A 115,343-nucleotide genomic window follows, 5' to 3' on the forward strand; every position below is an offset into this window, starting at 1 on the left:
GCATCGTCGACAGGTATGGTTGGAGAGTTTTCATTTGCGTGTTGCAGTATACTAAAGGCACCCGAATATGTCAAGCGGAAAAGTCGGAACTTGCGACTCGTTGCGTGCTCCCGTATATTGCGCGTACATTCCCACTGAGGAAACACTTATGTCTTCTTCCGCCGTGCCGATCCGCGTGCTCCGCCACTCCATTTTCCCGGTCGTGGTCACCTTGTGCACCCTCTTCGCCGCATGCCATACCCCGTTCACGGACCAGGAGATCCGCGATCTGGTCCAACGCGGTGAGTTCACCCGTGCGGACGCCGCCATCGCGGTCCGGTTGGCTCTGGACACGTCCCTGACGCCCGTTGCACGACAGGCCCTCGCGTTCGAACGCGAGCGCCTGGCCCGCATCCGTCTGGATTTCCGCGGCAAGGAGAAGGATGTCCGCGACTTCATCCTGAAGTGGATCCCGGATGCCCGGGACAGCGATTTCGAACGCTGGGAAGCGAGCGGCGCGCTGGAGATGATGGTGATCGACGGAAAGAAGTGGTACTTCAACTCGGCGGTGCGCAATCTTTTCCGGATCGACAGTGCGGCACGGCGCATCTGGCAGCAACGCCATCCCCATCCAACGGCATCAACGGGCCTTGCATCCGACAGCGGACTGGATGCGCATTGTTCGGCGATCGTGTCTGCCGGGCTTGCCTCAGGGAGGGTGCACGTCCTTCCGCGTCGATTCGAGATCGAGTATACGATCCGGGTGCGGCCCGGTGCCGTGCCTGCCGGCGAGATGGTCCGTTGCTGGCTCCCCTTCCCGCGTGAGATCCCCGGCCGTCAGGAACGCATCACCCTCCTTGCGACCGATCCACCACGCTCCATTCTGGCCGATACCTCACAGCTCCAGCGCACGGTCTACCTGGAACGTCCGGCCGCGGCGGATACCCCGACCGTCTTCCGCGTGCGCTACGCCTACACCTCGTTCGGTGTGTACCAGCCTGTCGATCCCGGGCGTGTCGTCCCCGCGGCATCCACCCCGGGCCTCGAGCCGTATCTGCGGGAGGAGCCGCCGCATATCCGCTTCACGCCGGAGTTGCGGGCGCTCAATGCGCAGATCGTCGGGACGGAAACGAACCCGGTGCTCATCGCGCGGCGCCTGTTCGATTGGACCTATGAGCACATTCCGTGGGCGAGTGCACGGGAGTATTCGACGATACCCTCATTGAGCGCGTACGCGTTCGAGAACCGGCACGGTGACTGCGGCATCCAGACCACATTCTTCATCACCCTGCTCCGGATGAATGGCATCCCTGCGCGCTGGCAGTCGGGATGGGAATTCCGGCCTCCGGAGGACAGTATGCATGATTGGGGGATGGTGTACTTCGCGCCCTACGGGTGGGTCCCCATGGATGTCACCTACGGGCCGCGGCGTTCCGCAGAGGAAGCCTTCCGCTACTTCTATCTGGGCGGGATGGATGCCTACCGGCTGATCTTCAACGACGCGACAGCAACGCCGTTCTCCCCTGCGAAGATCCACCCGCGTTCCGAGACATTGGATTCGCAGCGTGGGGAAGTGGAATGGAGTGGGGGGAATGTGTACTTCGACAAGTGGGACTGGGACATGAAGATGGAAATTAAGAATTAAGAATTCTTAGTTCTTAATTCTTCATTGGATCCTTCCTCAGCCGTAGGGACTCGGAGAAGTCGCCGGTGCCACCGTGGGAGTGCCGTACCGGTGCTCGTTCGCGGTCGTGACGTAGACTCCCGCCTGCCCGGGCAATGGGCAGCGCGTCTCGCAGATCCCGCAGCCGATGCAGAGCTCCTTGATCACGTAGGGATACTGCACCATCTTCTTCTCGCCCTCACGCGTCACGACCTCTTTCACGTCGAACTTGATGGCCTTGTCCGGCGTCGGGCAGTGTTCCTCACAGACGATGCAATCCGAATTGCGCGCGAACGGGATGCACAGGTTCTTGTCGAAATGCGCGAGCCCGATGGGTGTGTGCTGCTTCTCTTCCAGCGTGAGCGGGACGATCGCGTCGGTGGGGCAGACCTGGCCGCAGAGGTTGCAGTTGTACTCGCAGTAGCCTTCACGCATCACCGCCACAGGGAGCCAGAGCTCTTCGACCGACGAATGGATCGCGTCGGGTTGGAGGCAGCCGCCATTCGACCGGCAGATGCGGACGCATTCCAGGCAACGAATGCATTTGTCCGCGAATGCCGCTTCGGGAAGCGCACCGGGGGGGCGGACCTGACGGTTTCGTGACTCCCGGTTCGAGAACCCGATGTTCAGGAGGCCGATCGCAGCGATGCTCGCAAGGGATGTCTGCACCACCTGCCGGCGCGAGATGTCCACGGGTGTATGGTATGGCTTCCACCGCCACCGGTAGCTGATGGCTTTGATCTTGGGCGGGCAGACCGCACCGCAATTGAAGCAGTCGATGCACTCCACTTTGCTTGTCTGATGGACGTTCCCGCCGGGGATCGCGTTCATCTTGCATTCCACCTGGCATTTGTTGCAGACCGGGCAGGCTTCGCCCACCATCCGCTCGAACATCCGGAACTGTCCGAGGAAACCGAGCCAGGCACCTGCGGGGCAGATGTTCCTGCACCAGAACCTGCGCGACAGTTTTTCGGCCGCGAAGATACCGAGGATCAGCACGGAGATCCAGAAGACCTCCTGATGACGTGCCTGCGGCTCCGGCATGATGTACGCCTTGAACGGATCCAGCACGGCGTAGGCGATGTCTTCCATCCCGGGGATGCGGGCCACGCCCTGCAGTGCGGTGTCCACGAACAACGTGCCGAAGGGATAGAGGACAACGGTCAGGGCGCGGTTGAAGATCGACAGGGGATCGAGGTATCCCCAGACATGGATGTTCACAACGGCCAGGATCACGCAGCCGAGCAGGATCGCGAACTTGAGGAACCGGAGCTTCTCCCACTTCCCGCTCACGCGGTTGCTGGGCGATCCCACCACTTTGCTGGCAACATCGATGGAGGTGCCGAGCGGACAGATCCACCCGCAGAAGAAGCGTCCCAGGAAAGGCGTGAGCGCGAGGATGATGAATGCCGGCAGGAAGATGAGCGACAGCCGGTGGTCGGACAGGAACTCAAACAGGGGAATGAGCGGGCTCATCCTGAGAAGCACATCCGCGGGGAAGCCGGACGTGTACGGATACCGGGCCGCGAGGAAGAGCCCGAGGAACAGGAGGAGGAACAGGACCTGAACGACCCGCCGGATCTTCGCCGTCATGCCAACCGCACCTTTTTCATCTGAAGCGCATTCGTGTCGAACTTCGCAATGCCGCTCTTCACTGCCTGTGCCACGAGCGGGACGTCCTCGAGCTTCAAGCCGAAGAGGTCGATCGCAGTGCGGTCGGCGCTCACCGTGCAGGGACTCATGATAAGGGTGCGGGGCTGTTTGACGTGCGCCAGGTTGCCGCCCACGGGCCCGTTCGCCGTAAGGATCCGGTAGGCATCGATGATCGTCAGCGTCGGGAGGATCGTGCGGTCGATGTCGACGAGCTTCCGTGCAAAGTCGTTGTGCAGGTCGCCCCGGTTGCCGCCCATCACGCCCATCAGATTCTTGAGCCCGAGGGTGATGCGGCTGAGGCTATGGTGCTTCGCGATCGGGACGTTGATCACTTTATCCGCTTCGAGGTAGTCGCGGTAGATCTCCCATTCCTTCACGACATCGCCGTTGATGCTCTTCTTCACGAAGCGGGAATCGCGGATCTGGGAGACGTCGGCGCCGGCGCCCTTCGCGCTCGCTTCAATGCCGGAGTTGGTGTAGCAGCGGAGGGGATTGTTGCACGTGCGGTCGAACACTTTGACGGTCTTTGCGCCTGCGGCGTAACACGCGCTCACGATCGCGGCCACGAGGTCGGGGTTGGTGTTGGCAGCGTACTGCGGCGCGCGGTCCCACCCCATGTTGGGTTTCACGACGACCACATCGCCGCGGGAGATGAAGTGCTGCATGCCGCCGAATTCGTTCAGCGCGGCGGCCAGCAGTGCCGCCGGCTCCCCGTTCTCCACCCAGACCACCTGGGGTACGGCAGAGGCAGCGAAAAGGGAATCGAATGCGGTCGACGTGAGGGCGGCGCCGACGAGGCCCGCCCCTGTCCGTGCGAGGAATTGTCTGCGGTGCATACCTCTCTCCTCAGTGTGTTCCAACAAACCCGTTTCGTGATTGAGTATAGGGATTTTATTCGTTAAAATACACAATCCACTCACGGATCACCCTTCACACCTTCCGGGAGGACCTATGAACAAAGCAACTCATGCCGACCGCATCAGCCGTCGGGCATTCTGCCAGACAGCCGCCGTCGCCGGCACGGCACTCACCGTTCTCGGGACCCGCGGCATTGCCCAGGTCCAGGCTCCGCCCCAGAAGCCGTCCACGAACAGGGCGGATGCCATGAAGCATCCCCGAACCCCGCTGTCCATGCCCGGCGCGTACCCCGGGGCGGTGCAGCAGGTCAGTCATGCCGGCGTTCTCCGTGATGGTGTGCCCGATGCCGCCATCCTCGATGCGATGGTCTCGCGTGCCCTGCTCGGACTGACAGGCCTCACGGCCATCGATGATGCCTGGCGCACGTTCGTCGGGCCGAAGGATATCATCGGACTCAAAGTGAACCCGGTTGCGGGAAAGCTCCTCTCCACCAGCCCGGAGATCGTGGAGGTCATCATCCGTCAGCTCCAGCATGCAGGCATCCCGAAGGACCACATCGTGATATGGGACCGCAGGGAGTTCGAACTTGCGGATGCCGGCTTCACCGCGGAGCGGTTCCCCGGGATACGGCTCGTCGGGACCGAGCGGAAGGACACTGCCGGCTCGTTCACCAATGCAGACGGCGTGCTGCACAGCGAAGCGATGATCGACAGGGACTGGTTCTACTGGGCGGATTGTGAAGAGAAGTACGATGCAGAAACGCTTCCGTATATGGTGAATGAAGGGAAGCATTCCTACTTCACGCGCCTGGTCACGAAGGACCTCACCAAGATCATCAACATCCCGATCCTCAAGAATGCCGGCGCATCGGTCACGTTGTGCCTGAAGAATCTCGCCTACGGTGCGATCACGAACACCGGACGCCTGCACAAGCAGCTCTGGGCAGAGACCTGCGCGGAGGTGCCGGCGTTCCCGCCGTTGCGCGACAAGGTCGTGTTGAACATCGTGGACGGCATCAGGGGATGCTACAACGGTGGGCCGGGGGCCAACCCGCAATTCTTCACCGACTACAAGACGATCCTTGTGGGCACCGATCCCGTTGCCGTGGACCGGGTCGGTTATGACATCGTCATCAAGAAGAGGATCGACGAGAAGGTGCAGAAGGAAGACACGCCCCGTGGCCGGGCGTTCCTGCTGCTTGCCGAGCAGATGGGGCTCGGGACCGCGGACATGGCGAAGATCACGCTGGAGCACATGTCCCTCTCATGAAATGGCCGTTGCTTCTTGTGGTGATACCTGTGCTTGCGTATGCGCAAACGGTGCCGTCGTTGTTGCCGGGCGAGGGCGGCGGGCGCATCACCCGTACAGAAACCTATCAGGGCAGATCACTGTCCGGCTACATGAATGGCGGGGCGGAGCTCTTCCATGAGTATGGTTTCGTCGCGCTTTCGGTCCAGGATGTGGCCGTCGCGGGTGCCGGCGAGATCACCGTTGAAGTATTCCGGATGTCGTCCCCCCGTGCGGCTCTCGGCATCTACTCGGTGTCCCGCCACGGATGCATGGACGGCGATCCGGCGCTGTTCTACGTCTGTGAGGGGGCGTACCAGGTGCAGGGGACGGCACGGGAGAATTACATCAGGATCCAGAGCGGTACGGATACGCCTGCCGCACGGAAGGCGCGGCGCGTCCTCTTTGCTGCACTTGTGGGGCGCCTCGGACAGGAGAAGGTCGCGCTCTCGTCCTACTTCCGGAGCAGCAGCGATGTGATCCTCATGCATGGCCCTCTGGGAGTCCAGAATGGTATGCCCGATCTCGAGGAGGTTCTGGAAGGGAACGACGGATATACGGTCCAGGCCGTCTGGCCGGATACGTCGACGGCGGGATACGATCTGGTTGCGGAGATCACGTTCAGTTCCGATGATCTCATGAAGGCGTTCGCCGGACACTCCGGCGATGCGATGGAATGTAGCGGGGTCGCGGAATTCACCGCTCACAAGGGGTGGTGGATGCTCCGCTGTCCCGGGAACGTCGTCCGCTTCATGAAGGGGGCGCCGAACAGGGAACAGGCGGCCAGGATCCTGTTGGACGGCCCGCAAGGCCGATGAACGGAACCCGGATGCGCTGCGCATCGCGTGCGCAGCCGGTTTCCCTGGGGATATGACCGTGGTGGTCCATGCAGGAACGCTGTGACGAGAGAAGGAAGACTATGAAGCAATTCCTATCCGGTATCGAACTCTTTCGAGACCTGAGCGCCGAAGAACTCGGCCAGGTCGCGGCAACGTGCACGGCGCGTTCCCTCGACGCAGGGCAGGTGCTCTTCGAGGAGAATGCTGCACGCACAGGACTCTTCCTGATCCGCGAAGGGGAGGTGGAGTTGTTCAAGCGGACACCCTTCGGTGAGGAAAAACGGCTGGCGCATTTCCGTGCGGGCGATTTCCTTGGCGAAGGGGTCCTGATGAATGAGGACCCGCATTCGACCTCAGCCCGTGCGTTGATCCATGCCGAGGTCCTCGTCCTCGATGCCGTCCGGTTGGGAGCGCTCCTGAGGATGCAACCCACCATCGGCGTGAAGGTCCTCTCCCGCACGGCCCGCGTCATCGTCCGGCGCATGCGCTCGACGACGGCCCGGGTGATCGATGAGAATGCACAATACGTGTCCGGCCGCACGCGCCGCGAGCATGATCTCCTCGGCGAACGCGATGTGCCGCACGAATATTACTATGGCATCCAGACGCTCCGTGCGCTGGAGAATTTTCCCATCTCTGGGGTGACGCTGGACCTCTACCCTGCGTTGATCGAAGCGCTGGCGTGGGTCAAGATGGCCTCGGCTCGCGCCAATCAGGAATTGGGGTTGATATCGACGCCGATCGCGGATGCGATAGTCCGGGCTTGCGAAGAGATCATCGATGGCAAACTGCATAACCAGTTCGTGGTGGACATGATCCAGGGCGGGGCCGGGACCTCGACCAACATGAATGCGAACGAGGTCATTGCCAATCGTGCTCTCGAGTTGCTCGGCCACGAGAAGGGCGACTATGCTCACTGCCATCCGAACAATCATGTGAACTGCTCGCAGTCGACGAATGATGCCTATCCCACGTCACTCAAGCTCGCGATCATCAGGAGCAATGAGAAGCTGATCGTGGTCCTCCTGCAGCTCATCGCGTCGTTCCGGGCAAAGGCCGTGGAGTTCGGTGGGGTGATCAAGATGGGGCGCACCCAGTTGCAGGATGCCGTGCCGATGACGTTAGGGCAGGAATTCGAAGCCTATGCCGCCACGCTCGCGGAAGAGGTGGAGCGGCTCGAACAGAACGCGCGGTTGTTCCTGGAGATCAATCTCGGCGGCACGGCGATCGGCACCGGCATCAATGCGGAACCGGGGTACGGGGAGAAGGCCGTGGAATATTTGCGTGAAGCTACCGGACTTCCCTTCGTGTTGGCACCGAACCTGGTGGAGGCGACGCAGGACACCGGCGCATTCGTGATCTATTCGTCGGCGGTCAAGCGGCTTGCGGTGAAGCTGTCCAAGATCTGCAATGACCTCCGGCTGTTGTCCTCCGGACCGCGTGCGGGCATCAACGAGATCAACCTCCCGAAGATGCAGCCCGGCTCCTCGATCATGCCGGGCAAGGTGAACCCGGTGATACCGGAAGTGGTGAACCAGATCGCGTTCAAGGTGATCGGGAATGACCTCACCGTGACGATGGCGGCAGAAGCCGGCCAGCTCGAGTTGAATGTGATGGAGCCGGTGATCGCCGAGTGCATCTTCGAGTCGATCGAGATGTTGAAGAACGGGATGGCGACGCTGAAGCATCGCTGTGTCGACGGCATCACCGCGAACGTCCGCCGATGCCGCGCGATGGTGGAACGGAGCATCGGGCTGGTCACCGCCCTGAACCCCGTCCTGGGCTATGAGACATGTACCACGCTTGCCAGGATCGCACTCGAAGAGGACAGGAGCGTCTATGACCTGGTCCTCGAGCGCGGACTGCTCTCGCGAGAAGAACTTGACCGGCTTCTCGACCCCGAGACCATGCTTGCACCTCACCGTACGAAAGGGCATTGACCGATGATGCGAGCCATGCGGATCACTTCCTTCCTGGTGTGCCTGTCCATTCTCGCCGGGAACGGCCGCCTCCATGCCGGTGATGTCCCGCGTGCGCCGATCGTGCAGCACGGGTACCAGCGGGTGACGACGCATGAGGAGTTGTTGCGGTACCTCGGCCAGCTCGCGGGGCCGGGGAGTGTGATCCGGGTGGACACGATCGGCACGACCACACAGGGGCGCCCGATACCCATGGTGGTGATCTCGACCGGAGCGTCGACCTCCAAACTGCGCGTCATGGTGTTCTGCTCGCAGCATGGGAATGAGCCGTCGGGCAAAGAGGCCGCGCTGATGCTCCTGGAGCGGATCGCCCGGGGCGAGATGAACGGGATCCTGGCATCGATCGATCTCTGGCTCGTGCCATCGTCGAATCCCGATGGCAATGAGTTACAACAACGGTGGAACGGCATCGGGAAGGACCTCAACCGGGACCATCTGATCCTCATGCAGCCGGAGACGCGCGCCCTGCATGATGTGTACGATCGCATCCTCCCGGAAGCGACGCTGGACGTTCACGAATTTCAACCTGTTGGGAAGGCCTGGGAGGACGTTGGTTACTACCGCGTCATCGATGAACAGTGGGGCGCTCCCACGAACCCCAACGTGGATGTGTGGCTCCGGCGGTATGGCGTCGAGACCATGTTCCCGGCATTGAGGGCCGGCCTCGAGGCCGATGGATTCCGCTTCTACAATTATACGATCATCAGTACACCGGCCGACACCATGCGTCACAGCACCACGAACGTGAACGACGGCCGGCAGAGTCTGGCGAGCCAGGGCTCGTACTCGTTCATCCTGGAAGGCCGGAACGGCAGAACATTCCATGATGAGATCGAGCGGCGGACAAAGGGGCAGCTCTCCGCGCTGACGCATTACCTGACGTTCATCGGCCAGAATGCCGGCACGATCCGTGCGAAGGTCCAGGCTGCGCGTGCCACCATCCCGGTGAGCCGCGACTCGGTCGTCCTTCTGGCGGAATATCTCTTCACGGGCGAGGCGATGCCGATGCCCGTCCGGACGATCGCCGGCGGCAAGGACTCGGTCATCCGGGTATTGCACCGGAGTATCCCGACCCCGATGGTGCGCACGGCGCGGCCCGCGGCGTATGTGATCCCCGCGGCGCAGCGCGGACTGATCGAGTTGATGCAGCGTCACAGGGTGGCCATGCGGACCCTGACCACACCGACGAAGATGCTTGTGGAGGTGCAGACGGTAGTGCGATGGAACACGCGCATCTTCGAAGAGGATGACACACTCTTTCCGGACATCGTGCGGAGTGAAGCCGAGAAGGAGTTCGCTGCCGGCGATGTGATCGTTCCGCTCGACCAACTCAAGTCGGTGCTCATCATGCTCGCGCTCGAGCCGGCGTCCGTGTGGGGTGTTGTCCAGTACGAGCCCTTCGCTTCGCTGCGCGCAGTGGGCACCGAGTACCCCGTGTACCGGGTTCTTCAGTCTCCCTAGGTCCCCTCGCGGCCATCTGTGGCGCTAAAACGTGACCATGGTCACGCAGGATATCTCCTGCGTGTGCCGGGTCGCGTGCGCTGGCTCACACCTCCTTCCAATTTCACCGCCGGCCCTTGCGTGTCCCGTTTGCTTTCTCTACGTTGCATCGGGAAGTCACATCTGAAGATAGGGGGGACATGGCGCGTCGCCTTCCCGGGCGTTCACCATCGGTCCTCGCCGCACTCCGCATCTCTTATCCATACCTATTCATTCGTCGGTCATCGCTCAAAGGACCATCCCATGAAGCAAGGGAATACTGTCTCCGGCAGTACGCCAATCATTATGCTCGGCGTGCTCTTCACCGCTCTCACGCTGCTGTCAACTCCTGCGCTCGCGCAGAGAGGACTGCAGTTCAACGGCAGCAATCAGTATGTGACATTCGGGAGCGCGTCATCGCTCGGTGCAGGTTCGTTCACTCTGGAGTGCTGGTTCATGCGGACCGGGGCGGGTGTCGCGACCTCGACAGGCTCGGGCGGGATCTCTGCGGTCCCACTTGTCACGAAAGGCCGCGCTGAGGCCGACAACAGTCTGGTGGACATGAACTACTTCCTCGGCATTCAGGATGGGACCGGTGTCTTGACCGCCGACTTCGAAGAAGGGACGGCCACGGCAAGTCCGGGATTGAATCATCCCGTCTTCGGCGTCACTCCGGTGAGTTACAATGTCTGGCATCATGCGGCCGTGACATATGACACCACCAGCAGGCGCTGGCAACTCTTCCTGAATGGGGTCCTGGAAAAGGACACCGTTCTTCAGGCCGGCCGGAGGGTGCCGCAGTTCAACAGCACCCAGCACGCAGGGATCGGCACGGCGATGACCTCGGCGGGGACTGCGGCAGGATTCCTGAATGGATCGATCGACGAAGTCCGGATCTGGAATGTTCCGCGTACCCAGGCGGAGATCCAGGGAGCAATGCTCACCGAACTGAGTTCGGGGACAGGGTTGCTCGGACGGTGGGGCATGAATGAGGGATCCGGATCCACGATCGCGAACGCGGTCGGGGGTGGCATGTCAGGGACCCTGACGGGTTCACCGACATGGATCAACCCGGGCACCACGTTCGCACTACCGACAGCGACCGCTTTTAATATCTCCTCCGGGACCAGTGCCTATGTCACGTTCGGGACTGGCACCACGATGAACGCCGCGACCTTCACGATCGAGACATGGTTCCGGCGCGAAGCAGCGGGAACCACCGTCAGCACCGGAACGGGCGGGATCGCTGCGGCCATTCCGCTGGTGACCAAGGGGACATCCGAATCGGAAGCGCCCTCGGTCGACATCAACTACTTTCTTGGTATCAACACCTCGGGAAATGTCCTGTGTGCCGACTTTGAGGAAGGTGCGAGCGGTTCCTCCCCGAGTCTGAATCACCCTGTCTCCGGCACCACGGCCATACTGAACAATGTCTGGTACCACGCAGCGGCGACGTACGACGGCACGTCGTGGCGCCTTTATCTGAACGGGGATCTGGAAGCAGAGTTGTCGGTCGGCCAGCCGGCGGCATCAGCGACGACCGCCCGTTGGCCCTGGCAACATCTATCCGATCGAATGGCACGACCATCCAGGGATACTTTGCAGGGCGTCTGGATGAGGTCCGCATCTGGAACTCCGCACGGTCACAAACCCAGGTCCGCTCCACCATCAACGACCGCATTGCGGCGCCACAGGCAGGCTTGATCGGACGCTGGGGGCTGGATGAGGCCGCCGGCCGGACCGTGAATGCTTCCGCTGGCACAACGGCGAATGGTACCATTCCCGCGGCCACCTGGAACTTCGGATGGGTGGGAGGCGCTCCCTTCAATATCAGCACGAACACTCCTCCGTCCGCTTCGGGCGTCACGGTCACTGGTACACCTGCTCTGAAACAGGTGCTCACGGGGTCCTACTCGTATGTGGACGCCGAAGGAGATCTCGAAAGCGGGACTACCTATCGTTGGCTTCGGAACGGGACCCCGATTGCCGGCGCGACGTCGATCACCTATAGTCCTCTGATCGCGGATGCCGGGACTCTGCTGAGCTTTGAGGTGACACCGCGCGCAGCATCGGGTTCACCCACAGGGGTTCCCGTCGTGTCGGCCGCGGTTGGACCTGTGACAGGGACGCCCGATGCTCTTTCCTTTGGCGGCACCAATGCCTATGTCACCTTTGGTACCGGGACGGGACTGAACCTTCCGACCTTTACCATTGAAACATGGTTCAAGCGGACGGGCTCGGGTGTTTCCAATACCACCGGGACGGGTGGCCTCGATGCGATCCCGCTGATCGCCAAAGGTGCTGCAGAGGCGGAGGTCGCGACCATCGATATCAATTACTTCCTCGGGATCCGCGCGTCCGATGGTGTGCTGTGCGCAGATTTTGAGGAAGGAGCTGCCGGTACGGCCCCGAGCCAGAATCATCCGGTGGCCGGAGTGACCCCGATCCAGAACAATGAGTGGTATCATGCTGCTGCGACGTACGACGGGACCACCTGGAAGCTCTATCTGAACGGGGCTCTCGATGCAACGCTTGTCGTCGGGCAGCCGGTGGCATCCACGACGACCTCACCGACCGCGCTGGCGACATCACTCCGGTCGAATGGCACCACGGCCCAGGGATTCTTCCATGGAGTGATGGATGAAGTGCGCCTCTGGAATGGCGCGCGCACGCAGAGTGAGATCCAATCGACGCTCAATCTGCAGATCGTCACTCCGCAATCGGATCTGGTGGCCCGCTGGTCGCTGGATGAAGGGGCCGGCACAACGGTCTCCGGCTCCGCGGGCACCTCGTGGTCAGGAACGGTCACCGGGGCCAACTTCGCCTGGGAGGTGGGAGCTCCCTTCTCGTTGTCGCCGAACCAGCCACCGGGCGCAACCAATGTTGTGGTCTCTGGCACGCCTGTCGTCGGTCAGATGCTGAGCGGAGGTTATACCTATGCGGATCCCGATGGCGATCCCGAGGGGGTCTCGCTTTTCCGCTGGCTCCGCAACGGCGTGGCGATCGCAGGTGCAACGTCGCTCAGCTACACGTTGAGCCAGGACGACGCTGGCAAGGTGTTGGTGTTCGAGGTGACCCCGGTGGCTGCCGTCGGTGCAAGCATCGGAACTCCTGTGGAGAGTGCGCCGGCCGGACCGGTCGGATCATCGGGAGTCACGTCGATCACGTTGCAGAATGGACTGAATGGCTATGCAGGAATGATCGATACGCATATCCGCGAGGCCGCACCGTCGACCTCCCATGGCTCATTGGAATCGGTCGAATGGGATTCCACCGAGTCCAATGTCGCAAACACACGGAAGTATGCGCTCTTCCGCTTCGAGGATCTGGTTGGAGCGGGAAAGATCCCGGCGAACGCGACGATCGCCCAGGCAGCCCTGGTCTATGATGTCTGGGATACCGGAGACTCCGGTCTGGTGTACGAATCTGCGCTGGACTGGACCGAGGATGTCACGTATAATGCCTTCGGATCAACGCCCGGCGTGCAAGCTGCCGATCTCGGACTGTTCGTCGGCGTTGCCGGTGGAGGATCTCTCGGCACACGGTCTGTCGATGTGACCGCAAGCCTCGGCCGCTGGATCGCAACGCCTTCTGCAAATCATGGTTGGATCGTCATGTATCGCGGGCCTGATGGCAGCAAGGTACGGTCGAGCGAGTATCCGACGATCGCGCAGCGCCCCCGCCTCATCATCACGTATAGCGCGGGTGCCCCGTTGATGCCCGTCCTCGTGGGCCCGGCAGATGGCAGTACCGGGACAGGGACGTCGCCTCTCCTTCACGTCACGGTGAGTGATCCTGATCTTGATTCCCTCACGGTGAAATTCTACGGCCGCGCTGCCGGCGTGTCTGCCCAGCCTGATTTCACGATCGCAGGGCTTCCGGATACGCAGTACTATACGGCGGAGAGCAACGGTGGATCGAATGCGATCTTCAAGGCGCAGACCCAGTGGATCGCGGCCAATGCCGGAACCCGGAACATCGTGTACGTCCAGCACTTCGGCGATGTCACGAATACCGGCAGCAGTGAGCCGGAGTGGAAACGCGCCGATACGACGATGTCGTTCCTGGAATCGCCGGCACCGGGGCTGCCCTATGGGATCAGCATCGGCAATCACGACCAGATCGGCGGCACGGCCCTCTACAATCAGTACTTCGGGACCGCCCGATTCTCCGGCCGCCCGTACTATGGCGGTTCGTTCGGACCGACCAATGAGAGCCACTTCGTTCTGTTCTCCGCCGGGACCCTGCAGTTCATTGCGCTGAGTCTGAACTACTCGACGCCGATGAATCCGGCGATGCTACACTGGGCGGACAGTCTGCTGAAAGCCCATGGAGACAGGAGGGCGATCGTGGGTTCGCATTCGATCATCGGTACGGGGAACCCGGCCTCGTTCTCTTCCGAAGGACAGGTGTTGTATGATTCACTCAAAGACAATCCAAATCTGTTCCTGATGCTCTGCGGGCATGTGCCGGGTGAAGGCCGCCGGGCCGATACGTACAACGGCCATACGGTCCATACCCTTCTCGCCGATTTCCAGAGCTTCACCAATGGCGGGAACGGCTGGATGCGGTTGCTCGAATTCTCCCCGTCGAACAATCTGATCACGGTGAAGACGTACTCCCCCACGCTCGGCCAGTATGACACCGACGCAACGAGTCAGTTCACCCTGCCGTACGATATGCAATCCGCGGCACCGGGTACGTTCCAGTTGCTCGGTACCGTTGGGTCCGTCGCATCCGGTGGCTCCGCCCAGCTGGTCTGGCCTGCACTGGCTCCGGAAACGCTGCATGAATGGTACGTGACGGTGGGAGATTCGAGCACCACGACGATCGGGGCGACGTGGAGTTTTTCGACCGGCACAAGTATCTCCGCGGACCTGAAGGTCATGCTGCAGGGGCCGTTCGTCGCCGACTCGATGTCGACCACGCTGGCGTCGGCGGGATATCTCCCGTTGGTCCAGCCCTATAGTGCCGCACCCTGGTCTCACGGTGGTGGCGAGTCGGTTTCCTCCATTCCCACGGGTGTCGTGGACTGGGTGCTTCTGGAACTGCGCACGGGTACAACGGGTGCGACGAAAGTGGCGACGCGCGCGGCGTTCATCAAGAGCAATGGAGCGATCACGGACCTCGATGGCATATCTCCGGTCCAATTCTCCGGCTTGCCTGCAGGCTCTTACTTCGTGGTGGTGTACCATCGGAACCACCTTGCCGTGATGAGCGCGGCAACGGTGGCTCTTGCAGCATCGAGCGAGCCCTATGACTTCACCACCGGGCCTGACAAGTACTATGGCGGCGACGCGAAGGAAGTGGCGACAGGCGTGTATGGTATGTGGGCCGGGGATGTGACGGGCAACGGCATCGTGAAGTACAACCTTGGCGGGAACGATCGCCTGCCCATATTCCAGCGTGTCGGCGGTACCAATGTGAATGCGACGGTGAACGGGTATTACCCTGAAGATGTGAACTTGAACGGCCAGGTGAAATACAATCTCGGCGGGAACGACCGTCTGATCGTCTTCCAGGTGGTAGGCGGGACGAACGTCAATGCCACCCGGTCCACCAGAGTTCCGAACTAACGATATCCAGGAGAAAAGGACAATGAAAAGACTCTTAGTGATCGCTGTAGTGATGATCCTGATGTCAGGGATCGTGATGGCGGCCGTGACCGTCCGTGCCGGTATCTTCAGCGCGGGGACACAGACCATCAATGTGATGGCCAAGCCGGTGGGGGGTGGTGTGATATCCACCATTTCCTCGATATCGATCCCGATCGCCTGGGAGACGGCATCGGGGATCACGATCACGAATGTGGATTATGCGCCCGGTCTGCAGCAGACCGATGTGGGGACCTCGGGCATCTATTCCTATGCGGTGTACAGCCTCATGCCGGGCACGGCCATCACGTGGGCCGAGGGGAGCGAGAATGTGATCCTGACGCTGACGATCTCAGGCACAGGCCCGGCGCTCATGATGCTGAATGACGTGTCGGGTGTGGGCTGGTACTTCGAGACAGGCCTCGGGGATCTGACGGACTATGGGACCCCGTTCTATGTGAACTCCACCGAACTGGCCTTGCCGGTAACGCTCACCTCGTTCGCGGCGAAACTCATGCAGAACGGCACGGGTGTCGTGCTCCAGTGGGCAACGGCAAGCGAGGTGAACAATTACGGGTACACCGTCCAGCGCAAGGCCGAGGCGGACGAGACGTTCACGGATGTTGCGGGAGCGTTCGTTGAAGGCCATGGCACCACGGTCGAGCCGCAGACGTACAGCTACACCGACAACAGCGTGCTGGCGGCAGGGAAGTACCAGTACCGGCTCAAGCAGCAGGACCTGAACGGCGCGGTGCAGTACTCGCAGAGCGTCATCGTCAACGTATCGGTCACGGACGTGGCGGAAGCGGCCCCGCGGGAGTTCGCGCTGATGCAGAACTATCCGAACCCGTTCAACCCGACCACGATGGTGAAGTTCTCGGTGCCATCCACCGGCCGGGCGACGATGAAGGTGTACAACACCGTGGGACAGGAAGTGGTGACGCTGTTCGAAGGTGTTGCCGAGGCCGGCCGGTACTATGCGGTGCCGTTCAATGCTGCAAGTCTGGCCTCAGGGGTGTACTTCTACAGGCTGGTGACGGAGCAGAAGACCGACGTCCGCAGGATGATGCTGGTGAAATAGTGTCAGGTGTTACTAACTAAAAGTGAATCACGTCCTGCCGCCAGGGACTGCTCCATATCCTTCGACGCCTGAACATCAATACGAGCCATGATCCGACACGGGGCGGGAGAGTCCTCCCCGCCCCGTGTCGGTTGGGCGAGTCGTTGCCGTCGAGGGCGATCCGGCCGCGATCGGTCGTGATTTTCATTGTGAAGTTCCCTACCTTAGAGCCATCCTTCCATTGACAGGTGCCGGTATGCTGATGCGAATGCAAGCGGTATTCGTTCTTGTTGTCCTGATCACACAGGCGGCTTTCAGTTGTACGTCTGCCGTCATCTCCGGCCGCGCGACACGGGACGGCCGGCCCATCCTCTGGAAACAGCGCGATACGGGTGTGCTCGAGAACAAACTCGTCTACGGTACGGGCGGCAGGTACCGGTACATCGGCGTCCACGATCAGACCGATGTCCATAATGAAGAGTGCTTCATGGGGAGCAATGAAGCAGGGTTCAGCATCATCAATACCGCATCGTATAACCTTCGTTACAAGACGTATGAGGGGAAGATGGACGAGGAGGGGAAGGTGATGCGTGAAGCACTGGCCACCTGCAGGACGCTTGCGGACTTCGAGCGCCTGCTTACGCGGACGGCGGGGGCGCGCGGTGTGGAAGCGAATTTCGGTGTGATCGATGCGTCAGGCGGTGCAGCGTACTATGAGACGGATCCGTATGCGTTCGTGAAATACGATGTCAATGACCCCGCGGTGGCCCCGCAGGGGTATCTCCTCCGCACCAACTTCTCCATGTCCGGCCCGGTCGACAAGGGCCAGGGGTACATCCGGTATCAAGCAGCATCCGATCTGTTCGCCTGGGCACGATTGGGGGATGGCCTCTCGGTGGAGATGATCCTCCTGGATGGCACATGCGACCTGAAGCACGCACTTGTCGGGACGGATCTGACGCGTGAACCACTCCCCGTGGATGAAGAGGCGCGGTCGATCGTCTATTTCGCGGACTTCATCCCGCGTTTCACTTCGGTCGGCTCCATGATCATTCAGGGAGTCCGGCAGGGCGAAGATGCCGCGGCGACCACGATGTGGACCGTTCTGGGTTCTCCGCTCACCACGCCCGTCATGCCGCTCTGGGTGGCGCATGCGGACCGCATCCCCGCCATGATGTTCTCCCACTCCTCGATGGCGGCGGCCTTGAATGCCCGGTCGCTTGCGTTGAAGGAACGGCTCTTCCCGATGAAGACCGCCGAGGGGCGGAACTATCTCGATCTGGCACGTGTGGTGAACCGCGCCGGCACCGGGACCGTCCAGCGCTTGCGACCGGTGGACAGGGAGATCATGCGGCGGACCGCCGCAGTGCCGCTGACGTCCACGGGACTCCGGGCTGCGGGCGATGTGGAATCACTGTACCGGTCCATCGGGCAGCTGATCCAGGAGTACTACCTCTCCTATGGATTATAACGTGAACAGGCCCTCCACACTCCTTCTTCTGGCGATGCTTATGGCTCATTCCGTTCATGCAGGTGCGCCTGCGGCCGACACGGTTGCCGCGCGCATTGCGCGCGTGGTGCAACGTGACTCCATCACGGTCCTGGTGACCGACTCCGGGCTCGGAGGGCTTGCCGTTGCCGCCGATCTCGACGCGCGTGTGCGGAAGACAGGCGCGTACGCGAAGGTCCGCATCATTTTCGCGAACGCACTCCCCGAATCGAACCGCGGCTACAACAGGATGAAGACCACGCAGCAAAAGGTGCGGGTCTTCAATGATGCCCTCGTGGGTATGGCGCGGGAGTATGCGCCCGATGTGATCCTTGTGGCATGCAATACCCTTTCCGTTCTCATTCCGCAGACGGCATTCGTCGCGGACTCGCCCATCCCCGTTCTGGGGATCGTGGGGACCGGCGTGGAAATGCTGCACGACCGGCTGGTTGCCGAGCCCGGATCCACAGCGATCATCTTCGGGACAGAGACCACGATCGGTGCCGGGACGCACCGGCGCATGTTGATCGAACGCGGCATCGATCCGGGACGGATCGTGACCCAGGCGTGTCCGAATCTTGCCGGAGCGATCGAGACCGACGCGTCGGGGAGCGCTGTCGCTACCGCGGTGCAGGGGTTCTCCGCCGAGGCTTCTTCCGCGATCGGCACCCGGGGTGGAAGGGTCCTGGCCGGCCTCTGCTGCACTCACTATGGCTATGCGGCCGACCGGTTCCGCGATGCGCTCGCGGCGAACGGCGCAGGGATGGTGGAGATCATCGATCCGAACACGCGGATGAATGATGTCCTTTTTCCGCCGGACCGCCGGCGCGTGACGCAAAGCCCGCTCTGCACCGTTGACGTCGTATCGCGTGCGGTCATCTCACCGGAAGAGAAGTCCTCGATCGGCGGATTGGTGGAGGCCGTGTCGCCAGCCACCGCTGCTGCATTGCGTACCTACCTCCTCAACAGAGATCTCTTTCCCTTCAACCCGGACGCCACGGAGTAGACACGATGCGCTGGAAATTCTGTCTTCCCTCCGCCGGTTCCGCCGGTTCCCAACGGCTTGCCCTCGAAGACCTCTATCTGGTCCCCGAGGACGGGAGCAGCAGCGGGCGCTCCTATTGGGTGACCGTGGAGGCACTGTGTTCGTTCACCGGCGGAACCCGGGAGGAGAAACTCGCACGCCTCGCAGGGAAGGAATTTGATATCTCGGATACGATGGACATGCTTGTGCACCGGGAGGATTTTGACAGGTCGGAGTTGCTGGCATGGGCACGCATTTTCATCCAGAACCGGCTGGGCGATCCGCACCCGGAATTGATCGAGGCCGAGGGTGATGAGGTGGCGCGGTGTACGCCCGTGATCCGGGAGAACGACCCGCGCATGCATGCGGGTCGTCCCGTCCGGCTCCTCTTCATTCACCATCAATCCGGACCGCCGGTGGCACTTCCTGAAGGATCACTGACCGGTGCCGCCGGATTCGATGTCAGTACAGTATGCCTCGGCGATATCCTCACGTCAGATCTTCCCGCCGATCTCATCACCCGGGCCGATCTGGTGTTCGTCATGGACAAGCGGACACGCCATGTGCTGCAGCGGCGTTGCAAGGCACTCGGGATGCAGCGCCGCATTGTCTGTCTCTTCCTGCCCGAGCATCATGATGTGCGGGATCCTGCTTTCCTGGCCATGTTCCATGAGCGTGTGCGGGTCTATCTGGACCGGTTCGGGTGGAACAGGACCGATCGTGAGTGATATCCCTTTCCTCGGAGAGATCGCCGGACTCCTGACCGCCGTGTGCTGGTCAGGAAGTTCGCTCGTCTTTTCGACGGCGACACGGCGGCTGGGTACCGTGCTCGTCAATATCGCACGCCTCGTCTTCGCGCTCATCTTTCTCGCGATCCTCATTCCCGCCTTCGGCATCCCGTTGCAGGTCTCATCCACGCAGATCCTGTATTTTGCGATCAGCGGGGTCATCGGGCTGGCGCTCGGGGATTCGTTCCTGTTCAGGGCCTACGTGCATATCGGCCCGCGTCTGAGCATGCTGGTGATGTCCATCGCTCCCGCGGTCTCGGCGGTCTGCGCCTGGTTCATCCTCGGAGAATACCTCTCGCTCCTCGGGATCGCCGGCATCATCATCACGGTCGTCGGCGTTGCTCTTGTGGTGTACGAGCCCGGTTCACAGGGCAGGTTGCCGGGAAGCGACCTGGCCGTGGGGATCCTGTCTGCTGGCGTCGCGGCCGTGAGTCAGGGCGTAGGGCTGACCTTCGCCAAGCTGGCCTTCATGGAGGGATCGGTCGATGGCTTTGTGGCCGCGGCGATCAGGATCGCATCGTCCCTTGTTGTCCTGCTCCCGATCGTGCTGCTGTTCCGCCGGTTGCCGGATCCGGTGAAAGCATTCACGAATGACGTGAAGGGATTCTGGCTGACCGCACTCGGGTCCGTCCTGGGACCGTTCATCGGGATCACGCTGAGCCTGCTGGCGGTGCAACACACAAAGGTCGGCATCGCCGCAACGCTGATCGCGACGGTCCCGATCATCATGTTGCCCATGGTGCACTTCATCTACCGTGAACATCTGACGGCGCGCTCGATCGTCGGCGCCTGTATCGCCGTGGCAGGTGTCGCGGTGCTCTTTCTCCATTGACCGGAAGGAGGGGTGTGTATGCGGTCCCCAGTTGCACTGATCTGTCGCGATACCGGAGAGGCCTATGATGCGGCGGAGCCGCGGTGGAGATCGGCCAGCGGTGGCCTGCTGGATATCGATTTCACGCCCACGCTCGATGTGCATGAAGTTGCCGAGCGCCCCCCTTCGCTCTGGCGTTACAAGGAAGCGTTCCCTCTGGATGAGGCAGTGTCCCCGGTAAGCCTTGGCGAGAGCGTGACGCCACTCGTCCGGATCTCCCTCGGGGGGATCCCCGTCCTTGTGAAGCAGGACCATCTTTTCCCCACCGGATCGTTCAAGGACCGCGGTGCGGCGCTGATGGTGAGCCGGTTGCATCATCTGGGGGTCGGCCATGTTGTGGAAGATTCGTCCGGCAATGCGGGGTGCGCCGTGGCCGCCTATTGTGCTCGTGCGGGGATCGGCTGCGACATCTTCGTTCCCCGGGCGACATCAGCCGCCAAGCTCACCCAACTTGAATACTACGGGGCCCGCATCCATAGGGTCGACGGCACACGCGAGGATGTTGCGCAGGCAGCGAAGGAAGCAGCGGCGTCGTCGTACTACGCCAGCCACGTGTGGGACCCCTTCTTCGTTCACGGCACGAAGACCTTCGCGTACGAAATTGCCGAGCAGCTCGGGTGGCGGTCGCCCGATGCCGTCGTCGTCCCGGTAGGGAACGGGACATTGCTGCTCGGGGCGTTTCTCGGATTCACGGAACTGAAGGCCATGGGGATCATTGACCGGTTGCCGCAGGTGATCGGGGTGCAGGCCTCGGCATGTGCGCCTCTGGAAAGCACCTGGAGAGCGGGAGGTGGGTCGCTGTCCGGCTGCGAAGGGCTGCCTTCCCTCGCCGATGGCATTGCCGTGATGAGGCCCGCCCGGTGGCACTCAATTATAGAGGCAGTGCGGTCGACGGGCGGGGGGATCTTGAGGGTGTCTGAATCCGCGATCCGATCTGCATTGCTTGAGCTGGGGAGGATGGGCTTTTTTGTGGAGCCGACGGCTGCTGTGGCCATGGCCGGAGTGCGGAAACTTCTTTTCCAGCGAGGGGACGTTGAGACCATTGTAAGTGTTTTAACAGGTACCGGACTTAAATCAGGTCATGCGTTGGACGAGGTGCTCCATTCCTGACGAATTCCGGCGTATCTGATCATTTGCCGGGACAAACGGAATGTGCGCTGGCTCACAACCTTTTCTCCGGAAGCCAGTATATTGGGGTCACAATGAGTACGATGTCCATTACATGAATGGCGCGCCATCCGTTATCTTGACTGGCAGGGGTGTTCTTTGTATCTTGACTTGCGGTTTCCGCAGTTTTCCGCTGTTTTACTGTCTGCGCCCAATCACAGGCCGACGACGGAACGTCCGTGCCCAGGGGGGGACTCAGCTCATTGACCGGGTCATGAGGAGCCACTCCTCTGGCTTTTCTTTTCCTAGGGTTTACGAAGGATCCTGATGCACGCGCGGTATCCGAAGTGCAGTGACGACAGTTGTTGTGTTTCATCCGAGAGTCTGCTATGAGAACGTATCACCACACCATCGCCCTGTTCATGAGTTGTATGCTGCTCGGAACCGGAGCGATGTACGGTCAGGCGACGAAGTTCGTGATCACCGGCTCCACGACCCAGGTTGCGGGCACGACGCAGAGCCTTACGATCCGGGCCGACAGCGCCGGGTCGCCGGCCGCCTCGTACACCGGAGCCAAGGTCCTCACGTTCTCCGGTGCCAACTCTTCTCCCAGTCCTGTCACTGCTCCGACCATTACGGATGCCACGGGGACACCGGTGGCTTTCGGCAACTCCACGACCATTACCTTCGTGGACGGACAAGCGACCGTTACCGGCAGCAATAACGGCGTTCTTACCCTGTATGATGTTGAATCAGCGGTCATTTCTGTCACCGATGGCTCGATACAGTCCACCGGCACCGACCGCCTGACGGTTGGCGTTACACATGGACTTCTCGAGAAATTCGCACTCGTCCTTGCCCCGTCACAGGTGAACAATGCGGGATTCACCGGGACCTCTACCCTGACCGCGCAGGACAGCTGGGGTAATACCGTCACGAGTTACAATGCAGCCGCGAACCATGTCCTGATCACGGCCAATTCTCTGACGGGATCGGTGGTCGGGCTTGGCAACTCTGACGACAATACCCTGGACAAGAATGGGGATTTTGTGTCCGGGGTGGCAGACCTGACGGCGATGGGTATGCGCTACGTTGGTACGATCGGCACAGGATCGTTCACGGCCACGTCCGCGAGTCCGTCCAAGTCCGGCAGTTCCGGGAGCGTGACCATCACTCCCGGCCTTGCCCAGAAGCTGGTGATGACCGGGGCCGGGACAACGGCCGCCGGCGTGGCCCTGGCGCCGACGATCACGGCGAAGGATACCTCAGGCAACACGGCGACGGGGTATGGTGGCGCAAAGAATCTGACGTATGCAGGGGCCTCCTCGATCGTCTCTCCGTTGACGAATCCGACGGCATCCACGAGTGCCGGCACGGACGTTGCATTCGGTTCAGCGACTTCGGTAACGTTCACGCTTGGCGTCGCGGCCGCATCTGGAGCGAATAATGGCACCTTGAAGCTGTACAAAGTTGAGAGCGACACGATCTCGGTCACCGATGGCTCGATCGCAACATCGGGGGCCGGCCGTCTCGTCGTGAATGTGACGTCCGGGACGCTCAACAAATTCGTGGTCGCGATCGCGTCTCCCCAGACGAGTGGCACGGCAGTCACGGGAACGAACACGGTGACGGCCCAGGACACGTGGGGGAATACGGTCACCTCATTCGATGCATCCGCGGTGCCCGTCACGATGTCGGCCTCGCTCGGGGGGACCATCACCGGACTCGGGACAGGCAACAATGCCATTTTGAACCGCGGAGTGGATTTCTCCGGCGGCGTCGCCAATCTCACTTCCCTCGGCATGATCTATACCGGGACCACCGGAACGGCAACATTCACGGCCCAGAGCACGTCTCCAGCCGCGACCGGAACCTCGGGCAATGTGACGATCAATGCCGGCGTGGCCACCCGCCTGGTGGTCACAGGAACGTCGACGCAGACGGCGGGCAGTTCGCAGAACATCACCATCACTGCGAAAGATGCGATCGGCAATACGGTCACCTCCTATAGCGGCGCCAAGTCGCTGTACTTCTCGGGAGCGAACCCGTCCGCCAATCCTGTGACGAATCCTACGGCCCGCAATTCCAGCGCAGCCGATGTCAATTTCGGTCAACTCACATCGATCATCTTTGCCAGCGGTGAAGCCACCGTCAGTCTCAAGCTCTACAAAGCAGAATCTGCGACGATCGCGGTCGCGGACACGGTCGGGCATATCCGGGCGAGCGGCAGCGACCGGCATGGCGTGATCGTGTCGTCCGGTCTTCTCGGGAAGTTCTCGTTTGTGGTCGCCGGCAGTCAGCAGAATGATGTGCCGTTCACCGGTGTGAACTCGCTGACCGCAGAAGATGACTGGGGGAATATCATTACCACGTTCAGCGCCGCGGCGAATAACGTGGCCATCACTGCGAGTGGCGTTGGTGGAACGGTGCTGGGGCTCGGAACGGGCCAGAACGGCGTGCTGAACCAGGCGGGCGACTTCAGCAGCGGTGTCGCGGACCTGACGCTCCTCGGCATGAAGTTTCTCGGCACATCCGGAAACAGAACATTCACAGCCACGTCGGCATCTCCGATGAAGTCCGGCACATCGGCCACCGTGGCCATCAGTCCTGGCGTCGCCAGGCGGTTTGCCCTGAGCGGGACGGGGAATGTGGCTGCGGGCGTTGCGCATGCCCTGACCATCACCGCGCAGGATACCTCGGGTAATACCGCGACCGGGTATACCGGTCTCAAGACGCTCTCGTTCTCCGGTGCGAACGCTTCTCCCGACGGCAACCAGCCGACCGTGAGCAATAACACGGGTAATGAACGCAATTTTTCGAATACGCCGAACACCGAGATCAATTTCTCGAATGGTGTCGCCGCCGTGAGCGGGAATACCAACGGGCTCCTGCGCCTCCGCAAAGTGGAGTCCGCATCCATTGCTGTGACCGATGGGACGATCAGTACGCCGGTCGGAGGATCGCTGGCCGTCACGGTCACCCCGGGAGGCCTCGGACGCTTCTCGGTGGTCATGACCTCGCCGCAGACGAATGGCATCGCGTTCACCGGAGTGAACACGATCACGGCCGTCGACAGTTTTGGGAATACGGCGACCAGCTTCAGTGCTGCATCCAATACGGTCACCGTGACCACGCCCGCATTGGGAGGGACGATCACGGGGCTCGGTTCCGGGTTGACGAACGTCCTGAATCAGGCCGGGGATTTCGTTGCCGGCGTCGCGAATGTGAGCACGAAACTGAAATACACAGGAGCAACGGGATCGAGCACCATCAAGGCCACGTCCGCGAGCGGCAAGGAAGGCACGTCGGCGTCTCCGGTGACGATCAACGTCGGCGCTGCGACCCGGTTGGTGATCTCCGGCAGCGGGAGCCAGGTCGCCGGTCTGCCACAATCGTTGACCATCACCGCGAGGGACAGTTCCGGGAACACCGTGATCAGCTATGGGGGTGCGAAGAACCTTGTGTTCAGCGGGTCGGGTTCCTCACCCAATCCCGCCACCTCGCCGACCGTGACGTCGAGTGGTGGTTCGGCCGTGCCGTTCGGTATCTCCACCTCGATCAACTTCAGCAGCGGCCTTGCACAGGTGAGCGGCTCGAACAACGGCGTCATGCGATTGTACCGGGCCGGCAAGGACACGATCGCTGTGAGTGATGGCTCGATCGGTTCCGGCGGAGCGGACCGGCTGATCGTGACCGTGAGCGCGGATGCCCTGGCAAAATTCACATTCGTCCTTACTTCCCCCCAGCAGAGCGGTGTCGCGTTCACCGGTACGAACTTGCTGACGGCGCAGGACTCCTACGGCAATACGAAGACCGATTTCAATGCGGCCACTGATAATGTGACCGTTAACCCTTCCGGGCTGGCCGGGTCCGTCACAGGTCTCGGTTCGGGTGCGAACGTCCTCAATCAGGCATCCGACTTCACCAGCGGCATCGCGAACCTGACCGGCAAGATGAAGTTCACCGGGGCCACCGGTTCTGGCCTCTTCACCGCCGCCTCGGCATCCAGTAAGGTTGGCACCTCCGGCAGTGTACAGATCGTGGCTGGCGGTGCAACCCGGCTTGTGATCAGGACCAACACCGGTGATTCGGTGACGACGCTGACCGCAGGAGGAACGACGAACCTGACGATCAGGGCCATGGACGCCTCGGGCAATGTGGTCACGACATATACCGGGACCAAATCCCTGACGTTCTCGGGCCCGGATTCGTCGCTGAGTCCGGCTTCCGCTCCGACGGTTACGAACAGTTCGGGTTCAGCGGTCGCGTTCAATACGAGCACATCGATCAATTTCACGAACGGTGTCGCCACCGTGAGCGGGAGTGCCAATGGGGTCCTCCGGCTTCTGCGCGCGCAAACAGCTCTGGTGTCGGCCACGGATGGAACGATAGGTTCGAGCGGGACAGACAAGCTCTCCGTGACGGTGTCCCCGTCGGCGCTCGGCAAATTCGGTCTTACCCTTGCCACGCCGCAGACCAGCGGCGTTGCATTCACCGGGGTCAATTCACTGTCAGCCCTGGATGACTGGGGCAATACGGTGACGACGTTCAGCGCGGCGACGACGCCGGTGACGCTGACCACAACACTTACCGGGACGATCTCGGGCCTCGGATCGGGGACGAACAATGTCCTGAACCGTGCGGGGGATTTCACCCTCGGTATCGCCAATCTGACCTCGCTCGGCATGAAGTTCACGGGGACCGTGGGTACCGGAACATTCACTGCGACCGGTGGCGGTAAGACCGGCGTGTCGGGTTCCGTGGCGGTCGTGGCCGGCGGAGCAACACGCCTTGTCCTGCGCACGTCTGCCGGCGATTCAGTGACCACCATGGTCGCCGGGACCACGCGCAATCTGACGATCACGGCAAAGGACGGATTCGGCAATACGGTGACCGCCTACACCGGATCGAAGACCTTGCTGTTTTCGGGTGCGGATTCTTCAACATCACCGGCGACGCCGGCGAGCGTGACGAACAGTGCCGGGGCTGTCGTTTCCTTCGGTGCGAACACCGCGATCACCTTCACGAACGGCGTGGCACAGGTCGCCGGGAGCAGCAACGGTGTGCTCCGGCTGTACCGTGCGCAGGGCGCGATCGTTGCGGTGAGCGACGGCTCCATTCACTCCACGGGGAACGATGCTCTCTCGATCACCGTCTCCGCGGCTGCCCTCGGGAAATTCAAATGGGCGCTTTCCTCGCCACAGGTGAGCGGGGCCGCATTCTCCGGGACGAACACCCTGACGGCCCAGGACGACTGGGGAAACACCGTTTTGGCCTTCGATGCCTCGGCGTCCAACGTCACGCTGAGTACATCCCTGGGAGGCACGATCTCGGGCCTTGGTTCGGGGACCAATGATATCTTGAACCGCAGCGCCGATTTCTCCACGGGTGTGGCGAATCTCACCGCGCTTGGCATGAAATACACCGGTCCCGTGGGGACGGGCGTCTTCACCGCGACCTCCAGCGGCAAGGCCGGTACCTCCGACAGCGTTGTGATCAGCGCCGGCACTGCGACGCGTCTGGTACTGACGGGGATTGCGACGCAGGTTGCCGGAACCGCGCAGAACCTCACCATTACCGCACGCGATGAGTCGAACAACATTGTGGTCGGATACGCCGGCTCGAAGAATCTGACCTTCTCCGGTGCGGCATCAGGGACGAATCCGGTGACGCCACCGACGGTCGCCAACAGTGCCGGACTTGCAGTTGCGTTCGGTTCTCCGACGGCGTTGACCTTCACCAATGGCATCGCGACCGTTGCCGGGAGTGCCAATGGCACGATGCGGCTCTACCGGGTCGAAAGTGCGATCATCTCGGTGACCGATGGGACGATCTCATCCCAACTCACCGACCGGCTTACCGTTGGCGTCACCCCGGGTGCACTGGGGCAGTTCGCCTGGACACTCGTGTCGCCGCAGGTGAACGGCCTGACATTCACGGGAACGAATACTCTGGTCGCACAGGATGATTGGGGAAACACGGTCCCGACGTTCAACGCGGCCACGAACAATGTGACGATCACGACGTCCCTGCCCGGATCTCCCCAGGCGATCACCGGTCTTGGGTCGCTCGACAACAATGTGCTCAACCAGGTCGGCAATTTCACGTCAGGGGTCTCGAATCTGACCGCGCTCGGCATGAAATACTCCGGTTCTTCGGGCACCGGTACGTTCACGGCCACGTCGGCGGTCGGTTCCAAAGCCGGGACCTCGGCGGTGATCACGATGAACAACCCCGTGCCAACGCTGACGGTGATCACGCCAGGCGAAGCGAGCCGGTCTCAGAAGCTGACGGTCGGGCTGACCGGGACGAACTTCATCCCGAACGTGACGACCGTGGATTTCGGTGAGAGTACGGTGGTCGATTCCACGGTGGTCGACTCTCCCACGCACATCACCGCGAAGGTGACCATTGGTGCCGGCGCGGCGCTGGGTTTGCGCGGTGTGACCGTGAGGAATCCGACCCCCGGCGGTGGAGCGGGAACACTTCCGAATGCGTTCCGGGTGAAGAACCTGCCGAGCATCGTCGGTCTCAATCCCGCGTCCGGAATTCGCGGTACGACATTTGACGTGATCATCACGGGAACGAATTTCGCCGACGGTGTCAGCACGGTGGGGATCCAGGGAGCGAACATCACGCTCAATGCACAGACCGTTCAGAGCCCCACGGTCATCAAGGCGAATATCAGTATCGGCCTGGCTGCGGCCGATGGCATCCGGTACTTCACCATCACCAACTCGGGGGCCGAAGGAGGGGTGTCCAATCAGGTCGGCTTCACGGTCGGCAACAATCCCGCTCCCACCATTGTGTCGGTCAAACCGGATACGATCAGCCGCCAGCAGACCGTGGAGCTGGTCCTCCGCGGGACCGAATTCTACAGTGGGATCACAACATTGAATGTGGGGAGCGGCATCACGGTGAACGGGTTGCCGGTGATCGACAGCTCCTCGCAGATCCGGGTGAATGTGACCGTGACCGACACTGCCGCGACCGGATCGCGCAATATCTCGGTCACGAATGCGACGCCGGGTGGTGGGACGGCGACGTTGACCAATGCGCTGCTCGTGGTCAACCCGCTTCCGACCTTCACCGGGCTGTCCGTACAGAACGGGTCACGGCTTCAGTCCCTGACCATGACCTTGCAGGGAACGAAATTCGTCCGCGATGTCACCACCGCATCATTCGGCAGTGGTATAACGGTGACGTCCAGAAGTGTTGACTCGCCGACCCTGATGACCGTGAATATCGCGATCGATTCCAGCGCCACTCTCGGTCCACGGAGCCTCTCGGTGAGCAATCCGGTTCCGGGGGGAGGGACCGCACAGCTTTCCAATGCGTTCACGGTCAATAATCCCCGACCGACGATCATTACGATCGCGCCAGAAAGCACCCTGGTCGGGTCCGGCGTACTCGGCCTTGCGGTCACCGGAACGAATTTCGTGCCCGGGTCCTCCGTGTATCTCGGGAAGACCTTGCTCACCTCCACACTGGTGAACAGGACACGGCTGGATGCAAGTATTCCGGTGTCCGAATTGGACACTGCCAACACGTTTGCCGTGACCGTGGTGAACAGTCTCCCGGGTGGGGACACGTCCAACAGCAAGATCTTCACGGTGCAGAATCCTGCCCCGGGTCTGGCCTCGCTGTCGCCCGCCAATGGAAGCCGTCTGCAGACCCTCAATGTGGTGCTCGATGGCACCAATTTCATCCCGGGCATCACGCAGGTCAATTTCGGAGCCACGGATATCACGGTGAACAGCGTCACGGTCACATCCGAGACGAAGCTGACCGCGAACATCACGATCAGTTCGTCCGCCACGATCGGACCGAGGGATGTGAATGTTTCCAATCCCGCGCCCGGCGGTGGTGCCTCGGAGAAGCGCACGTTCACGGTGGCGGATAACCCTGTCCCCACGATCCTCGCGGTCAACCCGTCGGTAGGCGCGCGCCTGAGCAGAGATACGATCGTGATCACGGGGTCCAACTTCATCACCGGGGTCACATCCGTGGATCTCGGTCCCGGGATCACGGTGATCGGATCGCCGGTCGTGAACAGCTCCTCCCAGCTCACGGTGGTGGTCAGTATCAGTGCCAGCGCGGCGACCGGATCGCGGTCTGTCAAGGTCACGAATGCCGCTCCGGGCGGAGGCACGGCAACGAGGGTGGCGGGTTTCACCGTGAACAACCCGCAGCCGGTCTTGAAGTCGCTCATCGAGGCCAGTCTCCAGCAGCTTCAGACAGCGACGATCGTGATGAGTGGCAGCGGTTTCATTGACGGCGTCAGCATCCCTCAATTCGGCGACGGCATCACGATCAACAGCCGCGCCGTGGTCAGCGATACGCAGATGACCGCGAACATCACGGTGACGGTTGCGGCAGAGACCGGTCCGCGGGATGTCTGGGTGACCAATTCACCGCCAGGTGGTGGAACCTCGATCCTGACGAACGGCTTCAGTGTTGGCAATAATCCGAAGCCGACGTTGACCTCGGTGACGCCGCAGACAGGCAAGCGCCTGGAGACCATCGACCTGCTCTTCCGTGGCACGAATTTCATGGGGAACGCCACGACGGTGGATCTCGGGCCGGACGTCACCGTGCAAACGCCTGTGGTCACCAGCGATACCACCTTGACGGCCCGTGTCACGATCGGCGCGGCGGCTGCCACGGGGACGCGGACGGTCTATCTGAGGAATGCTCCTCCCGGCGGCGGCACGGACAGCATCACGAGCGGCTTCACCGTCACGAATCCCGTTCCGACATTGGTGTCGGTGACCCCGTCCGCATCGACAGGGAACCAGACGATCAACGTCGTTCTGCGGGGAACGAACTTCATCAATGGGGTCACGACCGGGAATTTTGGCTCCGGTATTCTGGTGAACAGCATCACGGCGGATAGTGCGTCCCGTGCGACAGCGAACATCACCATCAATGCGACGGCCACGCTGGGTGCGCGCAACATCGTGGTCATCAACCCGGCTCCCGGGGGGGGGACGTCCAACCCGATCGCCTTCACGGTGAATCTTGCGGCACCGCCTTCGCCGACACTGACGGTGCCATACAACACGCAGACCAATCTGCCGACGACACTGATGCTCCGGTGGGATTCCTCTGCGGGGGCGACGCGGTACCGGCTCCAACTCTCCACCAGTTCGCTGTTCTCGAATATGGTGGTGGACGATACCACGCTGGCCACGAACTCAAGGAAGGTCGGGCCGCTGCTCAATAATACGACGTATTACTGGCGGGTGCAGGCGCGCAATATCGGCGGTGCAAGCCAGTATTCATCGACCTGGAGTTTCACGCCGGCGTACCCGTCCGTGTGGAGTTTCAATCGGACGTGGACATTTGCCACGATGTCGTCACCGTCCGAGTACAAATCCAGCGACTATCAAATGGTGGGCCTGCCCGGCACGGGCACCACGCCGGTGAGCACCTATCTGGGCGGCACGCAAGGGACCGACTGGCAGCTCTACTGGGATAACGGCAACGAGAAGGACTTCTTCGTCGAGAATCCCGGGTCGTCGCCATTCCTTTTCTCCACGGGGCGCGCGTACTGGCTCGTGAAGAAAGGCGGCTGGAACCTCAACACATCGGTGGAATCCGCACAACTCGATACCGACGGCAATGCACTCATTCCCGTTCATCCCGGGTACAACCTCATCACCAACCCGTTCGGACTGGATGTTCCGTGGAATGCCGTCCAACAGGTGAACGGCAATGCCGCCCGCGAACCGATCTGGGATTACTCCTTCCCCTCCGGGTTCCAAACGGCAACCGTCCTGAAGCCGTTCGTCGGGTACTACTTCATCAACCGTGACAGCATCACGGCCCTGAAGGTGCCGTATGCAGGAACATCGGGGGTTCTCAAGGCGGCGGTGGATACCGTAACGGGCTGGACCCTGACACTCGGTGTCACGGCACAGGAGTATGCTGATCACTCGACGCAGATCGGTGTGCGTACCGATGCGCTGGATGCCCTGGATCTCTTCGACTATCACCGGCCGCGCGGTCTTGTTGATTAGTTGTTGATCGCGGTTCTGCGTCCCGATCTCGACCCCGGCATGCCTGTGTTCGCGTCCGACATCCGGAGCGGCATCGGTGAGCTCGCACGGTGGACCGCCGAACTTACCGCCCCGAAGGGCAGGGAGGTCCTGCTGGACGTGATGGGTGTCGGTACCGTGCCGTCGGACTACGAGGTCTATCTTGTGGACCAGATCCATCAACGGTATGTCGATCTGCGTGTGAACGGCGTGTACAAGTTCGTGCCGGTCAGCGGGCGTTCCATGTTCACGGTGCTGGTCGGAGCGCACGATGCCGTGCAGGCGGAACTCGGGAGCGTGGTGCCGCGCACGTTTGCGCTCGAGCAGAATTTCCCCAACCCGTTCAACCCGAGCACGACGGTCCCGGTCTCGGTGCCGGTTGCAGGAGCGGTGACCGTGAAGGTCTACAACATTCTGGGTGAAGAGATCGTGACACTGCATGACGGCATGCTCGATCAGGGCCGGCACTGGCTGACGTGGGATGGCAGGAACGATGGTGGCCGGCAGGTGGCGACGGGCGTGTACTTGACCCGTATGACGACGCCGGCAGGTGGCAGCCATGTCGTAAAAATGATGTTGATGAAATAGGTACGGAGGATCCATGTCTGCCGTTGTAGGCCGTTTGAAAATGATGCGCGTCGTGCTTGCGGTTCTGCTCTTTGCCGAAAGCATGCCCCTGGCCGTGGCGTTCGGTGAAGGGTCGGGAACGAGCATCGACAATGTCCGGTTCGAGGCGACCGCGGACCTCGTCAAGATCTACTACGATCTGAATGCACCCGTCGATATGGTGCATGATGTCCGCATCGCTCTCCGCCGTGAGAGTGACATCACCTTCACATACCGTCCGCTGAACATCACGGGTGACGTCGGGACCATCGTGTTCCCGGGTCAGAAGCGCCGCGTGGTGTGGGAGATCCTGAAGGAATTCCCGGATGGATTGCAGGGCGACGATTACTATTTCGTGATCGAAGCGGAGTATGTGGAGCCCGAAGGATCGAGTTCGTGGCTCTGGATCGGTGGTGGGGCGGCAGTTGTCGGAGGCGTTGTACTCCTGCTTGTGGGAGGGAAGGACACGCCCCCCGTCATCCCTCCCGTCCCGAATGTGTTCCCTCAGCCGCCGGCACGGCCGTAGGCCCCGGCGTCCCTGACAGACAAGGAAGCGTAGAGATGAGATCGATGATCATAGTGGTATTCCTTACCCTGGCTGCGGTGTGTTCGGCCGCCGCTCAGGTCATCACAGGCCGGAGCGCAGCCGGATCCCTTACGGCCGAGCCGGGGGATTCAACCCTGGTCCATGCGGGAGGGGTCACCCATGTGGTCTCCTACGAGACCGAGTTCAGTGAGCCATCCGGCGACAACTTCCTTGAGGCACGGGAGACCGGACGGCTTCGTCTGATCCTGACCAATGCGGGGAAGGCTTCCCTGCGGAACGTTGTGGCGCGGATCGTGCCCCTTTCACCGCCAACGGGCGTGTCGTACAACGACTCCATTTCCGTGGGTGACATTCCCGGCAACGCAACGCGGTACGCGATCTTTTACTTCACGGCGGAGGAATCGGTCACGTCCCAGATCCTGACGTTTCAGGTCGATGTTCGTGACGCCCGGGGAGTGGTGGCGGATTCACGGTTGATCACGTTCTTGACGAAGGAGAAGAAGTAGGCGGGGTGTTGCAGTCGCGGCCCGGGTGAACTTCCTGTGGGGGTGGTGGATGCGGGTTGGGAAAGGGGTGCGGTACAGAGATGGGTGACTTGGACTTCTGGCGAAAGCGGCCTGACCCACAGGGGAAGGCCGTTTCGCATGAAAAGGGTGATCAGGCGCGGGTCGTCTCTTCGATCCACTCGCTGGTGATAGCATGCATCATGTCATCGCGCTGGTTGGCGAAGCGGAGAAACAGAACGAACAGTCCGTTGACTGCGAAGTATGCCGCGATTCCGATTGCGATCGTCACGATGCCTCCTGCAAGGCCTGATTTCGATTAAGTTACACTTTTCTATGCTCAAAGGGAACGCTTATTTCGCCATTTTTGGGGGAGGGTACATTCTCCGGCTTTTTCTGGCACAGTGTGGTTGCACAATCGCCGTGCCGTTCTGGCCCGGGGCCGGTGTACTCGATTTCGACGTGTTTTTGGCATGAGGTGACCCGACACAGGTGAGAATATGTAGATGTTACGTGCAATTTCTACAAGTTTGACATTCAATCATTTTCTTCGCAAGTTGGTACACTCTACAGTCGATCAATGTCATTGGTGAAGGCAAGAGGTGAATGATGAAGACACATCAAACACGCAAGACGTCCTCAGCGGTCACGCAAGAACGGTCTTTCCAGGAGTATCTGGCTGTCATGCTTCGTGGAAAGTGGATCATTCTGACCACATTCATCGTCGTTCTCGTGGCCACCATCCTGTTCACGAAGTTGTCCGACCCCATCTACCAATCGACCTGCAGTGTCTTGCTGAACACCTCGGAACTCAAGGGATCGCTCTTTGCGGAGTCGGTCAGGTCCGATGGTCTCAAGAATACCGTCCAAAACGAACTTGCTATCCTGAACTCCCGCGCACTCGCGGATTCCGTCGGCGCACGGTTGCGGAAGCAGCGGTACCTCTTCCCGGGGAAAGAAGACCTGATCCCGATGGTGGTCCCCATGAAGGATATGGCCGACTCCACCGGTCTGGCTCCGTTGGATCTGGTGGCGGGCCGGGTATCGGGTTCCATTGATTTTGATCCGGTTCGGGAATCGGATATCATCAGCATCACGGCGAAGAGCAAGAGTCCGCGCGAAGCGCAGTTGATCGCCAATACATTCGCCGAGGCGTACCGGGACAGGAATATCTACCAAAGCCGTGCGAAGTCGCGGTCCTTCCGTGAGTTTCTGGAGAGCCAGGCGCGCGACAAGCGCCGTGCCCTCGAAGACACCGAGAGCTCCCTCCAGGGGTACATGGAGAATCAGGGCATCGTCTCGCTCGATGATGAATCGAAACGCATGATCGAGCAGCTGGCGAGCCTTGAAGCCCAACGGGATGCGACCGACATCTCCCTGAAAGAGATGCAGAACACGCTCAGTTCCTACCAGCAGCAGCTGCCGCAGCAGGAGACGAACGTCGCCCGTATCGTTGGCGAAGCAAGCGACACCTATATCCGCCAGATGCAGGACCAATTGGCCAAACTGGAGGTCTCGCGCGACATGACCGTGGTCCAGAACCCGACCGCTGCCGGGCGCGAGATCCTCGATTCGCGCGTCAAGGAGATCGACGCCCAGATCATGGCGCTCCGTCTGAAGCTGCAGCGCCGTACGGACGACTATCTGCGGACGCTGACGCCGGAGGGTGGTGCGGGAGACGCTGCCGGGTACCTCAAGACCGTGAAGCAGAAGATCGTCGAGGCCGGCATCAATGTGCAGTCGCTGCAGGCAAAGAAGAGCGCGCTGAATGAGGCGATCCGGGAGTACGAGTTGAAGTTCGACAAGATCCCCGCGAAGAGCGTGCAGTTGGCCCGCCTCCAGCGCGCACGCCTCAGCAATGAGAAGCTCTATCTGATGGTGGAAGAGAAGTACAACGAAGCCAACATCACCGAACAGTCGAACACCGGGTACATCGAGATCATCGAACCCGCGCCGATGCCGTCGTCACCGTCGAGTCCGAAGACGCTCATCAATCTGATGATCGGTATGTTCATGGGCCTGTCGCTCGGCATCGTGCTTGCCTTCGTCAAGGAATACTTCGACGTCCGTGTCCAGACCCCGGAGGACCTGAAGCGCCGCGGGTTCACGCCGCTCACCCCCATCATGAACATGGATCCGGAGATCGAGAAGCTGGGCCGTGGCGACGGGCTGACCGCGAAGGACAAGGCGGTGGATGCGCACCTGATCACGCTCTCGTTCCCGTTCTCTTCGATCGCGGAATCGTACCGCCAGATGCGTACCAACCTGCAATTCGCGCGCGTCGGTCAGCCGATCCGTACCCTCATGGTCACGAGTCCGGCACCCGGTGAAGGGAAATCCACGACCGCCTGCAACCTCGCGATCGCATTCGCGCAGACAGGCAAGAGCGTGCTGCTCGTGGATGCCGACCTGCGCCGCCCGACCCTGGATGCAAAGTTCTCTCTGAAGAAGGAACCGGGCCTTTCGGAGTATCTCTCCGGCAAGCAGCCGTTGAAGGCTGTGGTCCAATCGACACGCGTCGAGAATCTGTCCGTGATCTGCAGCGGTGAGATCCCGCCCAATCCCGCGGAAGCGCTTGGTTCCGATACCATGCGCAAGCTGATCGCAGAAGTGGTGGAAAAGTACGAGGTGGTCCTGTTTGACTCCTCTCCGATCCTGGCGGTGACCGATCCGGCCGTGATCTCGACCATGGTGGATGGCTCGCTCATCGTTGTCTCGTCAGGGAAGACCCGTGCCCAGGATCTCGACCAGGCATCCGAATTGCTCGAAGGCGTCGGGGGCAAGGTGATCGGCGTGGTGATGAACAACTTCGACCCGCATCATGCCTACGGCCTGTCGCGTCGCACGAGCCGTGGCCGGTATTCCTACGGTCAGACATACTACAGCAAGAGTAAGGGGGATGTGTCCGCAGGCGAGGAGAAGGACGAGCGGCATTCAGGCTGAATCGACGTAAGAACTGAGGGAAGGAAAGAGTTATGTCGTTGCGCAGGGTGCTTATGATGCTGGCATGTACAGCCGTCCTGGCGGGGTCCGCATCCGCCCAGATAGAAACGAGCCTTGGTGTTTCCAAGAGCGGCGCGTCGTCGGCCGCATACTATTTTCTTTCCAAACCGGGCGAGATCACGATGTCCATCAACCTGTGGGGATATGTCCGCAACCCCGGCAGGTATGAGGTACCCATTTCCACGGATCTGGTCCAGCTCCTGTCATATGCCGGCGGTCCGCTTGCTGAGGCCGATCTCGCATCGGTGAAGATCTCGCGGGTTGTGCGGCGGGATGACGGTATTCGTACCGTGGAATTCAATGTGAACTTGCGTCATTTGGACAAGTTGGACGACAAAGCGCGGGGCCTCGAGCCCGGCGATACGATCTTTGTCGACTCTCCGAGTTTTGTGTGGAGAGATGTCTTCAGTATCCTGACCACGGTCGCGATCATCCTCGCGTCCATTGCAAACGCCGTGATCGCCACACGAGGGCTGTGATCCCGCAGACCGGGGCGAGGTACCGTTGTCCCCGGTCTGCCCGCCAACGCCCCGGGACCTCATTGTCAGGTCCATCTCCCTTCCTCCCACCGGGCCCTTCGGAGGTTCGCACGATCAAGGGAGTCGGATGTGGCGGGGGGCATGTGTCCGGGCACAACAGATCTCGAGCGGGTGTGTGACGCAGGATACAGCTTTCGGGGTGGAGGTCCGTTATACTGTACGGAATCCACCCGTTTCTCCGGGACGGCCGACGGCCGCCGGCGATACACGACAGGACAGGCATGAAAACAAAATTGTACTTGTTCCTGGTCATCCAGTTCTATAACTCGGTCGCCGGGGCGCTCGCAACGATGATCATCCCGAGCTCCGACCGGGTGATCCGCCTTGTGACGTTCAGTGCCGATGGCCTGATGTTGTTGCTGGCGCTCTCAGCCTTCTGGACGCGCCGGAGTTTTTATGGGGTCAAGTTCATGGCGCTCTTCCTGCTTGCCTCCACGCTCACGTTCATCTATACGATCGAACGCTTCGGCTTCCCGGAGCATCTCAATGGCCTCCGCGAGACCCTCTTCTTCTTCTCTTCCCTGGTTGTCGTGTACGATCTGTACGAGTCCCATATCCGTCCGGACCTGGTCCGCATCTTCACGCGGTACCTGATCGTTTTCGCGATCCTGCAGACGCCCTTCGCGGTCTTTCAATTCCTCAAGTACGGGGCGGGCGACGCGGTGGGAGGGCTGTACGGCACGGGGGGAGGGAGCGGGTATATGTCGCAGCTCCTGTTCCTGATCTGCTTCTTTCTGGTCGTACGGTTCTCATCCCTGGAAGACGGGTCCAACTTCATCATCAGTCGGACCATCCTGTTCGTCCCGATCCTCATTCCGTGCGCTCTGAACGAAACGAAGATCTCCTTCATACTGCTTGCGGCGATGTTGTTGCTCCTGGTGACCTCCCCGCGGCAGATGTACCGGGCGATCCCTCTGCTCATCCTCGGGGCCGGGTTGATGTTCCTGTTGAACTACTATTACAGTCAGACCGTTGAGGATACCAGCAATATTTTCGATGAAGGGTATATCGAGAAGTATCTGCTGACGAACCCGACGGGGACCGGCGGCGACCTTCCCCGTTTTCAGCGCATCCTCATCATGTTCCGCCTGATGGGAGGGGATATCGGGTCCATCCTCCTCGGCATGGGGTATGGTGTCCTGGGAGGGGGGAACATCATGGGCACGTCACGCCTGGGACGTTCGCTCTTCTATCTGGTCAACGGGTCCCGCATCTTGCTGTTTCGTACCTGGATCCAGGGCGGTCTGCTTGCGGTCATCTTTGTCGCCGGAGCGATGTTCGGCTACCTCCGCGCAAAGGTGGAGAATGTATTCACCGTCCGCCAGTTCTCGTTCTTTGTGTTCTTCAGCCTCATCGTGATCTGGGCATACGATGAAGCGATCTTTGATCGCGTCTTCGCGCCTATCACTGCGTATTTCATGATGTGGATCAGGGCGGGCGGCATGAGTGGCGAAGAGTATCCGGGGGAGGAATCTGAGCGAGAGGTTGCTGTCCATGCGTGAGCGACCATCTCTCATGATCATCAGTCAGGATCAATTCGGGTATCTGACCGACACGTTCAAGTACTGCAGGTACCTGCAGTCTGATTTTCAGATCACCTACGTGGGCTGGGATTACGGTCTGCCCGGGATCCCCTCGGAAGGTGTCGCGTGCGTCCACTTCTCGCGGGACGGCGGCAAGGTGAAGCGGTATGTGTCGTTCCTCCGCGAATCGCTGGCGATCATCCGCCGGCAACCGGCGGACGCAGTGATCTTTGTCGAGTATTTCCCTTTGTGCGCGTTGCTTGCGCTGTTCGGCGGCCACAGGGGACGCATGGTGATGGATATCCGTACGGGGTACGTACGGAGCGGCGGGATCGTCCGCGCGGTGTTCAACGGGCTGCTGACGCTCGAAGCTCTGTGCTTCAAGCATGTGACCGTCATCTCGGACAGTCTCCGGCGGTTTCTCAGCCTCCCCGAGCGCAGTGCACATATCGTTCCGCTCGGTGCCGATGCCGTCCAGGTGGCGGACAAGGAGTTCTCCCGCCTGCGGCTGTTCTATGTCGGCTCGCTGGAGAACCGCAATATCGACAAGACCGTGCGCGGGCTGGAACTGTTCATGTCGCGCCATCCGGATGCGCCGATCGAGGGCTATGATATCGTCGGCTTCGGCCCGGCGGACGAGGAAGAGAGGCTCCGGACCGCCATGCGTGAGGCGGTGCACGTGCGGGACATCGTGTTTCACGGCCGGATCCCGAGCACCCAGTTGGGCCCGTTCCTGTCATCCTGCAATGTCGGGGTGGCGTTCATCCCGGGGGACAAGCACTACCAGGTGCAGCCGGCGACCAAGATCTTTGAATACCTCCTGGCCGGGATGGTGGTCATAGCTACACAGACGTACGAAAATACACGGGTGATCGACGATTCCAACGGGGTTTTGACCGATGATACGGCAGAAGGGTTCTCGGCCGGCCTCGAAAAACTGATGGAAAAGCGGATGTCGTTCAAGAGTCCGGCCATCAAGGACGGGATCGGAGAATACGCCTGGCAGAGGATTGTGGCAGAGAACTTGCTACCGTATTTGACCGGATTACTACGACAATCATGAAGGAACCTGTATGAGAATCCCCCCAGCACGCATCTATTTCTCGGAAGAGGACCGTGCCACGATCACGAAAGCGATCGATGAGGTGCTGTCCACCGGTCAGCTGACCCTCGGCAAATACGGGAAGCAACTCGAGGATGAGTTCGCTGCTTTCATCGGTGCGAAGCATGCCGTGGTGGTGAACAGCGGGACGAGTTCGATCCAGATCCCCATGCACATCTACGATGTGCGCGGCAAGGAGGTCCTGGTCCCGACGAACACCTTCTTCGCGACGGCGCTCGGCGTCCTGCACGCCGGCGGCATTCCGCGATTCGTGGATTGCGACCCCGAGACGTTCTCGGTCGACATGGACAGCCTGCGCTCGCAGATCACCGGCAAGACCGCGGGGATCGTGGTGGTGCACATCGGCGGCATCGTGACACCGCACATGGCGGAGATCCAGGAGCTCTGCACGAAGCACGGTCTGTTCCTGTTCGAAGATGCCGCGCACGCGCACGGCAGCTCGTACAAGGGGAAGAAGGCCGGCCTGTTCGGGGAGGCCTCGTCCTTCTCGTTCTATCCCACGAAGATCATCACCAGCGGCGAGGGTGGGATCATCGTCACGAATTCGGACAAGTTCAATGAGGAATCCCGCCTCTACCGCGACCAGGGGAAGGCGACGTTCACGGCGAACATCCACAACAAACTCGGGTACAACTGGCGGATGAGCGAGCCCCATGCGATCATCGGGCTCCAGCACTTCCGTCATCTCCCGGCATTCATCGAGGAGCGTAACCGGCTGGCGCGCGTGTACGACCGCGGTCTGGCATCGGTGCCGGGCGTGAAGCCCCTGACGCTTGCCGAGGGCACCGTGTCGAACTACTACAAGTACATCGCTATGCTCGATGAGAAGATCGACCGTGCGAAGCTCAAGAAGGTCCTGCGCGAGAAGTATGACGTCGGGCTGAGCGGTGAAGTGTATGAATTGCCGGTCCATCTGCAGCCGTACTTCGAAGGGAAATACAAGCGGGGCGACCTCCCGAAGGCGGAATATCTGTGTGCGCATCACATCTGCATGCCGCTGTATGCGAACATGACGGATGCCGACGCGGAATATACGGTCGCGAGTCTGCGCGACGCACTGGCACTGGTCTGATCGTCTGAATCAAGAAAGGAGTACCATGAAGGTCATCATCACGGGAGGTTCGGGGTTCATCGGGTCCCATGTCGTGGACGAGGTCCTGGCCGCCGGACATGAGGTCGTCATCTATGATACCGAGGCGCCGCGGTTCGGACAGAAGTGCGGCTATGTGCGTGGCGACATCCGTGACATCGATCGTTTGTCCGCGACGGCGAAGGGGGCGGAGATCATCTACAACCTGGCGGCCGAAGCCAATGTGAACAGGTTCTTCGAGAGCCCCATCTACTCGAACGAGGTCACATCCCACGGCACCCTGTGCGTGCTTGAATCGGCCCGCCGTGCCGGGAACGTCCGCGTCATCCTGGCGTCCACGGAATGGATCTACGGCTCGGTGGCCGCCTCCGGGAACGAACAGATCACCGAAGAGACCCCGTACTCGGGGAGCCCGGACCATCTGTACACGTCATCGAAGATCGCCGCCGAACTCTTCTGCAAGAACTATCTCCGCCTCTACAGTGTGCCGTTCACGATCATGCGCTTCGGCATTCCGTTCGGCGAGCGCGCGCGTCCGGAGACCGTGACGCCGATCTTCATCCGGCGCCTGATGCACAACGAACCGATCACCATTCACGGCGATGGCAGCCAGTCGCGCCAGTTCATCTATGTGAAGGACCTTGCGCGCGGGAATGCCGCGTGCCTGCAGAGCGCCGCTGCGAACCAGATCTTCAACCTGAACGGGAAGCAGCAGATCACCGTGCTGGAGATCGTCCGCACACTGGAAAGCATCCTGGGAAAGACGGCCAATATCACCTTTGTGGAAGACCGTGCAGGCAATTTCAAAGGCCGCTTCATCTCTTCCGAGAAGGCACGCACCACGCTCGGCTGGGAAGCCCGCCTCGGCTATCGTGAGGCGATGGAGCATTACGTGCAGTGGTATCTGACGAATATCGCCAAAGGATAACGTATGAAATTCCCGATCCCCCTCATCGAGCGTCACACGTCCATCAAAGAGACGATCCAGCGGATCGAACGTACCCCGTTCAATACCGGATTCATCATGAGTGAACAGGGCGTGTACCTCGGCGGGGTGTTCACCACCGACCTGCGCCGGCTCCTGATCAGCGGCGTGAGCGCCGAAGCCGAGGTGGGTGCCTATCCGATGAAGTACACCTACCGCGTCGAAGAACGGTCGCAACAGGACCGGAAGCAGCTCGACGCGCTCCTGGCCGACCTCCAACTCCATGGCGTGATGTACGTGCCCGTGGTGTCGTCCGTCGGCGAGATCCAGGACATCCTGTCGGTCGATGACATCGCGGCCACGAAGTCCGGCGCCAGCAAGCTCCTCACCGATCCCGAAAAACGCGTGCTCGTCGTCGGCGGTGCGGGGTATCTGGGGAGCATGCTGACCCGCAAACTGCTGGCGCGCGGGTACCGGGTGCGGGTGCTGGATAGCTTTATCTACGGCCGGAAGTCGGTCGAAGACCTTGCCGGGAATGAACGGTGCGAGATCCTCGAGGGCGACCTGCGCAACATCCATACGTGCGTCAATGCGCTCGAAGGGGTGAATGCCGTGATCCTGCTTGCGGCGATCGTCGGCGATCCTGCCTCCAAGGTGCGCCCGACCGAAACGATCGAGACCAATGTGCTCGCGGCGCAGGCACTGGCGACCGCCGCAAAGCTCCAGCACATCAGCCGGTTCGTCTATGCGTCCACCTGCAGCGTGTACGGTGTGGGCGCGGACCTGCTGGATGAGGATGCTGCCCTGAATCCGGTGTCGCTGTATGCCCGGACGAAGATCGCGTCCGAAGAGATCATCCTCAAGATGGGCGACAGCTACTTCGCTCCGACGATCCTCCGCATGGGGACGCTGTACGGCTACTCCCATCGCATGCGGTTCGACCTTGTGGTGAATACGATGTCCATGAAGTCCTTCACGGACAAGAAGATTCTCGTGTTCGGTGGGAAGCAGTGGCGTCCACTGCTGCACGTGGAGGATGCTGCGGAAGTGTACATGCGCTGCATCGAAGCCGATCTGAAGAACGTCGGGAATCAGATCTTCAACGTCGGGTCGGATGAGCAGAACTACCAGATCGAGGAGATCGCAGACCGCGTCTCCACGACCCTGGGCGGGATCCCGATCCACCGCGACGACAGTTCCCTGGACGCGCGCGACTATCGCGTGTCGTTCACGAAGGTCCGCGAGACCCTGGGGTTCCGTCCCCAGGCATCGGTGGAAGGGGCTGCGAGCACCATCTTCGGACGCCTGGAGGATGGGACCATCAAGAATCCGGCCCAGCGCATCTATTACAATCACTATTTTGATGCTGCCGAGGATTGAACGTGCACGGGGGTGCCGTTGTCCGGGGGAGGTACAAGCATGACACCTGTTCTTTTGACAGAAGCAAAGAATGCCGCACGCGCTCTGCGCCGGACGCTCAGGTTGAGTCCGATGTGCGGGGTCCTGCGCGATCTCCGGTCGCGCGGCATCAATGTCGCATCGCTCGATGCGCTCGAATGCTTCGCCTTCACGGGAGGCATGCACACGCGCGACTATGCGGCCTCCGTGCGGAGCCTGGAACTCTGGGAGATCCATGCCGGCCATGAGCCGGTGCTCCGCGCTGGTTTTCCGGGATCGGTGGTGCGGATCACGGATACGTATGCCGAGGTCGCGCGGACGGACCGGCGGTTCGGGTTCGTTGTGGTCGACAATTCTCCCGTGCACGTCGGTCACGTCGAGCATTTTGACCTGTTCCCGGACATCTTCCGTGTCCTCGAGGATGAGTCCGTTCTGGTCCTGGATGTGATCCCGGAGTTGAACGGCGCGGTGCGGAGGCAGTATCCGGAGATGTTCAAGGAAGCGACGCTGGATGCGCGCAGGCGATTCTTCAACGCCAACGACCCCCGGCATCTGTTTCAGGGTGAGTTGCTGTCCGCGTATGCTGCATTGGCACAGCAGGCAGGATTCCGGATCGCTTGGAGCTTCTTCCGCAGGCGGAATCCGATCATCACGTATCTTGTGCTCCGGCTGGTACGGGTATCCGGCGGGAGCGGACCGGCAGAAGTTCAACCCGAACGTACAACGCAAACGAGGCGATCGAACTAGCATATGCGTATTCTGTTCCTGGTGTGCAGCGTGACGGATCACGATGAGAAATTCGTCCGCAACCTTTCCGCTGCCGGCCATGAGACCTGCATCTTCTCGTTCCACCAGCGTCAGGTGGACCCGCGCCTTGCCACGCTGCCGCACATCAGCGTCGAGTCCGTCCCGTTACGGTTCCTGCCCAAGCTGCAACGGTTCATGCCGATCCACCTGCTCCCGCGGCTCAAGGCATGCATCAAGCGTTTCCGGCCGGATGTGATCCATGGCGGGAACACGTGGAACGAATCCTTTCTCGGTGCGCTGTCCGGGTTCCACCCGCTGCTCGTCATGCCCTATGGGTCGGATGTGCTGCTGGACACCCAGCGGAACCCCTGGTTCGCATTCGCCAACCGCACGGTGTTCCGCGCGGCGGATTGGGTGACGTGCGATGCCGAGCATGTGAAGAAGAAGCTCATTGCGGATTTCGCGTATCCCGGGGAGAAGATCACGGTGATCCCGTGGGGGATCGATGTGGAATCCATCGCCCGTGGCCGCGCTGCCCAGCGTGATGCCGTGCGGAAGGACCTGGGGTGGCAGGACAAGTTCATCGTGATCATGACGCGGAACCACGAGCCGGTCTATGGCATTGATGTGTTCCTGAAGGGGATGGGCGCTGCCTGTGCGAAGAACCCGAACCTCCGCGTGATCATGATCGGGGGTGGGGGGTTGACAGCCGAGATGAAAGCGCTTGCGGGATCCCTGGGCCTCACGGATGTGATGCGCTGGACCGGGAAGATCCCACGGGAGCAGTTGCTGCAGTATCTCTATGCATCGGACCTGTACGTCTCCACCTCGCACAGCGACGGCACGTCCGTGTCCCTGCTCGAAGCGATGGCCGCAGGGTTGTCGGCACTGCTGACCGACGTGCCTTCCAATCTGGAGTGGATCATCGATGGCGAGAACGGGCGGATCGTGCCCCGGGGGGATCATGCCGCCGTTGGCGAAGCGGTCCTCGCGCTGGCTGCCGATGCGTCCGCGAACGAACGGTACGGGCAACGCAATCTCGAGATCGTGCGCGCCCGGGGCGACTGGGCGGGGAACTTCCGCATGATCGAAGACATCTATCAACGACTCGCATCAGGAGCAAGCACCCGACCGTGAGCTACACACAGACACCATTCTGGGAATCCGTACAGCGCCTCGATGCCTGGCTTGTGCGGAATGAGTATAAGGGGTACGATCCCTTCGACGGCCTGTCATCCTACTTGCGTCCGTTGACGTTCTACAAGAGATTCCCGCAACAGGTGCTGCAGCAGGGAGTCCGGCGCAATCCGTTCAATCTGCGCCCGCTGCTCGGCATCAAGCCCCACACCAGCACCAAGGGCGTGGGATTTCTGGCGGGTGGCTACCTGAATCTCTTCCTGCTCACGGGTGAGGCACGCTATGAAGAGCGGACGAGGTGGGCGCTGGACTGGCTCATCGCGAACAACTCGAAAGGGTACTCCGGCTATTGCTGGGGGAACGCGTTCGATTACATCTCGCGCGGATCGGATATCCCGAAGTACGCACCCACGGTGGTGTGGAGCGGCCTGATCGGCCATGAGTTCATCGAGGCCTACCGCGCGCTCAAAGATCAGAAGTATCTCGATGTTGCGCGGAGCATCGCGACGCACATCCTCAAGGACCTGCCCCGGTTCACGGACCCGAACGGACTGGTCATCAGTTACGTGACCGATGCGAATCTTTCCGTGCACAATGCCAATCTCATCGGTGCCCGCATGCTTGCCGAGGTCTACCGGGAGACCGGTGAGAAGGAGCTCCTCGACATCGCCACGGAAGCGGTCCGCTCCAGCGTCAAAGGCCAGCTCGAGAACGGGGCCTGGTATTACGGCGAGCATCCGATGTACCACTGGATCGACAACTGGCACACCGCGTACGACCTGGATTCGATCCTTGGCTACCAGATCTGCAGCGGGAACACGGAGTTCCAGCCGGCGCTCGAGAAGGGGATGGATTTCTACGTCAAGCATTTCTTCACCGACGAAGGCGGGCCGAAGTACTACTGGGACCGCGCGTACAAGTATGATATCCAGAGCGCATCACAGGCCATCGATACGCTGACATTCTTCAGCCGGGAATGGCAGCGCCCGGAGTACCTTGCCCTGGCCGAGCGCGTCGCGCTCTGGACGATCCGCAACATGCAGGATCGCGACGGCTATTTCTATCTCTGGAAGAATTCGTGGTTCACCAATAAGACCCCGACCTTTCACTGGGGCGCGGCCACGATGCATCATGCACTCGCACATCTACTGAGAGAGAGGACCTCCCGTGAACATTAGCATTTTCGGTCTGGGGTATGTCGGCACGGTATCCGCAGTATGCCTCGCCAAGCAGGGGCACCGTGTCATCGGGGTCGACACCAATCCGGTCAAGGTAGAACTGATCAATAAAGGCACCACCCCGATCGTAGAACCGGGTGTGGAGGCGCTGCTGCATCAGGCGATCGCCGAACGCAAGCTGTCCGCGACCACGAATCTCACGGAAGCCGTCCAGGGGACGGACCTGAGCCTCATCTGTGTCGGCACGCCGAGTGCGCCCAACGGCAGCCTGAACCTCGACTATGTCATGCGCGTCGCCGAGCAGGCGGGACAGGCCCTGCGGCTGAAGAACACGTATCACGGCATCGTGGTGCGGAGTACCGTGCTGCCCGGCACGGTGGACAAGGTGGCGGCCCTGGTCGGCCGTGAATCCGGCAAGCAGCCCGGCAAGGATTTTGGCGTCGCGGACAACCCCGAGTTCCTGCGTGAGGGCACGTCGGTGTTCGACTTTGAGAACCCGCCGTACACGGTGGTGGGCGGCTCGGATGACAAGATCGTGCAGATGCTCCGTGAGATGTATGCGGGCGTCAATGCCCCGTTCCATGCCGTCAAGATCCGTGAGGCCGAGATCCTGAAATACGCGTGCAACGCCTTCCACGCGGTGAAGGTGACGTTCGCGAACGAGATCGGTGCCATCAGCAAGAAGCTGGGCATCGACAGCCATGTGGTGATGAACATCTTCGTGCAGGACACGAAGTTGAACATCTCACCGTACTACCTGAAGCCCGGCTTCGCGTTCGGCGGGTCGTGCCTCCCGAAGGATGTCCGCGCCATCACGTATGAGTCGCGCCGCAACGACATCGCGACCCCGCTCCTCAGCTCCCTGATGCCCAGCAACGAATCGCAGGTGCAGCGGGCCGTGGACTGGGTCGTGGCCACGAAGCGGAAGAAGATCGGCATCCTGGGCCTGAGCTTCAAGAACGACACGGATGATCTGCGCGAAAGCCCGATCGTGGATGTCGTTGAGACCCTCATCGGCAAAGGCTACGATCTCTCGATCTACGATGCCAACGTCAACCTCGCCCGGCTGATCGGTGCGAACAAGAGCTATATCGAACATGAGATCCCGCACATCTCCTCGCTCATGAAACCCTCGATGCAGGATGTGCTCGACCATGCGGAGGTCATTCTCGTTGCGAACAAGGGTGCGGAGTTCAAGGACATCACGCGCCTCGTCAAACCCGGCCAGATGATCTACGATCTGGTCCGGATCACCGAAGACTGGAAATCGACGCATGGACACTACGAAGGTATTTGCTGGTAAACATATCCTGCTGGTCATCGAGAACGAGGCAGTGCCGTTCGACCGGCGCATGTGGAACATCGCCCGCGCGCTGAAGGAAGCCGGCGCGCGCGTGAGCGTCATCTGCCCCATCTTTGGCAAGGACAACGAGCGCTTCACGGTGCTGGAAGGCATCGAGATCCACCGGTACACGAATACCTTTGCCGACGGTTCGGTCGTGGGGTACTTCCGGGAATATGGCGTTGCGTTCCTCAAGACCTTTTTCCTGCTGCACCGGCTGCTGCTGCGGGGAAAGGTCCATGTGGTGCACGTGGCCAACCCTCCGGATATCTTCTGGCCGCTGGCGCTGTACCTGAAACTCTTCGGCATCCGGTTCATCTTCGATGAGCACGACCTCTCGCCCGAAGCCTACCTCAGCAGGTTCGATAAGGAGGAGAAGGACGCGGGGATGCTCTACACCATCCAGCGGTGGTTCCAGAAGCTGTCGTACCGCTTCGCGGATGGGATCCTCTCCACGAACGAAACATACAAGCAGCGGGCCATCGAGACCGACCCGCGCAACGCGAAGAAGGTGTTCGTGGTGCGTAACGGACCCGACACGCGGAGCTTCAAGTTCGCACCGCCCAATCCCGCCCTGAAGAAAGGGCGCAAGTATATGGCCGCCTATATCGGCGTGATGGCCATTCAGGACGGGCTCGAATACATCATCCGCGCGGTGGACGAGCTGGTGAACACGCGCAAGAACCGTGATGTCATGTTCTACCTGATCGGCAAGGGCGACGACTGGCCGCGGCTGAAAGAGATGGCGGCGGAACGCGGCATCGCGGAGGATATCGTGTTCACGGGGCGCATCCCGGACCCCGAGGCGCTCGAGATCATGTCGACGGCCGATGTGTGCCTGTCGCCCGATCCGTACAGCCCGCTGAATGAGCTCTCCACCATGACCAAGATCATGGAGTACATGTCGCTCGGCAAACCGATCGTTTCCTTCCATCTCAAGGAGAACAAATTTTCGGCCGGGCCGTGCGCATTGTATGTGAACAACAATGACCCGGTGGCATTCGCTGAAGGCATCCTGACGCTGGCGAACGATCCGGCACGCTGCAAGGAAATGGGCGAGGCGGGCGTGAAACGCGTCGCAGAAGAGTTATCGTGGCAGAAACAGGCGGAACGCCTGCGCGCCGCGTATGCCTACGTTCTTTCACGATGATGGAGATCCGGAGCATAGACCCGCTCACCGACCCGCAGTGGCTGCCGTTCCTGGACGCCACCCCCGGCGCGACGGTGTTCCATCACCCGCAATGGATCGCGCCGCTGATGGAGGCCTACCGGTACACCCCGGCTTCCCTGGGGTGTTTCGACGGCGGGACCCTGGTGGGCGTGTTGCCCTTGCTGGAGATCAGGAGCCGGCTCACGGGCCGCCGCGCGGTCTCGTTGCCGTTCTCGGACTACGGTGGATCGGTGGCGGTCTCCGATGATGTGCATACTCTGTTGCTGGATGCTGCCCTGGCACGGGGGCGGGAACGCGGACTCGCATTCATCGAGATGCGCTCCGAGATCGAACATGCGTTCGCGTGCCGGAGCGGGGCCTATAAGCGTCATCAGCTCGAACTGGGGCAGGACCCCGACCGGCTGATGAAGGCTTTCGATAAGTCGCAGACCCAGCGCGGTCTGAACAAGTTCCTGAAGTCGGGAGGAGTGGTTGAGCGGCGGACAGACAAGGAAGGCCTGCGGACGTTCATGCAGTTGAACTACATGACGCGGCGGAAGCACGGACTGCCGCCGCAGCCGGACCGGTTCTTTGACGGGTTTCAGAAGCATCTCATGGACCGCGGGATGGGGTTCGTGAGCATCGCACGACTGGGAGAACAGGTGCTGGCGGCGTGCGTGTTCATGCGCTACAAGGACACGCTGTACTACAAGTACGGCGCATCGGATGACGAGGGGCTTGTGCATCGTCCGAACCATGGCATCATGTGGGACGCCATGCGTTACGGCATCGCCGAGGGGATACGTATCCTCGACTTCGGGCGGTCGGACCTGGACGGTGAGGGCCTGATCAAGTTCAAGCGGGGATGGGGGACCATCGAAACGGATATTTCCTACGCGCAGGTTGGGACCGTGGCACGGCCGGCGGGTGGCGGGTCGGGCGGCGGGATCCTCGACCGGTTGAAACCGGTGATCCAACGGATGCCGGTGCCGGTGTTGAAGGTGATAGGACAGGTGTTGTATGAACATGTCGGATGACGCAACGGAAGTGAAGCTGCCGGGAGCAGAGCGGTCGACGCTGCGTGAACTTCTCAAGATCGGCGAAGGTATCCCCGAGCCGGAAGGAGTCGAGACGCAGGTCGGCCACTGGCTGTACGAGCGGTACGTGGATGACCGTCAGGGATGGAAGCGGCGTCTCTATTACGCCCTGAAGCCCATCATCCCGCGTCCGGTGCAGATCGCGTTGCGTCAGCGCTATGTTGCGGTGCAGGCGGAGACGGCCTTTCCGGCCTGGCCGGTGGAGCCTCTGCTCGTGACGAAAGTGGATGCGTACGTCCGCGGGATGTTGAAGGTGCGGCCCGATGTCCACCGGATCTCGTACTGGCCCGGGAATGCCCGCGCGGCATTCGTGATCACGCACGACGTCGAGTGGGACTCCGGCTTGCGTCGCGCACCCGCACTTGCAGCGGTGGAGAAGGAACTCGGGTTCTCCTCGTGCTGGAATCTGGTCCCCGAACGGTACCCGATCGATTGGACGATCGTTGACGCGTTGCGCGAGGGTGGGTTCGAGATCGGAGTGCACGGTTTGAAGCATGACGGCCGTTTGTTCCAGTCGCGCACGATGTTCGAATCGCGGATGAAGGCGATCGCGGAGTATGCGCGTTCCTGGGGTGCGCGGGGGTTCCGCTCGCCGTCCACGCTGCGCAATGCCGCATGGATGACGGCGATGCCGTTCGCGTACGACAGTTCGTTCCCGGACACCGATCCGTACGAACCGCAGACGGGTGGGTGTTGCAGTATCTGGCCGTACTTCCTCGGGGACATGGTCGAGCTGCCGCTCTCGTTGCCGCAGGATCATTCGCTCTTTGAGATCCTCGGTCACACGGACATCGGTGTGTGGAAGGAAAAGATGGAGTGGTTGCTCGCGCACGGCGGGATCGGCATGATCAACATCCATCCGGACTATATGCTCACGGATGACCGGCTGAGGTTGTACCGGGACATGCTGGAATACGTCAGGGGCTTGCAGGGTGTGTGGCACGTGCAGCCCCACGAAGCGGCACAGTGGTGGCGCGACCGCCAGGCATCGTCGCTCCGGGAAGAGGGTGGGACCTGGCGGATCGTCGGACCCGCCGCGGGCAGGGGTGTGGTGCTCAGGAGCACGCTGAAGGAAGGTACCGTGGTCACGACGCCGGCCGGCGCAGCGTGACCGTGTTCACATGACACGTGGCAGTCGCAGGTGTGCAGAGGGATCCGGCCATGACAAAACGTACTCACGAACAACAGGACAGCATATGATGAAGGTACCGTTTCTCGACCTGAAAGCACAGTATACCAGCATCAAGGACGAAGTCCTTCCGGCGATCCATTCTGTGCTTGACAATACGGCCTATGTCCTCGGCAAGCCGGTGGCGGAGTTTGAGGCTGCCTTTGCGAAGGAACACGGCGTGCAGTACTGCTATGCGGTGAGTTCCGGGACCGACGGCAACCACATGGTCCTCTGGGCCCTGGGCCTCGGACCGGGCGATGAGGTGATCATGCCGGCGAACACGTTCATTGCGACGGCGTGGGGCGCGACGTTGTGTGGGGCGACGCCGGTGTTCGTGGACTGCGAAGCGGACAGTTACAACATCGACCCGAAGAAGGTCGAGGCGAAGATCACGCCAAAGACGAAGGCGATCGTGGCGGTGCACCTGTATGGCCAGCCGGCCGACATGGACCCGCTTGCCGAGATCGCAAAGAAGCACAAGATCGCGCTCGTCGAGGACTGCGCCCAGTCGCACCTGGCCGAATACAAGGGGAAGCGTACGGGCGGACTCTCCGTGGCATCGTCCTACAGTTTTTACCCCGGCAAGAACCTTGGCGCGTACGGCGAGGGTGGGGCGGCGGCGACCAACGATCCGGAGCTGGCGCGCAAGTTCAAGATGATCCGCGACCATGGTGCCGAGAAGAAATACCATCATGAGATGTACGGGCACAACTATCGCATGGAAGGCATCCAGGGTGCGGTCCTCGGCGTGAAGCTCCGCCATCTGGGCGCCTGGACGGACGCGCGGCGGAAGAATGCGGCCATCTACAATGAGGTTCTGAAGGGGATCCCCGGCGTGGTCACGCCGAAAGAGATGCCGTACGCCAAACATGTGTACCATCTGTATGTCATCCGTGCCCCGCGGCGCGATGATCTGGCGAAGCACCTCGAGGCGAATGGTATTTCGACCGGTCTGCACTATCCGATCCCGTTGCACATGCAGACGGCCTTCAAGCAGCTCGGGTACAAGGTGGGCGATTTCCCGGTGACGGAGAAGGCGGCGAACGAGATCCTGTCGTTGCCGATGTTCCCCGAGCTCACCCGCGAGCAGATCGAATACGTGGCACAGAACGTTCGGGCATTCTACGCCTGACGTTGCCGGTGAGGTTCCGCGCCGCCCCTGCCCATGCAGGGGCGGACGCGATTTGTGCTAATGCATTGAAACATAACGTGATACCCTGTTGTTAGAGAGGAGTAGCTACCATGAGGACTCATGGTAGCTCAAGGGACTTCCCCCATGGCGAGTGCGGTGCAAAATCCCGGACGTGATGCAGGACACGGCGACCGCGCCGGGAATATTCTACATTATGCACACACACTGACTCATTCAGGCTACACCAGCCGAGTTGCTTTTGGAATCCCTTTTTTCTTACTTTGTCCAGGTCAGTCGGACCGGACTCTTCCTCTGAAGGGTATGAGACTATGGTAGCGTTGAAAAAGCGTCCTGCGTACGCATATATCCTGCCCACCCTCGACTGGTTGACCATCGTTGCGGCGTTGTTCGTGGCCATTGTGATGCGCGGCCGCAGCTTTGCGGGGGGATTCACCTTCATCGGTGCCCCCCTGGAAGGTGAGATCCTCTTCCTTGTCGGGTTCGGTGCAGCCGCAACGCTCCTCTTCCAGTACCAGAGTCTCTACAAGGTCAACGTCTTCATAACGGTTGCGGACCAGACGGTCCGTATCCTGAAGGCCCTCCTGTACACCATCCTTGGACTGGCACTCCTTTCGTTCTTCGTTCGTGCGGACTGGATCCTGGATAGCCGTCTTGCGATGGTCTATTTCAGTGCGATCTCTGCCATTCTGCTGGTCGGTGGCCGTGTCATCGTCTTCCGCAACATCTATCTGTGGCTCTCCCGCCGGAAGGTGTTCCACCGCAACGCCCTGATCGTGGGCGCCGGCGAGAACGGCAAGAATCTGGCCATCAATCTGTTCCTGAACGACCACCTCGGACTGAATCTCATCGGCTTCCTGGATGACGAGCTTCCGTTGGGCAAGGTCGTCTTCAACCGCGCCAAGGTCGTCGGCCGCGTGTCCGAGTTGAAGGATATCGTCAAGGTCTTTGAAGTGCAGGAAGTGATCATCAGCCTGGAGAATGTGGATCACGGGCGCCTGATCAATGTGCTCGAGATCGCCACGTCCACCGACGCGGTCGTGAAGATCACCTCGCCGCTGTATGATGTGGTGCCGGCGCGCCTGTTCATCGAGAAGTATGGCAACCTGCCGGTGGTCGGCGTGTCGCAATTCAGCCCGAGCCCGTTCATGGAAGGCTACAAGCGTGTGTTCGATTCGCTTCTCGCGGCGCTGGGGCTGATGTTGCTGGCACCGCTCTTCGCCTCGATCGCGCTGATGGTCAAGTTGGGATCCGATGGCCCGGTGTTCTTTGCCCAGACCCGGATCGGGAAGGGTGGCCGTCCGTTCAAGTTCTACAAATTCCGGTCCATGACGGTGGGCAGTGACAAGGACAAGGACCGGGAGCAGACCGTTGTACAGTTCATGCAAACCAAATCCAAGAATACACCAACCGAACAGGCTTCTACCAAGATCGTGAACGAGTCGCGCGTGACGCCCATCGGGCGGTTCCTCCGCAAGACCAGCCTTGATGAACTCCCCCAGCTCTTTAATGTGCTGAAGGGTGACATGAGCCTGGTCGGTCCGCGCCCCTGCCTCCCGTTTGAGTGGGATCACTATGAGGACTGGCACAAGCGCCGCCTCAGCGTGATGCCCGGCTGCACGGGGATGTGGCAGGTCGCAGGCCGGAGTGTCGTAGGGTTCGAGGATATGGTCGTCCTGGACCTCTACTACATCCAGAATGCGTCCGTGTTGCTCGATTTCGGTCTCCTGCTCAAAACGCTTCCCGTGATGCTCTTCGGCTCCGGGGCCAAATAAGGAACATCTCTGATGAAGATCGGTGTCGTCGGTTTCGGGTACTGGGGACCGAACCTGGTCCGTAATTTCCAGGCAACGCCCTCAGTGGAGGGAGTCGTCTGCTTTGACGCCTCTGAAAAACGCCTTGCCATCGCGAAGCAGAAGTTCCCGTCGCTGGAAACGGCAAAGACGTATGAGGAGCTCCTTGCACGGAAGGATGTTGCCGCGGTCGCGATCGCAACACCGGTGTCCACGCACTTTCCCCTCGCCCTGCAGGCCCTGAATGCCGGCAAGCATGTGCTCCTCGAAAAGCCGATGGCGGAGAGCGCGGCGCACTGCAAAGAACTCATCGAGGTGGCCGACAAGAACAAGCTGACCCTCATGGTCGACCATACCTTTGTGTATACCGGCGCGGTCCGCAAGATCAAAGAGCTGGTGGACAACGGGCGCCTGGGCGAGATCATGTATTTCGACTCCGTGCGCGTGAACCTCGGCCTCTTCCAGCACGATACGAACGTGGTGTGGGACCTTGCACCACACGATCTGTCCATCATGGATTACATCATCGGCCAGGAGCCGGTGAGCGTCGCCGCGATCGGGTCGAAGCACTTCAGCGACAAGGAAGACATCGCCTACATCACCGTGAAGTATGCCAACCAGCTCATCGCCCATTTCCATGTGAACTGGATGTCCCCGGTGAAGGTCCGCAAGATCCTCATCGGCGGCAGCAAGCTGATGGTCGTGTACGACGACATGGAGCCCAGCGAGAAGATCCGGGTGTATGACAAGGGTGTGGACATCAAGGAACGGGAATCCATCTACAAGGTCCTGGTCGAATACCGCACCGGCGACATGTGGGCGCCGAAGATCGATCTGAACGAGGCGCTGGCCCTGATGGTCGGCGACTTCGTCGAGGCGACCAAGTCCGGCCGCCGGCCGACCGCCGATGGACGTTCGGGCCTGAAGGTCGTGAAGATCCTGGAAGCTGCCGCGGAGTCGCTGAAGCAGAACGGCTCGCTCATCCAGCTCGTTCCCTGAACCCGAGAACCTTTATCACCGGAGAATCAACCATGTCGCTCCAGAAGATCGCGCCCAGTGTGAAGCTGGGAAAAGATACGAAGGTCTATGATTTCGTGAACCTGTATGGCTGTGAGATCGGCGACCGGTCGAAGGTCGGCACGTTCGTGGAGATCCAGAAGGGTGCGAAGATCGGCGCCGATTGCAAGATCTCCTCGCACACGTTCATCTGTGAAGGCGTGACCATCGAGGACGGTGTGTTCGTCGGCCACAATGTTTCGTTCATCAACGACAAGTATCCGCGTTCCGTGAATGCTGACGGGTCGATGCAGACCGAAGCCGACTGGAAGGTGGTGACCACGCTGGTGAAGAAGGGCGCATCGATCGGGACGAGCACGACGGTGTTGTGCGGTGTGACGATCGGCGAAGGCGCCATTGTCGGTGCCGGCAGTGTCGTCACCAAGGACGTTCCGGCGCATACGGTCGTCGCCGGCGTGCCTGCCCGTGTCATCCGTAAGGCCTGAGTTGGCGGTTCACCACCGAAATCATATGAGGGGATACCCTGCATGAAGGTAGCAATCCTTGCGGGCGGCGTTGGCAGCCGCCTCTCCGAAGAAACGGAGATCAAGCCGAAGCCCATGGTGGAGGTCGGCGGACGCCCGATCCTCTGGCACATCCTGAAGCATTATTCACATTATGGCTTCAATGAGTTCGCCATCGCCCTGGGGTACAAGGGCGAGTTCATCAAGAAGTACATGGTGGACTATGCGAACCTCAACAGCAACGCGATGACCGTCCGGATGCAAACGGGAAAGGTCGATATCGACGGCGGTTCGCGGCCGGACTGGACCGTGCACCTGGTGGATACCGGGATCTCCACGCTGACCGGCGGGCGCATCAAGCGCCTGAAGCCGGTGATCGGCAATGAGACGTTCATGCTGACGTGGGGCGACGGCGTGTCGGATGTGAATCTGATCGACCTGCTGAAGTTCCACAAATCCCATGGCAAGCTGGCGACGCTGACGGCCGTGCGGCCTCCCGCCCGCTTCGGGCACATGGTATTCGACGGCGATCAGATCGTGCAGTTCACGGAGAAGCCGCAGACCGGCGAAGGCTGGATCAACGGTGCGTTCTTCGTGCTCGATCCGAAGATCTTCGACTATATCGAAGGCGATGCGACGCAGTGGGAACATGAACCGCTGACGCGTCTCGCGAAAGAAGGACAGTTGATGGCGTACCGTCACTCCGGCTTCTGGCAGTGTATGGACACGTTACGCGACAAGAAACTGCTGGAAGACCTCTGGCAGAATGGCGGTGCACCCTGGAAAGTCTGGAAGGATTGATATGCGCGTTCTCGTCACCGGTCACCTCGGCTATATCGGTACGGTCATGGTTCCCATGCTTCTGCAGGAAGGGTGGGATGTGGTGGGCTTCGATACCGACCTGTTCGAACGCTCGACGTTCGGCGATGGCATCAAGCAGGTACCGAACATCAAGAAGGACATTCGCGATGTCGAAGTCGCCGATGTGAAGGGCTTTGATGCGATCATCCACCTTGCGGGCCTCTCCAACGACCCTCTCGGCGATCTCAATCCGAACCTCACCTATGACATCAATCATGTCGCCTCGGTGCGCCTGGCCGAGTGCGCCAAACAGGCGGGCGTGCGCAAATTCGTCTTCTCCTCCTCCTGCAGCAACTACGGTGCGGGCGGGGAAGATCTCCTCAATGAACACTCTGCGTTCAATCCGGTGACCCCGTACGGTATCTCGAAGGTCCGGGTGGAGCAGGATGTCACCAAGATGGCGGATGGCTCGTTCAGCCCCACGTTCCTCCGGAACGCGACGGCCTTCGGCGTGTCGCCGCGCCTCCGGTTCGACCTCGTGTTGAACAACCTCGTGGCGTGGGCATTCACGACCGGCAAGGTCTTCATCAAGAGCGACGGTACGCCGTGGCGGCCGATCGTGCACATCGCGGACATCTCGCGTGCGTTCATCGCCGTGCTGAAGTCCCCGCTCGAGCTCACCCACAACCAGGCGTTCAATGTCGCCCGGAATGAGGACAACTACCGGATCCGCGAGCTGGCGGATATCGTGAAGGACACGGTCCAGAATACCGTGATCGAGTACGCGAAAGATGCCGGTCCGGACAAGCGGTGCTACCGTGTGGACAGCTCGAAGATCATGAAGACCCTCCCGGCGTTCCAGCCGATATGGGATGCCCGTAAGGGCGCCGCGGAACTCCTCGCAGCATACAAGAAGGTCGGCCTGAAGCTGGACGACTTCGAGGGGACGAAGTACAAACGTATCGATCACATCAAGATGCTCATGAACTCCGGTCTGCTCGGTGCGGACCTTCGCTGGAAATAGCCATCCTGAACAGGACCCCGACTCCATGAAGACGAAGTATCCCCCGTGCCGTTCGTGCGGCAAGAAGAACCTGGAATTGATCGTGTCGTTCGGGCGAACCGCCCTGGCGGACCGCCTGGTGAACCACGATCAGCTGAACCAGCCGGAGATCACCGCGCCGCTCGATCTTGTGTTCTGTCCGACCTGCTCCCTGGTGCAGATCACGGAATCGGTGGACCCCGAGATCCTTTTTGGCCCCGAGTACCCGTACTTCTCGTCCGTCTCACCGTCGCTCCTCGCGCACTTCCGTGAGAGCGCGGAGTATCTGATCGAGAAGCGGAAGCTGGGACCGGAGAACCTTGTGGTGGAAGCCGCCAGCAACGATGGCTACATGCTGCAGAACTTCCTGAAGCGCGGGATCCAGGTGCAGGGGATCGACCCGGCCCAGGCTCCGGCGCGCAAAGCGCAGGAGAACGGCGTCCCCACCCTCATCAACTTCTTCGGGAAAGAGCTTGCAACGAAGCTCCGGAAGGAAGAGGGCAAGGCCGCTGATGTGTTCCTGGCGAACAACGTGCTCGCGCACGTACCGGACCTCAACGGGTTCGTCGAGGGGATCAACATCATCCTCAAGGAGACCGGCGTCGCGGTGATCGAGTGTCCGTACCTCGTGGACCTCGTTGACCATTGCGAATTCGATACGATCTATCACCAGCATCTCTGCTATTTTTCGGTGACGGCGCTGGACAAGCTGTTCCGCCGCCACGGGCTGTACCTCAACGAGATCAAGCGCGTGTCCGTGCATGGCGGTACCATCCGCCTCTTCGTCGAGAAGGTGGACCGCGTCGGCAAGAGCGTGAAGAGCCTGCTCGCGATGGAGAAGAAGCGGAAGGTGGACAAGATGACCTACTACCGCGACTTTGCCAAGCGGGTCGAGTTCATCCGGACGTCGCTGCTGGAGATCCTTGAGGGGCTGAAGCGGAAGGGGAAGCGTATCGCCTCCTATGGCGCGGCGGCCAAAGCCTGTACGATGCTCGCCTACGTGGGGTTGGACAAGAAGCTTGTGGATTACGTCGTGGACCTGAATCCCTACAAGCACGGCAAGTACATGGGTGTGAATCATCTGCCCATCTTCCCGCCCAGCAAGCTTGTGGAGGATCAGCCGGACTACGTCGTAATCCTGGCATGGAACTTCGCGACGGAGATCATGAAACAGCAGGAAGAGTACCGTGCGAAGGGTGGGAAGTTCATCATTCCTATCCCCAAACCGAAGATCGTATGATCCTGTGCGGTTGGTGATATGTAGCCAACCCTGTGAGCTGTTCCCTAGCCGGTTCCGTTCTTTATGAACGGAATCGGCCATTTTTTTGTTGTTCTCTGCGGGTACGATTGTTGCAAACTAAGTATGGCTTCGCGCACCATCCGGGGAGGTCCGCGTGTGATGCCCGTCACACGGTTGCAAGTCGGGGCCATGTATATTATCTTGACTTCAATGATTTCTTGCGATTTTGTGCATATATGGTGAATACTCTCAATCGAAAGGTACACGTCATGGATCGACTGTCCCAGTGGTCTCGTTTGCCCCTGGCTCTCGGCATGTTGGTGATCACAGTGCTGGTTCCTATGCTCGCATTCGCGGGCGCGTCCACGTTCACATCAGACGCGTTCAATTCCCGGAACCTGATCCGTCCTCGCTGGACGATCACTGATGCGATCGGTGATGCAACGATCAAGATGGCGGGGTACACGACGGACAGTGCCATGGTGCAGATCGCCCTGCCGGGCGGGGTGGAGCACGATCTCTGGACGATCGGCTACAACGCGCCGCACATCACCCAGGCCTGTGCCAATGAAGACTTCACGGTCGACGTGAAATTCCTCTCGCCGCTCAGAGGCATCTCCTTCCAGACCTATCTGGCAGAAGGGCTTGTCGTGGAGCAGGACTCCGCCAATCTCGTGAGGTTCGATTTCACGACCGGTCATGAGGTGGATAGTGTGAAGGCGTTCGCCGCCTCGTTCAGCGACGGCTTTGCGTCGCCGTCCACCAAGATCAACAACAAGTACTTCGCCGGCTACGATGTCGGGCCCCTCTGGCTGCGCGTGTCGCGCACCGGCAATACCTGGAAGATGTACTACTCGCTGAACGGAACCGCCTACACGCTTGCTGACAGCTTCGTGCACGCGCTGAACGTGACCAGGATCGGCCTCTTTGCCGGCAACGCCGGGCCGAACCCGTCAGCGTTCACGATGAAGGCCGACTACTTCTTCAATAGCGATTCCCCGGTCGTGCCGGAAGAAGGCACACCGGTGGCCGACAACCTCGGGCCGTACATCTACAACGTCTCCTATATCGCGCAGCCCAATGCGTTCATGGTGAAGTGGAAGACGGATGAGCCGGCGAACGGCACGGTGGAATGGGGAACGACGGCGGCGTACGGGAGCACCCCGGTGGGCCATGCGTCCTATACGTATGATCATCGTGTGATCGTCAACGGAACCAATCCGAGCACGGACCATCACTTCCGGGTGACGGGCACGGATGAACAGCTGCAGACGAATGCCTCGGCGGACAATGTGTTCTTTACGGGCGGGTACATCGACGATCTGAAGATGGTGTCGGATGACTTCGGTGGTGGGGCGCTGAATGGGTCGCTCTGGACCACCTACAATCCGCGCGGGGATGCCTCCTTCGGGATCGCCGGCAAGAAACTCACGATCACCGTCCCCGGCGGTGTGTCGCATGACATCTGGACCGATGGGTACACGGCCCCGCACATCTTGCAGGACCTGAAGGATTTTGCCAACGTGTACGAATTCACCGTGAAGTTCACGACGCCGCTGGTCGGTTCCGCGTCCAACATCATGGTCCAGGGCATCGTGGCCGAACAGGACACGAACAACCTCATCCGTGCGAACTTCAGCTACGATGGCACGAGCGTCCGCATCTTCATCGGTGGGTTCTATGATGGCCTGAGTCAGCCGGACATCCTGGCGAATGAGGTCCTGACCGGTGCGACGTCCAACCTCTGGCTGAAGCTGACCCAGGGTGGCGGAACGTTCCGTGTGTGGTACTCGCTCAACGGCACGAGCTGGACGTTCATCCCGAGCATCGCACGTCCGCTGAATGTGACCAAGGTCGGTGTCTTCGCCGGCAATGGCGGCGCAAGCCCGCAGGCGTTCACGTGTTCCGCAGAGTATGTGGCAACGACGCTGCCCGCCAAGCCGTACCTGGCAACCCCGCTGAACAATGCGCTCAACGTGTTCGTCCCGCCGACGCTGGCATGGGACACGACGGCGTCGGCGACAACGTACCGGCTCCAGGTTTCCACGGACCCGGGCTTCGGAAGCACGGTGTACAGCGATTCGACCCTGACGGCCGTGACCAAGCAGGTTGCCGGGCTCGGCTACACCACCCAGTACTACTGGCGTGTCCGCGGCAAGAATACCTGGGGCGTCGGTGCCACGTCTGATGTATACACGTTCACGACCGCCATCGCTCCGCCCGCCGTCCCGTCGTTGCAGTCGCCCGCCGATAATGCGCTGGATGTGGAAGTGACCCCCACGCTGCGCTGGTCCAAGCCGGCGGGCACCGCCACATTCCGCCTGCAGGTGTCGACCGACACGGCGTTCACGACAGGGCTGGTGTACAATGATTCCACGCTCACCGACAGTTCGAAGGTGATGAGTGCGCTTGCGAACCTGACGAAGTTCTACTGGAGGGTCAACGCGAAGAACGCAGGCGGCACCAGCAGCTATTCGGCGGTGCGTGCCTTCACGACCATCTCCGCGATCCCGCCGGCGCCGGCGCTCATCTCGCCTCCGACCAATGCGGTGAACCAGCAGGTGAATGTGGTGCTCCGTTGGAACCGCGCGAACGCAGCAACCAGTTACCGGCTCCAGGTCGGCACGGACGAGACCTTCGCGACGGGCATCGTGATCAACGATTCGACCCTGACCGACACATCGAAGACGATGGCCGGCCTTGCGAACAGCACGAAGTATTACTGGCGCGTCAATGCCAAGAATAATGCAGGCACCGGCGTGTACTCCGCCACCTGGGCATTCACGACGATCGTCGCCAATCCATCGATCCCGAGCCTCGTCGGTCCGGCCGATGGGGCAACGAACCAGGACCTTTCGGTGAAGTATGTCTGGCTCAAGATCGCGGGCGCGACGTCGTATCGCCTGCAGGTGGCGTCCGACTCGACCTTTGCCTCGGGCGTGGTCGTGAACGACTCCACCGTCACGGATTCCACGAAGACCGTTGGTGGCCTCGCGTTCGGCATGAAGTACTTCTGGCGTGTGAATTCCAAGAACATCGGCGGCACCAGCCCGTATTCTTCGATCTGGAGCTTCCGTACCTACGATTCCGACCCGGCGATCCCGAAGCAGCTCGCCCCCGCCAACCTGGCGACGGGTCTGCTGACCCCGCTGACGATCACCTTCACGCGTCCGAACGGCGCCACGTCGTTCCATCTGCAGGTGTCCACGGACTCGACGTTCGCGGGTGGATTCGTGGTGAACGATGCAACGCTCGCGGATACCTTCAAGACGATGGTGTCGTTGAGCTACGTGACCACCTATTACTGGCGTGTGAACGCCGATGCCGTGAGCGGCACGTCGCCGTATTCACCGGTGCGCCGTTTCACCACCGGCATCCCGGCGGCAGCCGCGCCTCTGCTCGTGTTCCCGTTGGATCAGTATCGTCAGGCAACGGACAGTCTCCGTGTGATCTGGCGTACCAGCACCCCGGCGGTGGACCGTTACTGGGTGGATCTGAGCCTGGATTCAGGGTTCGTGTTCTCTGTGCCGGATTCGAACCTGACCGATACCACGAAGATCTTCCGGAGTCTCTTGCCGAATCAGGCATACTTCTGGCGCGTCAAGGCGCACAATGCGGGCGGTTGGGGACCTTTCGGCGTCGTGCGCAAGTTCACGCGCGACATCACCGGAGTGAACGATCGTCCTGAGATCCCGATGGAGCTGTCACTGTCGCAGAATTACCCGAACCCGTTCAATCCGGCGACGAAGATCGAATTCGCGCTGCCACAGGAATCGCGTGTAACGCTCGAGGTCTATAACCTCCTGGGCGAACGTGTGGCCCTGCTGGTGGATGAGGTCCGCGCAGCCGGATATCATGCCGTGTCGTTCAATGCGTCGGCGATGCCGAGCGGCCTGTATATCTACAGGATGGTGTCGGGCCAGATGACCTTCACGAAGAAGATGATGCTGGTGAAGTAAAGAGAGGCGGGGCCTGCGGTACGGACCGCAGGCCCGCGGGATAGAGAAGCGATGGCGAGAGGGATGCGCAGCATCTCCCGCCATCGCTCCTGTCGTTTATCACGAACCACAATCACACGTGAGACCACTATGACTCAGACCAGGCTGTCCGGGATACTCCGTGCGGCAATGATCGTCAGTTTGATCCTGCTCGGGAGCATGCAGGCATTCGCCCAGATCCGGTTCACCGGGCCGCAGCCCGGCGACATTTACAGGGAATACACGCGCGTGATGCGTCCTCTGGATGGCGAGCAGTGGCGGGTGACCGATCCGAATATGGATCTCGGTACTTATCCACAGGCGGCTCCCTTCCTCCCGAATCCGGAGATCGACCTCACGGTCGATGATCTGGCCGGTGCCGTCCGCGCCGAAGCGACCATGATCATCTGGGGCGGCCATATCTCCACGTACGGCAAGAGGGTTCGTTTCAATGGCAACGCGTGGATCGATCTGCCCGATCTGGATACTTCCAACGGGGTCCCGGTGGGCCATCTCGGCATCAATTATATCGGCCAGTCCATGATCACCGTGAATGTGCCCCTCTCGGACCTTCAGGCGGGTGTGAATATCTTCCAGGGCGAGAACAGCGGACAGCTTGGTGGTCCCGACGGGTACGGCTTCGGATGGGGCCAGCACGGCTGGTACGGCATGATGATCCGCATCTACTATGGTCCATCCAAGACCCACGTGACGGGTTCCATCACATCGCCCCTCACGAAGGCGTCGATGAACGAGGACCCGAGCATCACCGTCGGTGTGACCGGGTCGGCGGACCGTGTGGATGTGCTTGCCTACTACGATGGCTACGATACCGATGGCGACGGCCGGTATCTGGAATACCATCATGATTACCATCTCCAGACAGAGAGCACGTCCATGGAGATCCGGAACCATGTCGGGACAGCGACCTCATCGCCGTTCGTCGTGAACTGGGACACGAAGTGGGTCCCGGACCAGGCTGCCGGTGCCGTAAAGTTGCTCGCCCGCATCCGCGGCAGCAATGGTGTGTGGTACGTGACGCCCGAAGTGACGGACCTGAGCCTCGTGCGCAGCGGCAAGTCCGTACGGTTGTACAAGCCGTTCGATACACCGGAAGAAGCCTGGGCCCGTGGCGATCTCGATGTGGTCCGGATCAATGTGAATATTCCAGAATCGACGAACCTCAGTGACGCGACAGAGGCGGTCTATCACAACCGGACATGGAACGGCCTCGACGTCGTTCGCGAACCGGGTGAGACGCACTACCGCCGCTTCAATAGCTGGGAAGATCCGGACGAGTATGGCGGGAACCACAACTTCTCGTACGATATCCGTTCCATCCCGACGGGAGAACTGAGGACGGGGAACAACGAATTCTCGTTCTACTCGCAGACCGTTGCCCATCACGGCATGGAGATCATCTGGCCGGGTCCGGGACTCCAGGTGGAGTACACCGGCGCCGGCTACGCATCCCCGTACCGCTGGCCGCAACGCTTGCGTCGCCCGCGCACAACGCGACCAACCAGGCAGTGAACCTTACCCTGCGCTGGCACCCTGCACCTGCCGCATCGACGTACGATCTCCAGGTGTCGACGGATTCGACCTTTGCGACGACCGTGGTGAATCAGACCAACATCGCAGACACCAGCTATGCCGTTGGCCCGCTGACGGCCAACGTTCGGCACTTCTGGCGCGTCCGCGGAAAGAACGCCGCCGGCAATGGCGCGTACTCCGCGTTCTCTGCATTCACAACGAATGTCGGCGCCCCGGCGCACGTATCACCGGCGAATGCCGCCACGAACGTTTCCGTTACAGTGCCGTTGGTCTGGCGTCCTGTTTCTGGCGCTACCCAGTATCGTCTGCAGGTTGCCACGACTGCCGGCTTCACGGGGGGGACGATCGTGAAGGATACGACCCTTGCCGATACCACCAAGGTCCTGACGGGCCTTGGGTACAGCACGCAGTACTACTGGCATGTTTCTGCGCAGGTTGCTTCAGCATGGGGCGACTATGCCACGGCGTGGTCGTTCACGACCGCTCTGGCTCCGGCGGGTGTGCCGGTGCACCTTGCCCCGGCGAACAATGCCATCGACCAGACCACCAGTCTCACCATCCGTTGGCGCGCGGCCACCGCTGCAGCGACCTATCATTTGCAGGCTGGTGCCGACTCGACCTTTGCGTCGGGCTTCATCGTGAACGACAGTACGCTGACCGATACCTCGAGATCGGTGAGCGGGCTCGGCTACAATCAGAAGTACTACTGGCGTGTGCGTTCGAAGAATGCCGGTGGCTCCAGTGCCTTTGCGGCGACCTGGAATTTCCGCACGGTGATGAGCGTCCCGACGGCACCCGTACTTCTCACTCCGGCGGCGAATGCGATCGAACAGCCGACCGCCGGCCTGGTATTCTCGTGGCGGGCATTGGCCGGGGCGACGCACTATACGATCCAGATCGCCACGGATTCCACGTTTGCGTCAGGGCTTTTCAGGAACGACACCACCCTGACGGATACCACCCGGACGATCACGGGGCTGGTGCAGAACACGCGTTACTTCTGGCGTATCGCCGGGCGGAATGCCGGCGGGCCGGGGCCGTTCACAGCGACACGCTCGTTCACCACGTTGGCGCCGGTACCCGGGGTGATTACACTGCTGAGCCCGGCACATCAGTCGGTGGTGAATAAGGACAGCGCCCGCTTCACGTGGAACCGTCCGACGCCCGGGGCGACGCGGTATTGGTTCGAGATCTCTCCGGATTCGGCGTTCGGTTTCACGAGCGTGGATTCCACCGTGACGGATACGGCGAAGACCTACCGTCCGCTCAACGACAACGCGACGTACTACTGGAGGGTCCGTGGCGGAACGGCAACGAAGTGGGGAAGCTTCTCCGAGGTGCGCCGGTTCTCCGTTGTCGTGACGTCCGTGAACACGCCGCAGAGCGTCCCGACGGAGTTCACACTGGCTCAGAATTTCCCGAATCCGTTCAACCCGACGACCCAGATCACCTTCGGCCTCCCGAAGGAGAGCACGGTCCGTGTTGAGGTGTACAACCTCCTCGGGCAGCAGGTCGCCGAGATCGCCAGTGGCGTGCACGCGGCCGGGTTCCATACGGTCCGGTTCGATGCTTCGGGCCTGACGAGCGGTATGTATCTGTACAAGCTCACCGCCGGTGAGGTTTCACTGTTCCGGAAGATGATGCTTGTGAAGTAAGGTCGGCTGCGCACTGCAGCAGAATGCAGAGGATAGGACGGGCTCCCTGCGAAAGCCCGGTGGGATCGATCCTCTGCATTCTGCTCGTAGCGACCGGGAGTGTTGTACACGCGCCGGGGTCTCCGGACCTGACTGGCGTGCCACCCTGCTGTCTGTTTTCCATAGTGTTGGAGGAAGTATGAGCCGAAGGATATTGTTCTTCGCGGCCAGGACGATCGCGTTCGTCATGGCTGCGATCGTGCTGACCCCCGTGAGCGCCACCTCACAGGGGATATTCACGCAGCCCGCACCGGGCGAAGTCTATAAAGAGTTTGTTCAGATCATCGATGTGGGCAGCGATGACTGGCGGGTGACAGATCCGAACATCGACCTGGGTACGTATCCTCAGGCCGGAGCGTTCCTCCCCAACCCGACCCTCTCCATTGCGGTGGACGACCTTTCCGGAGCCACACGTGCAGAGGCACTGTTTTCGTTGTGGGGTGGACATATTGGGACGTACGGCAAGAAGGTCTCCTTCAACGGGAATTCCTGGATCGACATTCCCGAGCTTCAGACAACCCCGGGCGACGGATACAATTATATCAGCCAGGCCATGGTCGGTGTCACTGTTCCGTTGAGCCACCTCCAGGTCGGCACGAACAGTTTCACAGGTACCAATGATGGCCAGACCGGCCCGTATGGGTTCGGGTGGGGGCAGTTCGGATGGTATGCGATCGTCCTCAGGGTCTACTATGATCCTTCATCCAAATCGCATGTGACCGGAACGGTCACTTCGCCCGCAAGCGGTGCGACGATCGGGGACAATCCCACGCTTGCCGTCAATGTCAGTGGCTCAGCGAGTCAGGTGGATTTTCTGGCGTACTACGATGGTGTGGACACGGATGGCGACGGTGTGTATCAGGAGTACCACCACGATTACCATCGTGGGAAGTCGGACGATGTGGTGATCAGGAATCATGCCGGGAGCGACTTTGGCTCGCCGTTCTCGCTCACCTGGGACAACTCCTGGGTACCGGACCAGTCGGGCATCAAGGTGCTCGCCCGCGTCCAGGGGAGCAATGGTGTGTGGTATGTGACGCCGGAGGTCACGGGGATCACGCTGGCCCGCGCATCAAGCGCGGTCAAAGCTGTTCAAGCCGTCAGGTATCGATGAACGGGAGTGGGCGCGTGGCGATCTGGGAAGCCCTGCCGGGACACAGCAGTCGTACGTGGATATCCCCGATCTCGGCGACGCAACAAGCGCCGTCATTTTTGCACGTACTTGGAATGGCATTGATGGGTCGGGGGATCCTGATCACTATACGCGCGTGAACGGCTGGTACGCGCCGTCGTACGGCGAGAATCACTACTACAGCCTCGACCGTCTCACGGTGCCCGTCGGTGATCTGCAGGAAGGTCAGAACCTGATCGAGTTCAAGTCGAATACCGTCGAGCATCACGGCATCGAAGTGTTGTGGCCCGGATCAGCAGTGGCCGTCCGGTATGGCATCCCTCTCCCCGTGCAGATCTCGAGCTTCACTGCGGTTCCGTCGGGAGATGAAGGCGTGCACCTTGCGTGGACCACGCTGTCCGAGAGGAACAACTATGGGTTCGAGGTTCAGAAGGCTCTGAGTTCTTCGGCAGCCTTCCAAACGGTCCCGAATGGCTTTGTTGCAGGGGCAGGGACCTCCGTGAGCCCCACACGTATAGCTTCGTGGATCCGGTGCTGCCTGTGGGCGCAACGTACTACCGGTTGAAGCAGATCGACCTCGGTGGGGCGGTGCATTACACCGATCCGGTGCAGGTTGCAGGGGTGACCGGCGTCACGGAAGGTCAGCGGCCGTCTTCGTATGATCTTGGCCAGGCATATCCGAACCCGTTCAATCCCTCCACACGCATTCGCTATGCGGTGCCGGAGGCGGCGCGGGTGCGCATTGGCGTCTACAATCAATTGGGCCAGCAGGTTCGTACCCTCGTGAACGAGTTCCAGGAAGCGGGGATGTATGAGATCACGCTCAATGCAGACGGCCTTCCGAGCGGCGTGTATGTGTACCGCATGGAAAGCGGGATGTTTGTCGATGCCAGAAAAGTTGTTCTTTTACGGTGAACTCACTTACTACCACTCACAGGATGACGCACATGCGCACCCCCAGTACGGGTCGGACAGATCGGAAAACATTGCGGATGGTCATGGCAGGGGCGCTGCTCCTGATGATCCTCTTCACGACAGGCGTTCAGGCCGCAGGGCCATGGTGGGATGCCTCGTGGGACTATCGTGTCCGGCTCACGGTCGGATCGGGCGGATTCACACGGTTCGACAAAGCGGCAGAGCAGGCGGTCAATTACACCACGCTGCTCTCCGCACTGGGGAAGAGTGGTGCACTGGATGAGAATTCGCTGAGGGTGATCGAGACGAATGCAGCCGGCACGATCGTGAATACGTCCGTGCCCTTCCAGTTCGACAAGGATGCCGATTACGATGCATCGAGCAAAGCATCCGGTACGATGGTCATCCTGATGGGTGGTACGACAGGATCTTCTGCTACACGGTACTTTGACATCTACTTCAATGAAACCGGTGGGTCCTTTTCGCGCCCTCGTTCTCGCCCTGGTTCGCGATCGAAGAGAACGATTATGATATGGGGCAGGCGGCGTACCGCATCGACGGACCCGGCGTAACGATGTACTATCAGACGGAAGCGGGCGCTTTCTCCACGATGCTTGATTCAGATCTGAATGACTGGCTCGATTGGGATTCGATCATGGCCCGGTGGTGGTGTACCGGGGCATGCCGAATATGATCTTCCCGGAAGTCCTTTTCCATCCGGGCGCGCAGAATGCCATCGACGCGTGGTATCCAAGGGGCCCCTCAAGGTCACGTCCGGACGGTCACGGATGACAAAAGTGGGAGGCCGCTGGGAGTTCTATCCCAGATATGCCACTATGACCATGGTGAAACAAGACCATGCGATACTGGTTCCTCTATGAAGGTGTCCCGGGGGGGACACTTCAGTGGTGATGACTGACTTTGTTACCCGGTCGAATGGGACCCAGACAAACCTCTGGGAGACGTGGTCGGCGGATCTGTCCGGAGAAGAGTGGGTCTATTTCGGCGACCCCGGTTTGCGTCGTTCTCTCTTTCTGGCCCACCACGAAAGTGATGCGGCCATGGATCACTATCACAACTTCAACGACAGTATGACGGTCTTTGGGTTCGGCCGGAGCAATGATCCGCTTGAGGCAGAGATGAACACCGGTCCTCAGCACTTCACCTTGGGTTCTTGAACGACACCTCGTTCACGAAAAGCGGGGATTCGATCAATTCCGCCTACAAGCTCGCTCACCGTCTCTCCTCGGGCAGCCCGGAATTCCCGGGTCCCGATGTGCCGGTGTTGGCTTCGCCCGCCAATGCTGCAACCAATGTCGCTGTGCCTGCGTTGCTGCGATGGAGAACTGCCGACCGTGCAACGGGGTATCGCCTGCAGGTTGCCACATCCAATACATTTTCGACCGGCGTGGTTCTGGATGACTCGACGATCACGGACACAACAAAGAGCGTGAGCGGCCTCTCCGGGAATACGATGTACTACTGGCGGGTCAGCGCCCGCAACGGTGCTGGCGTGAGTGCCTTCACCGCAACCCGGTCGTTCCAGACCGGCCTGGAGACCCCGGCGCTCGTCGCACCGGCCAATGGCGCCACCGGGCGTGTTCAGCCCGTTCAGCTCTCCTGGTCGGCGGTGAGCGGTGCGACAGGGTACCATGTGCAGGTGAGCAACGAATCCGGCTTCTCGTCGGGATTGATCGTGGACGATGCGTCGGTATCCTCGACCTCGCGGTCGGTGTCCGGTCTTCAGGCTTCAACCCTCTATTACTGGCGCGTGGCAGCACGCGACGGAAGTGGCGACGGATCGTATGCGGCCGCCCGCACCTTCACGACCCGTAACAGCAACGTCCCGCATCGTCACCGGACTCGAGCAGAGCACGACGTACTACTGGCGTGTGAGCGCGGGCGATGCCGGTGGGGAAGGCCCGTTCTCTTCGGTGCGGGCGTTCTCGACGCTGTTCCCGGCACCAACGCTGCTGAGTCCGGCTCCCGGCGCGACCGGACAGCCTCTGAGCATCACGCTGCAGTGGAACAAGGTGAATGGCGCGCTCCGGTATCACCTGCAGTTGGCCTCGGATAGCGCGTTCACTGCATTCATCAAGAATGATACGACCATCACGGATTCCGTCCGGCTGGTCCCCGGTCTCACCAACAGCACGTGGTACTACTGGCGTGTGGCCGCAAAGACCAACACCGTGACGGGCCCGTTCTCGGTCACCCGAACGTTCCGGACCATCGGTGTCATGCCCGGGGCGGTGACCCTCGTTGCCCCGGCGATGGACAGCAAGTTCAAGCCGGACAGCGTTCGGTTCACCTGGCGGCGGGCAACGAGCGCAACCCGTTACACTCTCGAAGTGGGGCTCGATTCCCTGTTCCAGGTCCATCTGGTGGATTCAACTCTCACAGATAGCACGAAAGTGGTGCATGGACTTCTGCTGAATGCAAAGGTCTGGTGGAAGGTCCGGGGCGGAACTGCTGAGGGTTGGGGACCGTTCAGTGAAGTGCGGCGGCTTTCGATGGATGGGACGACCGGTCTCCAGGCGAACTCGGAGATACCGGGGTCGTACGCTCTGAACCAGAACTACCCGAATCCGTTCAACCCGTCCACCATGATCGCCTACGATCTGCCGGCGGCCGGCACGATGCGCCTCGAGGTGTTCAATATGCTGGGCGAATCTGTGGGACTGCTGGTGGATGAGTACCGGACGGCGGGGCACCATGAGGTGCGGTTCAATGCCGATGGGTTGTCGAGCGGTACGTATTTCTACAGGATGACGGCGAACGGGACGGTGATCACGCGGCGGATGCTCTTGCTGCGCTGACGGTCCTGAATATGGCGTTTTTCCGTCCCCGGGGGGGGAGTGCCGTTCGCCCCCGGGGACGGGTATGTGTGTTCTTCAGCCGAATTATGTATATTGTCACCTGACCCTGTGCATCACGTGTGACCGCAGACACACCGGAAATGGCGGAGGGATGCTATCTTGGTGGCATACCGGTCGCTTCGTTCACACTTTCTTTCACTTGGGAGGATTCCATGCGGATCCGTTCATTGTATAGTGCAGTTGCTGTCCTGAGCCTGCTCCTGCTCTCGTCGCCGGCCCTGTTCGCACAGGTCGACCACTTCGCAGTCACGGCCGCAGGCGGTGGTGCCATCGGCACGCAAAACGCTGGTGATGCGTTCGCGATCCGTATCACCGCACAGAAGGCCGACAACTCGACCGAAGCATCGTTCACCGGCAAGGTCTTCATTTCGTCGACCGGTACGCTGACCGCGGGGGGCGACTCGACGGTAGCGTTTGTCAACGGTGTGCTCTCCTCTCATTCCGTTACGATCGGGAATACCGGTAACTTCACCATCACCGCAGCCCACCCCCTCGGGAGCGGAACAAGCGCCTCGTTTCCGGTGATCGCAACCGTCTCCGACGATTTCAATAGACCCAATCTCGATACTTCCCGCTGGACCTTCACGGATCCAGTTGGCGATGCAACCCTGACCATGGTGGGCTCGGGCACGGCCAACGCACGGTTATCGCTGGCGATCCCCGCCAATGTGCAGCACGACCTCTGGACGGGCATCAACAATGCGCCGCGCGTGATGCAGTCCGCGAAGAACAGTGACTTCGTGCTCCAGACCAAATTCGATTCGGGAGTGCTTTCCGCATATCAGATCCAGGGTGTGCTCGTTCAGCAGGATGCCAATACGCTGATCCGCTTCGACCTGAGCAGCAGCGGAACGAATACCTACATCTACGCCGCCAGCAGCACGGATGGTTTTGCGACGGTGCCGACGACCCGTCTGGAAAGTACGCTTGCAGCAGCCGGCGGCCCGGCACCGATCTACCTCCGCATCACGCGTGCCGGCAACACCTGGACGGTGGCCACATCGACGGATGGTTCGAGCTTCACGAGCTACACCAGTTTTGACGTCACCCTTGCGGTCTCCCAGGTCGGCCTCTTCGCGGGCAACGCGGGAGCTCCTGCTCCGGCGTTCACGATGCTCGTCGACTACTTCTTTGACAATGCTCTTCCGGTGGCATCGGAAGATGGCGGGTCGGTGAGCGATGCCATCGCACCGTTTGTGTACAACATCTCTTCACTGGCCGGGGGATCGGCGATCCGCCTGAGCTGGAAGACCGATGAGCCGTCGACAAGCAAGGTGGAGTACGGAACAACGGTGTCCTATGGCAGTTCGGTCGTCGACGATACGCTTCGCACGGTCCACGTCGTGCAGATCAATGGATTGAGCAATTCGACGCCCTATCATGCGCGGATCATCGCGACCGATGTTTCCGCCAATGTGTTTACTTCGGCGGATCTGATGGACACGACAACCGTGCCCACGCCTCCGACACTCTCGATCTGGCAGGGGACGAACCAGACCTTTGGTACGATCGGTGTGCCCCAGCGCTGGGCGAACATCCTGGGCAATATCTCCGATCCGTACGGTATCGACACGCTGGTCTACCGGCTCAACAACGGTTCGCCTGTCACGCTCACGCGCGGTCCGGACCTCCGCCGTCTGCAGAACACCGGTGATTTCAATGTGGATCTCGGGTTTACGGACCTGGCCGCGGGAGCCAACACACTTGCCATCCATGCCCGGAACGTGTTCGGGGACGCGGCTGATACGACGGTGACAGTGAATGACAATGCCGGCGCCGTGTGGCCGTTGCCGTACAGCGTATCCTGGGGATCTCCCACCAGCCTCAAGGATTCCGTGCAGGTCGTGGACGGCAAGTGGGAGCTGGTGGATGGGAAAGCACGTGCGACCGAGCGCGGCTATGACCGTTGTTTCGCGATCGGCGACACGACATGGCAGGATTACGAAGCGACGATGAAGCTGACCGTGCGCGGGCTCGACTCGACCTCGAAGGGGTTCGATTCACCGAGCAATGGCCCGGCCGTCGGATTCCTGATGCGCTGGAAGGGACACTCGACCAATCCGATCGCTGGCCAGCCGCTGGCGGGGTATCTGCCTCTTGGCGCTGTGGGTTGGGTGCATTGGACGAGCACGAGTTCGAGCCGTTGGGAGCTTCTGGGCAACAATCTGTCGGAGGAAGGCCTCTCCTCGCCTTCCGGCGTGGAGTTCGACACGACGTATTACTTCAAGATGCAGGTCCGCACCATCGCGGGGCAGGGTGGATATTATCGCTTCAAGGTCTGGAAGGCAAGCGAAAGTGAACCGGCTGCCTGGAAGCTGAGTGCGCAGGAAGGGCTTTCCGATCCCCAGAATGGCTCCTTGCTCATTCTGGCGCATCACGTCACGGTGGACATTGCCGAGGTGAGGGTGACGGCGATCCCGACCGATCTCATCGGTCCGATCGTATCAGGAGTGACCTCGGAGACGGGTGCGACGTCAGCGTACATCACCTGGACCACGGACGAGCCGGCGAACGGCCGCGTGGCGTATGGCCTGACAAGTTCGTATACGGACACCGCGCAGGTCAGTGGAACGCTCTCCCTGGCGCATGGTGTCCCCATTACGGGCCTCAATCCTTCGACGACCTATCATTTCCAGGTTCTGTCATCGGACGTGAGCAATAATCTCGGGACATCCAGCGACGGCACATTCACGACCGGTGCTCCTGCGGCCCCGACCACGCTGGCTTCCGATGAGTTCAACAGTACTTCTTTGAATGGTATGTGGACGTTCACCAATCCGGTGGCCGACGTGGTCTACACGACGCCGGACACGGCCCTGCATATCCCCCTGCCGTCCGGGACCGAGCATGATCTCTGGACGGGTGGGAACAACACCGCCCGCATGACGCAGAGTGTGAATAACACGGATTTTGAAGCCGAGGTGAAGTTCAATTCAGGCATCAGCGGCACGAGCACCCAATACCGGATCCAGGGGATCCTTGTGGAGCAGGATGCGAATGATCTCATCCGCTTCGACTTCACGTCGAAGCCGACCGACATCCGCGCGTATGCGGCAGTGTTCCGTAATGGGTTCGTGTTCGACTCCATCGGCGTCAAGCTGGATTCCACGCTCGCCGGTGCGGCGGGTGTTGCGCCGATCTGGCTGCGCGTGAAGAGGGAAGGGAATGTGTGGAGCCAGTGGTACTCAACAAACGGTACCACGTGGCATCTGGTCGTGCGGTTCCATCATGCCATGACGGTGGCGAGGGTTGGCGTATTCGCCGGGAACGCGGGGTCTGCACCGCCTGCGCACGATGTGATCGTGGACTATTTCCGTGCTGATGGCGTGCGCGTGAATCTGCGTGCGTTCCTGCAGGGGCCGTATGTGGCGGCGGCCGGAGAGACAATGCCCGCTCTCTTGGGAGCGAGTATACCGCAGAAGAACCCTTACGGAGTCTCCCCGTGGAACTATGCTGGCAATGACAGCCTGGTTATCCCGAGTGGTGTTGTGGATTGGGTCCTGGTTACGTTGCGGTCGGGTACTGCAGCTGCCACAGGGGTGGATACGGCGGCCGGGTTCATCAAAGAGAACGGGTCTATCGTAGGCCTGGATGGTAGTACCCCGCTTCAATTCCCTGGAGTGAAGTTTGGAAATTACTATATTGTACTCCAGCACCGCAATCACCTGTCGATCATGTCGGCGAATGCGGTTGCATTGAACAATGATACGTCGCGCTATGACTTCACGACAAGCCAGAGCAAGGCATATGGTAGCTCGGCGATGAAGGGCCTGGGTACAGGTGGTAGTGCTCCATTCGGAATGCTCGCGGGAGATGCGAACGGGTCCGGGGATATCACCATCCTTGACAGGGCACTTTGGAGGGTGCAGAACAGTGCGCTTGGATATTACAGTGCAGATTTCAATCTTTCTGGCGATGTGACGATCCTTGATCGGGCACTCTGGCGAATAAACAACTCGCTGATCAGTCAGGTGCCTTGACCTGGGTCCCGGGATTGAACGACCTTTGATTAGTTCGACTCGTCTCACTCATACATAGGAGTCACGCATGAAGCATGTCATTGTATTCCTGCTCGCACTTACGTTGACAGGTGCAGCCTTCGCCACGACCGTCGATGGTCGGGTTGTTGAAGTCACGAACAACGGATCAGTGTATAGCGTGCAGATACAGCTGAAGGTGGACGTCGCTGCGGGTTTAGGGGGTGCCACCCTTTCGCTGTCCTTCGACAATGCAAGCCTTTCGATTCCGGCAACCCCTGTTTCCGGGGCCGACTTCACCTTCCACGCATACTCGGGTGGTTCTTATTCTGTGGCATCGGTCACGCGGCCGGCTGCCAACCGGGTTACTGCGAATATTGAGTTCAATGGTGGAACGTCGACCCTCGTCAATACCACGTACACGGACGTGGTGACGATCACGTTCAGCGTTCTCAATGCTGCTGGTGCCTCGAACATGGTGTGGGTCACGACTCAGGCGATCGCGGAAGATCAGTTCACTTCTTGGACCGTTGGCACGTTCACGGGTCTGAATTCCAATCCCCTCCCCATCCAGCTCGCTTCCTTCACCGCCGCTCTCCAGCAGGCAGGCGGTGCGGTGCAGCTGAAATGGTCTACCGCCTCCGAAACCAACAACTATGGCTTCGAAGTGCAGAAGACCCTCGACAGCTCCAATGTGTACGAGACGATCGCGAACAGCTTCATCGCCGGCAACGGCACCTCCGTGGAAACGCACTCGTACTCCTTCACGGATAGCGATGTGAAGCCCGGCGTGTGGTACTATCGCCTGAAGCAGACGGATCTGGACGGCACGGTGCACTACAGCGACAAGATCCAGGCAGGCAGCGTGACCGGCGTTGCTGACCGCCCCCTGCCCACCGTATTCGCTCTGGACCAGAACTATCCGAACCCGTTCAACCCGTCCACGACCATCGACTTCGCTCTGCCGAAGGATGCCCGTGTGAGCCTCGACGTCTATAACGTGATCGGGCAGCGTGTGGCCTCCCTCGTAAATGAGGTCCTTCAGGCTGGCTATCACAGCGTCCGGTTCAACGCGGGCCAGCTCGCCAGCGGTCTGTATATCTACCGCATTGCCGCAGGTGAGGTGACGATGGTCAAAAAGATGATGCTGACCAAGTAGTCGTGCTCCGCGCTGCAATGAGGGGGTGTCGCTGACGCCCGCTCAGGGCGAGCGCTGTGGCCGAAGGAAATCTTGCTCAAGCCCCGTCCGAATACTGCCGGCCGGGGCTTGAACATCTGTGATCGGGCGAAGTTGAATTCCCCGCGCATTTTGCCTATGTTCTATCACCTCCCCGACGAACGGGGAGCAGCGAAAGGAGTCTGTGATGCCCCGCGTCACCATCGGCATGCCCGTGTACAATGGCGAACGCTTCATCGTCGAAGCGCTCGATTCCATCATGGCACAAACATACAAGGATCTCGAACTGGTGATCTCGGACAATGGGTCCACGGATGCGACCGAGGAGATCTGCCGCAGGTATGCCGCGAAGGATCCCCGTGTCCGGTACTACCGCGAGGATGTGAACCGGGGTGCCACGTGGAACTATAACCGACTGGTTGATCTCGCGAAGGGCGAGTTCTTCAAGTGGGCGGCGCATGATGACCTCATCACGCCGGACTACATCGAGAAGTGCGTCGACGTCCTCGACCGTGATCCCGGCGTCGTGCTGGCCTGCACGGATGATCAGGATATCGATGAGGAGGGGGGCCACGTCGATGCACGCCGGTACAGCCACATCCCGAGTGCGGAGAGGGGATCGTCCGACCAGGCATCGAAACGGTTCCGCAGGCTCATCAGAGATGACTATGATTGCGAACAGGTCTTCGGGCTCTATCGCACCGACCTTCTGCGCCGCACACGCATGATCCAGAGTTACACAGATTCTGACCGCACGCTGCTCGCGGAGATCGGCCTCTATGGACGGCTCTTCGAGATCCCGGAGCGCCTGTTCCTGCACCGGCAGCATGGAGGTTCCTCCTGTAAGGCGAATCCCATCTCCGGCGGATGGCACGAGCGGGCTGCATGGTTCGACCCGCGGCTCTCAGGGAAGGCGTTGTTCTCCCGGTGGAGACAATTCCGGGAGTACATCGATGCCATCGTCAAGTCCCGGCTCCCGATCTCGGAAAAGGCTGCTAGCTTCTTCTGGCTCCTGGCGTATCAGCGGGGCAGACTCAAAGGACTGTTCCGGGAGCTCATCATCGGCTTGCGATTCCTCCTCGGCCCTAAACAGTCGTAAGCACGTGCGCCCCGTTCGTGACCCGTGCGACAGGGCAACAGTTCGTCCAGTTCTGCGTCCTTGGAGAATTGTCCGGTGACAGATATCCGCTTCAGCGTCGTCATTCCCACCTACAATCGTGCCCGCCTCATCGGGCGGGCGGTCGCCTCCGTGCTGGAACAGTCCCACGCGTGTGACGAGATCCTCGTTGTGGATGATGGATCCAGCGATCGAACGCAGGAGATCGTCCGTGATATGGGCGGAAAGGTGCGTCTGATCCTTCAGGAGCACGGGGGACCGTCACGCGCACGGAATCGGGGAGTGCGGGAGGCCGCATCGGATTGGATCGCGTTCCTTGATTCGGATGACGTATGGTACAAGGACCATCTGGAGCATATCGCCGATGCGATCGTCCGGACAGAGGGACAGGCCGCGCTGTACTTCTGCGACGCGGAGTACGACTATGGGACGTACCGGTCAGGGTATTGGGCAACCATTGGCTATGCCCCTGGCGCCTTTGTGGACCTGATACGTTCCGCTTCCGACATCGCAATGCGCGGGACACACCCCATGCTGCTTCCCTTCACGGTCATCCAGAGGGAAGCGTATCTCCGATATGGGGGCCTCTGGGAAGAACTCTGGGCAGCGGAGGATACACATCTCTTCATTCGTATGTGCCTGCATGAGGCGATCTGTGCTGTGACCAGTGTGGGTGGCGTCGTAACCGCAGACGAAGCGGACCCGGCGAACCGCCTGACGATCGAGCATGATTCCGGCACCGTGAAGAGGTGGAACGGTTTCGTCCGTCTGTACCAACACCTCCTGGCGACCGAGAAGGACGCTTCCCCCGTTGTGCGGCGCGAGTTCGAGCGGCGCCTCGCACTCGGCTACTGGCGAATCGCGCGTCTCAACTGGCATGAACGCAAAGGAGAGTCCTGTCTGGCACTGCTTTCGTCCCTGCGGACGGATGCGACGGTCGTTCCCGGGGTCATGCGTGATGCGTGGGAGCGCTGGCGCCGCGGCGTGTGAGGTGGGCTAGTGGGTGGGCTCCGTGATCGTATACCGGATCCGTTCTTCGAATCCCCTTCCGTCCGGAAGTCCTTGAAGGAATCCGAGGACCATGTACCGGGAGATCAGGACCATCGACCGGATGTACAGGAACACCTTCGTCGGTCCCTTCCAGAGGGCAAGCGCCGTCACCCCGGCGGCGGATGTCAGGAGTATGATCCCGGCAAGTGTATATGCGCCGGCGACCACTGCGATGAGGGCGCCGATGAGTGGGGCGCAGAGTGCCGCCTGTTGGGCAAAGACGTGAAACGAATTGCGGATGAGCCGGCGCCAGAGCTCCGTCCCTGCGTAGCGGCGAAGGATCTGTCCCGTACCCGCGAAGTACTGTGCCTTCCGTTGAATGGCCCTGGCATCCCGGGGCTTATCGATATGATAGACCATGGGAACATCGATCCGTCGAAGTTCGAAGCCCTCCTGCATGATCATGAATCCAAGTTCGATCTCCTCCTCACCCTTGATGTACGGATTGAATGTCCCGCTCCGGTCAAGCACCGTTCTGCGGTAGAGACCGTACGAAGGGGCATTGCCCCCGATCGGTCCGAATTGAACGTCATCGGGATGATCGAGTGAGAGATCTTCCCCCGGTCGGACCCAATAGAGCCTGCCCACGATCGCCGCGAGCCGGGTGTCCTCGAGTTCTTTCAGCGCCCGCTCGATCCACCCGGGGATAAGGATCATATCGCCGTCCAGAAAGAGGATGAACTCTCCTGTGCTGACCAACGTTCCGATGTACCGTCCGGCGGCAGGTGAGAGGAGGGGACCGGGTTGCAGATGGACGATCCGGACAGGGCGCACGCGCGCGATCTCAATGGTCCGGTCGGTCGAGGCCGAATCCACAAGGATGATCTCACGGGTGAGGCCGGCAAGCTCACGGCCCAGCACCTCAAGACTCCTGCCGATCGTGGCCTCTTCATTCCGGGCGATGATGACGACGCTGAGATCCATGTGTTCCTGACCAGTTCATCCGAGGGAAGGTACGTATCTGTCGAAGATAGCCACCGTGCCTCTTAAATGCAATCATGCGGGGGACAGGGTTGGCGTTCTGAGCCTGAAATACGTATATTGCCTCGCACGTTCGGGTATGACGTGTGATGGCAGACACACCGGGTGGGGGGACAATGTGCTATCTTTAGAGGATAGTTGTTCGTTATCTCCGCGCGTATCGCTTCCCTTCGGGATCCATCAGTGTGGGTCCGGACAGCGACGGCCAGCGGATGTTGTTCCAGGATTCCCTGCTTCCTGTGAAGTACAATGAACGGATGCCGTGACCGCTGATCTGAAACAAAAGACCTTCAATGGGACCATGATCATGGGTGGCGTGAATATCACGCTGCGCGTCATCACTATGGTCTCGAGCGTTCTGCTGATGAACGTCCTCGATGTCGATGATTTCGGCATCATGGGGACGGCCATGATCGTTCTGTATACGACCAACCTGTTCGCCGGCCTGGGGTTGACCTCCGCGCTGATCCAGAGTCAGGCCAACAGGGCGCAGGTCGCCTTCCAGTCGTTCCTGGTCACCGCCGGCGTGGGCGTCCTCCTGTTCGTCATCATCTACCTCAACGTGGACACCTTTGCTGCGCTGCTCGGCAAACCGGCGATCGCTCCCATTCTTGTCTGGCTGGCGCCGCTGGTGATCATCGGCGGGCTCGGCATGGTACCGGATGCGCTGATGCAGAAACAGATGATGTTCTCACGCATCAGCCTGATCGTGATCGTTTCCGAGCTTACGTATATTGGCCTGGCGGTCGGACTTGCGTACGCCGGCTACGGCCTGTGGAGCCTGGTGTATGCGATACTCACGAAATCCCTTCTCGTACTGATCCTGGGTTGGATCCTGACACCGGGCTGGGAATGGATCACGCCCCGCCCGTGGGATGGTGCGCTGATGAAAAGACTCCTCTCCTTCGGGCTGCAGTCGACCGGCGGCGGGATCGCGACGTTCATTTACTCCCTGATCGATGTCACCGCGGTGGCACGATGGCTCGGGACCACCCAACTCGGATTCTATCAGAAGTCCTTCGATTTCACCAGCCGGACGGTGGATGGCCTGAACGGAGTTCTCGGTTCAGTCCTGCTCCCGTCCTATGTGCTGATCCAGGCCGACTCCGAGCGGCTGTCCCGTGCATATCTGAAAAGCCTGCGCCTCATCTCGTTCATTATCGTTCCCGTTGCGCTCGGCATGCTCATCGTTGCACCCGAGATGGTGGCGACATTCCTGGAACCACGATGGGAACCTATGGTCATCCCGTTCCAGGTCCTCTGCGTCGCAAGCATGATCAAGCCGCTCTCCGCGACGACGTCTGTTCTGTTCACCTCCACCGGCAAGCCCGGTTACAACCTGAAGGCCGGTATTGTGGTCATCCTTGTTCTGGTACCGATGATCGTCCTCCTGTTGCCCTACGGCATTGTCGGCGTCGCCTTTGCTGTGTTGACGGCGCAATTGCTCGGGTTCGCGTACAACATCTATCAGGTCGGACTCGTCCTCGACCGGACCGCTTCGCGAATGCCGGCCGCCATCGCGCCCTCACTGGTCGCCGCCGGACTTATGCTTGCAGGTGTCATGGCAATGAAAGGTGTCCTGTCGCAGTTCGGGATCGTTCTTGCCACCATCCCCGCCGTCATCGTTCTTGTCGCCGGCGGTGGTATCGTGTACAGTGTCGTCCTGTATCTTATGCAGCGGAACCTCGTTCGTGAGGTCGTAGGCCTTGCGCTCACCCGTTTCCGCCCCAATGCCGCCCATTCATCATAGAGAGACCAAAAGGACCCTCCGTATGAGCCAGACGCTGAGCAAGAAGTGCCCGAGTTGCGCGAAGGAAAGCATGACCGTGTTCTACGAGGTGCGGGGCGTCCCGGTCAACAGCGTGCTCCTCCTTCCAAGCCGGGAGGAAGCTGTCAATTTCCCGAAAGGGGACATCGTTCTCGGATTCTGCGAATCCTGCGGTTTCATCGGGAACATCGCGTTCGACCCGACGGAGCAGGAATACTCGGCACGGTATGAAGCGACACAGGGATACTCCGGCACGTTCAGCGCCTTCCACAAGGGGCTTGCGCAACGGTTGGTCGAGAAGTATGGCCTGAAAGACAAGACCCTTATCGAGATCGGTTGTGACAAGGGGGATTTTCTCACCATGCTCTGCGAAATGGGCGAGAACAAGGGGATCGGGTTCGACCCGGCGTATGTGCCGGATCGCATCGCGAGTCCGGCGAAGGACCGGATGACCTTCATCGCTGACTTCTATGGCGAGAAGTATCAGCAGTATGCAGCGGACTTTGTCTGCTGCAAAATGACCCTTGAACACATCCCGACCGTCGCCGATTTCATGAGAACGGTGCGCCGTTCGATCGGTGACAGGTCGGAGACCATCGTGTTCTTCCAGATCCCCGAAGTACGCCGCATCCTGAGGGAGGTTGCCTTCTGGGACGTGTATTACGAGCACTGCTCCTATTTCAGCAAGGGCTCCCTGGCGCGTCTCTTCCGGCGCACCGGCTTCGATGTCATGGAGCTCGCTACGGAATACGACGACCAGTATCTGATGATCGAGGCGCGCCCGGGGACCGGCTCAGGCCCTGCGCCGCTTCCGGAAGAGGATGATCTGGAATCGCTCCGGCAGGATGTTGCGTACTTCACGAGCACCCTGGAGACGACGCTCGGGCGTTGGCAGCGGCACCTCGCAGAGATCAGAGCCGGTGGAAGGAAGGCGGTCATCTGGGGAGGCGGATCGAAGGGGGTGGCATTCCTGACGAAACTCAACATCATGGATGAGATCCAGTACGCAGTGGACATCAACCCGTTGAAGACCGGTACGTTCATGGCCGGCACCGGGCAGGAGATCGTCGGGCCGGAATTCCTGCGGTCGTACAAACCGGACCTGATCATCGTGATGAACCCCATTTACATGGCCGAGATCGCCGCCGAACTTGCGCGCCTCGGGGTCAGTGCTGAACTCCTTCCCATCACGGCATGAGGAACTCATGAATTCGACGGCTGCCACTTCTTCCGGAGTATGCACCGCCTGCGGCTCGAACGAGATCCGCACGATCGTCAGTATCGCGCGGGTCCCGATCCACTGTAATGTCCTCTATCCGACACGGGAGGCGGCTCTCGCGGCCCCACGGGGGGACATTGCGTTGGCGTTCTGTGATACATGCGGCCACGTCTTCAACCGCTCGTTCGACCCGTCTCTTATGGAGTACACGCAGGCGTACGAGAACTCGCTGCATTTCTCACAACGGTTCCAGGAGTATGCCAGTGCGCTGGCCCACCGGCTGATCGACCGCTACCAGATCCGGGGCAAGGATGTCGTCGACGTCGGCTGCGGCAAGGGCGATTTTCTGTCGATGCTCTGCGAGTACGGCGACAACCGCGGCTTCGGCTTCGACCCGAGCTATGTTCCCGAAAACATGACGCCCGAGCGCGCGGCCCGCATGACGATCGTGCAGGATTTCTACTCCGCGCGGTATGCCAGCACCCGGGCCGACCTCATCACGTGCCGTCACGTCCTCGAGCACATCCAGCACCCGCGCGCCTTCGTGGAGAACGTCCGGCAGACCGTCGGGAGCAGGCTGGAAACCGTCGTGTTCTTCGAGGTCCCGAATGTGATGTATACGCTGAAGGACCTCGGTATCTGGGATCTCATCTACGAGCACTGCTCGTACTTCAGCCCGCCTTCGCTCCGTGAAGTGTTCCGTTCCTGCGGATTCGCGGTGAAGGAACTTCACGAACTCTATGAAGGGCAGTTCCTGGGCATCGATATGGTGGCCGCTCCGACGAGTCCTGCCGGTCAGGACCCGCAGACGCCCGCCGACGTGCGAACGATCGCAGGCTATGCACAGAAGTTCGGCGATGAATACAGCGCGAAGGTCGCACACTGGAAGGGACGGCTGGAGGAGTGGACGCGTCTCGGCAAGCGTGTGGCGGCGTGGGGAGGCGGCTCGAAGGGGGTGACGTTCCTGAATGTCCTGCAACCCGGCACGACGGTGGGCTGCATGGTGGACATCAATCCGCGCAAGCAAGGGATGTTCGTTTCCGGGACCGGGCAGCCGGTGGTTGGACCGGAAGAGCTGCGGCGCTATGCACCTGACGTGGTCGTCATCATGAATCCCGTGTACAAGGCGGAGATCACGGCGCAGCTCGCGTCCCTCGGCCTGACACCGGCGATCGAATTGGCCTGATCGCCGGCTTCCGACGGTGCGTGGAGCGCGCGCGCCGTCGGCTGAAGCGACCTACCGGAGGACGTCGTTGAGGATCGCTCCGAGCGTCGCGGCGACCGCATCCGGTGCGTGCGCCGCGACCGTTGCTCTCCCTCCCGTCGTGATACGTTCGCGTGCACCTGGATCCTCTGCCAGCGCGCGGACGCTGCGTTCGAATGTGGCCACATCAGGTGCCACCAGACAGTTCGCGCCGTCTTTGAGATCGTAGTGCTCCACCCTCGAGATGACCGCCGTGCCCACCCCCCATGCGTCCCCGATGAGTCCCCATCCGTAACGCTCAGCCGGTGAGAACACGAACAACGAACGGCCCAGTATTGCCATTGCCTGGTCCCGCGGGCAACCGCTGCTCACCTGCACGCGATCTCCGAACCTCCGCTGGAGTCCGGCGAGCATCATTGTCCCTTCTTCATCGATGGCAGGACCGACCAACTGAATGCGGAATGCCGGCATCGCCTCAAGCAGTGCCCCGTAGAACTCGCCGAGAGTCCGGGCACCTTTCCCCCGGCTGAACGAGCCAATATGCGCTGAGAAGTCGCGTTCCACTCCGCCTGGTACGAAGGCAGTCCCCGGACCCGGGTGCGGCCACGGGAGGTACCGGAGCTTGGGAAAGGCGCGCCATGCCGGGAGCCGTTGCTCTGCAGGATTTGAAACGATGATCCTGTCGCACATCCTGTGGAGCACCGCGCGTCCTACGGCACCTGCGATCCGCCGCATGGGCGGCACCCCGCCGTGATAGCGTCTCCGCAAGAACGTCAGGTCATCCAGGAAGAATTCCGTGTGCAGAACGAGCGGGGCTCCGGTGCTCCGGCGGATCGCCCGGGCGAAACGGAGATTCTCGGTCACTGCACAATAGATCAGATCGGGACGAAACGATCGTGCCAGGGCAAGGTTCTCCTCGGTTGCCTGCAGCGCTGCCGTCCGGTGGACGGTGAGAGACCCCGATTCTTCGATCATATCTGCTGACCGGTGCCCCTTCAGGACGTCCCGCGCTCCGGCGAACACGAAGCAGGAGTTGCCTGGCTGGTTACAGAACTGCCTCCAGACCATAGCCATCTCATTGATGCGGACATCGAACGCGGGATACAGGGCAAGGATGCGCATGATCGTTCATTTCACCTGGATGGATGGAGGGCCTGGGCGTAGATCTCCCGGAGCTGTTCGGCGTACGCATCCGGCGCATGACGGGTCCGGATGCTTTCCAACGCCCGCTGGCCACGCGACCGGATAAGGGAGGGGTCGCGGAGGGACGACTTCAGTGCGTTGTACACGCCTTCCACGATGGCACGGGAAGCCGCTCGCCGATCGTCAGGCGTCCGGAGCAGTGCCTGACCGAATGCATCGTGCACCAGGGAGATCAGCCAGCCCGTCTCGTTGGAATTGACCTCGGGCATCACACAAATATCGGTCGTGATGATCGGTGTACCACTCGCCTGGGCCTCCAGCGCGGAGAATCCGTAGGTATCGTCGTAGGTGGGGAGGAGCGCAATATGAGAGTTGATCAGGGCACGGAGCACGGATTCGTTGGGGAGTTCGTGGTCATGAATGAGCCAGTCTCCGGCCGAACGCATCTGCTTCTCCATCATCCGGGCATCTTCAAGGGTCGAGCCTGAAATGTAATCGCCCCACTCCAGCGAGGAGATCACATGCAGTCGGACCGGTTCACCCTCGGACCGTAGCTGCTGAAACGCCTCGACCACCTCTCTGCCACCCTTCCGCCAGAAGTCGCGCCCGACGAACGTGCATGTCACTGCTTCCTCCGACAGCTGCTTCTCCTCGTAGGAGGAGATCAACGGACGCTGGGGGGGGTGTGTGACGACGAGTTTTGCAGTCAATGCATCCCGCAGCGCGGAACCGGGTTCCAGCAGCGAGAGCTGTGCCTTCCATGCAAAGTGGCTCAGTGCAAGCAGGCGGCGGCACGCCGGGCGTGTGAGCATCTGCATCCCCCGTGCCGAGCGGGGATTCCAGCGTGGCACGTGGTGCTCGAACGACACGATACAGGGGGTATCGGAACAGCTGATGGTATTCACAAGATGCAGGAGATCGACCCGGTTGATCCCAAGATCGCAATGCAGACAATTGGTCAGACTGGTCGCTGTCGGCGGAGACGCGAGGCGTCGCTGCAGGTATGCGATGACATTGACCGCATCATAGGACCGGACATAGGTGACACCCGTGGGGATGGCGGTGAGGAGCACACGTTCTTCAACATAGCCGATGCCCTGCGTTCCGACAGTGATGTGCATCAGGAAATGGTCTGTTGTGATGAGGGGATGCGGTGCAAGTTGCGAAAATATACATGGAAGGGGAGTGAAATGCAACGGACCGGAATGAGCACGGACCGCGATGAACGCTGCGATCGTCACCGGTCACCTAACATTGTTCGTCGCAAGCGTTTGTAGAAACCAGTTCACCTTTCTTCCACGGCGGAGGCATGCAGTGACATAGGAAACGCGAAAATGGACCGCACGGGGCTGTTTCCCGGCGGTCTGCGCATGCATCGAGTCTGGCACCTCTTGTGATCTACGACACATCCAGGAAACCCATTTGACTCGGAGGATTCATGCGAGCGTTCGTTGTTGCAGTTGCCGTGATGCTGGTGATGAGTGGTGGAGAGGGGTTCGGTCGCACGTTTGTCGTGTCGCCGGCAGGGAATGACCCCGCAACAGGAACGATCGCAGCTCCGTGGCGGACGTTGGGAAAGGCCAACGCAGCTCTCCTTGCAGGGGATACGGTGCTGGTCAGGGGAGGGACGTACCCCGAGCGGATCGCACCTTCGCGTTCCGGTGCAAGTGGTTCCCCGATCGTCTACCGGGCGTTCCCGGGTGAGTTGGCCATCGTCAGCGGTGCGGATGACAGCGACCTCAATCTCCTTGCGTTGCACGGCAGCTGGGTGGTCGTGGAAGGGTTCACCTTCCGGAACCAGGATTTCTTCGACCTTCCGGGCAGGCAGGACTACTGGGTGGTGATCGAAGGTCATCACAACACGTTCCGCTACAATCGGATGATCGCGGATGGGGACGTGAACGACAATATCTACAACCGGAGTGCACTGTCGCGGGGCATCGCGGAAGCAGGTCAATACAATCTGATCGAGCACTGCTTCATTCGCGGACTCTCCTTCGGGATCGTCATTGCCGGCTCCTCACCCCGCTTCACGGTCGTGCGCTTCGATACGGTCTACGCTTGCGGTCAGAACAACATCGATGTCGGTTCCACGGCCGACGGTACCACGGCGTACCATGGCACGCTGATCGAATACTGCGTCCTTGACACGTCGGTCATCGAGGACAATATCCAGTTCGAGCCGGACTACGGCGATCCCACGACGACCCTTCACAACCGGGGGACGATCATCCGGTTCAACCGGATGGGGAATGCTGCAGAGAACGCCATCGACCTGAAGGGTGCCGGGCATACGTTCATTCAGTACAATCTGATCTATGGCTCCAGCGGTGACGATGACGGCGCCATTGGCGGCCATGATGCGGGGAGCGGTGGTGGCGTCACGGCGAACGCGAATACACCTACACGGAATACCATTGTCCGGGGGAATGTCATCTGGGACCATTCAACGGGTCTGGACATGGCAGAGGGCGATCACTACTACAACAATACCATCTTGAACAACCGCCGCACCTGGCAGGGATCCAACCAGACGAGCGGGGATTTCGCAGGGCTGCGCGCGTACAGCTATCCAAACACCAAACGAGCGTTCCTGAACAACATCGTTGCCGGCCAGCCGAACCGTGGGGTCTTTGACTGGATGATGGACTGGGGAGACAAGTTCCATCTCGATAATAATCTGTACTTCGATCAGGGTGCGGCTGTTCGATTCTACCATCGCATGAACGGCTCCATGGTGACGACGCAGAGCCTGGCCTCCTGGCAAAGCGCCCTTACCACCTATGGAGGATATGGCTATCTGCAGGGGAAGGATGCCCATTCCGTCGAGGCCGATCCCGCATTCGTCAATGCTCCGATCTACGCAGCAGGATTTGATCCCGCCTGGAATTTCACCCCGGGCGGTGGCTCGCCTGCCATCGATGCGGGAAGTGCGCTGACCGCCGCCGTGGGGACAGGGACCAACACCAACGTGATCGTCGTCGGCGATGCGTATTTCTTCTGCGACGGTTTCGGGATCATCGATGGGGACCTGATCAGGATCGGATCCGATCCTGCCGTCCGCGTCGTTGCGATCAACTACGCGACGAACACCATAACGCTTGCTGAACCCCGGACCTGGGGGAATGGAGCGCCTGTGTATCTGGACTTCAACGGCAATGGCCCCGACATTGGTGCGGTGGAATCGGGGACGGCTGCCGTGACGCCCTCAGCTCCGGCTCCGGCACGGCTCATGCTGCCGGAGGATGGCGCTCAGGATGTCGGAAGTGCAAGCTATCTCACGTGGGAGGCACCCTCCAGTGCAGTGAGTTATCACATCCAGGTCGCGTTGACCAGCACCTTCACGAGCACTGCGGTCAATCAGGCCGGCATCATCGGTACGTCCTATCCCGCTGGCGCGTTGGCCGGCGGAACAACCTACTACTGGCGTGTGCGGGCGGCGAACACGGGCGGATACAGCTCGTGGTCAACGGCGCGCAGCTTCACAACGGCCGCCGGGTCCGGTGGCGACGGCAAGACCGGCGTCAATCTGCTGATCAACGGCGACTTTGAGAATGGGACGAGCGGATGGTCCTTCTTCACGAATGGCTCCGGTGCATTTTCGACGGTGTCCCCGGGCGCGGAGGGCGCATCATCGGGCCGGGTGACGATCTCGACCGGCGGCACGAACATCCAGGTCTTCCAGGGAGATCTTCCCCTGACAGCGGGGACGTACTATCGATTGACATTCTCCGCGTACTCCTCGACCGGCCATGATATGGCTCTTGGCCTGATGCAGCACACCAGCCCGTACACGAACTATGGCCTCTGGACCCGCACTGTGTGTCTCGGAACATCATGGCGGACCTATACCGTGTACATGCTGGCACAGAATTTCTCCGGTTCGGTCACGGACGGCCGGCTCCAGATATGGTTCCCGGCATTTGCCAGGGCGGGCGATGCCTATCATATCGACGGGCTGTCGCTGCAGGAGGTCGATCCGCCGTCCCCGCCGCCGTTGCCAACGGTGAACTTCCCGGTGTCGGGGGCTGTGGATCTGCCGTTCCCGGCCCGGATCTCCTGGAGTGGGGCGGACGCCGTGGACGAGTACCGGGTACAGATCGCGCGCGACGCCCAGTTCGCGACGATCGTATGCGACACGCTGGTTGCCGACACTCTGGTTGAGGTGCAGGCCCTGGACCCGGCGACACAATACTTCCACCGTATCCAGGCTCAACATGTCGGCGGCACATCATCCTTTTCGCCCGTGCGCTCCTTTACCACGGCCGTAACGAAGACGGCGGTCGAGGAAATCGATGGGCTTCCGGAACGGATCGTCCTTGATCAGAACTATCCGAATCCGTTCAACCCCACGACCATGATCCGCTACCGGTTGAATGCCGCCACGAAGGTCCGTCTGGCGGTGTATAATACCCTGGGAGCCGAGGTCGCTGTTCTGGCGGACCACGCTATGCCCGCTGGCGAGCACGAGGTGCCCTTCCAGGCTTCATCGCTCGCGAGTGGGACGTATTTCTACCGGCTGATCGCAGGGGGCGTTGTGGAGACCCGCCGGATGCTGCTCGTTCGATAAGTGGTGTGCCGTGAGGCCGTGGCCCTCAAAGGGCCACGGCTTCCGCACGTGATCCCCCTTTCCCTCCTGCTTGCAAGTCTCTCTCCCGCCACATACATTGAGTCTGTCTTCTTTGTACTACTCTCGGGAGTCGCTATGCCGGCCATGCCTTTGCTGCACAAGATCATCTACGGAGCCCTTGCTGTTCTCGGGATCTCGTTCTGGTTCGTGATCGGGTTTCCCTTCGCGAATCACAACGAGTCGTTCGTTATCGTGACGCAGCTCGAACATATGAGTTTCAGCGACGTCCTCGTGGACAGGATCTACCCCGTGGCGAACTACCGGCCGCTGGGTCAGGCGGTGGCATGGCTCGGGTACACCCTGAGTGGGGGATCGATCGCACCCGTCCAACTCTTCAATTATATCGTTGCCGCGGCGGCCTGGTTGGTGCTCTTCGGCGCACTCCGCGAGCGGCGGGTGTTCGGCCTCGCAGCGCTGATCGCTGGAGGTGTCTTCTTCTCCGGCTACATCTATCTGTTCCATTTGCACGGAGTGTTCTACAGTCCATTCCTGCTGTTCATGGCCATGCTGTTCCTCATCGAGACCCGGCCGCTCTCGCGGCCACTGTTGCTCGCCGTGAGCCTCACCGGCCTTGTCGCAGCGTTCTTTCATCCCTATGCCCTCCCGGTGTATATCGCAGCCCTGATCGGCTTCATTCTCGAGCGGCCGGCAGAGTTCCGCCCGTATCGCATGGTGACCATCGGTGGGTTGGCTGTGGCATTCGGACTCCTCGTGTTCATGGTCATCCTGCCCAGGCATGAGAGTGCCATGACGTTGCCGGAAATGCTTGCGGGCCTGGTGACATCATACCGGATGATCGAAGTGAACACCGCGGTTTCGGCAGTGGCCGCGGTGTTCACGGTACTGACCGGGTTGAGCCTTCCTGCGAAGGTACTTCGACCGACGACGGGGGCGATCGGTGCCGCGATCCTGGCCGCGGTGGTCTGGCTGATGGGAATGCCGCTTCTGGCAGCGTGGATCTTCCTCTGTCTCGTCAAAGCTGTCCTCATGCGGAAATGGTGGCTCGTGTTCGTCCTCGGTGGAGCCTCGCTCCTCCCGGCTCCAGCCGCCACCGGGTCCCCGACCTATGCGGTCTTCGTGATCCTGATGTGTACCGGCACCCTTGCCCTGGGATGGTCGGAAGCGGAGCGATGGGTCCGGGAGCCCGTCGCTCGCCTGGGTGCCGTGGCGGTGGTTGCTGCCCTTCTGCTTCTCGTGCTGCTCCGGACCGGTGTCACGGTTCCCGGGGTCTCGCGGCTCGCCGCGCCGATCATCGCAGAGAAGGAAAAGACCTATCAGCTGGAGGAGATCGCGCGATGGCTTGCGGCCTCCCCCTATCGTGACCATGAACCGGTCTTCCTCCGCTCTTCCTCGAACCCGCGGGGGGCAACCGACATCGTGGACCGGCGTTTCCGGACCCCAACCAATCAGGAATACCTCTCCAAGTACATGCGCATGATCCGTCGTGGGGAGGCCGCTCAGGGCCGGGTTGTCTACCTCGGATTCGGCGGGGAGGATATGCCCGGAGGGACCCGAATCCTGGAATTGAACTCACAGTATGGTGGCTCGGCCAGCGTCTATCTCCCCCCGCAGGACTGATCATTGGCTCCAAGAGAGCTTTCTTGCAATTGAGTCGGTCCGTATCTATATTTTTGACTACCCCTTGTCATTCGTCCATGCCGTTTCCAGGGATCCTGATGCGCGCAGCCGTTCCCATGCGGGCCCGTTGTCTCTTTTCTGTGCCTGCGTTGTGCGGGCTCCTGGTCGGGATCGTGTCGTGTTCCGAACCCGTGCCACGGGCAGGGTTGACCGCAGTCTGGGCGGTGAATGAGACCGAAAAGGTCCGCCGGGATGACCTGGAACACCCTGCACGGCAGGGACAGGATGATGGGCTATGGGATGGCCGGACGATCCGGTTGTTCGGCGGAAGGAATGAGATCATCGGCTTCCAGCTCATCCTGGAAGCCCGCGGCACGGGCGCAACGAGGGTTGACGTGCGTCTCGATTCCCTCGAAGCGGGTGGAGTTGCCATCAGCAGCAAGCCGGTGACCGCTGATCCTTTTGATTTTCGCGGCCGGAACATCGAGTTGTTCCTCGAACATTATGTGTTCGTGAAGGAACGGAGTGATTGGTGGCTTGCATCAGCGCGGCCCCTCCCGGATGGGGACCACATCGGATGGATCCCCGATGCCCTTGTCCCATTCACGGCGCCGGGTCCGCGTGGTGTGAGAACCGTGCCGTTCTCCATCGCGGCAGGGCAACTCCAAGGGGTGTGGGTGGATATCTATGTCCCGCGTACCATGCCGGCGGGACGCTACCGGGGCGATGTGCGCGTGATCGAGGATTCTGTCACGACGTTCACGGTGCCGGTCGAGCTTCAGGTGTACGATCTCGTGCTCTCGGACACGACGCATCTTCACAATCATTTCTTCTGGGGTTGGCCCACGATCGCGGCACGTCATGGTGCCGAACGGGATTCGCCACGGTACCGGGAGATCTTCCACGCGTACGAGAAGCTCTTCCATCGTCATCGGTTGGATCTGATCGACGGTTCGCGCACGCTCGATGAATTCCGCTCCCATCTGGCGGGGTACTACACCGGCCGGGAGTTCACCCTGCAACGGGGCTATGATGGTCCCGGGATCGGCATCGGACAGCAGACGTACAGCATCGGGACGTATGATCAGCCGACGGACGGGTGGAGGTCGGGCTTCTATCCGGACACACCAGAGGCGTGGCAGCAGGCATCGAATGCGTGGGAGAAATGGTTCCGGGAGAACGCCCCTGCGGTCTGGCGATTCAAGTACATGGAAGATGAGCCGCCCTATTCGCACTGGCCGGCGATCCGGCAGAAGGGCCTCTGGATACGGGAGGGGAAAGGGATCGGCAGGGCCCTGGGGACGCATGTGACGACACGCATGGGAGAGGAGTTGACGGGGGCCATCTCGATCTGGATGACCGGCGGACATGCCGGGTGGAGAGACAGTGGTGGCACGACGGGGTTCGATCTTCCCCGCGTGCGGGAGCGCCAGGCTGCAGGAGAAAAGGTCGGCTTCTACAATGGACAACGTCCGTCGTACGGGGATCCCGGGACGCTGGACAATTTCGCAGCCGATGCACGCGTGAATCCCTGGATCGCGTGGAAGTACCACGCCGATATGTACTTCGTCTGGGAAACCGCGTTCTATGCCGATGGTGGGGCGAATGCCTGGCAACAGGTCGTTGCCGGGACCCTCGTCTATGCGGGCGAGGACCAGAAGTTTCCTGATGACAGTCGCGGGCTTGCCGGACCTGTGGCATCTCTACGGCTGAAGAATTTGCGCAGAGGATTCCAGGACTACGAATATCTCTGGCTTGCAGATCGCCATGGGATCGAGACGCGGCCGTTCGTCGATCCCGTGGTTCCGGCTGCATTCAATGATTACAACGGTTCGACGTTCACGAATCAGTCGGATCAGCCTCTGTGGGCCCAACACGGAGTGATGTACGAGAAGGCAAGGCGGGCCATCGCCGAGGCGCTCCACAAAGCGGCAGGGCGATCCGGATCACGTTCAACGTCCACGACCCCGGGGAAAGCGAAGTGAAGAGAGCGAAGTATAGGATGAGGTTGTGGTATCTGGCCGCGTTGGTCTTCCTTGCCATAGGTCTCCCGCAGGACCTTCAGGCGAGGTCGTACTACGTTTCTCCCCTCGGCAACGATGGTGCTGCCGGGACGATCGGCGATCCCTGGCGGACCTTCGCGAAAGCCAGTTCCGGTTTGCAGCCCGGCGACACCGTGTACTTCCGGGAGGGGAGCTACAACGAGCGGTTCATTCCCGAAGATGACGGCGCACAAGGGAATCCGATCGTGTACAGGGCATACCCCGGCGAGACTGTGGTGATCAACGGAGCGAGTGGCGATGATCTCACGGTCATGGCGTTCTTTCACAGCCACCTCGTCATCGAAGGATTCACGATCCGCAATCAGAACTACTACCGCGTCCCCGGCAAGTCCGTGTACTGGGTCCAGCTGGAAGGCAACGACATCACGTTCCGGAGGAACCGTGTCATTGCCGATGGCGATGTCTTCGATAACATCTATGTCCGCGATGCGAATTCCCGTGGGATCGTGGTCGCAGGAAAGCGCATCATCGTGGAACACTGTTTCGTCCGCGGACACGTGATCGGGATCATGATCGCCGGTGGGTCCCCCCGATGGGCCATCATCCGGAATGACACGGTGCATGCGACGGGGCAGAATAACATCGATGTCGGCGGCACGGATGATAGCAGCATCGAATATCATGCGACGCTCATCGAATCCTGTGTCCTGGATACCTCGATCATCGAGGACAATATCCAGTTCGAACCGGACTACAGTGACCCCTCGAGCACGATGCACAATCGGGGGACCATCGTCCGCAACTCCATCCTGGGGAACGCGGTCGAGAATGCCATCGATCTCAAAGGGGCCGGGCACACCATCATCGAGAACAACCTGATCTTCAGCTCCAGCGGGGATGATGATGGGCCGCTCGATGGACACGATACGAACAGTGGCGCCGGGATCGAAACCAGTCCTGCTGTTCCGACCCGGTTCACCATCGTCCGCGGGAATGTGATCTGGGACCATTCCACCGGCCTGACCATGGCCGAGGGAGACCACTACTTCAATAACACGATCCTGAATAACCGGCGGTCGTGGCAGGGGCCTGATCGGACCACGGGAGATCATACGTGTCTTCGTGCGTGGAACTATCCTTCTGTGAACCGTGCGTTCGTGAACAACATCGTCGGCGGGATGCCCACGGCGCCTGTTTTCGATTGGCGCATGGATTGGGGAGACAAGTTCCTGCTGGACAACAATTTGTATTTCGAGCGGAGCGGACCGGTGACGTTCCTCCATCGGGTGAACGGCTCGATGGTCACGGTCCGCGGCCTGCAGGAATGGCAGAGCGGCCTCCTGTCCTACGGCGGCTATGGCTATTTGGACGGAAGGGACCAGAATAGCCGTGAAGCGGACCCGCTGTTCTTCAATGCGCCCGATGTGCCCATCGGATATGATCCTGCCTGGGATTTCCGGACGGTGCCCGAGTCTCCCGGCATCGACGCCGGACGGTCGGTCGCCTCTGCGGTTGCCACCGGCACGAACAGCACATCGCTGGAGGTCAATGATGCGTACTTCTTCTTCGACGGGTTCGACATCACGGACGGCGACCTCATCAAGATCGGTGCGTCGGCTGCCGTCCGTATCACGGACATCAACTACGCGGCGAATATGATCACGCTGGCTGAGCCCCGCAACTGGTCGGCGGGAGAGGGGGTCCATCTTGACTACTGGGGAGCCAATCCGGACATCGGGGCCTTCGAATATTCCGGCACAAGTCAGCCCCCCGTGCCGGACCAGCCCCGGCTCTCCAGCCCTGCGGTCGGCACGACCGAAGTCGATCTGAACGTTGCGCTTGTCTGGGAGCGGGCGAACAATGCGGCCTCGTATGAACTCCATGTTGCAACGGACCAGACGTTCGATGCGCCCGTGCTTACCCGGAGCGGCATCACTGCGCTGAGCTACACGGTGCGGAACATGGCCGATAATACGACCCACTACTGGCGTGTCCGCTCCTCGAACGGTGTCGGGAGCAGCGACTGGAGTGACGTGCGTTGGTTCACGACCATGAGGCTGGACTCCGTACCGCCACCGCCGACGACCGGTTCCCCGGAGGATGGAATGACGGGGGTCAGCACCAATCCGCAATTCTCCTGGAACCGTATAGCGAATGCCCAGTCCTACCGGTTCCAGTTGAGCCGCAATCCGAACTTTCTGACAACGATCCAGGATCTCTCGGGTCTGACCGGGACCACGGTTGACGTTTCGGGGTTGGCGAACAACACTACCTATTACTGGCGGGTGAACGCATCATCACCGAAGGGGGCGGGACCCTGGTCCCTCATTGCGACGCTCACCACGTTCGCCGCCCCTCCGACGTTCGGGTCCGAGGCACTGTCGAACGGGATGTTCTTGAATGGCACATCCGACTGGTCATTCCTGACGGACGGCATTGCAACATTCACCGTCACCGGCCCGGGCTTCCGGAAAAGCACATCCGGCAAGGTGATCGTGGCGCAACCCGGCACCGCTTCGCACTTATATCAGGGAAACCTGCTGCTGTCGTCGGATTCCACCTATCGCCTGAGTTTCGCGGCGTACTCGTCCACGGGCAATGATATGGAAGTGGCGATGCAGAAGGGAGCCTCGTCGTCGTTGTCGTATGGCCTTCTGGAGACGGTGCCGCTGACGACCGGGTGGAATGTCTTTGTGTATGAGTTCAAGCCAAGGAACTTCTCGGGGTTGGTGAATGATGCACGGCTGCGGTTCTCGTTCAGCAGGTTCGGTGTGGCGGGTGATATCTTTTCGTTCGACAATATCCGCTTTCTGGCGGTGAACGCAGGGAGTCTGCCGCCTCCCGAGTTGCTGCCGGTCGACTATGCCCTGGAAGCGAATTTCCCCAATCCCTTCAATCCGGTGACGACCATCCGGTACGCGATCCCTGCCGATACCCGTGTGCGGCTTGACGTCTACAATATACTCGGACAACATGTCAAGACGCTCGTGAACGAACAGCAACGGCTTGGCACGTACAATGTCCGTGTGGATATGTCGGGGCGCGCGAGCGGGGTGTATTTCTACACCCTGCAGGCGGATGCCTTCCGGCAGACACGCAAGTTCCTGCTCATGAAATAGTATCAGGTGATACGCATGATGGTGTTCACTCCGGTGTGTATGCACGTGTAGCGTCGGTCCCGCGTGCCGGACCGACCTGGCATCAAGAGGAACAGATCGAGGTGTGACAAAAAAAGGCATCCCGCAAAGAGCGGGATGCCTTTTTGTATTACGTACTGCTGTTCTACGGCCGGAAAGAGCGGCCTACCAGCCCGAACCACCGTACAGCATTTCCAGACTGTTGAACGCGTCGGCCGGGATCTGCGGGATACCCGTTGCGGACTTGGCGACCGGTGCCGGGATACCCGGGATGGAATTGACGTCCACGAACGGGATGCTGGAACCCCACTTCGCGTTGATGACCCGCAGGAATTCGTTGGCAACGATGCCGGCGCCGCGGGAGGAGGGATGGACACCGTCCAGGCTGAAGATACCGCCGGACACGTAGTCGGCCGTGTACCTCACCCCCTGCACCGTGAGAGCATTGGCCTTGATGCCCTTGAAGAAGGCATTCACATCCACAAGGGCTGCGCCCCTGGCTGCGGCAACAGTTGCGATCGTGGAGTTGAAGGCCGCGACGGCGTCGCCGGCGGTGGTCTGCTCGGCAGCGTCAAGCACCAATGCATCGGGCCACGGATTCTGCGGATGGAACCCGAACGGCTTGGTGGTGTCGATCGGGGCGGCCACGGGGATGCCCTTGTCGCGGTACCATTTGCCGGTCGGCTGACCCAGCAACGACGCATACGGGCTGCCGGTCAGCGTGAGCAACGGAGCGCCGGTCTCGGTCAGCTTCGTTGAATCAAAGGACATGCTCGTGTTCCCGTGCTTCTGATAGCGCAGATAGACGTTGGCGGGAATGAGCGGTGCCACCTTCGGCCCGATCGTGTTGAAGAAGGGGATCGAGCGGACGTCAGGGATGTTCGCCACGACGATCTTGGCATTCGGCAGTGCGTTGCGCAGGGAATCGAGTGCCTGGGCATACAGCACACCGAAGATAGCGGACGATGTCGGTGCGCTGGGCGACACGCCGCCGCTCGTCGCAAACCCGAGGACGTCGTTGTTGCCCAACCAGAACGTCACGAGGTCCGGATTGAGGGCCTTTGCCTGGTGGAAGATCGTCTTGCCGAGTGCGGCCTGGCGCAGGACGAGCATGAACAGCGGGTTGCTCCGCGGCGGTCCCGCCTTCGCGGCGAACGCCGTCGTGTCAAGGAAGTCGAACAGCACCGCACCCGGGATGCCAAGGTTGTCGTACGGCCGTGCGAGCACGGAATTCGTCGGTGCCCCCGGTGCGAGGCCCTTGGGTCCGATCACCGGTCCGACCAGACTGATGATCTCGTAGCGGGATGCTTTCCCCGTTGCATCCGGAGTTCCCGGATCGGAGTACCACGGCATCTCGTAGGGGCCGAGCTGGGCACCGGCAAGCGCGAGCTGCTTCGCGATCAGGTTCGGGAACGCATAGAGCTGTCCGCTCTGATACAGGCCGCTCGACTGGTAGCCGGCAGTGAGGCTGTTCCCGATCGCCACATACTTCCTGACGGTCACGGGATCCAGCGTCCCCTTCGGCGCATCGCTCGGCGGCGTGCTGACATCACAGCCGACGAAGAGGCTTGCAGCAGCGAACAGCGCGATAAAGAGATTGATGATCTTCATCGAAACACTCCAGTGGTTGTGATGTTAGAAAGAATACTCGAAGTTCACGCCGAGCAGGTTGACCGTCGACTTGTACGTGCCATCAAAATTGTTCTCATGGATGGTGTTTTCGGCCTTCCGTTCGGAGAACTTGATGAACAGATACGCGACATCGACGTTCAGGTGCTGCGAGAGCTGATAGCCGAATCCGATGTTATAGCCGATGCGGTTCGCATCGGGCAGGAGCGGCTCGAGGTATTCCGTCTTGACCGGCGAGTGGTCGTAGTACACGCCGCCGCGGAGCTTCCAGCAGCCGAGATCGTACTCGCCACCCAACCTGATGATATATGTGTCTTGGTAGTTCTTCGGCGAAGCCGAGGAGGTGTTGTTCTTCTTGAATTCCACCTTGAGCTCATCGTACGAGGACCACCCGATGTACTGATAGTCGGCCTCGAGGGTGAACACGTCCGTGACCTTGTACGCAACGGCAGCGAAGCCGGTCGCAGGAAGTTCCAGCGATGCCGCGGCATCACCCACGGGGAAACTCAGCGCAGCGTAATTCGGGGTGAAATCCGCCGTGCCTTCCGCATCGATCTTGACAGAGCTGCGGTAGGAGAGGCCAACCGACAGGTCGGTGGTCGGCTTGTACAGCAGGCCGACGTTGAAGCCCATCCCGGTCCCGCTCAGGTCGAGGTTGACCATCGGTTCCGTCGGTGTTGCCACGCTTGCCACAGGGACCCTGCGTGAAAGAGTGACCTCCCCGGTGACATAGTTGAAGCCCGCGCCAATGGACAGATTGTCGAGGATCCTATAGGAGAGGGTCGGGGTGAAGAAGAACGTCTTCAGATCGACCTTGACCGTGATGAATCGTCCGACCCAGGTCTCCGGCCACTCGGTTCCAAGCCCGTAGGGGTTGTTCACGCCGAAGCCCGCCGTGAGTCCATCAGCGATGGGGTATACCACGTATCCGTTGATAGGGTTGAAGATCTGCGTGTTCATTTTATTCTCGGCACCGGAGTTGTTCTGCGTCGGGCCGTAAAACGAAACCTTCGGCATGATCAGGGTGACGCCGGCATACGCTGACGCGGTGTTCTGAAAGCCCAGACCTGCAGGGTTCCAGAAGATCGCAGATCCATCGGTCGCACGGGCTGCAAACGCTCCCGCCTGCGCCATTCCCTTTGCACCGTGCTCGTTCAGCTGGAACCCGCCCGCAAAAGCGTTGGATGCCAGCAGGAGGGCCATGAACACGAAGATGCAGAGACCTCGCGCAATGGACATAAGTGTTCCTTTCGTGTAGTTGAAATGTGCTGCGTGAGAAGATTACGGCCTGAAGCGTGTAGCGGGAGCGTATCCCTTGAGTGGTCAGCCGATAGGGTAGACGTGCATGCAAACCTACACAACGCACCTCATAAAAGCACCAGAAAACTTCCCCCCGTAGAGACACCATTTCGCCCGGTGTTGAATATTTCAACACCCCTCGGGGGTGGCAATTCGTCAACATTTTGTGTAAGATTTCGTATCTATCATGGGAAAGCTGTCCATGAACATGAAGAATCTCTCTATATCGCCAGCCACGGTGCGGGGGACAGCCCTCCTCGCGCTTGGCGTGTTCGTCGTGATCGCCGGAGTCACCTTCTACAATATGGCGAGCATTCCGACGGACGAGAACGTGTTCATGACGTCGCCGTCCCGGATCATGATCACCGCCCCTATCCCGGCACGCCTGGAGGGCCTCCCCGGCCCAGGGTGGGCAAGGGGACTCTCGCCGGGAGCAGCCAGCTCACGAAGCTGGAACAAGGTGACCTTCTGACCATGGTGGAGATGGAGCCTGTTCGCACCATCAAGGCCTCCCGTGAGGCCCTGGCGAAGGTCCGCGCTGATAGCGTGACGGTCAGAGCGTATCGCGCCAGCGCCGATGCGTATCTCACCTTCGTCCTCCGTACGGAAGAGTTGCGTCATGGGGCGTTCACCGAACTTCCACCCTCTGTCATTATTATCTCTGTCCTCCCGGGAGGCGCCTCGGACCGCGCGGGTATGCGTGTCGGCGATGTCATCTCACGCATCAACGGTGTGGGTTTCACCGATGCCCAGGATGCGGACGCAACGCTGCGCAGGGGAAAGAGCGGCACCGCCACGCTCTATGAAGGATTCCGGGGGACCGATCCGATCGTTCTTCAGGTGAAGCTCACGCAGTTCGGCTTTCCGCTGTCCCTCCTGATCTTCTCGCTCACGGGCATCGCGTATATGCTCTTCGGGGCGTTCCTCATCAATAAGCGTCCCGATCTGGTCTCTGCCCGTACGATAGGATGGCAGTTCCTCGGCATGGGATTCGTCATCTCCGTGCTCCTCACGCGGCGCGAACCTGATCCCACACTCTTTGTGATAGGCCGGTTGCTGCTGGGGACCTTAGCGCTGTACTTCGGCACGGCCGCCGGCCTCCATAGTTCCACGGTCTTCCCGGTGGACCGGACCAGCCATGCCCACCGGCGCTGGATCATCCCGGGGCTCTATCTGACCGCCCTGCTTTCTCCGCTCACACTCCTCGTGGGCCAGGAATCGTTCTTCTGGACCCTCTACATGGCGCTCCTTGTCGTGGCGGGGATCATCACGAAAGTGAACATCACACCGCTCCAGCCCGAACAGAAGCGGATGATCCGTTCTCTCCGCTGGACGGTCCTCATCGTGAACGTCATCGTCGTGGCACTGACGATCGGACTGGCCATTGCAGGGATCGGCGGGTATGCCGGATTTGTGGGGATCCTGCTTCTCGGTATCCCCCTGTCCTACCTCTATGTCATCGTCAGGTACCAGCTCATCGATATCGATTTCCGCATCCGGCGGAACGTGCAATACACGGCGCTCAGCTGGGGTTGGGGCATCCTGGTCGGTGTGCTTTTCATCCGGCTGCTCTTTGCCATCCCCGATCTTCCGATCGAGGTACCCGGCATCACGGTCACCGGCCTGTCGGTGGAGATCGACCCGGCGCCGGCATCACCGGAAGATCGCGTGTTCCTCGAGCGTCTCATGATGCTTGCTGCCGGAGCGCTGGTCTGGATCAATCTCTGGTATCTCCGGAAATGGGGACAGGCGTTCATCGACCGGAAATACTATCGCACGCAATTCGACTATCGGCGGGCGGCAGCTTCGCTCGCCGAGGTCCTCTCGTCGCGGCTCTCCATGAACGACATCGCGCGCGGGATCGTTGAGGCCCTCGTGGACCTGATGCGGATACGCAGTGCAGGCTTGCTGGTCTTCCGCAACGGAAAGGAGTGCTGTTGCGAAGCGGTCGCAGGCCTCCCGCGCGAAGCGTGGGAAGGGATCGCATGCACATCCGGGGTCGATCTTGCTGCAGCGATAGGCTCGCATGCACCCCCCGTCCGGGTTGCGCTTCTGCCTGCGGCAGTGGCGTCGCTCCTCGGCGAACACGGGTTCCAGGTTGTCGTGCCCATCCGCTCCCATGACCGCCTCGTCGGGGCATTGCTTGTCGGCGAGAAACTTGCGGATACATCCTTCGGGGAAGAGGACCTTGCGTTCCTGTCGGGTGTCGCGAAGCAGAGCGCGGTGTCCATCGACAACGCATTCCTCTATGAAGAGCACGCCGAGAAGGAGCGGATGCGCCACGAGCTGAATATCGCCCGGCGGATCCAGCTCAGTTCGCTTCCCTCTACCACGCCTGAGGTTCCGGGACTGGACATCGCCGGCATCTCGATCCCGGCACAGGAAGTGGGGGGCGATTTCTACGATTACCTCGGGTGGAACGGGAAGGAACTCATGGTGGTGGTCGGGGACGTCAGCGGCAAAGGAACCTCGGCCGCGCTGTACATGTCGAAGGTCCAGGGGATCCTCCGCTCGTTGTACGGGTTCGACTCGCCGCCGCGAGAGGGGTTCATTCGTGCCAACCGCCTGCTGTGCAGTGATCTCGAACGGTCCTCCTTCGTGACCGCTCTGGGTGCCCGGTATGTGGCCGAGGAGAAACGTTTCACGCTGGTCCGCGCCGGCCATCTCCCCCTGTACCACTATCATGCCGCGGAAGGGCGGGTGGAACTTGTGCTGACCCGTGGTCTGGGCCTCGGATTGAACGATGCGGGAGTGTTCGCGCGCGAACTCGAGGGTCGGGATGTGGGGTTTGCGGCCGGGGACGTCATGCTCTTCATCACCGATGGGGTGACCGAGGCAAGGAATGCATCGGGCGAAGAGTACGGCGACGCGCGCGTGGGTGCGATCCTGCAGGCCCATGCTGGCCTCCCGGCGACGGCAATGCGCGATGCGATCGCCGCGGATGTCCGTGCCTTTGGTGCCGGGCTGGAGCAGCACGACGATCAGACGATCGTCGTCGTCAAGGCGGTGTGATCTGCTTTTCGTTTTTCCATTCCGCTTTCGTATATTCCCTGATCGGATAACCGCTCTCTTATGAAAGTCAACCGCGTGGTCGTCTTCTTTTCCATTGTCTTTGCCGTCTACTTCCTCATCAATGCGTACGTCCTCCGCCGCGGCATGCAGTGCTTTCCAGCGGGTGACCCGATGCGGTCGGTGATCCTGTGGGCTGGCCTCTTCCTTGGGATATCGTTCATTCTCGGACGCGTCCTGGAGAACTACTGGCTGTCCCACGTCAGCGACATCTTTGTGTGGATCGGGTCGTTCTGGCTTGCGGCCCTGGTCTATTTCTTCTTCGCCGTCCTGGTCATCGATCTGCTCCGTCTGAGTGCCGCGATCGTTCCCTGGTTCCCGGCGTCCGTGACGTCCGACCCGTACCCTGCGATGCGCATCCTCTTCTGGAGCGTGACCGCTGTAGTGGGCATGCTGCTCATCGGCGGCCACCTCAATGCGCGATTCCCACGCACCCACCGGATCACCGTCCCGATCGCCAAATCCGCCGACGGTGCACGCGCGGTCCGCGCCGTGTTGATCTCCGACATCCATCTCGGTACGATCGTCGGACGGTCACGACTGCAGGGTATTGCGGAAGAGTTGGAGATACTGAAACCCGACCTCATCCTCCTCGCGGGGGACATCGTGGACGAGGACCTCGCGCCGGTCATCAAAGAGAACACCGGAGAGATCCTGCGCACGATCCACGCGCCCATGGGTGTCTATGGCATCACCGGAAACCACGAATACATTGGCGGTGCCGCGAAGGCCGTTGCGTATCTGCAGGAGCATGGCATCACCATGCTGCGTGACACCTCCGTGGTGCTTGCGCATGGCATCACGCTGGTGGGACGCGAGGACAGAAGCAGCCGCCAGTTCGGCGGGGAGCGGCGCAAGGATCTCACGAGTCTCCTTGAAGGTGTGAGGCGGGACAGGCCCATCATTCTCATGGACCACCAGCCGTTCGATCTGGATAGCGTCGTGGCGGCGGGAGTGGACCTGCAGCTGTCGGGCCACACGCACCACGGTCAACTCTGGCCCTTCAACTATATCACCACCATGGTGTATGAACAGAGTTGGGGATATCTCAGGAAGGGGGAGACGCAGTTCTACGTCTCCAGTGGTGTCGGGAGCTGGGGCCCCCCGGTCCGCATCGGCAACCGCCCCGAGATCGTCGAGATCACGATGACATTCGCCGGCCACCACTGATGGACCACACCCGGGCGATCGATAGGCTGCCCGAAGGCGTGCTGGAACGCCTGGTCCGTGGCATCCGTTCCGGTGACCGGGCATCGTTCCGTGACTTCTTCTTTCTGTTCCAACCCGATGTCTTCCGGTTCATCTTCCGGTTGACCCGCGACAGGCAGGTCGCCGAGGACCTCACGCAGGATACATTCCTGCGGTTCTGGGATGCGCGGGATCGCCTGGACGCAACGGGCTCCCCTGCGAGCTACCTGTTCAGGATCGCACGCAATCTGGTGCTGGACGAAGCGGACCGCCGGAAGCCTTCGCTGGAGATCACCGGCGCGCCGGAAGAGGTTCTCGTTCGCTACTCACGGGACCCGGAGGAAGAGTATGCCAGACGGCTTGCGGCCGATGAGGTTCTGAATGCGCTCACGTACCTCCCCGAACGCAGCCGGGTGGCGTTCGTGCTGAGCCGCTATCATGACATGAACAATGACGAGATCGCGGTGACAATGCAGATCTCGGTGCAGACGGTGAAGAACCAGATAAGCCGCGCCCTGACCCTCCTGCGAAAACGTCTCGTCGACGGCGACGGCGGATAGTACTTTTTTCTTTCTGCGCCGTATTCTCTATAGGCGGCAGGAAGCCTTTCCGGAAGTCCCTTCCAGATCACCCCGCCTCTTCGTTGCCTAAGTCCCGGCAGGTCATGCTCCGTTCTTCCCTGTGTCACAAGTCCAGCGGCGATTCTTTCTGATGTGACAATGTGCCATCAAATCGGTTCCTCTATGTCGTATCTTCAACGTATGGTCGATGTGCCGTTCATGGTGAAGGTCCTCCGGGGCCATGCCTCCCAGGAGGAACGCGAATTCCTGGATGCGTGGCTGAAGGAATCCGATGTTCACCGGGAGGAATTCGCGGCGGTTGCTGAGACGTGGGACAAGGCCGGCCGTGCCGGGGTTCCTGTCGTGCCCGACCCTTTGGGCCAGTGGGCCATTCTTGAATCGAGGCTGAACACTCCGGCCGATATCCCCGTTCCAGTTCACCCGGACCATGCACCGGTACGGATGCCGGAGCTCAGGCGGCGGCCGATGCGGGCGTTCCGGTCGATCGGGGTTGGCATGATGGTGCTTGTCGTCATGGCTGGCCTGACGTCCGGTATCTTCTGGCTGGCAGGCCGGAGCCACCCGGCGGCGACAGAGCGTTCCGTTCCGGGATCCATGATCGGCCCCGAGCGGGAGTACACGACGGCCAACGGCCGCCGTGCAATGATCCCACTGCCGGATGGGACCGTGGTACACCTCAACGCGGCAAGCAGGTTGTCGGTCGATCCTGCGTTCGGAGGTACGGAACGGCGCGTGGTGCTCGAGGGTGAGGCCTATTTCGCCGTTGCGCCCGATCCTTCGAGGCCCTTCCGGGTGTACACCGGTGCGTCATTTACGGAGGTGCGGGGAACAGAGTTCGGCGTGCGGTACCGGCGCGACAAGGTTGACGTGGTCGTTTCCCGCGGAAAGGTCCGCGTCGTGAGCCGGAGCAAAGGCGGGTCGGTCGACCTCGAGAGGGGAGAAGGGGTGACCGCCACGGCGTCGGGTGAATTGTCAAAGCCGCATCGGGTGGACCTCCATACATCGCTCGCCTGGCGGGAGAACCGCATGGCATTCAAGAAGACCCCGCTCGAAGATGTTATGACCGAGATCGAAGAAGTGTACGATATGCATGTGGAATTCAAGACCCCGGCGATCCGTTCGCGGACATTGACCGGGACGTTCTCCGTCGATTCCATCGATGTGGTCCTTTCCCAGATCGCGCTTGCCATGGATGTGTCCATTCATCGTGATGGCCGGACGGTGGTGGTGCGCTGATGACCACACGGCCACATCTCTTCCGGTTCCTGCTGCTCATCGGCCTGCTTCTTCCGGCCGGGCGTGTACTTCCCCAGGAAGGCGAAGGCGAGCCGGTGATGCTGGAGCCCGATGCTTTGAAGTTCGACCCGGTCGCGGAGTGGGGCCAGATCACCGATGGCGGCACTTTTGCCAATGAGAAGATGGCGAAGCCCATCACGCTGGTGATGCGCGACCGGACACTGCGGGAGATCCTGGTGCGTGTGGGTGAGCTCGCCGGCGTTGAACTCGTCTTCAATGACGAGCGGGTGGCAGTTCGCGGTGTGAGCATCGCCGCGGAGCGCAAGCCGGTGCAGCATGTGCTGGATGAGCTCCTCCTCGGGCGCGGCATCAATTACGTCGTCTCTGCGCGCGGACAGGTGATCATCGGGAATGAACAGCGCGTTGCGGAGACCGTGGGCACTCTTCGGGGCGTAGTGCAGGGAAAGAACGGCGAGCCGCTTGTTGGTGCGCATGTCATGATCCGTGGGACGCGGATCGGTGCTTCCGCCGATGTGCTGGGGAAGTACACCATCCCGAAACTGCAGCCCGGGCTCTACACGCTTGAGATCTCGTGCATGGGATTTGCGAAGATCTCCCGTCAGGTGATGGTGCGTGCCGGCGAGACCGTTGCGGCGGATTTCCTGATGGACGAGACGTCGTTCATGATCGGGGCCATCGAGGTGGTGGGTTCCAGCGACGCTCTGCCGCGCGAAGCACAGAGCAAGACCACGATTTCCAGCGCCGAGATCGAACACTTCCAGGCATCCAGTATCGGTGATGTTCTGGATCTCGTGCCGGGGGTGCAGAAGACCGAGAATCCCGGCCTCGGCAAGACCAGCCAGATCGCCCTCCGGGGCCGCGAGCTGGATGTACTTTCGTCGTTCGGGACACTGGTGATGGTGGATGGTATTCCGGTCTCCAACAATGCCAATCTTCAGTTCGAGCAGTACTCCGGTGCCAAGGCAGGCGCGACGACCATGGGGTCGGGGGCCGATCTGCGCACGATCCCGGCGGACAATGTGGCGTCGGTTGAAGTGGTGAGCGGCATGCCTTCGGTGCGCTACGGTGACATGACGTCAGGGTTGATCAATGTGCAGACGAAGATCGGGGCACAACCGAATCGCCTGAAGGTCAAGAATAACCCGGATACGCGGGAGGCGAACCTCGGTGGCGGATTCAATCTCGGAACCGATGGTCTGAGTTACAACGTCAATGTGGCCAGGAGTGAACGCGACGTGCGCAAGGACGGAGATGAATACACCCGTCTGACCGGCCAGCTCGTCCACACGACGACGATGCTGGGTGATGCCCTGACCCTCAGCTCGAAGGTCCACGGACAGAAGATCTTCGATGAGGAAGAGCCGAAGGGCGATGTGTACCGCACGCACAACTATAACCGCGGGCACACGCTGGGCATTGCGGCGTGGGGGAAGTACTCCTTCGTGCCCGGGATCTCGGACCTGGAGTTCAATACCTATCTGACCTACAGGAGAGTGGACAGCCACCGGTCCAAACTCATCCAGGCCGATCTGCGGATCCTGCCGAATGGTGACACGATCTCTTCCTATATCGCACAGGTGGATTCCCGTGGCATTGAATGGACCATCGGCGGGAGGCTGGAGTGGAATAACACGTTCTTCACCGGCGATCTCATCCATCGGACTCTGGTGGGCATGGACATGCAATACAACGCCAACACCGGCGAGGGTCTGCTGCTTGACACACTGTACAATTACTATGGATCGCTGTCAGGGAGACTCCCGTATTCGTTCGACAGTATCCCCGGCCAGATCCTGGCGAGCATCTATGCAGAGGACCGGATCGCGGGGCACTGGGGAGTCGATTTTGCTTTGACCTTCGGGGCGCGTTACGAAATGTATCGTCCGTAGAGCGTGTCCCTGAAAGGGTTGTGGGGTGATGGTGATCTCGTGCGGTCCCATCATGGATCGTTCTTCAATCCCCGCATGAGTCTGCTCCTGGGGTTCTCGGAGACCAATCAGCTCCGGCTGAGTGCGGGGTTCTCGTCGAAGTCTCCTCCGATGAGCGCGGTCTTCCCTCCGCCCGATGTGGTACGTTGGCGGAACCCGGGCAATGGTGCCCTGGTCTATCTCCGGCCCGACCGCTGGGTCCCCGGACTTCAGGGGTATCGCGAGGGACAGATCGAGATGTCGTTCGATCAGAAGCTGTTCGGGTCGGCCGGGGTCACACTCACCGGCTATTTCCGGGAACGCGACCACGAACCGGACGACAGATCCTTCCCACCTTCGTGACGACCCTGACCGGGGGAAAGACGGTCGCCTACTACGTTGATACGTACAATCTGTACATGAATGACGGGTGGACGAAGAGCAAAGGGATCGAGTTCAGTCTGCGCACGGGCACCATCCGGCCCCTCAATATGGAGTTCCGCATCGTCGGCTCCTACAGCAATTCCGTGTTCGGTCATACGACGTGGTCGTATGGCGAGAGTCCCGATGCCAGCCAGGGCCAGTTCCCGAACCACACTGTTGCAGGAACCGACACGATGATCGGTTGGTGGTATCCTTCCCTGGTCGAATGGCGGGACCGGCTGCTTGTCAATTACTACCTCCGCTATACGGTTGCACCGCTGGGGCTGTGGGTCACGGTACGTGCCGAACAGACCATCTGGGAACGTTACCAGTTCTCGAGTAAGGTTCCTGTCGATCGGTCGATGCTCACCCCGGCGGACCTGGTGCAGCGCGACTTCGATGAGGCGGTGCAATCGCGGTACCTCAAATGGCTGCTCAGTGTGAACATCAGCAAGTCGCTCTTCAAGGGGGCAGAGGTGTCGTTCTACATCAACAACGTTCTCGACGATCCCGCGATCACGCGGTATATGCGGACCGCGACGGAGAGCGATGAGCAGACCCGGAACCCGCCATTGTTCTACGGGCTGGAGTTCAGTATGGTGATCGATGATCTGTTCAGGAAGGGAGACTGATCCATGCGGCCGATGCTCTTGATGCTCGTCGCGCTGATCGGTATGGCCGGATGTGTGCAGGATCCGCCGGTGACCGTTGACGGGAATGCGACGATCGTGGTGAAGGCCGTCTGGAATTCCAGCGGCAACGATTCGCTCCCGGTGTATGTGCCGCTTGCCGGGGCAAAGGTGACGCTGATCTCCGAGTACGGGACGATGGTCCGGGCCACCGACCTCTCCGGCACGGTCACCCTCGATCACCTTCCCGCGTCGACGTACACCGTGTCTGTTCGTCGTGCCCATCCGCTTGATCCAGGCATCCAGCTGGTCGGGTCGGCGATAGGTCTCGTGGTGCGGTCGGGGCAGGTGTCCGCCGATACGGTCATGGCGAAACCCATTTCCAGCACGGGCATTGCGATCAACGAGATCTATGCCGCCGGGCCCATCAACAATATGTTCTTCTTCTACGACCAGTTCATTGAGCTCTATAATGCCAGCGACAGCGTGCGGTATCTGGACGGGATGCTGGTTGCGCGCGTGTCCGGCAATAGTGACGCTGGTGAGAGCGGGCCCGGTGCGGATGAGGGGGGTGACGGCGACATCGATGGCGTGACGTACATCTTCCGCTTTCCGGGGGCGCCGGGGGGAACCGAGCACCCGATCCGTCCCGGCCAGTTCGTCGTTCTCGCGGTCGACGCGGTCGATCACAAATCCTTCTTCCCGAACAGCTTCGATCTGTCGGGCGCCGATTGGGAGTTCTATAACCAGTATTCGCCCGAGGATGTGGACAACCCGCATGTAGCGAATCTCATGAACATGCGCTCAGACCGGACCGTGGATTTCCTGATCAATCTCTCCTCTGATGTCATCGTGATCGCATCGGGACGGGATACGCTCTGGACGGATGGGATCGATATCGGCACGGTGGTGGATGCCGTTGAGTATCAATCGAGCGCACCCCCTGCGCTCAAGAAGACGCTGGACGCGCGGCTTGACCGGGGCGTTGCACTGAGCCCCCCGAAGTACAGCGGCCAGTCGATGCAGCGTGTGGAACCGGGGAGTGATTCGAACGATGCACTGCTGGACTTTGTGATCATTCCGGTCGCAACGCCGGGACGTCAATGACGGAAAGGAATGCTATGGAGTACGCTGTTGAATGCAGGAACCTGACGCATTATTACGGGAAGCGCCTGGTCTTCGAGAACATGAACTTCAACGTCCGCCGCGGGAGCATCTTCGGACTTCTCGGCAAGAACGGGACGGGGAAGACCACGACGATCAACATCCTGAACGGATTCCTCACGCCTGCCGGCGGGCAGTGCGTGGTGTTCGGCGAGGATTCGCGCGCACTCACCCCTGCAACGAAGGCACGCATGGGCTTCCTGATCGAAGGGCATGTGCAGTATTCGTTCATGACCATCACACAGATCGAGAAGTTCTATTCCGCGTTCTTCCCACGGTGGAACAAGACGCCGTACTACGAGCTGATGGCAAAGCTGGAGGTGACGGAGTACCAGAAGCTCTCCACGATGTCGTGCGGACAGCGGTCGCAGGTCGCGCTCGGCCTCATCCTGGCGCAGGACCCCGATCTGATGGTGCTGGACGACTATTCGATGGGGCTGGATGCGGGGTACCGGCGCCTGTTCATCGACTATCTCCAGGAATATGCACGGGCGGAGGGGAAGACCATCTTCATCACGTCGCATATCATTCAGGACCTCGAGGGGTTGATCGACGACTGTGTGATCATCGACTACCGCAGCGTTCTGGTCACCATGCCGATCAAGCAGTTCCAGGCCGAGTTCAAGCGGTTCACGTTCACCTCCGCGGTCGCCGACCTGAAGCTCCCGAAGGATGATGTGGTGAAGAACACGGAGTGCATCAAGAACCATGCGACGGTCTATTCGTTCAAACCCCGGGCGGACGTGGAAGCGTATCTCACCGGCAAGGGTGTGGGGTTTGAAGGGCTGAAGGAAGTGCCGATGTCGCTGGAAGATGCGTTCATCGGGATCACGGGAAAATACTGAAGCAGTGCACAGTGACGCGTGAAGAGAGTAACTATCCGGGAATGAGATCAGGTCCCGCGTGGCGGCGATCCGAACAGAGAAAGAAACGAAGCATGTTCAGAGCGATAGCGTTCAAACAGTGGCTGAAGATCCGGTGGACCTTCCTGGCGATGGTCCTGGTGTGCACGGGGATCACCGTAAATGTGGCTCTTGATGTGAGCCACCTGATGACCCTCGAGAAGCCGACCGCGGTCTGGTCCTACATCATTCTGATGCAGTATCCCTTCTACAGCAGCCTCCGGTATGTGCCCCTGCTGGTCGGCATGGCGGTGGCTGTGGCGCAGTTCGTTCCCGAGGTGCTGCAGGCCCGGCTGAAGCTGGCCCTGCACCTCCCACTGCGTGAGAATCAGGTCCTCCTCTGGATGGTCGCCTATGGTGCGGGGATGGTCACGGCGCTCCTTGCCGCGACACTCCTCGCGGTGGTTGGCGTCGCCGCCCGGTCCTTCCCCTCGGAAGTGGTGCTCTCGATGGTCCGGACGATGGCCCCCTGGTTCGTGGCCGGGATCATCAGTTATTTCATGGCGGCGACGATCGTCGTTGAGCCGCGATGGATCCGGCGCGCATTTCTGATCTTCCTTGCCTATGGGTTCCTGGATGCTCTGGTGCTCCCTGGTGCGATCGAAGCATATCGTCCCTCCCTTCTCTGGTTCATCCTTCTTGGCACCCTGACGACGACCGGCATCCTGCTGTCGGGACACCGGTTCCGGAAGGGGGTGCGATGAAGACGATCCGTTTCGCCCGTCTGGCTCTGGTCGTCCTCCTCATTCTGGTCTTCGCCTGGACGATCCCGCATTACTACTGGAAAGCATTCGATGTCAGCATTCGCGCACCCCGCGTATCGTACAGTCCGGTGACGGACCAGTTCTTCCTGCTGAAACCCGAGAACAAGGCTGTCCGGTACATGGACCTGACAGGGAAGGAATACACGCGCGAAGAGTACGAACGTCTCTTGCCGCTTGCGAACTACCGCCAGCTTGCGGCGACGGGTCAGATGCCGGACTCGTTGCGGGGCGTGAAGCTGGACCTCAAAGAGATCGCGCTGAACAACCTGTTCGTGCGCATCATGCCTGCGGACATCGGGATGCCGCAGATCCCGCTCTTCCCGATGATCGAGTCGAAGTCCGGCCGTGTGAAGCTCGAGATGCCCGATGCATTCTTCCGTATCACGGACCGGATGGAGTTCATCGATGCGGCGACCAACACGGTCAACGAGGATCAGACACGTCTCTTTACCGATACGTTGGCCGGGCGTGGCTTCCGGTTCCCGGCGAAGCAGATCGCCGGGAATCCCACGACGCGCAAAGCGTTCGACGAAGGATACTTTGTTGTGGATGCCGCGGATAGGGTGTTCCACATCAAGATGGTGCGCGGGAAGCCTTTTTGCCGGTTGACCGGGATACCTGCCACACCCCGGATCCTCCAGATGTTCATCGCCGAGACCAGTCTCAGGGAGTATTACGGATTCGTCATCGCCGAAGACAACTCCGTGAGCCTGATCTCTTATGACGCCTATCGCCTGATCCGTTTGCCGCTTGAACGGTATGACCACCGGACGTGTGCCTTGTTCTTCGGCGGGGATCTGTTCTTCCGGACGCTCACGGTGCAGGGTGACGGCTGGCTGGAGACGATCGTGACCGACCGGGCATATGCCGTCAAGGCACGGTACAGCGAATCGTGGCCGACCCGCGTGGAGGCGACCGCGGGCCACGTTGCCTCGGCGCTGTTCCCGTTCGCGATCCACCTGGAAGATGCTGACTCGCCGTTCGTCAATCTGTATGCATCGGCCGGGAGCGTGCACGCCCTGTGGGTGCTCCTGGTGTCGGTGATCGTGTTGCTGGTGAGCATCCGGCTGCGTCGCCGGAAGATCCGTGGCCACGTGGCGGATATCGTTCTCGTTGCCGTGTCGGGCATCTTTGGCCTGCTGGCTGTGCACATGATCCCTCCGCCGGAAGAATAGGTCATGATGCGGCGAGCCCTCCTGATAGGATGTGTGATGTTCGTAACGGGCGTTCACGCGCAGGATCTGCGTCTGGAATCGCTCGGATCGATGCGGTATGCGCTCGACGACCCGCGCACGTCCCTGTCGCTGTACCGGTTCGGGCAGAATCCCGCCTGGATGCTCCGGGATGAGACCGTCAACTGGTTGACATTCACGCCGCAGGTCGGGAACCGATGGGGCGCCTACCACCGGATCTTCGATCCGGGACATGTCAGTACCTACGGCGCCGGGTTTGAAGGAGTGAAATCGCTGGGATCGCGCGGGACGTTCCGTGGTTTCGCCGCGTACGGGATCGAAGAACGGAGCAGCGTGTACCGGTCGCTCAAGCGAACGCCGTACGGTGGCGAAGCCTACTATCTTGCGGACACCACCACCGGCTCATTCACATACAAGGGGCCGTCGGTCGCGTTCACGTATTCCTATGAGTTGTTTCCGGACCTGATCATCGGTGCAGAGCTGGGGTATGCATTGCAGGACGGGCTCAAGGACCTGCCCACGAACGCCAAGAGCCTGTTCCGGAGCATCCATGGTTCTGCGGGGGTCGCGTACGATGCGGGTGACGGCCTTGCTCTTGGTGTTACGATCCGACCATTCGACGATCAGGAGCGGATCAACTGTGACAGGGAAGACCTGCTCGAGGTTGAGGTGTTCCGTTACCGTGGCGAAAGTGTCGCACGGCTTCGCAGGGACGCCGCGATCGATCAGACGGTGCGTCGCACCGGTGAGGAGTACAGTGTCCAGGCGTCATGGATACCGATGGAGGGCCTGCACGTTGGTGCGTATGGCGTGGCGGGGCTATCGCGGACCCGTGACCTGGTGGAGATCTCGGACGAGATCGAGTTCGAGGATGGCTTTGCGCAACGAACATGGTATGAGGCTGCTGCCCGGGCTCGCCTGCTGGTTGCGCCGAAGATGACCATCGGGTGCGGAGTGTCGCACCGCTTCCAGCGGGAATGGTCGAAGTATCCGTCGATGGATCTTCTCGTGTGGGATGCTGAAGGAGCGGAAACCGCTCTTGGACTTGGCGCATCGCTCGGGCTGGACGATGGAGGGACACTCGTCGCCGTCGAGGGCGAGTACACATTCGTACACACCGATTCCTCCAAGTACATCGACAACCGGTACGCCATTGTCCGCACCGGAGAATTCCGGGTGCAGGCCGGTGTGGAGGTGCCGATCAGCGGGATCGGCACGCTCCGCGCCAGTTATTCCTTCGGCGGCATGGGAGTGGATGTCCGCTCGGGCGGACGCGAGGTGTCCGGACAGAGCGTCAGTGCGGGCATCGCCGTGCCGCTCGGCAGTATCGCGCACGTCGAATGGGTGACCCGCTATACGCACCGCAGCACTGGTGCCGCCACGGTCCGGGATGACCTGTCGGCGATGCTGCTGTTCAGGCTTGTAGAACTGTAACCTAACACCAACACAAGGAGGCAAGCATCATGAACAAGCTCTACTCGGCTGTGAGTTTTCTGGTGGTGCTCGTTGTCGGCGTCATCTCGTCTGCCGCCGCCGATGGATGGCGTACCGGGTTGTCTGCAACGTATCCCGGCATCAGCTTCAATGATGTCCACTATGTGAACGCGACCACCGCTTGGGCCGTAGGATCGAAGGGTGTGGTGCTGAAAACCACGGATGGCGGTGCCACCTGGGTGAGCAGTGCCAACGACACGCTCGGCAACCTTGCTTCCGTGTATTTCCGCACGGCGACCGAAGGATACATCGGGAGTTCCTCCCGTAAACTCTACAAGACCACGGATGGCGGCGCGACATGGTCCCGGCTCGTGCTGAACGCAACGCTGCCGGACACCGGCGCGGTGATCCGTGCGGTCTATTTCTCTGATGCCAGTAAGGGATGGGTGCTCAGCACACTCTCATCCACCAACGGCCGCATCCTCCGGACCACGGACGGCGGGGCGACGTGGGTTCAGGATCTCGTGGTGGCGGCCAGCAACATGATCGATATGGCCTTCTCGGGCGCGGACCGTGGTGTTGCGGTTGGCAAGAGCACGGGGACGCTCTACTACACGAAGAATGGTTCGACGTGGACAGCGGCGCCGGCCCCGACGCTGAGCGGCGCGACGTACACGCGGTCCGATATCCGTGGTGTCACTATGGTGGATTCCCTGCTCGGGTACGCGGTCGGCTGGGGTTCGCTGGTGGGTGCGCAGCCAAGCATCCAATTGAAGACCACCAACGGAGGCGAGAGCTGGTCGCACCTGGTACAGGAAACTGCGAACAGACTCTATGACAATGCCTATGGCGTGTGGTTCAAGGATGCGGCGAACGGCCTGTGTGTCGGGGGTGCGTCGCGGGGGAGCATTGCGGCGCGGACCGCAGACAGTGGCCGGACGTGGGTCCCGATCGATATTCCGTGCGGTGCAACATTGAACAGCCTCGCGGGCAGCGGCAATACCGTTACGGCGACCGGTGCGAGCGGTGTGATCATGCAGACGACCGACTTCGGCACCAGCTGGGAACTGAGATCAGGGATCCCGGGAACGACGATCTATGATCTGCAATTCCCGACGGCATCCACGGCATTCGGTGCCGGGTTCGACGGGCTCTTCGTGAAGACCACGAATACCGGTGGGTCCTGGAAAGCATCGTTCGCGTATGCGAGCAAGATGTCGCCGAATTTCAATGACATCTATTTCGTCAATGGCACCATGGGATTCGTCACAGGATCCTACCGCATGGTCTTCAAGACCACGAACGCGGGATCGAGCTGGACGATGGTCCTTCCGGACACGACGGCCGCAACAGTGTCGAACTACGGCATCCACTTCGTGAATGACAACCTCGGATTCGTTGTCGGACAGCTCAGCTCCACGAACGGGGTCGTGTACAAGACCACCGATGGCGGTGCGACGTGGTCAACGAAACCGGCAGTGGTCGCGAAGGCCCTGCGCGGCGTGGCGTTCGGCAGCAGCACCGTGGGTGCCGTGGTCGGCGCCGGCCGTGTTGCGTCCTTCACCACCGACGGTGGATCCACCTGGTCGGCTGCGACGTTCAATAATGTCCCGGCGGCACGTTCTGTCTCCACCCTTCGTAAAGTGGCATTCCTGAACGCCACGACCGCGATCGCGGTCGGCGATACGATCATCCTGAAGTCCACCGATGGCGGTGCGAACTGGAATTACGTCTCCAGTCCCGCGGCCATCGCCCTGAACGGACTGGCATTCTCCAGTGCAACGACCGGCTATGCTGTCGGTAAGGGCCAGGTCCTGAAGACCACCGATGGGGGCGACACCTGGGCGCAGATCGCTGATGCAGCACTCCACACCGACACGCAGAATGCCGTTGCGGTCGATGGCAATGGCGACCCGTGGGTCAGCGGCACGAGCGCGACGTTGACGACTCTTGCGGCGCCGACGGCGGTGGGTGACGAGAATGCGATCCCGGGCCGCTTCGCTCTGGACCAGAATTATCCGAATCCGTTCAATCCGTCCACGTCGGTGCGCTTCACGTTGCCCCATGCCGCAAAGGTCGATCTGGTGATCTTCACTATGCTCGGCCAACGCGTTGCAGCCCCGGTCAGCGGGACGATGTTCGAAGCGGGGAGCCATACCGTGCGGTTCGATGCGCGTGGCCTTGCCACAGGCATCTATCTCTACCGGTTGACCGCCGGGAACTCTACCGAAACCCGCAAGATGGCCCTCGTCAGGTAAGTGTGTGCGTGTATTCTCCGGTGGAGGGGCACGGCGGCATTGCCGCCGTGCCCTCCGGCCGGGCAATTCCGGCGCATCCTGCGCCAACCGTTCTCCTGGAGTACTCTTCATGATGAAGCACAGTATCACACTGGCAGCAGTGTGTCTTGTTGTATCCGTTGCCATCGCCGCACCCG

80 protein-coding genes and 1 pseudogene (1 of these 81 running past the window's edge) are annotated in these 115,343 nt (G+C 60.7%); 73 read left to right on the forward strand and 8 right to left on the reverse strand.

The genetic code is table 11. The features are described 5' to 3' along the window. The first annotated feature begins 148 nt into the window (after window positions 1-148). Window positions 149-1,624 (forward strand): transglutaminase domain-containing protein, encoded by a 1,476-nt coding sequence (locus tag IPI01_18185; GenBank protein ID MBK7259686.1) that lies wholly within the window; start codon window positions 149-151, stop codon window positions 1,622-1,624. Window positions 1,625-1,660: 36 nt separating this feature from the next. On the opposite strand, the gene IPI01_18190 is transcribed toward IPI01_18185, so the two are convergent. Together IPI01_18190 and IPI01_18195 are read right to left on the reverse strand one after the other, a co-directional pair. Then, window positions 1,661-3,235, reverse strand: coding sequence for a 4Fe-4S binding protein (locus IPI01_18190; protein MBK7259687.1), 1,575 nt, complete (start codon window positions 3,233-3,235; stop codon window positions 1,661-1,663). Further along, entirely contained in the window at window positions 3,232-4,131 is a 900-nt protein-coding gene (locus tag IPI01_18195; protein ID MBK7259688.1) for a DUF362 domain-containing protein, read from the reverse strand. Before IPI01_18195 ends, IPI01_18190 begins: the two co-directional genes overlap by 4 nt. A gap of 142 nt (window positions 4,132-4,273) precedes the next feature. Here IPI01_18195 and IPI01_18200 point away from each other — a divergent pair, with 142 nt between their 5' ends. The 16 genes and pseudogenes from IPI01_18200 to IPI01_18275 all read left to right on the forward strand — a co-directional run bounded on the left by IPI01_18200 (window position 4,274) and on the right by IPI01_18275 (window position 33,369). Next, window positions 4,274-5,422, forward strand: coding sequence for a DUF362 domain-containing protein (locus IPI01_18200; GenBank protein ID MBK7259689.1), 1,149 nt, complete (start codon window positions 4,274-4,276; stop codon window positions 5,420-5,422). Continuing rightward, complete coding sequence (locus IPI01_18205) at window positions 5,419-6,258, forward strand: hypothetical protein (GenBank protein ID MBK7259690.1); 840 nt, start codon at window positions 5,419-5,421, stop codon at window positions 6,256-6,258. Before IPI01_18200 ends, IPI01_18205 begins: the two co-directional genes overlap by 4 nt. 101 nt (window positions 6,259-6,359) lie before the next feature. After that, window positions 6,360-8,219, forward strand: a complete 1,860-nt coding sequence (gene aspA, locus IPI01_18210) for an aspartate ammonia-lyase (protein MBK7259691.1) — start codon at window positions 6,360-6,362, stop codon at window positions 8,217-8,219. Window positions 8,220-8,234: 15 nt separating this feature from the next. Next, window positions 8,235-9,719: a hypothetical protein gene (locus IPI01_18215; protein ID MBK7259692.1), complete on the forward strand. Its 1,485-nt coding sequence runs from the start codon at window positions 8,235-8,237 to the stop codon at window positions 9,717-9,719. A 282-nt stretch (window positions 9,720-10,001) separates the two neighbouring features. Further along, window positions 10,002-10,667 (forward strand): annotated as a pseudogene (locus IPI01_18220) (LamG domain-containing protein). A 617-nt stretch (window positions 10,668-11,284) separates the two neighbouring features. Further along, window positions 11,285-15,313, forward strand: a complete 4,029-nt coding sequence (locus IPI01_18225; GenBank protein ID MBK7259693.1) for a DNRLRE domain-containing protein — start codon at window positions 11,285-11,287, stop codon at window positions 15,311-15,313. 22 nt (window positions 15,314-15,335) lie between these two features. Beyond that, on the forward strand, window positions 15,336-16,412 hold the full coding sequence (locus IPI01_18230) for a T9SS type A sorting domain-containing protein (GenBank protein ID MBK7259694.1): 1,077 nt from the start codon (window positions 15,336-15,338) through the stop codon (window positions 16,410-16,412). A gap of 235 nt (window positions 16,413-16,647) precedes the next feature. Continuing rightward, window positions 16,648-17,862 (forward strand): hypothetical protein, encoded by a 1,215-nt coding sequence (locus IPI01_18235; protein ID MBK7259695.1) that lies wholly within the window; start codon window positions 16,648-16,650, stop codon window positions 17,860-17,862. 1 nt (window position 17,863) lies between these two features. Continuing rightward, complete coding sequence (locus IPI01_18240; protein MBK7259696.1) at window positions 17,864-18,886, forward strand: aspartate/glutamate racemase family protein; 1,023 nt, start codon at window positions 17,864-17,866, stop codon at window positions 18,884-18,886. Between the two features lie 5 nt (window positions 18,887-18,891). After that, a complete protein-coding gene (locus IPI01_18245) occupies window positions 18,892-19,632 on the forward strand; it encodes a hypothetical protein (protein ID MBK7259697.1) in 741 nt (246 codons plus the stop codon). Then, window positions 19,625-20,524: a DMT family transporter gene (locus tag IPI01_18250; GenBank protein MBK7259698.1), complete on the forward strand. Its 900-nt coding sequence runs from the start codon at window positions 19,625-19,627 to the stop codon at window positions 20,522-20,524. The genes IPI01_18245 and IPI01_18250 overlap by 8 nt, the downstream gene beginning before the upstream one ends. An 18-nt stretch (window positions 20,525-20,542) precedes the next feature. Further along, a complete protein-coding gene (locus IPI01_18255) occupies window positions 20,543-21,673 on the forward strand; it encodes a threonine synthase (protein MBK7259699.1) in 1,131 nt (376 codons plus the stop codon). Between the two features lie 386 nt (window positions 21,674-22,059). Continuing rightward, a complete protein-coding gene (locus tag IPI01_18260; protein MBK7259700.1) occupies window positions 22,060-31,692 on the forward strand; it encodes a hypothetical protein in 9,633 nt (3,210 codons plus the stop codon). Window positions 31,693-31,695: 3 nt separating this feature from the next. Continuing rightward, window positions 31,696-32,298 carry a T9SS type A sorting domain-containing protein gene (locus IPI01_18265; protein ID MBK7259701.1) on the forward strand — a complete coding sequence of 201 codons (603 nt, stop codon included), beginning with the start codon at window positions 31,696-31,698 and terminating at the stop codon, window positions 32,296-32,298. Between the two features lie 13 nt (window positions 32,299-32,311). Beyond that, a complete protein-coding gene (locus tag IPI01_18270) occupies window positions 32,312-32,842 on the forward strand; it encodes a hypothetical protein (protein ID MBK7259702.1) in 531 nt (176 codons plus the stop codon). Between the two features lie 35 nt (window positions 32,843-32,877). Next, window positions 32,878-33,369 carry a hypothetical protein gene (locus IPI01_18275; protein MBK7259703.1) on the forward strand — a complete coding sequence of 164 codons (492 nt, stop codon included), beginning with the start codon at window positions 32,878-32,880 and terminating at the stop codon, window positions 33,367-33,369. A 151-nt stretch (window positions 33,370-33,520) separates the two neighbouring features. On the opposite strand, the gene IPI01_18280 is transcribed toward IPI01_18275, so the two are convergent. After that, window positions 33,521-33,658: a hypothetical protein gene (locus IPI01_18280; GenBank protein MBK7259704.1), complete on the reverse strand. Its 138-nt coding sequence runs from the start codon at window positions 33,656-33,658 to the stop codon at window positions 33,521-33,523. Between the two features lie 392 nt (window positions 33,659-34,050). Here IPI01_18280 and IPI01_18285 point away from each other — a divergent pair, with 392 nt between their 5' ends. The 34 genes from IPI01_18285 to IPI01_18450 all read left to right on the forward strand — a co-directional run bounded on the left by IPI01_18285 (window position 34,051) and on the right by IPI01_18450 (window position 77,747). Further along, complete coding sequence (locus IPI01_18285) at window positions 34,051-36,309, forward strand: polysaccharide biosynthesis tyrosine autokinase (protein MBK7259705.1); 2,259 nt, start codon at window positions 34,051-34,053, stop codon at window positions 36,307-36,309. A 32-nt stretch (window positions 36,310-36,341) separates the two neighbouring features. Then, window positions 36,342-36,848 (forward strand): SLBB domain-containing protein, encoded by a 507-nt coding sequence (locus IPI01_18290; protein ID MBK7259706.1) that lies wholly within the window; start codon window positions 36,342-36,344, stop codon window positions 36,846-36,848. Between the two features lie 281 nt (window positions 36,849-37,129). Further along, the gene (locus IPI01_18295; protein ID MBK7259707.1) at window positions 37,130-38,410 is read left to right on the forward strand and encodes a hypothetical protein; all 1,281 of its coding nucleotides are present in this window, start codon (window positions 37,130-37,132) and stop codon (window positions 38,408-38,410) included. Beyond that, window positions 38,403-39,494, forward strand: a complete 1,092-nt coding sequence (locus IPI01_18300; GenBank protein MBK7259708.1) for a glycosyltransferase family 4 protein — start codon at window positions 38,403-38,405, stop codon at window positions 39,492-39,494. Before IPI01_18295 ends, IPI01_18300 begins: the two co-directional genes overlap by 8 nt. Before the next feature lie 10 nt (window positions 39,495-39,504). After that, window positions 39,505-40,626, forward strand: coding sequence for a DegT/DnrJ/EryC1/StrS family aminotransferase (locus IPI01_18305; GenBank protein MBK7259709.1), 1,122 nt, complete (start codon window positions 39,505-39,507; stop codon window positions 40,624-40,626). 25 nt (window positions 40,627-40,651) lie between these two features. Then, a complete protein-coding gene (locus IPI01_18310) occupies window positions 40,652-41,572 on the forward strand; it encodes an NAD-dependent epimerase/dehydratase family protein (protein MBK7259710.1) in 921 nt (306 codons plus the stop codon). Between the two features lie 3 nt (window positions 41,573-41,575). Then, complete coding sequence (locus IPI01_18315; protein MBK7259711.1) at window positions 41,576-42,949, forward strand: SDR family oxidoreductase; 1,374 nt, start codon at window positions 41,576-41,578, stop codon at window positions 42,947-42,949. Window positions 42,950-42,988: 39 nt separating this feature from the next. Then, entirely contained in the window at window positions 42,989-43,714 is a 726-nt protein-coding gene (locus IPI01_18320) for a hypothetical protein (protein MBK7259712.1), read from the forward strand. 3 nt (window positions 43,715-43,717) lie between these two features. Further along, window positions 43,718-44,851 (forward strand): glycosyltransferase family 4 protein, encoded by a 1,134-nt coding sequence (locus tag IPI01_18325; protein ID MBK7259713.1) that lies wholly within the window; start codon window positions 43,718-43,720, stop codon window positions 44,849-44,851. Then, a complete protein-coding gene (locus IPI01_18330) occupies window positions 44,848-46,029 on the forward strand; it encodes a hypothetical protein (GenBank protein ID MBK7259714.1) in 1,182 nt (393 codons plus the stop codon). Before IPI01_18325 ends, IPI01_18330 begins: the two co-directional genes overlap by 4 nt. Then, a complete protein-coding gene (locus IPI01_18335; protein MBK7259715.1) occupies window positions 46,019-47,332 on the forward strand; it encodes a nucleotide sugar dehydrogenase in 1,314 nt (437 codons plus the stop codon). The genes IPI01_18330 and IPI01_18335 overlap by 11 nt, the downstream gene beginning before the upstream one ends. Continuing rightward, on the forward strand, window positions 47,304-48,521 hold the full coding sequence (locus IPI01_18340) for a glycosyltransferase family 4 protein (GenBank protein ID MBK7259716.1): 1,218 nt from the start codon (window positions 47,304-47,306) through the stop codon (window positions 48,519-48,521). Before IPI01_18335 ends, IPI01_18340 begins: the two co-directional genes overlap by 29 nt. Then, window positions 48,518-49,558: a GNAT family N-acetyltransferase gene (locus tag IPI01_18345; protein MBK7259717.1), complete on the forward strand. Its 1,041-nt coding sequence runs from the start codon at window positions 48,518-48,520 to the stop codon at window positions 49,556-49,558. The genes IPI01_18340 and IPI01_18345 overlap by 4 nt, the downstream gene beginning before the upstream one ends. After that, window positions 49,542-50,729: a hypothetical protein gene (locus IPI01_18350; GenBank protein ID MBK7259718.1), complete on the forward strand. Its 1,188-nt coding sequence runs from the start codon at window positions 49,542-49,544 to the stop codon at window positions 50,727-50,729. The genes IPI01_18345 and IPI01_18350 overlap by 17 nt, the downstream gene beginning before the upstream one ends. Window positions 50,730-50,817: 88 nt before the next feature. After that, window positions 50,818-51,921: a DegT/DnrJ/EryC1/StrS family aminotransferase gene (locus IPI01_18355; protein MBK7259719.1), complete on the forward strand. Its 1,104-nt coding sequence runs from the start codon at window positions 50,818-50,820 to the stop codon at window positions 51,919-51,921. Between the two features lie 329 nt (window positions 51,922-52,250). Continuing rightward, window positions 52,251-53,714 (forward strand): sugar transferase, encoded by a 1,464-nt coding sequence (locus tag IPI01_18360; GenBank protein ID MBK7259720.1) that lies wholly within the window; start codon window positions 52,251-52,253, stop codon window positions 53,712-53,714. A 12-nt stretch (window positions 53,715-53,726) separates the two neighbouring features. Beyond that, window positions 53,727-54,731 carry a Gfo/Idh/MocA family oxidoreductase gene (locus IPI01_18365; protein MBK7259721.1) on the forward strand — a complete coding sequence of 335 codons (1,005 nt, stop codon included), beginning with the start codon at window positions 53,727-53,729 and terminating at the stop codon, window positions 54,729-54,731. A 32-nt stretch (window positions 54,732-54,763) separates the two neighbouring features. Next, window positions 54,764-55,234, forward strand: a complete 471-nt coding sequence (locus tag IPI01_18370) for an N-acetyltransferase (protein MBK7259722.1) — start codon at window positions 54,764-54,766, stop codon at window positions 55,232-55,234. A 42-nt stretch (window positions 55,235-55,276) separates the two neighbouring features. Beyond that, on the forward strand, window positions 55,277-56,053 hold the full coding sequence (rfbF, locus tag IPI01_18375) for a glucose-1-phosphate cytidylyltransferase (GenBank protein ID MBK7259723.1): 777 nt from the start codon (window positions 55,277-55,279) through the stop codon (window positions 56,051-56,053). Between the two features lies 1 nt (window position 56,054). Further along, the gene (locus tag IPI01_18380) at window positions 56,055-57,077 is read left to right on the forward strand and encodes an SDR family oxidoreductase (GenBank protein MBK7259724.1); all 1,023 of its coding nucleotides are present in this window, start codon (window positions 56,055-56,057) and stop codon (window positions 57,075-57,077) included. Between the two features lie 25 nt (window positions 57,078-57,102). Next, window positions 57,103-58,335 carry a class I SAM-dependent methyltransferase gene (locus tag IPI01_18385; GenBank protein ID MBK7259725.1) on the forward strand — a complete coding sequence of 411 codons (1,233 nt, stop codon included), beginning with the start codon at window positions 57,103-57,105 and terminating at the stop codon, window positions 58,333-58,335. A gap of 269 nt (window positions 58,336-58,604) precedes the next feature. Then, window positions 58,605-62,294: a T9SS type A sorting domain-containing protein gene (locus IPI01_18390; protein ID MBK7259726.1), complete on the forward strand. Its 3,690-nt coding sequence runs from the start codon at window positions 58,605-58,607 to the stop codon at window positions 62,292-62,294. A gap of 129 nt (window positions 62,295-62,423) precedes the next feature. Then, on the forward strand, window positions 62,424-63,845 hold the full coding sequence (locus IPI01_18395; GenBank protein MBK7259727.1) for a hypothetical protein: 1,422 nt from the start codon (window positions 62,424-62,426) through the stop codon (window positions 63,843-63,845). Further along, window positions 63,842-65,521 carry a T9SS type A sorting domain-containing protein gene (locus tag IPI01_18400; GenBank protein MBK7259728.1) on the forward strand — a complete coding sequence of 560 codons (1,680 nt, stop codon included), beginning with the start codon at window positions 63,842-63,844 and terminating at the stop codon, window positions 65,519-65,521. The genes IPI01_18395 and IPI01_18400 overlap by 4 nt, the downstream gene beginning before the upstream one ends. 178 nt (window positions 65,522-65,699) lie before the next feature. Continuing rightward, a complete protein-coding gene (locus tag IPI01_18405) occupies window positions 65,700-66,674 on the forward strand; it encodes a hypothetical protein (protein ID MBK7259729.1) in 975 nt (324 codons plus the stop codon). A 55-nt stretch (window positions 66,675-66,729) separates the two neighbouring features. After that, the gene (locus tag IPI01_18410) at window positions 66,730-67,257 is read left to right on the forward strand and encodes a hypothetical protein (GenBank protein ID MBK7259730.1); all 528 of its coding nucleotides are present in this window, start codon (window positions 66,730-66,732) and stop codon (window positions 67,255-67,257) included. Then, the gene (locus IPI01_18415; GenBank protein MBK7259731.1) at window positions 67,233-67,607 is read left to right on the forward strand and encodes a T9SS type A sorting domain-containing protein; all 375 of its coding nucleotides are present in this window, start codon (window positions 67,233-67,235) and stop codon (window positions 67,605-67,607) included. The genes IPI01_18410 and IPI01_18415 overlap by 25 nt, the downstream gene beginning before the upstream one ends. Before the next feature lie 32 nt (window positions 67,608-67,639). Continuing rightward, window positions 67,640-68,179 carry a hypothetical protein gene (locus IPI01_18420; GenBank protein ID MBK7259732.1) on the forward strand — a complete coding sequence of 180 codons (540 nt, stop codon included), beginning with the start codon at window positions 67,640-67,642 and terminating at the stop codon, window positions 68,177-68,179. Between the two features lie 333 nt (window positions 68,180-68,512). Next, window positions 68,513-68,785 (forward strand): hypothetical protein, encoded by a 273-nt coding sequence (locus IPI01_18425; protein ID MBK7259733.1) that lies wholly within the window; start codon window positions 68,513-68,515, stop codon window positions 68,783-68,785. Between the two features lie 714 nt (window positions 68,786-69,499). Next, window positions 69,500-70,426 carry a T9SS type A sorting domain-containing protein gene (locus IPI01_18430; protein ID MBK7259734.1) on the forward strand — a complete coding sequence of 309 codons (927 nt, stop codon included), beginning with the start codon at window positions 69,500-69,502 and terminating at the stop codon, window positions 70,424-70,426. Between the two features lie 212 nt (window positions 70,427-70,638). Continuing rightward, window positions 70,639-74,466, forward strand: coding sequence for a hypothetical protein (locus IPI01_18435; protein ID MBK7259735.1), 3,828 nt, complete (start codon window positions 70,639-70,641; stop codon window positions 74,464-74,466). Window positions 74,467-74,533: 67 nt separating this feature from the next. Beyond that, window positions 74,534-75,622 (forward strand): T9SS type A sorting domain-containing protein, encoded by a 1,089-nt coding sequence (locus IPI01_18440; protein ID MBK7259736.1) that lies wholly within the window; start codon window positions 74,534-74,536, stop codon window positions 75,620-75,622. 205 nt (window positions 75,623-75,827) lie between these two features. Next, complete coding sequence (locus IPI01_18445; GenBank protein MBK7259737.1) at window positions 75,828-76,739, forward strand: glycosyltransferase; 912 nt, start codon at window positions 75,828-75,830, stop codon at window positions 76,737-76,739. Window positions 76,740-76,814: 75 nt separating this feature from the next. After that, window positions 76,815-77,747: a glycosyltransferase family 2 protein gene (locus tag IPI01_18450; GenBank protein MBK7259738.1), complete on the forward strand. Its 933-nt coding sequence runs from the start codon at window positions 76,815-76,817 to the stop codon at window positions 77,745-77,747. A 6-nt stretch (window positions 77,748-77,753) separates the two neighbouring features. Here IPI01_18450 and IPI01_18455 read toward each other — a convergent pair whose 3' ends face one another. Continuing rightward, window positions 77,754-78,731, reverse strand: coding sequence for a glycosyltransferase (locus tag IPI01_18455; GenBank protein ID MBK7259739.1), 978 nt, complete (start codon window positions 78,729-78,731; stop codon window positions 77,754-77,756). A gap of 319 nt (window positions 78,732-79,050) precedes the next feature. Here IPI01_18455 and IPI01_18460 point away from each other — a divergent pair, with 319 nt between their 5' ends. The 3 genes from IPI01_18460 (at window position 79,051) to IPI01_18470 (ending at window position 82,961) form a co-directional block, all read left to right on the forward strand. Further along, complete coding sequence (locus tag IPI01_18460) at window positions 79,051-80,538, forward strand: lipopolysaccharide biosynthesis protein (protein MBK7259740.1); 1,488 nt, start codon at window positions 79,051-79,053, stop codon at window positions 80,536-80,538. A 70-nt stretch (window positions 80,539-80,608) separates the two neighbouring features. After that, window positions 80,609-81,754 (forward strand): methyltransferase domain-containing protein, encoded by a 1,146-nt coding sequence (locus tag IPI01_18465; GenBank protein MBK7259741.1) that lies wholly within the window; start codon window positions 80,609-80,611, stop codon window positions 81,752-81,754. 7 nt (window positions 81,755-81,761) lie between these two features. Next, on the forward strand, window positions 81,762-82,961 hold the full coding sequence (locus IPI01_18470) for a methyltransferase domain-containing protein (protein MBK7259742.1): 1,200 nt from the start codon (window positions 81,762-81,764) through the stop codon (window positions 82,959-82,961). Window positions 82,962-83,012: 51 nt separating this feature from the next. Here IPI01_18470 and IPI01_18475 read toward each other — a convergent pair whose 3' ends face one another. Both IPI01_18475 and IPI01_18480 read right to left on the reverse strand, forming a co-directional pair. Further along, window positions 83,013-84,101, reverse strand: a complete 1,089-nt coding sequence (locus IPI01_18475; GenBank protein MBK7259743.1) for a hypothetical protein — start codon at window positions 84,099-84,101, stop codon at window positions 83,013-83,015. Window positions 84,102-84,112: 11 nt separating this feature from the next. Beyond that, the gene (locus IPI01_18480) at window positions 84,113-85,243 is read right to left on the reverse strand and encodes a glycosyltransferase family 4 protein (protein MBK7259744.1); all 1,131 of its coding nucleotides are present in this window, start codon (window positions 85,241-85,243) and stop codon (window positions 84,113-84,115) included. A gap of 317 nt (window positions 85,244-85,560) precedes the next feature. On the opposite strand from IPI01_18480, the gene IPI01_18485 reads away from it, so the two are divergent. The 4 genes from IPI01_18485 to IPI01_18500 all read left to right on the forward strand — a co-directional run bounded on the left by IPI01_18485 (window position 85,561) and on the right by IPI01_18500 (window position 95,452). Continuing rightward, window positions 85,561-88,692 carry a carbohydrate binding domain-containing protein gene (locus tag IPI01_18485; GenBank protein MBK7259745.1) on the forward strand — a complete coding sequence of 1,044 codons (3,132 nt, stop codon included), beginning with the start codon at window positions 85,561-85,563 and terminating at the stop codon, window positions 88,690-88,692. Between the two features lie 135 nt (window positions 88,693-88,827). Beyond that, window positions 88,828-90,330 (forward strand): hypothetical protein, encoded by a 1,503-nt coding sequence (locus tag IPI01_18490; GenBank protein ID MBK7259746.1) that lies wholly within the window; start codon window positions 88,828-88,830, stop codon window positions 90,328-90,330. 98 nt (window positions 90,331-90,428) lie between these two features. Continuing rightward, complete coding sequence (locus tag IPI01_18495; protein MBK7259747.1) at window positions 90,429-92,315, forward strand: DUF4091 domain-containing protein; 1,887 nt, start codon at window positions 90,429-90,431, stop codon at window positions 92,313-92,315. Continuing rightward, complete coding sequence (locus IPI01_18500) at window positions 92,312-95,452, forward strand: T9SS type A sorting domain-containing protein (protein ID MBK7259748.1); 3,141 nt, start codon at window positions 92,312-92,314, stop codon at window positions 95,450-95,452. Before IPI01_18495 ends, IPI01_18500 begins: the two co-directional genes overlap by 4 nt. A gap of 183 nt (window positions 95,453-95,635) precedes the next feature. Here IPI01_18500 and IPI01_18505 read toward each other — a convergent pair whose 3' ends face one another. Together IPI01_18505 and IPI01_18510 are read right to left on the reverse strand one after the other, a co-directional pair. Next, window positions 95,636-97,081, reverse strand: a complete 1,446-nt coding sequence (locus IPI01_18505; GenBank protein ID MBK7259749.1) for a hypothetical protein — start codon at window positions 97,079-97,081, stop codon at window positions 95,636-95,638. 24 nt (window positions 97,082-97,105) lie between these two features. Beyond that, window positions 97,106-98,338, reverse strand: coding sequence for an outer membrane protein transport protein (locus IPI01_18510; GenBank protein MBK7259750.1), 1,233 nt, complete (start codon window positions 98,336-98,338; stop codon window positions 97,106-97,108). Window positions 98,339-98,600: 262 nt separating this feature from the next. Here IPI01_18510 and IPI01_18515 point away from each other — a divergent pair, with 262 nt between their 5' ends. From IPI01_18515 to IPI01_18585, 15 genes are all read left to right on the forward strand, one after another. Further along, window positions 98,601-98,870, forward strand: a complete 270-nt coding sequence (locus tag IPI01_18515; protein MBK7259751.1) for a hypothetical protein — start codon at window positions 98,601-98,603, stop codon at window positions 98,868-98,870. 2 nt (window positions 98,871-98,872) lie between these two features. After that, window positions 98,873-101,410, forward strand: coding sequence for a SpoIIE family protein phosphatase (locus tag IPI01_18520; GenBank protein MBK7259752.1), 2,538 nt, complete (start codon window positions 98,873-98,875; stop codon window positions 101,408-101,410). A 60-nt stretch (window positions 101,411-101,470) separates the two neighbouring features. Next, window positions 101,471-102,637, forward strand: a complete 1,167-nt coding sequence (locus tag IPI01_18525) for a metallophosphoesterase (GenBank protein MBK7259753.1) — start codon at window positions 101,471-101,473, stop codon at window positions 102,635-102,637. Beyond that, window positions 102,637-103,215: a sigma-70 family RNA polymerase sigma factor gene (locus tag IPI01_18530; GenBank protein MBK7259754.1), complete on the forward strand. Its 579-nt coding sequence runs from the start codon at window positions 102,637-102,639 to the stop codon at window positions 103,213-103,215. Before IPI01_18525 ends, IPI01_18530 begins: the two co-directional genes overlap by 1 nt. Before the next feature lie 183 nt (window positions 103,216-103,398). Next, window positions 103,399-104,472, forward strand: coding sequence for a FecR domain-containing protein (locus IPI01_18535; protein ID MBK7259755.1), 1,074 nt, complete (start codon window positions 103,399-103,401; stop codon window positions 104,470-104,472). Continuing rightward, complete coding sequence (locus IPI01_18540; protein MBK7259756.1) at window positions 104,472-106,382, forward strand: TonB-dependent receptor plug domain-containing protein; 1,911 nt, start codon at window positions 104,472-104,474, stop codon at window positions 106,380-106,382. The genes IPI01_18535 and IPI01_18540 overlap by 1 nt, the downstream gene beginning before the upstream one ends. Before the next feature lie 39 nt (window positions 106,383-106,421). Further along, entirely contained in the window at window positions 106,422-106,763 is a 342-nt protein-coding gene (locus tag IPI01_18545; protein ID MBK7259757.1) for a hypothetical protein, read from the forward strand. Continuing rightward, the gene (locus tag IPI01_18550; GenBank protein ID MBK7259758.1) at window positions 106,760-107,455 is read left to right on the forward strand and encodes a hypothetical protein; all 696 of its coding nucleotides are present in this window, start codon (window positions 106,760-106,762) and stop codon (window positions 107,453-107,455) included. The genes IPI01_18545 and IPI01_18550 overlap by 4 nt, the downstream gene beginning before the upstream one ends. A gap of 3 nt (window positions 107,456-107,458) precedes the next feature. Then, window positions 107,459-108,559, forward strand: coding sequence for a DUF4876 domain-containing protein (locus IPI01_18555; GenBank protein ID MBK7259759.1), 1,101 nt, complete (start codon window positions 107,459-107,461; stop codon window positions 108,557-108,559). Between the two features lie 14 nt (window positions 108,560-108,573). Beyond that, window positions 108,574-109,461, forward strand: a complete 888-nt coding sequence (locus IPI01_18560) for an ABC transporter ATP-binding protein (GenBank protein ID MBK7259760.1) — start codon at window positions 108,574-108,576, stop codon at window positions 109,459-109,461. Window positions 109,462-109,553: 92 nt separating this feature from the next. Continuing rightward, a complete protein-coding gene (locus IPI01_18565; protein ID MBK7259761.1) occupies window positions 109,554-110,222 on the forward strand; it encodes a hypothetical protein in 669 nt (222 codons plus the stop codon). Next, window positions 110,219-111,457 (forward strand): DUF4857 domain-containing protein, encoded by a 1,239-nt coding sequence (locus IPI01_18570; protein MBK7259762.1) that lies wholly within the window; start codon window positions 110,219-110,221, stop codon window positions 111,455-111,457. The genes IPI01_18565 and IPI01_18570 overlap by 4 nt, the downstream gene beginning before the upstream one ends. 3 nt (window positions 111,458-111,460) lie before the next feature. Next, a complete protein-coding gene (locus IPI01_18575; GenBank protein ID MBK7259763.1) occupies window positions 111,461-112,909 on the forward strand; it encodes a hypothetical protein in 1,449 nt (482 codons plus the stop codon). 29 nt (window positions 112,910-112,938) lie between these two features. Further along, the gene (locus IPI01_18580; GenBank protein MBK7259764.1) at window positions 112,939-115,167 is read left to right on the forward strand and encodes a T9SS type A sorting domain-containing protein; all 2,229 of its coding nucleotides are present in this window, start codon (window positions 112,939-112,941) and stop codon (window positions 115,165-115,167) included. A gap of 109 nt (window positions 115,168-115,276) precedes the next feature. After that, window positions 115,277-115,343 carry the 5' portion of an insulinase family protein gene (locus tag IPI01_18585; protein ID MBK7259765.1) on the forward strand. It continues 2,720 nt past the right edge of the window, so the window shows 67 of its 2,787 coding nt (coding positions 1-67); it begins with the start codon at window positions 115,277-115,279; the stop codon falls past the right edge of the window.

This window comes from Ignavibacteriota bacterium, assembly GCA_016707525.1.
Taxonomy (GTDB): Bacteria; Bacteroidota; Ignavibacteria; order UBA10030; family UBA6906; genus JAGDMK01.

Excerpts from the sequence above, each read along its gene's own strand:
- IPI01_18185 (MBK7259686.1), top strand. The coding sequence starts at position 149 with ATGTCTTCTTCCGCCGTGCCGATCCGCGTGCTCCGCCACTCCATTTTC.
- IPI01_18190 (MBK7259687.1), bottom strand. The coding sequence starts at position 3,235 with ATGACGGCGAAGATCCGGCGGGTCGTTCAGGTCCTGTTCCTCCTCCTG.
- IPI01_18195 (MBK7259688.1), bottom strand. The coding sequence starts at position 4,131 with ATGCACCGCAGACAATTCCTCGCACGGACAGGGGCGGGCCTCGTCGGC.
- IPI01_18205 (MBK7259690.1), top strand. The coding sequence starts at position 5,419 with ATGAAATGGCCGTTGCTTCTTGTGGTGATACCTGTGCTTGCGTATGCG.
- aspA (MBK7259691.1), top strand. The coding sequence starts at position 6,360 with ATGAAGCAATTCCTATCCGGTATCGAACTCTTTCGAGACCTGAGCGCC.
- IPI01_18215 (MBK7259692.1), top strand. The coding sequence starts at position 8,235 with ATGCGGATCACTTCCTTCCTGGTGTGCCTGTCCATTCTCGCCGGGAAC.
- IPI01_18230 (MBK7259694.1), top strand. The coding sequence starts at position 15,336 with ATGAAAAGACTCTTAGTGATCGCTGTAGTGATGATCCTGATGTCAGGG.
- IPI01_18235 (MBK7259695.1), top strand. The coding sequence starts at position 16,648 with ATGCTGATGCGAATGCAAGCGGTATTCGTTCTTGTTGTCCTGATCACA.
- IPI01_18245 (MBK7259697.1), top strand. The coding sequence starts at position 18,892 with ATGCGCTGGAAATTCTGTCTTCCCTCCGCCGGTTCCGCCGGTTCCCAA.
- IPI01_18255 (MBK7259699.1), top strand. The coding sequence starts at position 20,543 with ATGCGGTCCCCAGTTGCACTGATCTGTCGCGATACCGGAGAGGCCTAT.
- IPI01_18260 (MBK7259700.1), top strand. The coding sequence starts at position 22,060 with ATGAGAACGTATCACCACACCATCGCCCTGTTCATGAGTTGTATGCTG.
- IPI01_18270 (MBK7259702.1), top strand. The coding sequence starts at position 32,312 with ATGTCTGCCGTTGTAGGCCGTTTGAAAATGATGCGCGTCGTGCTTGCG.
- IPI01_18275 (MBK7259703.1), top strand. The coding sequence starts at position 32,878 with ATGAGATCGATGATCATAGTGGTATTCCTTACCCTGGCTGCGGTGTGT.
- IPI01_18285 (MBK7259705.1), top strand. The coding sequence starts at position 34,051 with ATGCTTCGTGGAAAGTGGATCATTCTGACCACATTCATCGTCGTTCTC.
- IPI01_18290 (MBK7259706.1), top strand. The coding sequence starts at position 36,342 with ATGTCGTTGCGCAGGGTGCTTATGATGCTGGCATGTACAGCCGTCCTG.
- IPI01_18295 (MBK7259707.1), top strand. The coding sequence starts at position 37,130 with ATGAAAACAAAATTGTACTTGTTCCTGGTCATCCAGTTCTATAACTCG.
- IPI01_18300 (MBK7259708.1), top strand. The coding sequence starts at position 38,403 with ATGCGTGAGCGACCATCTCTCATGATCATCAGTCAGGATCAATTCGGG.
- IPI01_18305 (MBK7259709.1), top strand. The coding sequence starts at position 39,505 with ATGAGAATCCCCCCAGCACGCATCTATTTCTCGGAAGAGGACCGTGCC.
- IPI01_18310 (MBK7259710.1), top strand. The coding sequence starts at position 40,652 with ATGAAGGTCATCATCACGGGAGGTTCGGGGTTCATCGGGTCCCATGTC.
- IPI01_18315 (MBK7259711.1), top strand. The coding sequence starts at position 41,576 with ATGAAATTCCCGATCCCCCTCATCGAGCGTCACACGTCCATCAAAGAG.
- IPI01_18320 (MBK7259712.1), top strand. The coding sequence starts at position 42,989 with ATGACACCTGTTCTTTTGACAGAAGCAAAGAATGCCGCACGCGCTCTG.
- IPI01_18325 (MBK7259713.1), top strand. The coding sequence starts at position 43,718 with ATGCGTATTCTGTTCCTGGTGTGCAGCGTGACGGATCACGATGAGAAA.
- IPI01_18340 (MBK7259716.1), top strand. The coding sequence starts at position 47,304 with ATGGACACTACGAAGGTATTTGCTGGTAAACATATCCTGCTGGTCATC.
- IPI01_18345 (MBK7259717.1), top strand. The coding sequence starts at position 48,518 with ATGATGGAGATCCGGAGCATAGACCCGCTCACCGACCCGCAGTGGCTG.
- IPI01_18350 (MBK7259718.1), top strand. The coding sequence starts at position 49,542 with ATGAACATGTCGGATGACGCAACGGAAGTGAAGCTGCCGGGAGCAGAG.
- IPI01_18355 (MBK7259719.1), top strand. The coding sequence starts at position 50,818 with ATGAAGGTACCGTTTCTCGACCTGAAAGCACAGTATACCAGCATCAAG.
- IPI01_18360 (MBK7259720.1), top strand. The coding sequence starts at position 52,251 with ATGGTAGCGTTGAAAAAGCGTCCTGCGTACGCATATATCCTGCCCACC.
- IPI01_18365 (MBK7259721.1), top strand. The coding sequence starts at position 53,727 with ATGAAGATCGGTGTCGTCGGTTTCGGGTACTGGGGACCGAACCTGGTC.
- IPI01_18370 (MBK7259722.1), top strand. The coding sequence starts at position 54,764 with ATGTCGCTCCAGAAGATCGCGCCCAGTGTGAAGCTGGGAAAAGATACG.
- rfbF (MBK7259723.1), top strand. The coding sequence starts at position 55,277 with ATGAAGGTAGCAATCCTTGCGGGCGGCGTTGGCAGCCGCCTCTCCGAA.
- IPI01_18380 (MBK7259724.1), top strand. The coding sequence starts at position 56,055 with ATGCGCGTTCTCGTCACCGGTCACCTCGGCTATATCGGTACGGTCATG.
- IPI01_18385 (MBK7259725.1), top strand. The coding sequence starts at position 57,103 with ATGAAGACGAAGTATCCCCCGTGCCGTTCGTGCGGCAAGAAGAACCTG.
- IPI01_18390 (MBK7259726.1), top strand. The coding sequence starts at position 58,605 with ATGGATCGACTGTCCCAGTGGTCTCGTTTGCCCCTGGCTCTCGGCATG.
- IPI01_18395 (MBK7259727.1), top strand. The coding sequence starts at position 62,424 with ATGACTCAGACCAGGCTGTCCGGGATACTCCGTGCGGCAATGATCGTC.
- IPI01_18405 (MBK7259729.1), top strand. The coding sequence starts at position 65,700 with ATGAGCCGAAGGATATTGTTCTTCGCGGCCAGGACGATCGCGTTCGTC.
- IPI01_18420 (MBK7259732.1), top strand. The coding sequence starts at position 67,640 with ATGCGCACCCCCAGTACGGGTCGGACAGATCGGAAAACATTGCGGATG.
- IPI01_18435 (MBK7259735.1), top strand. The coding sequence starts at position 70,639 with ATGCGGATCCGTTCATTGTATAGTGCAGTTGCTGTCCTGAGCCTGCTC.
- IPI01_18440 (MBK7259736.1), top strand. The coding sequence starts at position 74,534 with ATGAAGCATGTCATTGTATTCCTGCTCGCACTTACGTTGACAGGTGCA.
- IPI01_18445 (MBK7259737.1), top strand. The coding sequence starts at position 75,828 with ATGCCCCGCGTCACCATCGGCATGCCCGTGTACAATGGCGAACGCTTC.
- IPI01_18455 (MBK7259739.1), bottom strand. The coding sequence starts at position 78,731 with ATGGATCTCAGCGTCGTCATCATCGCCCGGAATGAAGAGGCCACGATC.
- IPI01_18465 (MBK7259741.1), top strand. The coding sequence starts at position 80,609 with ATGACCGTGTTCTACGAGGTGCGGGGCGTCCCGGTCAACAGCGTGCTC.
- IPI01_18470 (MBK7259742.1), top strand. The coding sequence starts at position 81,762 with ATGAATTCGACGGCTGCCACTTCTTCCGGAGTATGCACCGCCTGCGGC.
- IPI01_18475 (MBK7259743.1), bottom strand. The coding sequence starts at position 84,101 with ATGCGCATCCTTGCCCTGTATCCCGCGTTCGATGTCCGCATCAATGAG.
- IPI01_18480 (MBK7259744.1), bottom strand. The coding sequence starts at position 85,243 with ATGCACATCACTGTCGGAACGCAGGGCATCGGCTATGTTGAAGAACGT.
- IPI01_18485 (MBK7259745.1), top strand. The coding sequence starts at position 85,561 with ATGCGAGCGTTCGTTGTTGCAGTTGCCGTGATGCTGGTGATGAGTGGT.
- IPI01_18490 (MBK7259746.1), top strand. The coding sequence starts at position 88,828 with ATGCCGGCCATGCCTTTGCTGCACAAGATCATCTACGGAGCCCTTGCT.
- IPI01_18495 (MBK7259747.1), top strand. The coding sequence starts at position 90,429 with ATGCGCGCAGCCGTTCCCATGCGGGCCCGTTGTCTCTTTTCTGTGCCT.
- IPI01_18505 (MBK7259749.1), bottom strand. The coding sequence starts at position 97,081 with ATGAAGATCATCAATCTCTTTATCGCGCTGTTCGCTGCTGCAAGCCTC.
- IPI01_18510 (MBK7259750.1), bottom strand. The coding sequence starts at position 98,338 with ATGTCCATTGCGCGAGGTCTCTGCATCTTCGTGTTCATGGCCCTCCTG.
- IPI01_18515 (MBK7259751.1), top strand. The coding sequence starts at position 98,601 with ATGAACATGAAGAATCTCTCTATATCGCCAGCCACGGTGCGGGGGACA.
- IPI01_18520 (MBK7259752.1), top strand. The coding sequence starts at position 98,873 with ATGGTGGAGATGGAGCCTGTTCGCACCATCAAGGCCTCCCGTGAGGCC.
- IPI01_18525 (MBK7259753.1), top strand. The coding sequence starts at position 101,471 with ATGAAAGTCAACCGCGTGGTCGTCTTCTTTTCCATTGTCTTTGCCGTC.
- IPI01_18530 (MBK7259754.1), top strand. The coding sequence starts at position 102,637 with ATGGACCACACCCGGGCGATCGATAGGCTGCCCGAAGGCGTGCTGGAA.
- IPI01_18535 (MBK7259755.1), top strand. The coding sequence starts at position 103,399 with ATGTCGTATCTTCAACGTATGGTCGATGTGCCGTTCATGGTGAAGGTC.
- IPI01_18540 (MBK7259756.1), top strand. The coding sequence starts at position 104,472 with ATGACCACACGGCCACATCTCTTCCGGTTCCTGCTGCTCATCGGCCTG.
- IPI01_18555 (MBK7259759.1), top strand. The coding sequence starts at position 107,459 with ATGCGGCCGATGCTCTTGATGCTCGTCGCGCTGATCGGTATGGCCGGA.
- IPI01_18560 (MBK7259760.1), top strand. The coding sequence starts at position 108,574 with ATGGAGTACGCTGTTGAATGCAGGAACCTGACGCATTATTACGGGAAG.
- IPI01_18565 (MBK7259761.1), top strand. The coding sequence starts at position 109,554 with ATGTTCAGAGCGATAGCGTTCAAACAGTGGCTGAAGATCCGGTGGACC.
- IPI01_18570 (MBK7259762.1), top strand. The coding sequence starts at position 110,219 with ATGAAGACGATCCGTTTCGCCCGTCTGGCTCTGGTCGTCCTCCTCATT.
- IPI01_18575 (MBK7259763.1), top strand. The coding sequence starts at position 111,461 with ATGATGCGGCGAGCCCTCCTGATAGGATGTGTGATGTTCGTAACGGGC.
- IPI01_18580 (MBK7259764.1), top strand. The coding sequence starts at position 112,939 with ATGAACAAGCTCTACTCGGCTGTGAGTTTTCTGGTGGTGCTCGTTGTC.